Source organism: Rhodoferax aquaticus (assembly GCF_006974105.1).
GTDB lineage: Bacteria > Pseudomonadota > Gammaproteobacteria > Burkholderiales > Burkholderiaceae_C > Allorhodoferax > Allorhodoferax aquaticus_A.
This window is the reverse complement of the sequence record NZ_CP036282.1, coordinates 2,402,060-2,517,402: the sequence shown is the minus strand read 5'-3', so window position 1 is coordinate 2,517,402 and position 115,343 is coordinate 2,402,060. Positions and strand designations below refer to the sequence as shown.

Here is a 115,343-nt window from a genome sequence, read left to right as displayed (position 1 = left end):
CAGAAGTTGCTGCCGCCTGGGGCTTTGGCTTTGCAGGCAGCAGGTACAGCGGGGTTGGCGCCGAACCATTCAGCCAACGGTGCTTGCAACTTGTCGCTCAAGGAGTGTTCCATCCAGAGGTAGGCGCAGTTGGTGTTCTTGGCCGACGCATGCAGCATGGTGGTGTCTGCCCAACCGGTGACGCCTTCCTTAGGGATCGTGGAAGCGATTGGTTTTTTCTCGCCTTTCAGCGCATTGACTTGGTAGCCCCATGAGCCAGATGCAACGACGCCTTCGTTCTTGAAGTCGTTCATTTGTACGGTGGCGTCGTGCCAGTAGCGGTGGGCCAGCGTTTTTTGGCCGCGCAAGAGTTCCATCACCGCAGCGTACTGGGCTTCGTTGAGCTCGTAGGGGTCTTTGATGCCAAGCTCAGGCTTTTTGCTCATCAAGTAGAGTGCCGCGTCAGCAATGTAAATGGCGCCGTCGTAGGCTTGGATGCGGCCTTTGTTGGGCTTGCCGTCAGGCAGGTTTTGCGCGTCAAACACCACCGACCAGGATGTTGGGGGTTTCTTGAATACCGTGGTGTTGTACATCAACACGTTGGGGCCCCATTGGTAGGGCACGCCGTAGTGCTTGCCGTCTACCGTGTGCCAATTTGCGTTTTGCAAGCGGGCATCTACGTTTTTCCAAGAGGGCACCAAGGCCGGGTTGATCTCTTGTACTAGCTTGGATGCAATCAGGCGCAGGCTGGCATCTCCGGAAGCGGTAACCAAGTCATAGCCACCGGCTTTCATGAGCGACACCATTTCATCAGACGTGGCCGCACTCTTGGCGTTGACCTTGCACCCGGTTTGTTTTTCAAAGCCTGTGACCCAGTCATAGGCTTTGTCGGTTTCTCCGCGTTCGATGTATCCGGCCCATGCAATGATGTTGAGTTGTCCCTCGCCCTTGCCGATACTGGCAGGAGGGGCAGCCAACGCTGAACATGTTGCGCCAAGGGCCAAGAGGCCCCCACTCAGAATTCGCATTTTTTTCATCAAAGATCTCCTTGGGCCAGGGTTTTGGTCTGCGGCTGCAGACCTGTTTTGGGTTGGTGCAACGTGGGGTGTGCATCAATGGTTTCATCTTAGGTTGATTTGTTGGGGCGAACCATAGGGTCTGGCCAATACAATCCATCGGAAAAACAGAAACCTTATCGAGTAATTCAATTTTTAGTGGTTTACCCTAGGTTTTGAACTCTTAGAGTCTTTGATTTTTTGCACCTTTATGCACGAAATTGGGCTTAAATCCGCCCCAAAATGGACAATGAGCACTTCTTTTAAGAGCATTCGGTATTTCATAGCGGTGGCGGAATCTGGCTCCATATCGGCTGCAATTCACGAGCTGGGGGTGTCTCAGTCGGTGGTTTCGCAGGCTATCGCACAGATTGAGGCGGACCTTGGCACCCTCTTGTTTGAGCGGCGTGCACGCGGTATGTCGCTGACGCATGCGGGGCACCAGTTTCTGCGCCACGCGCACCAAATTGAGGTCGCCATGCGCAACGCACGGGATGCGCTGTCCTCGCGCCCCCACACGGTAACGGGCAGCTTGAATATAGGTGTGACCAGCCTGATGGTGGGTTACTACTTGCCGTTTCTCTTGGAGCGTTTCAAGCGGGTGTTCCCCCGCATAGACGTGCACATCACCGAAGACCGTCGCGATTACCTTGAGCATTTGCTAGTCAGCGGCGAGCTGGATGTCGCCTTGATTGTGGTGTCGCAGTTGCAAAACTACCGGGCCTTGGCAACGGAAACTATTTTGCGCTCGGGCTGGCGCGTGTGGTGCCCGGTGAACCATCGCTTGGCTGGTGAAGAGAAGGTTTTTGCGTCAGACCTCGCGCAACATGCATTGGTGTTACTCCAGGTCGATGAGCTGGGAGACGCGAGCACAGCACTTTGGAACGACGCGGGATCAGACCCCAAGGTGCTGATTCGAACCTCCTCCGTGGAGGCGGTGCGCAGCTTGGTTGCGACCGGGGCAGGTTGTTCGGTGTTGCCTGACATGCTGTACCGCCCATGGTCACTGGAAGGTGACCGTATCGAGGCAAGGCCCTTGGCGGTGGCATTGCCCGCTCTGGACGTGGGCCTGGCGTGGCGAAAAGGGGCTGCGTTGCCCGAGTCACTGACTAATTTTCTAACCGCAGTGCGTCCAACACTGGCGAGCCAGAACGCAGCATCGACGGGACATATTCGCTAGGGGCGTGGCATTGGAAAAAGGTTTGCATCCTCGTGCTTCTACAGTCGCTAAAACATGACGTCTGCCAGTAAGATCGGCCCTTTGCCTCTCAGGGTGGGTGAGGTGCTTTCATGGGGTCTAGCGAGATGGATACAGTGAACAGCATGAATCGTCGCAACGCCGTGGTTGGCCTATCGCAAGCGCTCACGGCGGGCGTGATGGGTTTGCACCCTGGTGTTGGGTTTACTGCAACACAGGGGCCCAGCCTGCTGCGCTTGTGTTTTGAGCAGGCTGATGTAAGGCCTTGGCGCACCCGGGAGGGAACTGGGCTCAACTTCTCGTTGATAAATGCAGTTGCAATCAACGTAGGGGTGCGCGTGGAGTACGTGCCCTTGCCTTGGAAGCGTTGCCTAGCAGAACTCAAATCAAATGCAGTGGATGGCGCTATTGGGGCCAGCTTTAAGTCAGATAGATTAGAAATGGGCGCCTATCCGGGTGGGAAAACGCCGGACGCGAGCAAGCGCTTGTATGTGGAGCGCTATGTATTGGTACGTAGAAAATTCTCAGCGATCCAATGGAATGGCCGCGCTTTCTCTCACGTCGATGGCCCTGTTGGAACGCAGCTAGGGTATTCCATTGGTGAACAGTTGCTGAGTATGGATGTGCTGGTCGACGATGGAAGTAGCAGCATCGCGGAGTTACTCCAAAAGTTGATGGCTGGGCGGGTGAGCGCTGCCGCAGTATTGGGCAACGAGCTGAGGTACTGGATGCGGCAAGAGCCCAAACTTGCGGATAAGCTCGAAGTGTTGCCGCAGCCATTGGTCGAGAAACCCTACTTTTTGATGTTCTCCCACCGTTTGGTGGAAACCTCGCCCGCGCTCGCCAACGAGTTTTGGAACAGCGTGGAGCAACAGCGCAAGGCAGCGCCTTACCGATTGATAGAAGCGCAGGCATTGGAAGGCATTGCACCTTGATGGCGTTCAGAAAAGTTGTTGGCTGCAGGCCTAGTCGCCACCGTTGCCTTGCCTTGGGGCCATGTTGCGTGTTCCGTTCATGTTTTTTGTAGACGCACTGGCTGCGCGTTGGCGCAAAGATTTGCGCTTTCGGGTATGGGCGGCGGTGCTCCTGTCCGTGACATTGGCGGGCGTCTTTAGCACGGTCATTGCCATTGAGTCCATGCGCATCAGTGCGGAAGCTGAGTTGCGGGACCGTGTGAGTAACCTAGCCAGTATTGTGTCCAAGGCCCTAGCCCGTCCCTTGTTCGATATCAATACTTTGGCGATCCAAAGCGTGGGCGATGCGATTGGCCGCGACCCTGAAGTTTTGCGCCTACGCGTGTGGGGTTCCGATGGTTCGGAGCTAGTGAATACGGGAGCTACTCGCGTGCAAGACAGCCGCGCGATCACCGTGAATCGCGATGTGGTGTACGCCTCAGCTGAGCGCACGTTTGTGGTTGGCAAGATTGAGCTCACCGTGTCTGGTGCGACGATTAGCCGCAAGCTGCAATGGCAGGTAGTGCAGGCAAGCATTTCAGGTTTGGTTCTGATTCTCGCCATCTCGCTCTCTGTTTTCTTGGTCAGCCGCAGGTTGACACAGCCTTTTTCGGACATCGTGTATGCCTTGGAGCAGCTAAACCAAGGCGATACCGCCGTCAAGTTGTCCGGTATGGCACGTGACGATCAGATTGGGGTGTTGTCCCGTGCCGTGGAACGGTTCAAAAACGGGTTGAATGAACTGCGGGTAGCCGAACAGCGATCGGCTACGCTGTTGGCTGAAAAGTCCAGGTTTGCAGATCGTTTGGACGCGATTTACAACGGCTCCAACGATGCCGTCATGCTGCTCACGGACCGTGGCTTTTTTGACTGCAACAAGCGGGCCTTGGAGATGTTTGGCATGTCTCACCGCGCGGAGCTGATTGGACTGCACTTTTCGGATCTTTCATTGGCTGGCGATAGGGGGGCCAACAGCACCTTTCATGCGGCAGACCGCGCAATCGAGCGTGGTTTTCAGACCGGCGAGTACCGCTTTGAGTGGGCTTTCAAACGCTTGGACGGTAGCCATTTTCCAGCGGAAGTTTTGTTGTCAGCGTTTGATTACGACGGTGAGCGCGTGTTGCAGTCAACCGTGCGCGATATCACAGAGCGCAAACGCATTGAGCAGGAGCTCCACGACCTCAACAACGATTTGGAGGTTCGCATTGCCTTGCGGACCCAAGAGTTGCAGGCCACCGTGTCCATGCTGGCACAAAGCAAGCAAAAGCTGCAGGGCATCGTGGACACCGCATTGGATGCCGTGGTGCGGGTGGATGCTGAGGGCAGCGTGGTGGGGTGGAACCGACAAGCCGAGGTAATTTTTGGCTGGTCCAGCCGTGAGGCGTTGGGGCGACAACTGCAAGATACGATTGTTCCATCGGCTTACAGAAACCGGCACGTCTTGGGCATGAACCGCTATATGTCGACCCATATGACGACCGTTGTGGATCGGCGTATTGAGATTTCAGCCTTGCACCGCAGTGGCCGCGAATTTCCCATCGAACTGGCGATCACCCGGGTGAATCTGGAAGACCCTAATCAGTTTGAGTTTTGTGCCTTCATTCGGGACATCACACTGCGCAAACAGGCGGAAGACGAGATACGCACCTCGCTGGCCCAGCAACGTGAGTTGAATCAGCTCAAGTCACGATTTGTTGCGATGGCTTCGCATGAGTTTAGAACGCCTTTGGCCACCATCATGTCGTCCAAGGACTTGCTTCAGCACTACGCCGATCGCCTGCCTGTGACTGAGCGCGATGTCCTTTTCCAAAGCATTGGCACTTCCGTTAAGCGGATGACGAAAATGCTTGAAGATATTTTGACCATCGGGCAAGGCGAGTCACGCCAGGTGGAGTTCAGCCCGAGCTTGGTGGAGCTGCTGCCGTTTCTGAGCAAACTGGTGCAGCAGGTGAGGCCTGACACCGAAGACGCGGGGGAGGCCTATCAGCGCATCAAGCTTTCCATTTCAGATTCAAATGCCCACGCATGGCTTGATGAACGGTTGATGCAGCATATGTTCGAGAACTTGCTCTCAAACGCCTTGAAGTACTCCCCACAAGGCACGCAGGTCCAGTTTCATGTGGAGTGCGACCCCTCGGAATGGGTATTTACGGTGGCAGATCAAGGGATTGGCATACCGCAAGAGGACATCAGTCGACTGTTTGAGAGTTTTCACCGTGCGACCAATGTTGGAACCATTCCGGGCACGGGTTTGGGTTTGGCCATCGTCAAACATTCGGTGGACCTGCATGCGGGTCGCATAGAGGTCACCAGCACCTTAGGGCAGGGAACGACCTTTACAGTCGCTTTGCCACGGGTGGCACCGAGCACTTGATCCGCGAATTGTGGTGAAAATCATGCCCTGCGCCCATAGATAAAGCGGAAGGTGCTATGCAAGTGATAGCGAATCCTATGCCTGCTTGTGGTGAGCCGCCAGCGCTGCTGCAGCGCGTAGTTTGTCTTTTTTACTGGGGCGCTTGCCCTTAACGCCCCCAACCCCGTGGCCTAGGTCCTCGACGTTGGGCTTGACCTGGGCTGTCTCCATCCGCTCAAATCCCGCCACTTGCTCAAGGGCCACAGCCAAGCCTTGGCGGCGCTGGATGAGTTGAAAATGGGCGTCAGAGTCCGCGGTGACAAAGCTCACCGCGAGGCCAGCTTCACCTGCACGGCCGGTACGCCCAATCCGGTGGGTGTAGTCAACGGTAGAGCGGGGCAAGTCGAAGTTGACCACCACGGGCAGCTGGGCAATGTCGATGCCGCGGGAGGCTACATCGGTTGCGACCACGACCTTGAGTCGTGAGGCTTTGAAATCAGCCAGCACTTGGCTGCGTTTGCCTTGGCTCAGCACGCCATGAAACGGCTCTGCGCTCAATCCAGCCTTGCGCAATTTGTCAGCCACGATTTCCGCAGCATGTTTGGTAGCTACAAAGACGAGTACGCGCTGCCAGTCGTTATTGGTAATGAGGTGGCGCAAAAGTTGGGTGCGCTTGCCGTTGTCCACCGCGAAGGCACTGTGAGTAATTTCTAGCGGTGCTTGTGGATCGGGCAGCACGTCTACGCGCACCGGGTCCTTGAGCATGGTGCGCGCCAGTGTTTGGACGGCAGGGGGAAATGTGGCTGAGAAGAACAGGCTTTGCCGTTGCGCGGGCAGCAAGCCCAGAATGCGCTCGAGTTCTTGTTCAAACCCAAGGTCTAGCAAGCGGTCTGCCTCGTCAAGTACCAGTGTGCTGACATGCGCCAAGCTCAGCGCGTTGTGGTCGATCAGGTCCAAGAGGCGCCCTGGGGTGGCAACCAAGACATCGGTACCGCCGCGCAGACCCATCATTTGCGGGTTGATGGACACACCACCAAACACGGTGCTGACTTTGATGGCTTGGGGCAAATGCTGGGCCAGACTACGTATTTCGTCGCCAATTTGTATTGCCAGTTCACGGGTCGGTGCTAATACCAGTGCCAGGGTTTTGCGGGGGCTAAAAAGCGTGGTTTTTGCCAATTTTTCTAGCAAGGGCAGTGCAAACGCAGCCGTTTTGCCGGAACCGGTTTGCGCGGAGCCCAGTACGTCGTTCCCTAGCAGTGCAGGGGGGATGGCCGCTTGCTGAATGGGCGTAGGTGCCACGTAGGCTTTGGCTTGAACTGCGCGTATCAGGGCAGGCGACAAACCCAGTGAAGAAAATGGCATGAGATGGCTTTGGTAGGGGTGTGGAGCGTGCGCTCGCGGGGGTCGAGTTTATCCCGTGGCGTGCAGTTGCATAATCCTACCCTTGCAAGTTGCGTGGCTCCACGCGCCAAACGTGGCAATTCATGCCCACAAAGGACCTAGTGAAAAAAACATTCAAACTCAATATCGAAGGCAAAAACCGTGACCGCGTGCTGGACGCGACCAAGCACGAAATCCGTAAATACGTCAAGCGCCAACGCCGCGTACCTCTGCCTGAAGGCGTCGATTTTTGGGACTTCGACTGCAAATTTGGGTTGAGTGCTGACCTTGCACAGGTGGTGCACTTTGCGACGATCACGGGCTTGATCGATGAGGTTGCCCAAGCGGGTGCTGATGCGTTTTACCTAGAGCTCATTGCCAAAGCGGGGCACCGAAAGACCAAGTCTGTTCGAAGTCACGACGAAGACCAAGCCTAAAGCCTAGGTGTGTATCGCACCGCAGCACGGTGCGAGTTTCATAGTTTGGATGCCAAGAAGGAACCACGTTTCAGCACCGAAAACCAAACCATACTGATGCAGCCAGCAAGGGCGGCCAGCAACAGATGTTCCATCGGCAACGCTCCGAACTTGAACAAAGATGCCAAGCTTGGCACGTAGAGGGTGAGCCCCAAGACCACTGCGGTGACTCCCGTCACAAGCCAGAGGGTGCGGTTTGGAATCCACAATGTTTTCCACATAGATGCCGTGCGCGAACGATTGGAAAAGATCAGGGTGAGGTTGCTCGACACGAGCGTTGTGAAGGTGAACGCGCGTGCCAAGGGCTCTGCCATGTGCTCGCGACTCCAAAGGTAAGCGGCACCCACCATCAGAGACACGCCCAAGCCTTGTAGCAAGGCCACCGCAAGTGTCCAACCGCCGAACAGCTGTGTGTCGGGAGACCTGGGCGAGTGTTGCATCAGTTCGCCCTCTGGAGGTTCATTTTCAAAGACCATCGAACATGCTGGGTCGATCACCAACTCCAGAAATGCAATGTGCAGCGGAAACAGTACAACAGGCCATCCCATGAGTACTGGCACAAGGGCCATACCAGCAATCGGGATGTGAACCGCCACGACGTAGGACATGGATTTGCGCAAGTTGTCAAAAATACGTCGGCCCAAGCGCACAGCCCGCACGATGGACGCAAAGTTGTCATCCAAAAGCACCAAGTCAGCGGCCTCGCGGGCAACGTCAGTTCCGCGTTCGCCCATAGCAATGCCCACATGGGCAGCTTTGAGCGCAGGAGCGTCATTGACCCCGTCGCCAGTCATGGCGACGACCTGGCCGTCGGCTTGCAAGGCTTGCACAATCCGTAGCTTTTGCTCTGGCGCCACACGCGCGCAGACGCTGACTTCTTTCAGACGGGCTTGCAACTCAAGGGCAGAGAGTTGGGCAATGTCTGCCCCTGTGAGCAACTGCTTGTCTGTGCTGCAGTCCAGCGCGGCTTGACTGGCGATAGCGCGCGCCGTCATGGGGTAGTCCCCGGTGATCATCAGCACCCGTATGCCCGCAGAGTGACACTGGGCCACAGCTTCAGGAATACCAGGTCGCAAAGGGTCGGCCAAGCCTAGCAGGCCCACAAAGGCGAACTGAAAGTCGTGCTCTTGCTTAGGCCAAGTGTCACCTACAAATCGTGCCTGCGCTACACCCAACACCCGTAAGCCTTTGGCTGCCATCGCATTCACGGCTTGGTTGATGCGTGTAGTGTCTGAGTCGTCTAGGTGGCATAGGTCCATGATGGCTTCAGGCGCGCCCTTGGCCGCGACGACAAAGCTGTCGCCTACCTGGGCCTTCCATACGTGGGACATAGCCCGCAGCTCAGGATTGAGCCCGTATTCGCGCACGAGGGTCCAGTCTCGGTGCAAATGCTCGGTACCCTGCAAATAATGTTGGCCTAAACGGTGAAATGCTTTGTCCATGGGGTCGAACGGGTCCACCATGCTGGCCAATATGGAGTATTCCACCAAGGTGTGAAACGGCTCGGGCAAAGCTTCATCTTTTGCGTAGTCAATGGCCAGGGTTTGGGCTGGTTCTACATGACTGTAGAGCTGCGCCACGGTCATTTGGTTCTCGGTGAGGGTGCCCGTCTTGTCTACACATAGCACCGAGGTTGCGCCCAATGTTTCGATAGCGTTGATGTGGCGTACGAGCACACGTTCTTTGGACAATCGCCACGCGCCCAAGGCCGGTAAAACGGTCAAGATGACGGTGAATTCTTGAGGAAGTAGGGCCATGGCCAATGCGATACCCGCCAAGAAGGCACCTAGCCAGTCACCGCGCACAAGCCCAAAGGCCAACACCATGAACAGGCTGGCTGCTAATGCGATGAGCGCTAGGACCTTTACCAATCGGGCAGTTTGTTGTTTAAGTGGCGACGCCGTTTCTGTAACGGTGTCTAAGGCTGCACCTATGCGCCCGATTTCACTGTGTTCGCCGGTGGCGGTGACGCGCGCAAGCCCATGCCCTTTCAGAAGCACCGTACCCGAGTAAAGGCGGCTCTTGAGTCGGTCCATGGACTGGCCATTGACCGCTTTTGATGGGGTTGCATGGGTCTGCACTTCTACCGATTTGTCTACGGGGGTTGACTCGCCGGTGAGCAAGGATTCGTCCATTTGAATGTCTGCGCCTTCCAACAAATCGGCGTCAGCTGCAACGCGGTCTCCTTCTGCTAACACCAGAATGTCGCCCACGACCACATCACTTCCTGCAACGCGCTGTTGGCGATCTTCGCGCAGGACCAGTGCGCGTGGACTGCTTAAGTCTCGTAAGGCTTCAATCGCTCTGGCGGTTTTACCCTCTTGGTAAATGGTGAGCGCAAGCACGAGCAGTACCAGTACAAACAGCACCGTACCCTCTTGTACATCGCCCAGTACCAAGTACAGACTGCCTGCCGCTATAAGAAGGACAAACATTGGCTCTTTGAGCATTTCTCTGCAGATGGCGAGTAAGGTGCTTTTGTCTGCGCTGGGTAGTGAATTTGGGCCATCTCGGAGCAAACGCTCGGCAGCCTCCTTTGCGCTCAGGCCTTTCATGGGCGTGGCCTATGTATACGGGCAGTGGAGCGGAGATCGTGCATGGCTCAGACCTAGTTGAACAACATGCGGGACAGCATATTGCTCTGCAAGGTATCCGCCTTGCGCAACATCAAGCCATTGCCCCTTAGTTGGGGGCTTGTAAATTCAATCTACTGAGCGGGCGGGGGACTGAGGGGGGCCTCAGCCTGCACTCGGCGTGCGCCATCAAAGCGGCGGGCCCAGTAGCTGATGCCCATGTCTTCTACTCTGACTTCGGCACCCGGTTTGGGGGAGTGGATGAATTTCCCATTACCCACGTAAATGCCTACATGGCTAAATGCACGTCGCATGGTGTTGAAGAACACCAAGTCTCCCGGGCGAAGCTCACTCTTGTCTATTTTTTCAGTCGCTGCGGCCTGCTGCTCGGCTTTTCTTGGAAGAAGCAAGCCCGCGGTTTGTTCGTAGATGGTGCGAACAAAGCCGCTGCAGTCAAATCCGGTTTCAACGCTGGTTCCGCCGCGCTTGTAAGGAACCCCAAGAAATCCCATGGCGTTGACGACCAGTTCCGACGCCTTTGCCTCGACCGTATTGCCCACGTCGCCGATTCGTTCTAGCAATCCGCGTTCTGTCATGAATTTCGCGATCTCGTCTGTGGTCTTGCTCGGTTCCGCCCAAGAGGGCAAACACACTGCAAGTGATAGAACGAGGGCAAGTAGTCTCATAGGTACAGCTTAACCTTGGCGAAAAGGGCTGTCAATAAAGGTAAAGCTTGATATGTGGGATCTAACATATTGATTCCTTTGAATTATCTTGTTACCAAGTAGACCGTTTGTGCATCCTTTGGCAGTGCACAGGGGGTGCTGCCCAGCGTGTTCGAAACAACGAAGATAGATTGCGCCTCGGCATTGGTTATGCTCTCACCCATTTATTTGGAAGGCTCATTATGTTGCTTGAAGTAGAAGACTCTCAGTTGGTTCTGGTTGATTATCAGGTGCAGCTGATGCCTGTGATGTTGGATGGACCTTCGGTCATTGCCAATGCCGTCCGTTTGGCTCGGATGGCGAAGGTGTTTCAGCTGCCGAGCTTTGCGACAGAGCAAAACCCATCAAAACTGGGGCATAGCGTACCTGAGCTGGCTGCGGCTTTGGGCAGCGTGAACGCGATGATGCTGAGCAAAATGCAGTTCAGTGCGGTCGAAGAAGGGCTTGGCGAAATGCTCCGCCCCCCGGTTAAGCCGGTGCAGGGTAATGCACGAAGCTTACCTAAGCACTTGCAAAAGCCCGCCGCGTCGGGGCGGGGATCCGTCGTGCTGGCGGGGTGTGAAGCCCATGTGTGCCTGCTACAAACCGCGCTTGATCTTTTGGAGGATGAGTTTGAAGTTTGGGTAGTCACTGATGCGTGCAGTTCACGCACAGAGCGCAACCGTGACGCCGCCTTTGACCGTTTGGCAGGTGCAGGTGTTGAATTGGTAACTACCGAAATGGTTGCGTTTGAGTGGTTGCGTACCGCTGAGCATCCAGATTTCAAAGAAATCCACGCAATCATCAAATAGCAAGCAAAAGAGGCTTTGTTTTGACCCCGCCGACTGATCGGGTTGAACCTGTGATCTGCAACAACAGTGTTGAAGGCGTGGCGTCGTGTCGAGTCAGCCAGTAGAAAGCTGGGTCCCCATAATTATGAATGCAGATTCAATAATTTCTATGGGGACACCATATGAGTGCGTACGCAGATTTCCATCGACGTTCCATCGAACACAGGGACGAGTTTTGGGCAGAGCAGTCGGGTTTGGTGGATTGGCATACGCCGCCGACTCAGGTGTGCGACTACTCCAATCCCCCATTTGCGCGTTGGTTTGTCGGTGGGAAAACCAACCTTTGCCACAACGCGGTGGACCGGCATTTGAATCAAAGGGCTGACCAAGTCGCCTTGATTGCAGTTTCCACAGAAACCGATACTGAACGAACCTACACCTTTGCTCAACTGCATGCTGAGGTGCAGGTCATGGCTTCGGTGTTCGCAGCGCTAGGTGTCAAGCAAGGTGACCGCGTTTTGATTTACATGCCCATGGTCGCTGAGGCAGCGTTTGCGATGCTGGCCTGTGCCCGCCTAGGTGCTATTCACTGTGTGGTGTTTGGCGGATTTGCGTCAGGCGCCTTGGCGTCTCGCATTGAAGACGCGGAGCCTTGCCTGATCGTCAGTGCGGATGCGGGTTCTCGTGCTGGCAAGGTGATTCCTTACAAGCCCTTGTTGGATGAAGCCATCGCCCAGTCCAAACACAAGCCCACCGCTGTTCTATTGGTTGATCGCGCGCTTTCCGCTATGAATTTGGCAGCTGGTCGCGACCATCTGTGGGCGCAAATGCGCCAACAGCATTTAGGCGCTTCGATCCCATGCACCTGGGTGGACGCTACACATCCCAGCTACACCCTTTACACAAGTGGCACCACCGGCAAGCCCAAGGGCGTGCAGCGTGACACCGGTGGCTACGCCGTAGCGCTTGCTGCCAGCATGAAGTACATCTACGGGGGCAAGGCGGGCGAAACCTATTTTTCTACCAGTGACATTGGCTGGGTGGTGGGGCACAGCTACATCATTTACGGGCCTTTGATTGCCGGCATGGCGACCATCGTGTACGAGGGCTTGCCGACCCGCCCAGACGCAGGTGTCTGGTGGAGTTTGGTTGAAAAGTACCAAGTCACGGTGATGTTTAGCGCCCCCACTGCGGTGCGGGTGCTGAAGAAGCAAGATCCTGCCTTGCTAAGTAAATACAACCTGAGTAGTTTGCGCGCCTTATTTCTGGCTGGTGAGCCCTTGGACGAGCCGACCGCGCAGTGGATTAGCGAAAGCTTGGGCAAACCCATCATCGACAACTACTGGCAGACAGAGACAGGGTGGCCCATCTTGTCTTTGTGCAATGGCGTGGAGACTGCCAAAAGCAAGTTCGGCTCTCCCGGCAAGCCTGTGTACGGGTACAACGTCAAGCTCCTGGATGACCAAACGGGCGCTGAGCTGACGGGCCCCAATCAGAAGGGGGTTGTCGCAATTGAAGGGCCATTGCCGCCCGGGTGCTTGCAAACGGTATGGCGCGATGACGCGCGTTTTGTAAACACTTACTGGTCCAGCGTGCCCAACAAGTTGGTTTACAGCACGTTTGATTGGGGAATTCGCGATGAAGATGGGTATTTCTTCATCCTTGGGCGTACCGACGATGTGATCAACGTGGCGGGCCACCGACTTGGCACCCGTGAGATCGAAGAGAGCATCGCCAGCCATCCCAATATTGCAGAGGTCGCGGTAGTGGGTGTCGCTGACGACCTAAAGGGGCAAGTAGCAGTGGCCTTTGCGGTTGTGAAAGATGCCAGTGGCCTCGCGGACGCTGCAGCCTACCTCAAGCTCGAAGCGGAAGTCATGAAGGTGGTCGACCAATCTCTAGGTGCCTTGGGTCGCCCGGCCCGTATACGTTTTGTCAGCATCCTGCCTAAAACGCGCAGCGGTAAGACCTTGCGCCGCGCCATACAGGCCCTATGTGAGGGAAGAGACCCCGGGGACCTTACCACCATGGATGACCCCCTAGCCTTGCAACAGATTAAAGACGCCTTGGTGAAATAGGCATAGAGCTATGCGCAAAAGGCATGCCTTAGTTTGTGTGCTTTTGGTGCTTCTGGGTTTCGGTGGCACAATCCAGCCTGCAATTTAGGCCCTTCCCATGCCACAGTCGCATCCGCAAACCGGTCAAGCCGTGACGCGGAAGGTTAATTAACAAGCTTTAACCAGCTAATGTTTCCTGAAGGGAAACGGAGGTAAGCGGAAAATGAGTGAAACAACACCCCAAGCGGGTTCCAACGCGTCTGTCTATCAGGCGTACCAAAGCAATACCTACCTGTTTGGTGGCAATGCACCGTATGTCGAAGAGATGTACGAAAACTACCTCGCCAACCCTGGCAGCGTGCCAGATTCATGGCGCGACTACTTCGATGCCTTGCAGCACGTGCCCGCCGTAGACGGTAGCACTGCCAAAGACGTGGCGCATTTGCCCGTCATCAACGCATTTGTGGATCTGGCCAAAAAGGGCGTCAAGCAAACCGTCATGGCAACGGGCGCAGACTCCGAAATGGGGCGCAAGCGCACTGCTGTGCAGCAGTTGATTGCTGCCTACCGTAATGTGGGCGCACGCTGGGCAGATCTGGACCCCCTCAAGCGCATGGAGCGCGACAAGATTCCTGAATTGGAGCCATCTTTCTACGGCTTCAATGATGCAGACCAAGAAACGGTCTTCAACATCAGCAACACGTTCTTCGGTAAAGAGTCCATGAGCCTGCGTGAGCTCATGAACGCTTTGCGCGAAACCTACTGCGGCACCATCGGCGTGGAGTACATGTACACCACCGACCAAAACCAAAAACGCTGGTGGCAGCAAAAGCTGGAGGCGACCCGTAGCAAGCCCCAGTTCAACGCAGAAAAGAAAAAACACATCCTAGAGCGCCTGACTGCGGCTGAAGGCTTGGAGCGCTACTTGCACACCAAGTACGTGGGCCAAAAGCGCTTCTCCCTCGAAGGCGGCGAAAGCTTTATCGCCGCCATGGACGAGCTGATCCAGCAAGCCGGTGCCAAAGGTATCCAAGAAATCGTGATCGGTATGGCCCACCGTGGCCGCCTGAACGTACTGGTGAACACCTTGGGCAAGATGCCTGCAGACCTGTTTGCTGAGTTTGACCACACCGCCCCAGAGGAGCTGCCTGCTGGTGACGTGAAGTACCACCAAGGCTTTAGTTCCGATGTGTCCACGGCTGGTGGCCCTGTGCATTTGTCGCTGGCTTTTAACCCGTCTCACTTGGAAATTGTGAATCCCGTGGTGGAAGGTTCAGTGCGCGCGCGTATGGACCGCCGCGGCGACCCCAAAGGCGCCCAAGTGTTGCCCGTGCTGGTGCACGGTGATGCAGCGTTTGGTGGTCAAGGCGTCAACCAAGAAACTCTGGCCCTGGCCCAAACCCGTGGTTACACCACAGGCGGCACGGTGCACATCATCATCAATAACCAGATCGGTTTCACCACGTCGGACCCACGCGATATGCGCTCTAGCGCGTTTTGTACCGACATCGTGAAGATGGTGGAGTCGCCCGTGTTGCACGTGAATGGTGACGACCCAGAAGCAGTGGTGCTGGCCACTCAGTTGGCCTTGGAGTTCCGCATGGAATTCGGCCAAGACGTGGTGGTAGACATTACCTGCTACCGCAAACTGGGTCACAACGAGCAAGACACACCGTCGCTCACCCAGCCATTGATGTACAAAAAAATCAGTGCGCACCCCGGCACCCGCAAGCTGTACGCGGACAAATTGGCGGCCCAAGGCTTGGGCGCCGAGCTAGGTGATGCCATGATCAAGGAATACCGTGCCGCGATGGATGCTGGTAAGCACACCGTGGATCCCGTACTGACAAACTTCAAGAGTAAGTACGCAGTGGACTGGTCTCCCTTCTTGGGCAAGAAGTGGACTGACGCTGGCGACACCGCTATCCCCATGACCGAATGGAAACGTTTGTCTGAAAAGCTTACGACTATTCCAGAAAGCGTCACCCCCCACCAATTGGTGAAAAAGGTCTACGACGACCGCGCAGCCATGGGCCGTGGTGAGGTCAATGTGGATTGGGGCATGGGCGAGCACATGGCCTTCGCCTCTTTGGTGGCCAGCGGCTACCCCGTGCGTTTGTCGGGTGAAGATTGTGGACGCGGTACCTTTACCCACCGCCACGCCGTCATTCACGACCAAAAGCGTGAAAAGTGGGATGCAGGCACCTACGTGCCTTTGCAAAACGTGGCCGATAACCAGGCCCCGTTTGTCGTGATCGACTCCATCCTGTCCGAAGAGGCAGTGTTGGGCTTTGAGTACGGTTATGCATCCAACGACCCGAACACTCTGGTGATCTGGGAAGCCCAGTTCGGCGATTTCGCCAATGGCGCCCAAGTGGTGATCGACCAGTTTATTGCGTCCGGCGAAGTGAAGTGGGGCCGTGTGAACGGCATCACCTTGATGTTGCCCCACGGCTATGAAGGCCAAGGCCCCGAGCACAGCTCGGCGCGCCTGGAGCGATTCATGCAATTGGCCGCTGACACCAACATGCAGATCGTGCAGCCCACCACGGCCAGCCAGATTTTCCACGTGCTGCGTCGTCAGATGGTGCGTAACTTGCGCAAGCCTTTGATCATCATGACGCCTAAGAGCTTGTTGCGTAACAAAGACGCGACTTCGCCTTTGTCTGAGTTCACCAAAGGAGGCTTCCAAACCGTCATTCCTGAGAGCAAAGAACTCAAGGGTGACAAGGTCAAGCGCGTCATTGCCTGCTCCGGCAAGGTGTACTACGACTTGGTCAAGAAGCGCGAGGAAAAAGGGGATGCGGATGTGGCCATCATCCGTGTGGAACAGCTGTACCCCTTCCCGCACAAAGCCTTTGCCACTGAGCTCAAAAAGTACCCGAATGCCACCGACGTGGTGTGGTGCCAAGATGAGCCACAAAACCAAGGCGCGTGGTTCTTCGTGCAGCACTACATCCACGAAAACATGCTCGATGGCCAAAAGCTGGGCTACGCCGGACGCGCTGCGTCTGCCTCCCCCGCGGTGGGTTATGCCCACTTGCACCAAGAGCAGCAAAAAGCTTTGGTCGAAGCCGCATTTGGCAAGTTGAAGGGCTTTGTTCTGACCAAATAAGTCAGCAGCACTTCACCCCACAACACATAACGGAAAGAATTTGATATGGCAATCGTAGAAGTCAAAGTCCCACAGCTGTCTGAATCTGTGGCGGAAGCAACCCTGTTGCAATGGAAAAAGAAGGTCGGCGACGCAGTCGCTATCGACGAAACCTTGATCGAAGTCGAAACCGACAAGGTCGTGATGGAAGTGCCTGCGCCAGCAGCTGGCGTGTTGGTGGAATTGGTTGCAGCCGACGGCGCGACCGTTGCCGCAGAGCAGCTGATTGCCCGCATCGATACCGCTGCGGTGGCTGGAGCTGTGGCACCTGCCGCAGCACCAGTTGCTGCGGCTGTGGCAGCCGCCCCTGTAGCTGCTGCAGCAGTGTCCAACAATTCCAAGGCTGGCGTTGCCATGCCTGCGGCTGCCAAACTCTTGGCCGACAACGGCATTGCTGCTGCTGACGTGTCTGGCACAGGCAAAGACGGTCGCATCACCAAGGGGGACGTATTGGCTGCTGCGGCTGCTCCTAAAGTGGTAGCTACTTCCGCAATCCCCACGGGCGCTCCGACCAAGTCTTTGCCCCAAGTGGCGGCGCCCACAGTGAGCTTGGCTAATTCAATGGCGGGTCGCCCTGAGCAGCGCGTGCCTATGAGCCGCCTGCGTGCTCGCGTGGCTGAGCGTTTGCTGCAATCGCAATCCACTAACGCCATCCTGACCACCTTCAACGAAATCAACATGGCGCCTGTCATGGAAATGCGCAAGCGCATGCAAGAGCGTTTCGAGAAGGAGCACGGTTGCAAGCTCGGCTTCATGAGCTTCTTCGTCAAGGCAGCTGTGCACGCATTGAAGAAGTTCCCAGTGTTGAACGCGTCGGTGGACGGCAACGATATCGTGTACCACGGCTACTTCGACATCGGTATCGCTGTGGGCTCACCCCGTGGTTTGGTGGTGCCCATCCTGCGCAATGCAGACCAGATGAGCTTTGCCGATATCGAGAAGAAGATTGCCGAGTTCGGCCAGAAGGCCAAGGACGGCAAGCTGGGCATTGAAGAAATGACCGGTGGTACCTTCTCCATCTCCAACGGCGGTACCTTCGGTTCCATGATGTCTACCCCCATCATCAACCCGCCACAAAGCGCCATTCTGGGTGTGCACGCCACGAAAGACCGCGCCATGGTCGAGAACGGCCAAGTGGTGGTTCGCCCCATGAACTACTTCGCCATGTCTTATGACCACCGCATCATCGACGGCCGCGAAGCCGTTCTGGGTCTGGTGGCCATGAAGGAAGCGCTGGAAGATCCAGCACGTCTGCTGTTTGATATCTGATCGGGCTCACCCCCGGGCGGCTTTGCCGCTTCCCCCTTGCAGGGGGCAACACCAGCGGCCCGGCAAAGCCGGTTCCGCGGTGTTTCTGGAAGCAGGCACTGCGGTCCTGCTGAATCTCTGGAACTAGAAGCGAGAAATTCATGAGCAAACAATTTGACGTGATCGTCATTGGCGGTGGCCCCGGTGGCTACATTGCCGCTATCCGTGCCGCCCAGCTGGGCTTCAATGTGGCTTGTATCGACGAGTGGAAGAACGCCGCTGGCGGCCCCGCTCCTGGCGGTACTTGTACCAACGTAGGCTGCATTCCTTCCAAGGCTTTGCTGCAATCGTCCGAGCACTTCAACCACGCCAATCACCATTTTGCCGAGCACGGCATTGAGGTGAAGGGCGTCAGCATGGATGTGGCCAAGATGATTGCCCGCAAGAACACCGTGGTGAAGCAAAACAACGACGGCATCTTGTACTTGTTCAAGAAGAACAAGATTGCGTTCTTCCATGGCCGTGGCTCTTTCGTGAAAGCCGCTGAAGGTGGCTACGAAATTAAGGTGGCCGGCGCTGCGGAAGAAACCATCACCGGCAAGCACATCATCATCGCCACTGGTTCCAATGCTCGCGCATTGCCCGGTACGCCTTTTGATGAAGTGAACGTCTTGTCCAACGACGGCGCTTTGAACATCGGTGCGGTGCCCAAGAAGCTGGGCCTGATCGGCTCCGGCGTGATTGGTCTGGAAATGGGTTCCGTGTGGAAGCGCTTGGGCTCCGAGGTCACCATTCTCGAAGGCCTGCCCGTATTCTTGGGCGCAGTCGATGAAGGTGTTGCCAAGGAAGCGCACAAGGCGTTTACCAAGCAAGGCCTGAAGATTGAGCTGGGCGTAAAGGTCGGCGAGATCAAGAACGGCAAGAAGGGCGTGTCCGTCGCCTACACCAACGCCAAGGGTGAAGCGCAAACACTGGATGTTGACAAGCTCATCATTTCCATTGGCCGCGTGCCCAACACCATCGGTCTGAACACCGAGGCGGTGGGCTTGGCGCTGGACGAGCGCGGCGCCATCGTGGTGGACGCTGACTGCAAAACCAACCTGCCCGGTGTCTGGGCGGTGGGCGACGTGGTGCGCGGCCCGATGTTGGCGCACAAGGCGGAAGAGGAGGGCGTTGCCGTGGCGGAGCGCATTGCCGGTCAACACGGTCACGTGAACTTCAACACCATCCCTTGGGTCATTTACACCAGCCCCGAAATCGCATGGGTTGGCCGTACTGAACAGCAGCTCAAGGCGGATGGCGTCGCCTACAAGGCGGGTCAATTCCCCTTCCTGGCGAATGGCCGCGCACGGGCTTTGGGCGACACCACCGGTTTCGTGAAGTTTCTGGCTGACGCCAAGACCGATGAGATTCTGGGCGTTCACATCGTCGGACCACAAGCCTCCGAGTTGATCTCAGAAGCCGTGGTGGCCATGGAGTTCAAGGCCAGTGCGGAAGACATCGCCCGCATCTGCCATGCACACCCCTCCTTGAGTGAAGCCACCAAGGAAGCTGCATTGGCGGTTGATAAGCGTACGCTGAACTTCTGATTTTGGGATAAATAGGCGTATACCGCCCGTCGGATATGCGCAGACAGCTATCTATTTCGTAGCATTGACGAAGGTGAGTTTTGAGCGTTAAACAAATCTATGAAGCTGAGCTGCGCGCGCGCGGGTACACCGCAGACCCGGCCCAGCTGCTAGCGGTCGAGGCCTTGGAACGCTGTGCTACAGAGTGGGCGGCTTATAAAGAAAAGCGCTCTAACGCGCTTAAGAAGCTTCTCAATCGCCCCCCCATTCCACGCGGGGTTTACATGTATGGAGGGGTAGGGCGCGGTAAGAGCTTTCTCATGGATTGTTTTTACAACGCAGTTCCCCTCAAGCGGAAAACTCGTCTTCATTTTCATGAGTTCATGCGCGAGGTGCACCGAGAGTTGTCTGACCTTCAGGGCACGGTGAACCCTCTGGACGAACTTGCCAAACGTATGGCAGTCCGTTACCGTTTGATTTGCTTTGACGAGTTCCATGTGGCGGATATCACTGACGCCATGATCCTGCACCGCCTGTTGTCTGCGCTTTTCGATAACGGCGTGGGGCTAGTCACTACGTCCAACTTCAAACCTGATAACTTGTATCCCGGTGGTATGCACCGGGATCGCATACTACCTGCCATAGCGCTTTTAAACGACCGTATGGATGTTTTAAGTGTTGACAACGGTACGGATTACCGCCGAAGGACCTTAGAAGCCGTAAACCTGTACCACACGCCCTGTGGTGTTGAAGCTGATACAGCCATGGAAGCCGCGTTTAGTGCTTTGGCTGAGGCACACGAAGAAGCACCCGTGTTGCATATCGAAGCCCGCACCATCTATGCGAGGCGTTTAGCCGGTGGCGTGGTGTGGTTCGATTTCAAAGGTCTGTGCGGTGGTCCTCGGTCACAAAACGACTATTTGGAAATAGCATCGCGGTTTCACACCGTCCTCTTGAGCGATGTACCGCACATGCCCGTACGCATGGCTTCAGAAGCTAGACGTTTCACTTGGTTAGTTGATGTTTTGTACGACCGCAAGGTAAAACTTATCATGTCGGCGGCAGTAGCGCCTGAGCTGTTGTACACCGAGGGCCCAATGTCGCACGAGTTCCCGCGTACCGTGTCTCGGCTCAATGAAATGCGTTCGAAAGAGTTTTTGGCGCAAGAGCGTCGCACAGTGGATACCCGACTTACATGAAGCGTCAAGCGCTTTTATTGATGCTGGGCCTTGTGCAAATGGGCGCGCATGCGCAAACCCCATCAGAGTGGACTGAGGCCGACATAAGCACAGAACGCACGCGCATCGAAGCTGTACGTAACGAAACCAATGCTAAATACGATGCAGCCGACCTGGCGTGCAAAGCCAAGTTCGTCGTCATGGCCTGTGAGAATGAAGTACGACTCAAGCGCATAGCCGATCTAGCGGTGCTCCGGCGTGAAGAAGTATCTCTCAATGACATCGTGCGACAACAGAATGCTAAGGCACAGAAACAACGCCTTGAAAGACGTTTGGTAGAACGTGCAGCCGCCGATGCCAAAGTTGCATCAGAACCTACTCGCCCTGCCGTAGACGCGCCGGCTAAGTCACCCCTGGCACCGGGTCCAACTTCAGGTGGAGTTTCGCCCGAAAAGGCTAGTACTCATATGGAGATAAGTCCGGACACACAAGCGATGAACCGAGCCGCTTATCAAAAAAAGCTGCTCGAAGCCCAAGAGAAGAAACGGGCACGAGACGAGCGGTTAGAGGCAGCACCTAGCTCAGTAGCCCCACTCCCTGTACCACCTTAAACGGGTGGGGGCGGCTTGCTACCATTTGGTAGGCGAAAGGTGCCGCTTAGGTGCCTAGAGGTTCTAATTTAACCACCACCAGTGACAGATTGTCACCCGTGCCTTGACCGCGAGCCCTTGCTTTCTCGATCAGGAACTCTGTCGCTTCTCGGGCTGAGAGACTGGACAACACCGATCCAATTTCTCCATTGTTGAAATAGTGCCACACCCCATCGCTGCAGGTCATCAGGACATCGCCAGGCCTAAGCTGCGGAATGAAGTGAAAATCCACCGGTGGATCATTCTCCGTACCTAAGCAGCCCATCAAAATATTGGCTTGGGGATGTACAGCCGCCTGCGCCTCTGTGATCTCGCCACGATTGACCAAGGCTTGCACGTAGGAGTGGTCCATGGTGCGCTTGATGAACTTATTACCGTTGTAATGGTAGATGCGCGAGTCCCCAGTGTGCGCCCAATGACAGTCGCCACCTGGATTGATTAAAAAAGCCGCCAGGGTGCTGTGAGGTTCTTCTTCAGAAGAGATTGCTGTCAGCTTAATGACGAGGTGCGCTTCTTGCACAATCTGCTTGAGAGTCGACGTTGCGTCATCTGTGTTGGGGTCATAGCGCTCAAACAGTTGCCGTGCTGTTAGCATGACTTGGTCGGAAGCTTTGCGCCCCCCGCTTCGGCCTCCCATACCATCGGCAATAATGGCCAAAATACAGCCGTTGTCGCGCGGATGCTTGATCAGCGCAACTTGGTCTTGTTGGTACTCGCGGTCGCCCTTGTGGATGCCGGTGGATGCAGTGAGTCGGTAACCAGTGGACATGGGGTGTTTATTTCATCGAATCTATTGGCAAAGGCTGCTTGGTCGTATTATCGAGTGAAGTGGGCTTGTCTTTGACCTATTTACCAACGTACATTCTGATACACACTCTTGGAAGCTAATCTGCATTTTCCGCAACGGCGGCTGATTGAGCTCACCATTGAGCATGCTGACCTCAATGCAATGGTTGATCGTCTGGCTTTGGAGACCTCCGTTGATGAACTCACGCTGCGTCGACTGAAGAAGCGTCGCCTAGCGCTGCGTGACCATATTGCCCAATTGCAACAAGCTTTGACCCCCAAAGAGCCAGCATAGCGATGGATCTATTGGCCTTAGTGGGTGGCACCTTTGCTACGGGTGGCGCCTTGCAGCGTCGTATCGCGAGCTACAGACCACGTGCTGGACAGACACAAATGGCGCAAGCTATTGCTGAGGCGCTCGTTTCTGGGGAGCGTTTGGTTGTACAAGCTGGAACGGGCACCGGCAAGACGTTTGCTTATCTTGTCCCGCTGCTGATGAGTGGCGAGCGGGTTTTGGTGTCGACTGCCACAAAAACGCTTCAGGAACAATTGTTCTCCCGGGACATTCCAGGTCTCTTGGATGTGTTGGCCTTGCCCACCAAGACGGCCATCCTCAAGGGGCGCTCTTCATACCTCTGTTTGCATCGACTGAGACTGGCCCGAGAGGCAAGTTCACCTTTGGAGCCCCGAATACTTGCTCTTCTTGCGAAGATAGAGCTCTGGAGTCAGACCACGCGTGCCGGAGACCTGTCAGAAATACAAGCGCTGTCAGAGGACTCTGAAGTGCTTCCATTGGTTAGTTCGACGCGCGACAACTGTGTTGGGTCCCGGTGCCAAGCTTGGCAAGCCTGCTATGTCAACCTCGCTAGGAAGCGTGCTCTAGAGTCTGATTTGGTGGTGATCAATCACCATTTATTCTTCGCCGATAGCAAGGTCCGCGATTCAGGTGTTGCTGAGCTTTTGCCAACGGTTCAGGCAGTTGTGTTTGACGAAGCGCATCATCTCAACGACGTAGGGGTGCAGTTCATCGGAACCCGTTTGAGTAGCCATCAACTGCTTACATTTTCTCGTGAGCTTGCTCAGGAGGGCAACAAATCGGCGCCAAGTGCCGAGAGCTGGTCACTCTGCGCGTTGGATATAAGGCGCGAAGTTGAAAAGCTCATTGCTAGCGCCGGAAGAGGGGCGGGCGGTCTTCGACGTACTTGGTCAGGCAATGCGCCTGAGGGAGTTTCTTTGGAGCAATGGACGGCGGGTCTTCAAGGTTTATGCGACAGTCTGAAGTCTGCCTTCGACGCTCTATCAAAGCATGCAGAAAGGTCGGTTGAGCTTAGGGCTTTGGCGGAACGGGCGAAGCGGCTGTTGGCGTTGACTGCCCTGTTTTCCAATTGCGCCGAAGAGGATACAACGCGTTGGCTTGAGTGTGGTGGCGGCATCAGCCTAAACCAAGCACCGTTGACTATTCGTCAGTTCTTGCTGCAGCGCATGGATCAAGCGGCTGATATTGGTGGGCGACGCCAATCATGGATATTTACGTCGGCGACCTTAGGTGTGGATCAACAGTTATCCATGTTTACCAAAACCTGCGGCCTTGAAGGAGCACGGACACTGAGGGTAGAGAGTCCGTTTGACTTCTCCAAACAAGCTGCGTTGTTTGTTCCACCATACTTTCCAAAACCCAACGAAGCGCAGCATGGCGCATCAGTCGCGCGTTTTGTAGCGCAGTCGGCAGAGGTGCTCGGTGGAAGAACGTTGGTATTGACCACTACTCTGCATTCCATGCGGACGGTTGCGCGAGGGCTGGAAGCCTATTTCCTCAGTGATTCGTCGATGAAGATTTTGGTTCAAGGTCAAGCACCTAAGCACGAATTGCTACATCAATTTTCCCAGCTAGGCAGCGGCGGTAGTGCGTACATACTAGTTGCATCTGTCTCGTTTTGGGAGGGCGTAGACGTCGTTGGTGACGCCTTGCAGTTGCTGGTGATTGACAAGCTTCCCTTTGCTCCTCCTGACGATCCCCTGGTTCAAGCAAGAGGGTTGCAGATCGAAAATTCAGGAAAAAATGCGTTCAAAGAACTGCATTTGCCCAATGCGATCATGGGCTTAATGCAAGGTGCGGGGCGTCTCATCCGGTCGGAACAAGATCAAGGTGTTCTGGCGATTTGTGATACTCGCCTTTTGTCGATGGGATACGGGAAGAAAATTCTTGCGGCGCTCCCCGCGATGCGGGTGCTGACAAGTCAAGAAGAGTTTGACACCGAACTCCTCAGGCTTACCAAATCTTCCACCAAGGATCAGTGTTAGGCCTGTAGCCACGCACTAAGAACTCGGAGTTCGGGTAGTTTTTTTCAAGGACACGCTTAGAGTCATCGCGGAGTTGTGCAAGCCCCAGAGCTTCGTATGATTTATAAATGATGAACAAAGCCTCTTCGGTGGCTGGCACATCTCGATAGTCTGCAACCGTGAGTTGGGCTCGGTTTATTGCTGCTAAGTAAGCACCCCGCTTAAAGTAATAGCGAGCGACGTAAACCTCATATTGCGCAAGAGAATTGACGATGTAGCCCATGCGCTGCTGTGCGTCGGGCGCATAGCGAGAGTCAGGAAAACGGGCTACGAGTTCTTTGAATGACTCAAATGACTCTTTGGCAGCTTTCTGATCGCGCTCAGCTAGATCTTGGCGCGTGAATGAAGAGAAAACACCCAAATTGTCATTGAAAGTTGTGATGCCCTTTAGGTAGAGCGCATAGTCCATTGCAGGGCTCGCTGGGTGCAACCTCATGAATCGGTCTAAAGTGGCGAGTGCGAGGGCGGGTTCCGCTGCTTTGTAGTGCGCATACGCCTTATCCAATTGGGCCTGCTGTGCCAGTGGCGTACCTGCCGCTTTGGCCTCGAGTTTCTCAAGCAAGGGCACCGCTTTTTCCCACTGCCCTGACGACATTTCGTCTTTTGCATCTGCATACAAAGCGTTGGGACTCATATTGGCCGTTTTGTCGACCGGAGTAGTGTTGCAACCGACGAGCAATAGGGTGGTCGCCACCAACGATGTACAAACGACCGATAATTTAACTCGACGCATTATTGGAAACCTTCTTGAATCAGACCGAAATCATTATATCGACGCTCCTCGATGAACCCGATGCCGAAGACGGAGGCGATGCCCTCGCTGAAGTGGAGTGGCGCACTGCCATTGCCGCCGAAATGCAGCACGGTGTGCGCCTTGATCGCGCGTTGGTAGACGTAGTGCCTGAATTTTCTCGAAGCTATCTTCAACAGCTCGTTGAACAGGGGCATGTGTCTTTAAACGGTCGTGTGGCAAGCAAGGCGGCATCAAAAGTAAAAATCGGTGATCGTATTGCGGTTGAGCTACGGCCCACACCCCAGAGCCAAGCATTCCAACCTGAAGCCATTGGTCTCGATGTTGTGTTCGAGGACGAGCATATATTGGTGATTAACAAACCCGCCGGGCTCGTTGTCCACCCTGCGCCGGGAAACTGGAGCGGGACCTTGCTCAATGGCTTGTTGGCCCACAACAAAGTATTCATGGCGGTCCCAAGAGCGGGGATTGTTCATCGTCTTGATAAAGACACGAGCGGTTTGATGGTGGTTGCCCGGTCGCGGCTCGTTATGGACTCCCTTGTCGCAGCCATAGCGGCCCGAGAGGTAAGTCGGCAATACTTGGCAGTGGGTCACAATCCGTGGACAGGCGTTGGCTCCGTATCAGTCAATGCGCCCATTGGCCGAGATCCAAGAAATAGACTTCGCATGGCCGTCGTCGATCTGGAAAAAAATGCCGGCAAGGCGGCAAAAACGGATTTTGTTTTCTTGGGAAATCATGCTGACGGTTGTTTTGTTCGGTGTTTTCTTCACACCGGACGCACGCACCAGATTCGGTTGCACATGGCGCAGATTAAGCATCCTCTCATCGGTGACACGGTCTATGGGGGGCATTGCAACGGCATTCAACGGCAAGCGTTACATGCCTGTCGGTTAGCATTTATCCATCCAGTTACGGGGGGCCCTTTGGTGTTTGAGTCACTTCCGCCAAAGGATTTTTTGGATTTGCTGTCTTCTTGGGGGCTAGGATACAATCACGGCGATGGGCTTGACGCCCAACCGTCGCGCGTGAATCGGTAGATTTTCGCCCAGCTAGCGCCTCCCTGAGCGCATTCACGAATCGTCTTGTTGACCAATCACTGGTATCGTGGTTTTTCCTTTAGAGTGACACTATGAACTTGGTCGAGGCCAAGCAGGTCTTAGAAACTGCTTTGATTTGCTCCCAGCAACCTTTGCAACTGAGAGAGTTGCGGACTCTATTCAAAGACGCACTTGGTGCAGATACTGTGAGGCAGCTTCTTGAGGACTTGCGCTTGGATTGGGTGCACAAAGGGGTAGAGCTTGTGACTGTTGCTACGGGGTGGCGTTTCCAGAGCAAGCCTGAAATGCGCGAGTATTTAGACCGATTGCACCCTGAGAAGCCACCAAAGTACACCCGCGCGACTTTGGAAACTTTGGCCATCATTGCTTATCGGCAACCGGTTACTCGCGGCGATATGGAAGACATTAGAGGCGTGACGATCAGTTCATTGTTGATCAAGCAGTTGGAAGATCGTGGATGGGTAGAGGTTATTGGGCATCGAGATACCGTCGGCCGTCCCGCTTTATATGCTACGACTAAGCAGTTTTTGGACGATCTTGGCCTAGTTTCCTTAGATCAACTTCCCATGCTGGAAGGTCCTCAGGGTGGGCTGGGTGTAATTGACACCTTGGATCAAGGTGCTGAGTTGGAAATGGCTCACGGCGGCAGTGCACTTGTCGACGCTTTGATGGCGAAGGATGTTGCAGAACCTGAGGTGCCCACTTTGAATGGGCAATCATTGATTGAATTGGATGAAAAGAATGAATAGCTCGAAAAACGACCCGGTTGATCAAGAAGCTTCGACAAAGCTAGAGTCTTCGGACGAAGTTGGCACCCCTGTTCACACTGCGGCTTTAGGCGTTGCGTCTGCCGATATGCTGGGCTTGGTGAAATCAACACAGGCCGATGCCTTAGGTCCGGTTGGGAATCGCAGCAACATCGTGGCGAGTAACCTTTTTGAAGACGTTGTGTCTGGTCAGTTCGATGCAAGTGAGTCTGACGAGGATGTCGCAGTTCCTAAGCGTGTGTTAGCCCCGATGGTGGAAACGCCAAAGCTTCACAAAGTGCTAGCTCAGTCGGGTATGGGGTCACGTTTGGAGATGGAGCAGCTTATTTTGGAAGGCAGAATTTCTGTCAATAATGAGCCAGCGCACATAGGTCAGCGGATTCAATTTGGCGACAGCATTAAAGTAAATGGAAAGCCAGTTCGCTTTCGCATAGATCCCCCCCCCGCTCGAGTTATCGCGTACCACAAGCCCGTCGGTGAAGTTGTGACGCACGATGATCCGCAAAACAGACCGACTGTATTTCGCAGACTTCCCAAGCTGCATCAGGGCAAGTGGCAGTCAGTTGGTCGTCTGGACTTGAATACAGAAGGTTTGCTGCTGTTCACTACATCCGGTGAGCTGGCTAACAATTTGATGCATCCTCGCTTTGGTCTTGAGCGAGAGTACGCTGTGCGTGTTTTAGGTTCTTTGAATAAAGAAGAGCGAAACCAGCTGCTGCAAGGCGTGCGCCTCGATGATGGGATTGCTCAGTTTGGATCCATAGAAGAGGGTGGGGGCGAAGGTTCCAATTGCTGGTACAGAGTCACCATTTCTGAGGGGCGCAATCGCGAAGTGCGCCGTATGCTCGAAGCAGTAGGGCATGCCGTGAGTCGCCTGATCCGCATTCGCTATGGAGCCATGGTTTTGCCGCGTGGACTTAAGCGCGGGGCCTGGATGGAGTTGGATGATGCGGATATCCAGTCGCTTATGAAAGTGTCGGGGGGGCGATCATCATCGGTTGATGAAGGCGCTTCGGTGTCCAACGGTTTAGGTTCAGAGCCCGGTGGTTCGAATGGCCGCCGCAGAGGTGGACGCATGGGTGGGCCTCGCAGTAGCAACCGTGGGCCTCGTCCTTCGGGTAGTGCAGACACCAAGCCGAGGGATCCTGGCAACCAGCCTAGAAATGGTCGAGCGTCGGCCGGCAAGTCAGAAAAGAGCGCCAGCAAAGGTGCTGCGAGTCAGCCTGACCCGATGAAAACGTCCTTTGGCTACATTGGTGCAGATAGCTTTACACGGCAACGACAAGACGTTGCGCAACGTGGGCGGGGCACTAAAAGCGGCAGCCGACGCGGCGGCCGTGATCGTTAACCCTAGGTGCTAAAATCGAAGACTTTGTCCTTGTATGGATAAAAATTACTAAACTACTTCAGGAATATTATGGCCATCGAACGCACACTATCTATTATCAAACCCGACGCAGTAGCAAAGAATGTAATTGGGCAAATCTATGCACGTTTCGAAGCTGCTGGGTTGAAAGTTGTTGCTGCGCGACTTGCACATCTTTCGCGCGCAGAAGCCGAAGCTTTCTACGCAGTGCACAAAGCGCGTCCTTTCTTCAAAGACCTCGTTGATTTCATGATTTCTGGTCCAGTCATGATTCAGGCGCTCGAAGGCGAAGGCGCTATCTTGAAAAACCGCGATTTGATGGGTGCTACTGATCCTAAGAAAGCTGAGCCGGGAACTATCCGTGCTGATTTCGCCGATAGCATTGATGCGAATGCCGTCCATGGTTCCGATGCTCCTGAGACGGCTGCAGTGGAAATTGCATTCTTCTTTGCCGGAATGAACGTTTTTTCACGCTAATTCGCAATGACGGCCAATCTGCTCAATTTTGATCTTGATGGGTTGGCCGATTTTTGCGATCGCTTAGGCGAAAAACGCTTCCGAGCAACGCAGTTGTTTAGGTGGATTCACCAGCGTGGGGCCTCTCGTTTTGACGAAATGACCGACTTGGCAAAGTCGCTCCGTGAAAAACTCAAGGGCGTGGCCCATGTAACACCGCTGGAGCTTGTGTCTCAACACGTCTCCTCCGATGGAACCATTAAATGGTTGTTCTCGGTTGGTGATGGTGACGTGATTGAGACTGTGTTTATTCCAGAATCTGACAGGGGAACATTGTGTATTTCCTCCCAGGCAGGATGCGCTGTCGGATGTCGGTTTTGCTCTACGGGGCACCAAGGGTTTAGTAGAAATCTAACATCAGGCGAGATAGTGTCACAGCTATGGTTTGCCGAGCATTTTCTGCGAAAGCATCTGAATCGATTGGAGCGTGTGGTGTCCAACGTTGTCATGATGGGAATGGGTGAACCGCTCCAGAATTACAGCGCGCTGCTACCATCCCTGCGCGTCATGCTTGATGACCATGCGTACGGCCTCTCTCGTAGGCGGGTCACCGTGTCAACATCCGGCGTGGTTCCGATGATTGACAAGCTGGGGGGCGATTGTCCTGTCGCACTTGCGGTGTCTCTCCATGCTTCTAATGATCTCTTGCGCAATGATCTGGTGCCGCTGAACAGAAAGTACCCGATTGCTGAGCTGATGGAGGCGTGCCAAAGATACTTGGAAAAGGCCCCGAGAGACTTCATCACCTTCGAATACTGCATGCTGGACGGTGTCAATGACACCCCTGCTCACGCCCAAGAGCTGTTGGAATTGGTTTTTCGTTTCTCCAATGGGGGGAATTGGTGCAAATTCAACCTTATTCCTTTTAATCCATTCCCAGCTTCAGGTCTGCTTAGGTCATCGCAAGCAACGGTTGTCAACTTCTCTAAAATATTAAGCGATGCGGGCGTCGTAACAACCATTCGTAAAACGCGTGGGGATGATATCGATGCTGCTTGTGGGCAGCTTGCCGGCGACGTCAAGGATAGGACGAATGTGCAGTCAAGAATTGCCAAGCAGCGTAGCGCGGGCGATCAATTCGTTATTCCAATTAAAGCAGTTAATGGCTGAACACAATTTAATGCGTATCACCGGATCCCGTGTGAGTGTTTCGCAGCGAGCTTCATGCTTGCTTCTTGTGGTGTGTGCACTTTTCAGTGCAGCCGCATGCACGTCAAGCCCTGCGGTAGTGCCGAGTGCCAAGGCAGATCTGGTGACTGAATCGGATGAGCCAGAGTCAAGGACGCGTGCCCGGCGTCACTTAACCTTGGCCGTTTTGTACTTTAACGATGGAAAAACGACAATTGCTCTTGATGCGTTGAAGCAGTCGATTACTGCTGATCCAAATTGGTTTGAAGCATATAACTTGCGCGGTCTGATTTATATGCGGCTAAACGACTCTGTATTAGCAGAGGATAGCTTTAAGCGAGCCTTGGCGCTGGAGCCAAAGTCTGCAGCTGTTCAGCACAACTATGGTCGCTTGCTATGCAAGCAGTCCAAGTTAACTGAAGCCTCGATGATGTTTCGTAGCGCGCTCGCGAATCCCACTTATGGGGACAGAGCAAAAACATGGATGACTTTGGCTGAGTGTCAGTTGGAAGCAGGGCAACGTAAGGATGCGGAAGTAAGTTTTCAAAAAGCGTTTGAGCTCGATACAGCAAACCCATTTACGGTCTACAACTTGGCTTTGCTGATGTTTCAACGTGGTGATTATGTTAGGGCTCAGTTTTTTGCGAGACGACTCAATAACGGGGATTTCGCCAATGCTGAGTCTTTGTGGCTTGGCGTTAGAGTTGAGAGAAAGCTTGGAAATAGTGACGCTGCCTCGCAATTGGCTGGGCAGTTGAAGAAGAGGTTTTCACAATCCCGCGAGTATGCCGCGTTTGAACAGGGTAACTTTGATGAATGATTCGGATCATTTAGACACTAACGACTCCGTGTCGGCAATTCAATTCAACGAGAGTCTTTCGGCAGGGGCGATGATTAAGGCAGCGCGTGAAGCTGCTGGACTGCATGTTGCCGCATTGGCTGTGTCTATGAAAGTTCCAGTCAAGAAGTTGGAAGCGCTTGAGTCCGACCGTCTAGACCAGCTTCCTGACGCCGTCTTTGTCCGTGCGCTGGCGTCTAGCGTATGCCGGACCCTCAAGATAGACCCCACCCCCGTCTTGCTGAAGTTGCCACAGACAAACGCCCCTCGTTTGACCTCTGATCGGAGTGGAATCAATGCCCCATTTAACCCGCCTAGCGACCAGAAGCACTATTCTGCGGCGAGCCCCGCCAATAAACCCGTAGTTTGGTTGGTTGTGGCCCTGCTGTTGGCGGCCTTTGCGATACTGTTCTTGCCGGACCTCACCGTCAATGAGAAGGTGGATGTAGTGGGTCCGCCACAAGCCACTGTTCAAATGCCGGTTGAAGTGTCTGCGAAGCCGGATCTTGTTAAGCCAATGGATGTTCCTGTTGTCCCGTTAACTTCCCAAGTAGAGCCGCAGCTGGCGGCACCGCAACAGCAGACTTTGGAGTCTTTGCCCAAGGTGACGGCGAGTGCACAGGCTCCATCAGCCTTGACAGCGCCTAGCTCACCAGTGACAGCCCCCCTTCCCGGCGCGCAATTGGCCCAGAGTGCAATTGTCTTTAAGGCTAAAGGTGACTCTTGGATAGAAGTGCTTGATGCGAGCAAGGCCGTCCAGTTGCGCAGAATTGTGTCTGCTGGTGAGACGGTCGCCGTAAGCGGTACTTTACCCCTGTCGGTCGTGATTGGGCGCGTTGATGCCGTGGAAGTAGAAGTTCGCGGTAGCAAATTTGGATTGTCCGAAATAGCGCGAGATAACGTTGCTCGCTTTGAGGTGAAATAGTGAACCAAAGTACCCCAATTGCAGTTGCCAACCCATATCAGCGGAAGTCCTTGCAAGCTAAAGTGGTGTGGGGCTCTCGGACGGTCACCATCGGTGGTGGTGCTCCAGTGCGAATTCAGTCAATGACAAATACGGATACTGTCGACGCTATTGGTACGGCGATTCAAGTGAAGGAACTGGCTTTGGCTGGTTCTGAAATTGTAAGGGTGACCGTCAACACCCCGGAAGCAGCCCAGGCCGTGCCTTATGTGCGGGAACAGTTGGACAGAATGGGCATTGATGTGCCGCTCGTGGGCGATTTTCACTTCAATGGCCACCGACTACTCACTGACTATCCAGAGTGCGCCAAGGCGCTGTCTAAGTATCGTATCAATCCTGGCAATGTGGGCAAAGGGGATAAGCGAGATAAGCAGTTTGCCACAATGATTGAAATTGCAGCAAAGCTGGACAAGGTCGTGCGCATTGGCGTAAATTGGGGGAGCCTAGATCAAGAGCTACTGGCGAAACTCATGGATCAAAATGCCCAACGTGTTGAGCCATGGGATACGAAATCGATCATGTATGAAGCCTTGATCACGTCTGCGTTGGATTCAGCGCTACAGGCAGAGCACATTGGGTTGCCGGCCAACCAAATAGTTTTGTCTTGCAAGATGAGTGGTGTCCAAGATCTCATTTCTGTGTATCGGGAGTTAGGCAAGAGGTGTGAATACCCCTTGCATTTAGGTCTGACCGAAGCAGGGATGGGTACTAAGGGGACCGTTGCATCCACGGCCGCATTGTCGGTCTTATTGCAAGAAGGCTTGGGGGACACGATCAGGGTTTCCCTCACGCCTGCACCAGGAGAAAGTCGCACCCAAGAAGTTCTAGTGGCTGCAGAAATTCTTCAAGCAATGGGGTTGCGCTCATATGTACCGAGCGTCACAGCGTGTCCTGGTTGTGGACGTACAACAAGCACAACGTTTCAGGAGCTCACCCAACAGATTGACGATTTCCTCAGAGAGCGCATGCCGGTATGGAGGGATGCGTATCCAGGCGTCGAGTCCATGAAAGTCGCAGTTATGGGCTGTATCGTCAATGGTCCGGGGGAAAGCAAACATGCCGATATTGGTATTAGCCTTCCTGGGACAGGCGAAGCGCCTGCTGCGCCTGTCTATATTGATGGTGAAAAGAGCATAACCTTAAGAGGCGATGGCATTGCGACGGAGTTCCAATCAATTGTTGAGCGCTACATTAAGCAACGATACGGAGCACGTCAGAGCGTTTAAGCGCTATGGGTAGCGATCCCTCTCGCGTTGAGCCATTTTGGCTTTGGGCTTGATCGTGTTAGCGAAACGTTGCAATCGTGCGCATTCTTTACCCAGCCTAACCACGCCCGTTTGCACGCGTGTGTTTGGCTTGTTCAGTAAGCGTTAGGTGCTTCGATCGAAGTTTGCCCCCCATGTGTCCACCTACAATCCAACCCAATTACAACTAAGCATTTATGGCAAATCATTTAGATCTCGAAGAACAAGAGCAGTTAGATCAGCTTAAGCATTTTTGGGCCCAGTATGGCAATTGGATTACTTGGGTGCTGATCGTTGTATTAGGCGGCTTTGCTTCGTGGAATGGCTTTCAGTATTGGCAACGCACCCAAGCTGTGCAGGCCGCAGCACTGTATGACGAAGTTGAACGTATGGCTTTGTCTGCGGATTCAGATAAAACCATTCGCGCCTTCGAAGAAATGAAGGCTCGCTTTGGCTCTACAGTGTATGCGCAACAGGCAGGTCTTTTGGCTTCGAAAACTGCAGAAGTTGCCGGCAATTCTCAGGCTTCCTTGACAGCGCTTACGTGGGTAGCGGAGAAAGGTGCCGACAAGGGTTACGCAGGGGTTGCGAAGTTGCGGCTAGCCAGTGCACTGATTGCGCAAAAATCTTATGACTTAGCCGAAAAGGCGCTACAGGGTCTCGACGCTGATTTTGAACCTTTAGCCCAAGACAGGCGCGGTGACATCTATGCAATTCAGGGTAAGAAAACAGAAGCCATTGCAGCCTACAAGGCTGCGTACGGGATGTTTGATGGTCGATCAGACTATCGTCGCCTTGTGGAAGTTAAGTTGAATGCGCTTGGTGTCCATGTAGACGCTACCTTGTCTAAAACAATTGTCGAGGCGGCAAAGTGACTATTCGCAACGTCGCTTTTCGGTTGTTTGCACGCCTTTCAAGCGTGGCTTTTTGTGTGGTGGGAGTTGTTGCCTGCTCTACAGTGGATCGACCTAAACCAAGCGAGCTGGGGCCAATTAATGCACTGATTAGCATCACGCAAGTTTGGTCCACTAGCCTGCCTGCTGTTACTTTTCCGGTTGATGTAAAGGTTAATGGTGGCAAGGTCTATTTGGCGGCCAGCGATGGTACGGTTGTGGCGTTAGATGGAGCTACGGGGCGTGATGTATGGCGTTTGCCTTTAGGGGTAAGGGTTGCAGCTGGCGTTGGAACTGACGGTGTAAACACAGCGGTCGTTACTCAGGCCAATGAACTGATCATGGTTAACGGGGCAAAAGAGCTCTGGAGGCAAAAGATCAACGGAATGACATTAACCTCTCCAGTGGTTGCTGGGGAGCGTGTATTTGTGTTGGCAGCCGACAGAACTATGTATGCGTTTGATGGGAAAACTGGCCGTAGGCTCTGGCAGCAGCAGAGATCTGGGGATGCTTTGGTGCTAGCCCAAGCTGGGATATTGCAACCCTTCGAAGACACGCTGTTGTTCGGCTCTTCTGGCCGGCTTATTGGAGTTAGCCCACAAAACGGGCAATCGCTATGGGATACCAGCATTGCCAGTAGTCGTGGAAGCAATGAAGTTGAACGTCTAGTTGACCTAGTGGCAGGTGCGTCTCGGGTTGAAAGTTCAATGTGCGTGCGGGCTTATCAGATTGCTGTTGGTTGTGTCGATCTCCGCAAGGGGACCACAACGTGGACCAAGCCACTGAGAGGATTCTCTGGAATTGATGGCAATCCGACCATGGTTGTCGCAACCGAAGCGAATGGGCAACTAATTGCGCTTCGTCGTGACAATGGAGACAAGCTTTGGACATCTGACAAATTGCTACACCGCAAATTGTCTGCCCCATTGCTGGTTGGTAAGACCATCGTTGTAGGTGATGAGACGGGTGCCGTTTACTTCTTTTCGAGGGACACCGGAGAGTTGACCAACCGCATGGTGACCAACGCAGGACCGATAAGCGCGACTCCGGTGGTGGTTGGTCAAACCGTTGTGGTCGTAACACAACGCGGAAACGTATTTGGCTTTAGGCCCGAGTAACTGAGAGCCATAAAGCTATGAAACCTGTAATTGCACTAGTCGGTCGTCCCAATGTGGGAAAGTCCACCCTCTTTAATCGTTTGACCAAGACTAGGGACGCCATCGTCGCAGACTTTGCAGGGTTGACGAGAGACCGTCACTATGGCAATGGTAAGCACGGCCGTATCGAATTCATCGTAATCGATACGGGAGGGTTCGAGCCGGATGCATCCTCTGGAATTTACATGGAGATGGCGAAGCAGACTCGCCAGGCCGTGGCTGAAGCTGATGTGGTGTTGTTTGTGGTCGATGCTCGCGCGGGAATATCTGCTCAAGACCATGAGATCGCGAAGTACCTTCGAAAGCTTGGTAAATCGTGTGTGTTGTTGGCCAATAAAGCTGAGGGCTTGAAAGAAGGTGCTCAGCTGGTCGAGTTCTTTGAGCTAGGATTGGGTGAGGTCGTTCCTATCTCCGCGTCGCATGGCCAAGGAATAAAGCCACTGCTTGATTTGGCTTTGACTGCTCTCGTGCCAGAGCAACCTGATGGCGAGTTCGCAGAGGTTGACCCTGCCGTGATCAAACTTGCGGTAGCGGGGCGGCCCAACGTAGGCAAATCTACCCTGATTAACACCTGGTTGGGGGAGGAGCGCTTAGTTGCATTCGATATGCCTGGCACCACTCGCGACGCCATTACTGTACCGTTCGAGAGAAATGGTCAAAAGTTTGAGTTAATCGATACCGCAGGCCTACGTCGAAAAGGCCGTGTGTTTGAGGCAATTGAAAAATTCTCAGTCGTGAAGACGCTGCAGGCGATTGAATCGGCGGGTGTTGCCCTCCTGTTGATAGATGCCACGCAGGGCGTAACTGATCAAGACGCCCACATAGCGGGGTATATATTGGAATCAGGCCGGGCTGTGGTATTGGCGGTCAACAAATGGGACGCCATTGATGAATATCAGCGAGAGCTAGTCAAGCGCTCTTTAGAAACTCGGATGGGGTTCTTGAAGTTTGCAACGGTGCACTTCATTTCTGCGCAGAAGCGTCAAGGCTTAGGTCCTCTGTGGGACTCTATTGCCCAAGCGCACCGTGCCGCTAACCGCAAAATGTCAACGCCGGTGCTGACTCGCCTGTTGCTTGAAGCGGTGCAATTTCAAACGCCGAAAAAATCGGGAATGTACCGTCCGAAGTTGCGCTACGCGCATCAAGGAGGCATGAATCCGCCGATCATTGTGATCCACGGAAATTCCTTGGAACACGTGACGGATGCTTACAAACGCTTCCTTGAAGGACGATTTCGAAAAGAATTCGATTTGGTAGGCACACCGTTGAAAATCCAGTTCAAGTCCTCTGAAAACCCTTTCACGGAGAAAGAGTCACGATGACTAGGACCGTTTAGGCACCTGTGTGCCTGTAGTCGCGCCATACCGCTAAGTGGCAATCGGCGCTTACCCTTATCATGGTGTGGTATTGTCCACTCCTATTCATTTTTCAACACGGAGAATATCGTGAATAACAAAGGCCAACTGTTGCAAGATCCCTTTTTGAATGCACTGCGTCGCGAGCATGTGCCAGTCTCGATTTACTTGGTAAACGGCATCAAGCTGCAAGGACAAATCGAATCATTTGATCAGTATGTCGTGCTTCTTCGTAATACTGTGACTCAGATGGTGTACAAGCATGCGATCTCAACCATTGTTCCGGGGCGCTCAGTGAACTTTGCAACGACTGGAAATGGAGATGAGCCTGCTGCCGCGTAAAGCCGCTGCCTGTTGCGGTTCAATCCTGCGGTTTAGCTGGGCTTCCCGAATTTGAGTTCCGATCTCAAAGCTGTAAAAGTACCTGCTATTTTGGTAGGTGTGGATTTAGGTGGCTCCAATTTTGATACGGAACTGGAAGAGTTAAGCCTGCTTGCACAGACAGGCGGATTAACTCCTGTCGGTCGCATAGTTTGCAAACGCAGGGCGCCAGATGCGGCATTGTTTGTTGGTTCGGGCAAGGCTGACGAAATCAAGTTGTTGGCGCAACAACTTGGGGCACAGGAAGTTCTTTTTGACCAAGCATTAAGCCCAAGCCAACAACGTAACCTTGAACGTCAATTGGAAATGCCGGTCAATGACCGCACTTTCCTGATACTTGAAATATTTGCCCAGCGTGCGCGTAGTCATGAGGGAAAGCTTCAAGTGGAGCTTGCTAGATTGCAGTACCTTTCTACGCGCTTAGTTCGTCGTTGGTCGCATTTGGAACGGCAGCGTGGCGGGATTGGCACGAGAGGTGGGCCCGGAGAAACCCAGATCGAGCTAGATCGCCGCATGATTGGCGAGAACATCAAGCGGACCAAAGAGCGACTGATCAAAGTAAAGCGACAACGCGGTACGCAAAGGCGTCAGCGTGAAAGGCGTGACGCATTCAACATATCGTTGATTGGCTATACGAACGCTGGTAAGTCAACGCTTTTCAATGCGCTGGTCAAGGCAAGAGCTTACGCTGCAGATCAGTTGTTCGCTACGCTTGATACAACCACCCGTCAGCTTTACTTGGGAGAGTCTTCGCGGACGGTTTCTTTGTCCGATACCGTGGGCTTCATTCGTGACTTACCGCACGGTTTGGTTGACGCGTTTCAAGCTACCTTGCAGGAAGCGATTGATGCTGACCTGTTGCTACATGTAGTTGATGCATCGAACCCCAACCACGTTTTGCAAATGCAGCAAGTCCAGTTGGTCTTGAAGGAGATTGGCGCTGAGGGAATTCCTCAGGTGTTGGTCTTCAACAAGGTCGATGCGCTGGACGACGACCGTCAGCCCATTCAATGGCTTGACGAGTATGACGTCGATGGATTGCGCTTCCCTAGGGTGTTTGTGAGTGCCAAGTCGTCCTTAGGTATTTCACGGTTACGCCAAGAGTTAGCGCGTATCACAGCCAAAGTGCATGAACCAGCGACTGATGAAATGGATCGCCCCGAATGAGCCGGGGCTAAATCATTTTTGTGCACAATCGTCCTTAGATATCCAAGAGACTAAGAAATGAAACTAAACCTTCCGTATGTAAATTGGACAGCGATGCCTTTGTGGATTCGCAATATGTTCAACTTAAACGATCCTCGATGGGGGCGTGGTGACGACAAGCCCTCCGATACTTCGAAGCCAGATGACGCGCCTCCAAGCACATCTAATGGCGGTAACTCCAATGGGGATCGTAAACGTGGCAATGCGTCGGGTCCACCAGACCTTGATGAATTGTGGAAAGACTTCAATAGGAAGCTAGGCGGTCTTTTTAATGGCAACGGCCCGTCCGGAGGCAATGGAGGTTCTGGAGGGAGCGGCGGATTTCAGCCAGACATGAAAAATGCCGGGGTAGGCCTTGGTTTGATCATGGGCGTAGTGTTGCTGATATGGCTTGGCACAGGCTTTTTCATAGTGCAGGAAGGACAGCAAGCTGTCATAACTCAATTTGGCCGCTACAAGGCAACCGTGAATGCGGGTTTCAATTGGCGTCTGCCGTACCCAATTCAACGTCACGAGTTGATCTTTGTGACCCAAATCCGCTCGGTGGATGTGGGGCGAGATACTGTTTTAAAGGCAACCGGTTTACGTGAGTCAGCCATGTTGACTCAAGACGAAAACATACTGGATATCAAGTTTGCGGTTCAGTACCGCCTTAGCGACGCCCGCGCCTATTTGTTTGAGAGCAAGAACCCGGCGGAGGCTGTCGTGCAAGCGGCAGAAACCGCGGTAAGAGAAGTAGTGGGAAAAATGAAAATGGACGCCGCACTGTCAGAAGAGCGCGACCAGATCGCACCACAAGTTCGCGCACTCATGCAATCGATTTTGGATCGCTACAACGTAGGAGTTGAGGTGGTGGGTATCAATCTGCAGCAAGGGGGGGTTCGGCCGCCTGAACAGGTTCAGGCAGCTTTTGATGATGTATTGAAGGCGGGGCAAGAAAGAGAACGTACCAAAAATGAGGCGCAAGCCTATGCCAATGATGTGATTCCCCGGGCCGTGGGCTCCGCCTCTCGGTTAAAAGAGGAAGCGGATGCCTACAAAGCGCGCGTGGTCGCCCAAGCACAGGGAGATTCTCAGCGCTTCAGATCGGTTTACGCCGAGTACCAGAAGGCCCCTCAGGTCACCCGAGATCGAATGTATTTGGACACCATGCAGCAGATCTACACGAATGTCACCAAGGTGATGGTGGACACACGACAAGGTGCTAGTTTATTGAACTTGCCTCTAGACAAAATACTGCAGATGAATGGCGGCTCAGCACCGTTATCGCTAGAGCAAGCAGCGGCAGTGTCTGGAGCTGCGCCAGCGCCAGCACCTTCGCCCGCAACACCGATAGATGCGCGCAGCCGCGATGCTGCCCGCACCCGTGAACGTGATTCACGCTAGGAGTATTAAATGAACCGTATCGGATTGATTCTTTCTTTGGTGTTAGGTTTTGTTGTTCTTGCCAGTTCCACTCTATTTGTTGTCGATCAGCGTCAGTTTGGGGTTGTTTATTCTTTGGGGCAGATCAAAGAGGTCATCACTGAGCCAGGACTCAACATTAAGTTGCCTCCGCCCTTTCAAAACGTCACCTACATTGACAAGCGACTCTTGACTCTGGATAGCACAGATGCTGACCCCATGCTTACTGCAGAAAAGCAGCGGGTCGTTATTGATTGGTACGTACGTTGGCGCATATCTGAACCTTCAGAGTACATCCGCAACGTTGGCCAAAACGAAAGTGCAGGTGCTAGTCAGCTCAACCGAGTGGTTCGTAACGCGTTTCAGGAAGAAGTGAATAAGCGTACGGTTAATGAGTTGCTTTCGTTGAAGCGAGAAGCATTGATGGCGGATGTGAAGGCGGAAGTCCTTGAGAAGGTCAAAGGGACAAAGCCCTGGGGAGTCGACGTGGTGGATGTTCGCATTACACGGGTGGACTACGTTGAAGCGATCACCGAGTCTGTCTACCGGCGTATGGAGGCAGAACGCAAGAGAGTGGCCAATGAATTGCGGTCCACGGGAGCCGCTGAGGGGGAGAAAATTCGTGCAGATGCCGATCGCCAACGCGAAGTCACGATTGCGAATGCGTATCGTGATGCGCAAAAAATTAAGGGTGAGGGCGATGCTGAAGCGTCCCGTATTTACGGTGATGCGTTCGGGCGCGACCCTCAGTTTGCGCAGTTCTACCGTAGCCTCGAAGCCTATAAGGCAAGCTTCGCCAATAAGACGGATGTGATGGTGCTCGACCCTTCATCTACTGAGTTTTTTAAAGTGATGCGCAATGGTGGCGGTGCCACAACGCCCGCCAAGAAGTAAGCCTTGGATAGCAACACACTTTGGCTGGCACTAGCCCTGGTGCTAGTCATAGAGGGCCTGTTTCCATTCGCGTCGCCGTCAGGGTGGCGCCGGATGTTTGCCCAACTCATGCAAATGACGGATTCTCAAATTCGATTGTTTGCACTTGCAAGCATCTTGTGTGGTTTGGTGCTGATTTGGGGCTTGGCACCCTAAATCATGTGCCAAGCCCGGTAAAATCTCCGTTTTAACAGCACCCTTCTAATAAATGTCTGCTTGGGTCCTGCCGGATTACATTGCCGATGTGCTGCCGTCTGAGGCACGACACATTGAAGAAATACGTCGCAATTTGCTAGACATGGCACGAAGCTATGGCTATGAATTGGTAATGCCTCCTTTGCTAGAGCATTTGGAGTCACTGCTTTCAGGCACAGGTGAGGCTTTGGATCTCCAGACATTTAAGTTGGTAGATCAGCTCTCGGGGCGCATGATGGGCTTGCGCGCGGACACTACGCCACAAGTGGCTCGGATAGATGCACATTTGCTCAATCGACAAGGTGTTGCCCGTCTTTGCTATTGTGGTCCGGTGCTGCATACCCGTCCAAGTGGCCCGCACGCAACGCGGGAGCCACTTCAGTTCGGTGCAGAACTTTTCGGTCATCGTGGGTTGGAAGCAGACTTAGAGGTGCTCACCTTAGCGCTGGATGCTTTGAAGGTGACTCAGGTCCAAGGTATACAGGTGGATTTGGCCGATGCTCGCATCATTGAGGCCTTGTTGAAACTGGGAGACTTCGACACTGAGCACCAAGCACTCATCCTGGCTGCATTGGCAGGTAAGGATGTGAGTGAGTTGTCATCATTGACCGCGAAATCCCCCGCATTGGTTTCTACTTCCCTGAAGCATTTAGTTCAACTGTACGGGGATTCGAACGTCCTGGCCCAGGCACGCAAGGCATTGCCTAACGTTGCCCAAATTACCGAAGCCTTGGACCATTTGGATTGGTTGGCTAGACATGTGGATGGGGCTCGCACGAGCTTCGACTTGGCGGATTTGCGCGGCTATGCCTATTACAGTGGCGCCCGTTTTTCGATGTTCGCACCAGGCGCAAGCGACGCATTGGTACGCGGAGGTCGATATGACGAGGTTGGTTCCGTGTTTGGCCGCAAACGCCCCGCAGTTGGATTTAGCTTAGACGTCAAAGCCTTGGTAGCGGTTGCCCCGCCCAGACCTCTGCGCGCAGCGATCAGAGCACCGTGGAGTGAAGCGCTTGATGTGCGCGCAGCAATCGCTCAGCTGCGCAGACAAGGTGAAACTGTGGTCTGCGTGTTGCCAGGCCATGAGAGTGAAATAGACGAATTCAATTGCGACCGCGAGCTTGTGCTCAAAGGCGCGCAATGGACTGTTACTACCATCTGAATTGAGAAACGAAAACCAACCATGAACACAACCAAAGGCCGAAATGTTGTCGTAGTAGGCACCCAGTGGGGCGACGAGGGCAAAGGCAAGTTAGTCGATTGGCTAACTGAAAGCGCCCAAGGGGTCGTCCGTTTCCAAGGTGGTCATAACGCGGGACACACGCTAGTTATCAATGGTGTAAAGACAGCCTTGCATTTAATTCCTAGTGGCATCATGCGCCCGGGCGTAAAGTGCTACATCGGCAACGGTGTTGTTTTGTCTGCCGCCAAACTCTTCGAAGAAATTGAAGGCTTGGAAAAAGTGGGCGTGGAACTGCGTTCGCGCCTGCGTGTTAGCGAAGCCTGTCCTCTGATTTTGCCATTTCATGCCGCTCTTGATGTAGCCCGTGAAGCTTTTCGCGAGAAGGGTGGCACCGCTAAGATTGGGACGACCGGTCGCGGTATTGGCCCCGCCTATGAGGACAAAATTGCCCGACGCGCCTTGCGTGTGCAAGATCTGAAATACCCTGAGCGGTTTGCAGCCAAGTTGCGCGAACTGCTGGACCTGCACAACCATGTGCTGACAAGTTATCTCGGATCAGCTGCATTCGACTTCGGTCCCACCTTGGCGCCCTACATAAAAGAAGGTCAAGTGCAATTTGAGCCCGTGTTTGCCGAAGCTATGCGCCATGCTGAGCTGCTCAAGCCGATGATGGCTGACGTATCTCGTGAATTGAACGAAGCACACCTTAAAGGTGCCAATTTGCTGTTCGAAGGTGCCCAAGGAACCTTGCTCGATGTAGACCACGGGACGTATCCTTATGTTACTTCCAGCAACTGTGTAGCAGGCAATGCTGCAGCGGGTTCTGGCGTTGGGCCAGGCATGTTGCATTACGTGTTAGGCATCACCAAAGCGTATTGCACACGTGTTGGCGGTGGGCCGTTCCCGACCGAGTTGGATTGGGAAGTCGCTGGGACCCCTGGCTACCATATGAGCACAGTGGGGGCGGAGAAGGGGGTAACGACAGGACGTAGCCGACGTTGCGGATGGTTTGACGCGGCGTTGCTCAAACGGTCCGCGCAGGTCAATGGTCTGACGGGATTGTGTATTACCAAACTTGACGTTTTGGACGGACTGAAAGAGCTGCTGCTCTGCACTGGGTATGAGCTGGACGGCGAGCTGGTAGATATTTTGCCGATGGGCGCAGATGACATAGAGCGTTGCAAGCCTGTGTACGAAACCATGGATGGCTGGTCAGAAAGCACCGTGGGCGTTACTCAGTACGATAAATTGCCCACTGCTGCTCGCCTCTATCTCCAACGGATTGAGCAAATTACAGGAGTTCCTATCCATATGGTCTCTACCAGCCCCGATCGCGATCACACCATCATGATGCGCCACCCTTACTTGGCCGATTAAGCTCTGTTTAATCGCTATTTACGCCCGTATCTATTGCTCAACCAGCTATCAAAGTAGGAGTAAACCTATGCTAACTGAAGACGGAAAACATCTCTACGTCAGCTACGACGAATACCACAACCTTATTGAGAAACTTGCTATCAAGGTGTACCAGTCTGGGTGGGAGTTCGACACTATTTTGTGCCTAGCCCGTGGTGGCTTGCGTCCAGGTGACATCATGTCCCGTGTGTTTGATAAGCCACTGGCCATTATGTCGACCAGTTCGTACCGCTCTGACGCTGGTACCGTGCAGGGCAATTTGGACATTGCACGCTACATCACGACACCCAAGGGCGAGATAGCGGGGCGAGTGTTGCTGGTGGACGACTTGGCCGACTCGGGGCACACCTTGAACGCAGTAATCAAACAGCTGAAGACCAATTACGCCCCCATCACGGAGTTGCGCAGTGCTGTGATTTGGACCAAAGCATTGTCTACGTTTACCCCTGACTACTCGGTCGAGTTTTTGCCCACCAATCCATGGATTCATCAGCCATTTGAGGGCTATGACGCTATGCGGCCCGAGCAACTCATCCAAAAGTGGAGCGTTTAGGCGCAGGTTGTTCAATGATGAAGAAAAGTCCCAGCACAGAGTTGATTCACCACCCTTACCAGCCACCGGCAGGTTTTAAGGGGCTTCAAGAAGGGGTTTTCAAAGCCTCGACTGTGCTGTTTCCAAACGTGGCGGCCATGCGTAGCTATGAGTGGAAGGACAAAAGTGCTTTCACCTATGGTCTGCATGGAACCCCAACCACCTATACGTTGGAAGAGCGTCTTTGCACATTAGAAGGTGGAAGCCAGTGTTTGCTGGTGCCCAGCGGCTTAGCCGCGATTGCCTTGGTCTCACTGTCATTACTGCGCGCTGGCGATGAAGTCTTGATTCCGGACAATGTGTATGGCAACAGCAAAAGTCTCGCTGATGGGGAGTTAAAGCAGTGGGGAATATCGCACCGTTGCTACGACCCGATGGACCCGCAGGATTTGGCCGCCAAGCTGTCTGAGAATACGCGTTTGGTTTGGTTGGAGGCGCCAGGGTCCGTAAGCTTGGAGTTTCCGAACCTGTGTGAGTTGGTGCGCGTTTGCCAAGCGCGCAATGTGTGGACTGCCTTGGACAATACGTGGGGTTCAGGCATAGCGTTTTCTGCATTCGACTTACTGCCCGGGAGTTCGCCTGCATTAGGGGCTGATATCTCGGTGCATGCCCTGACCAAGTATCCCTGCGGTAGTGGTGATGTACTCATGGGAAGTGTGACTACCCGAGATGCCGGTTTGCACATGCGTTTGAAGCTCACGCATATGCGCCTAGGTTTCAATGTGGGGGCCAACGATGCTGAGGCAATTTTGCGGGCGCTGCCTAGCATCTACCTGCGCTATCAAGCCCACGATGTCGCTGCGCGCGCTTTGGCAGCTTGGTGCGAAACCCGACCGGAGTTTGTCCAAGTGCTGCATCCTGCATTGCCTAGTTCGCCCGGACACGCGCATTGGGCCGAGATCTGCACATCAGGTAGCGGCGGCGCTGCAGGCTTGTTTACCGTGGTGATAGCTCCCCATGTAACGCAAGCCCAAGTCGACCAATTTTGTGATGCTTTGCAGCACTTCAAAATTGGTTGGAGTTGGGGAGGACATCTGAGCCTAGTTGTCCCCTACGATTTAGCCAGCATGCGTACAGCTTGGCCATTGCATATCAAGCGAGGGATCTTGGTCCGCTTTTGGGTGGGCCTTGAGTCGGTAGCAGATCTTCAAGCGGACCTTAGCCAAGCATTGATTCATTTGCATTAACTGGTGTTTACCTGAGTAGGCAAGGGGGCTTGCTAACAGTAGTCTTTGTGCATGGAAATGCCAACAAAAGAGCTTCAGCCAGCTCCCTATACCCCTCCACCATCCGATGCGCCCCCTAAGCGCATCTTGCATGCGCGTTTTTCGGACCCTTTGCATTGGTTGCTTCAGGCAGTTCGTGACTTTCGTGCCCATCTCGGTATTTCGTCGTTTTACGGTATCGCGTTTTGGCTCATGGCTGTGTTGCTTAGCGCTGTATTCAAAAGCAAACCCGAATACACCATGTCGATAGCCTCAGGGTGCCTGCTCTTGGGGCCATTTTTGGCCATGGGCTTGTACGAAGTGAGTCGCTTGCGTGAGCTAGGACTTGAGCCAGAGCTGTCCAAATCCATCACCTGTTGGGACACGCACCTCAAGAGCATGGGCTTGCTGGTGCTGGTTTTGATTGTGCTGGAGCTGCTGTGGGGACGGGCTTCACTGGTAGTGTTCGCAGTATTTTTCAACACTGGTATGCCTTCCACTACGGGGGTCATTCGTGCAATTTTCAATCCCGACAACTGGGAGTTTATTGTGGCCTATACGTTAGTGGGCGGAGGTTTTGCTGTCTTAGTTTTCGCTACTGCAGTCGTATCCATTCCTACTATTTTGGACCGAGACACTGATGCCATTACTGCCGCTATCACCAGCCTGGAAGTTGTCTTCAACAACACCGCGGTGATGATGCTTTGGGGTGTATTGATCACTGCATTGGTGGTGCTGGCTTTTTTGACACCTTGGGCCATGGGTTTGTTGCTTGTGGGGCCTATCTTGGGTTATGCCAGTTGGTACGCCTACCGTGGCACGGTTCAGTGGATTGACAAAGAGAGCGATGAACCTGTTTAGATCGCAATAAATCACGCTCAGTTTCTAGCCAAGCACACACAAAATGGTAAAGTGGCTTCAACTACTTGAAAGCATATTTTGGCAACACCCAATTACGGATACGAAAAACGTCAGAAAGAACTGGCAAAAAAGAAGAAAAAAGAAGAAAAGCTAAAGAACAAGGCTGAGCGCAAAGTGGGCGACGGTCCCGAGGATGACTCCGCGCCAAGTCCAGATGCACCTGCAGATGGCGAAACATCTAGCCCTTCCCAATCCTGAGAGTTTCAGTTCTAAAAAGCCATCAGACCGATGGCTTTTTTACTTGGTGACGTAACAGCATAGCGCGCAGCAAGGGCCGCTAGGAGGCCTGTAAAAGCGCCTTGGCACTCTCTGCCAAGTCGTGCGGTTCACGGCTCTTAAGGGTGCAAATGCTGGCCCTATCAAACTGTGAAAAATTACGGCGCATAGATTGGTGGTAGACCGGGTCGTAGTGCAGCGCAAGCAACTCTGTGACCACGTTCACTATGTCACCCGCTCTCACTTGTGCAATCCATTGCTGTACCGTCGCTTTACCTCGAATCTCTGCTAGCACCTGTAGCCGACTACAAAAGTGCTCGGTGTTGTTGACAAAGTAATCGTAGTCCTCCAACAGCAAGGCCACGCGTTGTGCCTGCGGTAGTTCAAGGTTAATGCAAGGGCTGGCCCGCATAGCCTCAATCAAGCACATCGGAACGGCTACATTGCCGACTTTCTTGCTCTCGCTCTCCACATACACAGGTTTGCTTGGATCAAAGGTACGCAGAGCGCTCCACACCAAGGTGTCGAAGCGCTTTTGGCTTGGTTGGCTTACGCCAGGAATGGCACCCAACACAGAGCTACGGTGTTTGGCTAAAGCTTCTAGGTCCAAAACCTGCGCGCCTTGGGCCGCCAGTGCATGGAGCAAGCGGGTTTTGCCTGAGCCCGTGGTGCCACAGATCACGCGCCATTGCAACGGACGTACCAAGCTGGGCGTAGCCGCAACGACGGCGGCCCTAAATGCTTTGTAGCCCCCGTCAACCATCGTGACTCTGAAGCCAATCTGTCCCAGAATGAGCGCCAATGAACCACTGCGTTTGCCACCTCGCCAGCAGTAGGCCAAAGGCTTCCAGTCGCGCGGCTTGTCCATCACTTCGCGTTCAATATGTGCGGCAATGTTTCTAGCGGCCATCGCTGCGCCGCGCTTTTTTGCCTCAAACTGACTGACCTGCACATACATGGTTCCAATCGTGATGCGCTCTTGGTTGCTCAGCGTGGGCCAGTTCACGGCGCCGGGTAGGTGGTCTAAGGCGTACTCATCTTCTGTGCGTGCGTCGATCACAGTATCAAACTCGTGAAGGCGCACTAGCAGTTCGCTGGCCGTGATTGTGCTTACGCTCATTGCATCATCTTACGCACAGCAGGCCACATAGTGTCCAGTATCACCGGGTGGGCTGCTTCTAGAGGATGGATGCGATCTGCCTGAAACCAGCGCAGTGCATCAGGCACATCGGCGATACCTTTAAGCAAAAAAGGCACTAAGCCAGCTTTGTGGGTTTTTGCTACGGTGGCGAATGTTGCGGCAAACTTTTCGCTGTAGTCTTGGCCATAGTTAGGAGGCACCTGCATGCCCGCTATCAGTACCTTGGCTCCCATCGCCTGCGCTGATTGGGTCATAGCGGAAAGGTTGTCTTGCGTCATGCCCAGGGGCAAGCCGCGTAGTGCGTCATTGCCGCCCAACTCAATAACGACCCACTTTGGGCGATGCTGGGTGAGTAGCGACGGTAAACGCGAGCGTCCTCCGGATGTGGTGTCCCCACTGATACTGGCGTTTACTACTTTGGCCGCAATCTTCTCTTTCGCAAAGCGCTGCTCCATCAAAGCGACCCAGCCAGAGCCCCGTTTAAGGCCATACTCAGCACTGAGCGAGTCGCCCAATACCAGCACAGTGGGGGCAAGGGGCGCAGCCGTAGGAGCGGTTTGCGCTAAACAAGACCCTGTCAAAGCAGCCCAAAGGCCAAGCGCGCTAAAGTGTCGACGATTCAAAGAGAGCCCCATGTCTAATTCAATTATTTCTGTTGAGCATGTATACAAAGCCGTCAGCGACTCCACCGGCACGCTGGAAATCCTGCGCGACATTGATTTTGCGCTAAAAGCCAAAGAGACTGCAGCAATTGTGGGTGCCTCTGGTTCTGGCAAGAGCACCTTGCTCTCGATCATCGCTGGCCTGGACACGCCCACCAGAGGCACGGTACGTATAGACGGCCAAGACCTGTTTGCCATTGACGAAGACGCGCGGGCTGCATTGAGGGCGCGCAAAGTGGGTTTTGTATTCCAGAGTTTTCAGCTGTTGGGCAACCTGACCGCACTTGAAAACGTGATGCTGCCGCTGGAGCTGGACGGTCGCAAAGACGCGCGCAAAGCGGCGGGTGACATGCTGGCGAGGGTAGGGCTGGCTCAGCGCCTTAACGCGTATCCGCGCGTTCTTAGTGGGGGCGAACAGCAACGTGTGGCCCTGGCTCGGGCTTTTGTGGTTCACCCAGCGGTGCTCTTGGCGGATGAGCCAACCGGTAGTTTGGACTTTGCTACTGGCGAGAAAATCATGGAATTGATGTTTGACCTCAATCGCGAACAAGGCACCACACTGGTATTGGTGACCCATGACCGGTCGATCGCCGCGCGCTGTGACCGACGCATCACGATAGAAGCAGGGCGGGTCGCTTCTGAAGTGCAGTAGGTCTGTTGGAGCGCATGGGAGTTTGTGACCATCGCTCAGGCAAGTCCAGCTCTCACTTTGATAGCGGCAGATAAGCCGCGATAATGGGGCATGTCCTCATCCAAAGTTCTATTTGGCTTTCATGCCCTCGGGGTGCGTCTGAAAACAGCGCCCAAGTCCATCATCGAAATCTATTTCGAGCCCACCCGCCGTGATGCGCGCATGCGCCAGTTCATTGAGAAAGTGAACGAGGCTGGCGTTCGGCTCATCGAGTCGGATGGCCTGCGCATTGCCAAGCTGTGCGGCAGCCACGGGCACCAAGGCGTGGCCGCACGTGTGCATGAGCTCGCCCAAGTACATTCGCTTGACGAATTGCTAGAAGGCCTGGAGGCCGCCAATGCCGAACTGCCGCTGGAACAACGTACCCAAGCTCTTATCTTGGTATTGGACGGTGTGACAGACCCTCACAACCTAGGGGCATGTCTGCGTGTGGCAGACGGTGCCGGCGTCCACGCAGTGATTGCCCCCAAAGACCACGCTGCGGGCATTAACGCTACGGTAGCTAAGGTGGCCAGTGGCGCTGCGGAAACCGTGCCTTACTTCATGGTGACTAACTTGGCGCGCACCTTGAATGAACTCAAAGAGCGCAATATTTGGGTTATTGGTACCAGTGACGCGGCCACCCACACCCTGTACCAAGCCGACCTCAAAGGCCCCGTTGCTTTAGTGCTGGGCGCGGAGGGGGATGGCATGCGCCAGCTCACCGCCAAGACTTGCGACCAACTGGTGAGCATTCCGATGAAGGGTGCTGTCGAGAGCTTAAATGTGTCGGTTGCCAGTGGCGTTTGCCTGTATGAGGCTGTGCGCCAACGCAGCTTGGCTTAATCTACTTTTGTAACTAAGGACTCTATGCGTGCTATTGGTTTGAGAGCTGCTTGTGCAGTATTGGTGGGCGCTGTGGCCATTTTGGGCTTGACCTCTTGCACGCAAGAGCAGCAAAACAAAATCAGCCGAGATATTCAGAACTGGACCGGCACCAATGGAGTCTTAGAGGTTTATGCCGGCGAAAAGCTGGTGCGTCGATTCGTGAAGATTGACAAACTCAGCACAGCGATGGGCACGGACGACAACAAACCACGCCCTTACCGTTTCGGCTACGGCGTGCTCGATGAAAACCTGAACATGCAGGTCGACGCTGGCGAGAAGAAGGTTTACTTCGAGATCAGTGACTACGGCAGCAACTACGTCTTCTTTGAAAACCCCCACTGAACCCCCAAGGGAGCTCGCAGTGCAAGGTAAGCCAGTCCTGGTGTATTTTCACGGTGCACCGGGTGGCGTTCAAGAGTTAGTGTGGTTAGAGCGCGAGGCGGCAGCCTTGGGCTTGACCTGCATGGCGGTAGACCGCTTTATGCTGCCTTCTGCACTCCAGGGGGATGCCTACTTTCAGGCGCTGGCCGCGCACATTCAAACCAAGCTAGGCGGACGCACATGTTGGTTTGTCGGTTTTTCTATCGGAAGCTATGTGGCTTTGCAAACGGCGCGATGGATGCAAGGCCAGGTCAAATGCCTGCATCTGGTTTCAAGCGCTGCACCGCTGGAGAGTGGCGACTTTTTGCCCGGTATGGCAGGTAAGGTAGTGTTTCAACTCGCCCAGAACTGGCCCCTAGTGTTTGCAGTAGTCTCGCGGTGGCAGGGACTCCTTGCCAAGCTGGCACCCGCAGCCCTGTACGGCATGTTGTTTGGCAGTGCGGCGGGGGGTGACAAAACTTTGGCGAAAGACAGCAGTTTTCAGTCAACGCTGCAGGGGCTGCTTGCCAGCAGCTTAGGTCCCGGCGTGCATGGGTACATGCGAGATGTGGGCTCCTATGTTCAACCTTGGGCCACTGCGCTGAGTGCGATGGACGTTCCCGCCCAGCTATGGCACGGCGATCAAGACAACTGGTCGCCCTTAGGCATGGCGCATAGCCTAGCCCATTTGCTACCCAAGGCCCAACCTGTACACGTACTGCCGGGGCTGTCGCATTACAGCTGTTTGTTCCAAGCGTTGCCGCGGATATGCCAGCAGTTTGCCAACGAGCCGCAAGCTTCGTGGTGAGTGCGTCCCAGGCCGGTCGCAGGGCGCTGTGGGTCTCGGGCTTGCTGTGTGTTGCGCTGTTCGTCGCGCTCTGGGTGCAGGCATGAGCGGGCGGCGCGTTGCAGTGCATGCGCACCCGCAGCTGCCGGGCTTGGCCTTGGTCGACGCCCATTTTGTAGAGCAACACTTCCCCAAGCACAGCCACGACGGGTACTCCATCGGCGTGGTGCGCTCCGGCGTTAATGCGTTTTGGCACCGGGGTGGCCAGCAGCATGCCATTGCGGGTAGCTTGTGCATCGTCAATCCCGGTGAGGTGCACACGGGCGACACGGTAACGCCCCAAGGCTGGTCGTATTTCAATCTCTTGGTGCCTGAGCTGCTGCTGCAAACTAGCCGCGCCACGCTAGATCTGCCTGCGCAAACCTTGCACTTCGGGCAGTCGGTCGTGGCAGATGCGCAAGCGGCTACGGCGCTGCTGGTTCTTGGACAAGCCATGCTGGCAAAAGACAGTCCCTTGGCGGTAGAGCAGCATTGGCTGGAACTGTGTGGTGTGTTGCTATCGCGCCATGTCAGTGAACGTGCGGCCCTAGCGCCTGTTTCGCGGATGCCCCGTCAAGTAGCGCGTGCGCGCGAAGTCTTGGACGCCGACCTGCTGGGCCAGCGCAGCTTGAGTGAATTGGCCGCGCTATGCCATGTGTCGCCCTTTCACCTAGTGCGCAGCTTCAGCGCCCATGTAGGCCTGCCGCCCCATGCCTACCAACTCCAAAAGCGGCTAGAGCAGGCCAAAGCCCGCGTGCAGCAGGGCGAAGCGCTGGCAAGCATTGCTGCTGCCACCGGCTTTGCTGACCAAGCCCATATGAGCCGGCACTTCCAACGCCAGTGGGGCGTGCCACCGGGCCAATTTGCGCCCCTGCGCAGCCAGCCGCAAAACCGCAAGAACGTTCAATACCGCTAAGCCGCTGGGCGAGACACTGCCTTCTTTATGCATCAAGCGAGAAGGAGCGGTAAGCGATGGCTTTGTTGAAGAGTGGGGCGGGGTCACCTGTTGTGGCCTATGTGCAGTTGGGCTTGGCCATGGCCATTGTGGGCAGTTCGGTGGTTGCCGGAAAGCTGGTCGCTGCCAGCATGCCTGTGATGTTGGCCTCCGCCATGCGCTTTGCCATTGCAGCCCCCATTTTGATTGCGATGTTGCTCTGGCGCGAGGGACGCATTACCTGGCCCAACCGAGCTGACTGTCTGACGCTGTTTTTGCAAGCCTTGACTGGCGTTTTCTTGTTCTCCGTGTTTTTGCTCTTTGGCCTCAAAACCAGCGGCGCTTTAGAGGCTGGCTTGATCACGGGCACGCTGCCCGCCGTAACGGCCGTGATGGCAGTTGTTCTGCTGCGAGAGCGGCCTCATCGCTGGCAGTGGCTGGGAATTGGCTTTGCGGTGCTGGGCGCGGCCTTGCTCCATGTGCATGAGGCAACACACGTCACAGGCGGGCAGAGGGGTGGGGGCGGAGCCGCCGCCAACGCCCAAGGCATGGTGCTAGTGCTTGGGGCGGTGGTGTGCGAAGGCTTGTTCGTGGTTTTGGGCAAGCGTACCCACGGGCGGGTGTCTGCGCTGACCATCGCCACCGCCATGAGCGTTCTGGGCTTTCTTATGTTTTTGCCTTTTGCCGCAGTGGAGGCTATGCACTTTCCCTTGGCCAGCCTGCGTTGGCAAGATGTGGCGGCGGTGCTGTACTTTGGCGTGGTGGTCTCCGTGGGGGCATTCTGGCTGTTTTACGCTGGGCTATCGCAGACCAGCGCCGCCACGGCAGGTGCATTCATGGCCTTTTTGCCACTGAGCGCTGTCGTTTTATCCGCCGTGGTGTTGGGTGAAACGCTTACGCCCAAGCACCTTGCCGCTGGAGCCTTTGTTCTGTTAGGCATTGGCTGTGCTGCTTGGCCGAAAAATCAGTCCACTGCGGCAAGAACTGAAGGGCGGCGCTTGGCCTAAACCCAGCCCAGCGCACCTAGCACAGCGCCTCCTGCCAGAACCCACAGGAGGTGTATTTGGGTGCGCCAAACCAGTACCGCGCTGGCGATCGCCAGAAGCCATAAAGGCCATTGTGCCCATGGGCCTCCATGACCACCTGCAAGAATCCAACCGGTTGCGATCAGCATGGCTACGACAATAGGTGCCAAGCCTTGCTTAAATGCGCGCACGACTCTGAGCTCACGGTTTCTATGGCCCCAGCGTGCTGCAGCGAACGTGAGGGTTGTGCTGGGCAGCATGATGCCTAGCATGGCTAGCGCCATACCCAAGGCACCCAAGCCCCAGGCATGCAGACCAGCTGCCATGCCGCCGGCCGCGTTCACGCCGACATTCCATCCCAACACCGCTACGAACAATACATTGGGGCCAGGAGCCGCTTGTGCCAGCGCTATGCTGGAGCTAAATTGCGCGTCACTCAGCCAGTGCCGCTCATCGACGAGATAACGGTGCATGTCAGGCGCAGTAGCAATGGCGCCGCCTACCGCCAAGAGCGATAGCGAGAGAAAGTGAACAAACAGGCCCAGCCACTCTGTGGCGCTCAGGGCGAGGGGTAGCGTCATGGCGTTTCACCTGCTGGGGTAGGTAGGGCGCGCAACTGTCGGTAAGCCCACCACCAGGCCAAGCCGCCCAGCGTGAACAAAACCCAGGCCAAGGGCAGTCGCAAGATGGCGATAGCTACAAAAGTCATAGCGGCTAACGCATAGCAGACAGGCGCACCCATGGCATTTGCCCTTAAGCCAGCAACCAACTTCATACCCGTGGCTGTGATGAGTCCGGCCGCAACAGCGCCCATCCCGCGCAGTGCCCCTTGGACCTGCGGAACATCTGAAACTGCCGCAAACAGTACCGCTGAGCCTAGGACAATGAGCAGCGGGAACAAGAGCATGCCAGTCAAGGCCACCAGCGCACCGCGCATTCCAAAGTAGCGGTCCCCAATCATGAGCGAGAGGTTCATCACATTGGGGCCCGGCAGTATCTGGGCTACCGCCCAGTCTTCCAAAAATTCAGAGGGCGTGAGCCACTTTTTCTTCTCCACGAGTTCCCGTTGCACCACCGCCAAAACACCCCCGAAACCTTGCAGTGCGAGCCAGCTGAAGGACCAAAAAAGGTCGGAGAGCGATTGGGGTTGTGGGCGCTGCCTTGGCTCAGTGCCTTGGGGATGCTGTGGTTCGGGGGCTTGCTGAGGTGAAGTGGGTGCCAAAGGAGTCATGGCTCCATTATCCTGGCGCGCTTACGCGGTGCTTTGATGGGTTTGGCCATCACTGCGGGCTTGCCTTGTAAGCCCAAGGCCAGTTCCAATTCCTCAATCGCTTGGTCGGTGTAGTCCAGCATGCGTTGCAGGCCAGGAACCGAGCGGCGGCAAGCGATGTAGCCAAAGCCTAGTTTGTCACCATAGCCCGTGATCGTGATGTTCAGCGCAAGGTAGTGCGTGGCGATAGAGACCGGATACACCTCATCCAACTGCGCGCCATTCATGTACAGCGTGTCGGTCGGGCCAGGCACGTTGGAGATCACCACATTGAACACCGGGTGTTTCTTGGCCGCGCCAGTGACCATGGCCACACCCATAGGCGATATGCTGGTGAGCCCATGCGAGAGTTTTTGTAGCCGGGGCATGTGGGTCAGGCGCTCTTTGGCTTTGCCCGTGGACTGCACAATGCGCTGTAGGCGCTTGAGCGGGTCTGCGATGTGGGTGGCCAAATTGGCCAGTAGCACAGACACTTGGTTGCCCGCTACGTCGGCACCTGCATGCAAAGACACAGGCACCATGGCGATCAACGGCTTGGAGGGCAAGGCTTGGTGGGCCAAGAGGTACTGGCGCAATGCGCCGGCACAAATGGCCAAGGTGACGTCGTTCACGGTAGCCCCTGACGCTTCACCCAAACGCTTGAGCCTAGGTAGAGAGTAAGACTGTGCGGCAAAGCGACGGGAACCCGATATTTCGACGTTGAACAAACTCGCAGGCGCTTGAAAGGCGCGGGCGGGCGCATTGGTGTCTTGGTCACTTCCCACCATGTCTTTGAGCGCGCTGGCCACTCCGGGTAAGAGGTCGCGTCCCATACTGGCCAGTTGCGCTAACTGTTGGGCCAAGCTTAGAGGTGCCCGTGCAGGGCGGCTGGTGGGGTGCTTTGGGTAGTGCAAGGACCACAGTGGGCCTTTGTGTACCGTGGCTTGGTGGCTTAGGGCTTGTGCCATCATTTTGGCAGCCGTCACACCATCGACCAGCGCGTGGTGAATCTTGATGTAGGTGGCGAAGCGCCCCCCAGGCAGACCCTCAATGACATAGGCCTCCCACAGCGGGCGGTTGCGGTCCAGCAGGTTACCGTGTAGGCGCGACACAATGGCCAGTAGCTCGCGAATACGGCCGGGTTGGGGGAGTGCTAGGTGGCGCAGGTGGTAGTCCACCTCAAAGTGCTTGTCTTCTTCCCAGTACCACAAGCCCATGCGCAGCACAGGGCGCATATTGAATGGGGGCAGTGCTTTGAGATGGGTTGCCCAATGGGCCAACAACTCCGCCACAAAACCGGGTTCGTTGGCGGGTGGTGTATAGAGGTTAAGGCCCGCAACGTGCATCGGCTGGTTACGGGTCTCCATCCACATGAAAGCGGAGTCGGTAGGGCTTAGTGCATGCATGTGGGTATCGGCCTTTTGCGTTATTGGCCACCATTGTGTCAGGGGTATGACCTTAGTGCGCACAGGTGGTACGTAGGAGTAAAATTTTTCGATACACGCTGCCGCCGTCTTTACATAGGACTGGACACTGCCCCCATGACAAGCAACGAACTTGATGCCCTTGCCGCTGAAACACAGCGGCTTTCTCAGTGGCATATGCTTTTGGGCGAGCTGTCAGCCTGCCTGTGGTTTACCGAAGACTTGCCCACCATGTTGCATGGTTTTTGTAAGGCACTGGTGACCCGTGCGGGCTATTTGTCGGCCGAGTTGGAGTTGGACCTAGAAGAACAAAGCCAGGTATTTAAAGCCCGAGTGCGGCACAGCAACTCGCCTGAGGCCGTGCAACACGCCACCTTGCCAGTGAGCCGTTTTGGTACTGCTTTGGCTGAGCTGCGCGTAAGTGCTGAATTTGCGCTGGGTGTTGGGCACGAGGCGCACGGCGTGTTGCTGAGGTTGACCCATGAGCTGGCCGAGGCCATCCATGCGCTGCAGGGGCAGCACCCCTATAACGATTTGCAAGACAGCGTGGAGATGTTGGCTTTGTCAGTGCAGCAAAGCCCCTATATGGTGCTGTTTGCCAAACCCTCAGGGGAAGTGGTGTTTTGCAACGACAGCTATTGCAAAGGCAGTGGCTACAGTACGGCGGAGGTCATAGGCCAGCGCATGCTGGTGGACCTTAGTACCCCCTCTAGTGAGGCTGAACTGCGCATGTTCAATGCGCTCAAGATGGGTGAGCACTGGCAGGGCGATATGCAGTGCCGCCGCAAAGACGGCAGCGAGTACTGGGTGCGTCAAATTGTGAGCCCTTTGTGTGACAAGGCGGGCAACATCACGCATTTGGTGTCGGTTAAGCAAGACATCAGCCATTGCCGCTTTCGCCTGAAGGATGCAGAAGAGGCCTTGCTCCTGCGTGAGCAAGCCTTGTCCTCCAGTAGCAATGGAATCATGATCACCCGCAGTGATGTAGATGACCATTCCATCGTGTACGTAAACCCTGCGTTTGAGCGCATTACAGGCTACAGCGCTTCGGAAGTCATTGGTCGGGAGGGGCGGTTCTTGCTGCGTGACGACCTCGCGCAGGCGGACCTTGAAGAGATACGCAGTGCACTGCGTGAGCGCCGCGAAGGCCAGGCGGTGTTGCGCAATTACCGTAAAGACGGCACCCAGTTCTGGAACGAGTTGCACATTGCCCCTGTCAAAGATGCGGATGGCCAGCACACCACGCACTTTGTGAGTGTCATCAATGATGCGACCGAACGCGTGAACTACCAAAAAGAGTTGGAGTACCAGGCCAACCACGACGCTCTGACCGGCTTGGCCAACCGCAACCTGCTCAATGACCGCATCATTCAAGCCATCGCGTGGGCTAAGCGGCAAAGCCTGTTTGTAGGCATCATGCTGTTGGACTTGGACCATTTCAAGCTGGTCAATGACGCGTCAGGCCATGGTGCTGGCGACACCATGCTCAAAGAAGTGGCGCAGCGGCTTAACAGTTGCGTGCGAGAGACCGACACGGTAGCCCGACTGGGGGGAGATGAATTTGTCCTTGTACTGACCGACTTGCCCGAAACGGGTGATGTCGATGTGATCGCTGAAAAAGTACTCAAAGCCCTGGCACGCCCCATTGAGATCAATGGGGTAGATGTGTTTGTGACCGCCAGTATTGGTGTATCCGTTTACCCCCGAGATGGGGACCATGGCGAGCTTTTGTTGCGCTATGCGGATATCGCCATGTACCGGGTCAAAGAGCATGGGCGTAACAGCGTGCGCCAGTTCATCCCGGAGATGGGGGCAACCGCCATCAGCCGTATGAATATGGAAGGCGCCATGCGCCGCGGGTTGGAGCGGGGTGAGTTCGCTTTGCACTACCAGCCCAAAATCGATTTGCTGACCCAGCGCATCGTGGGCGCTGAAGCCTTGGTGCGTTGGAACCACCCCCAAATTGGCCTGATTCACCCGATTGAGTTCATCCCATTGGCCGAAGAGTCGGGCCTCATATTGCCTTTAGGTGAATGGGTGCTGACCGAGGCTTGCCGCCAGCAGGTTGCTTGGCTGGAAGCTGGATTAGGTGCACTGGAGATGTCGGTCAACGTGTCGGCCCGGCAGTTCCGCCAAGAAGATTTGGCTGAGCGTGTGGCGCAGGTGGTGGCCGCCACAGGTATCGCACCCGCATGTCTGGCGCTTGAACTGACAGAAAGCATGGTCATGCAAGACGTCAACAGCACGCTGCTTGCGCTGCGTACCTTGAAGCAACTGGGCCTCAGTATTTCCTTGGACGACTTTGGCACGGGCTACTCCAGCTTGTCGTATCTACGCCGCTTTCCTATTGATGAATTGAAAATTGACAAGTCGTTTATCAACGATGTTCATGTCAATGAAGACGATGCCGCTATCGCTGGGGCCATCATCGCCATGGCTTTGAGCCTGGGGCTAAGGGTAGTGGCAGAAGGCGTCGAGAGCCAGGCGCAAGTAGACCGTTTGTTGGCCATGGGCTGCACCCAGGTACAAGGCTATTTGTTTGGCCGCCCCATGGATGCCGCAAGTTTTGTAGCAAAGTTTCAAGCGGGGGTGAGGGTGTTTCCATGACCAAGCTCCATTGGCAAGCCTTGAGCACTGCGCAATTGTCGGCGTTGCTCAACCAAAACGCATTGGTGTCGTCTAGCGAAGTGGATGGTGCAACCATCTACCATTTGCAAGGCGAGCGCGCGCAGGGCGACGAGCAGATTGCAGTGGCGTTACCCAATGGCCGTGTCATCGTCGTGGGGCCCGCGCCCAATGACGCGCCACGGCGCAGGCGCATCGAAGTAAGCAATTAGGCCTTGTGCCAGACCTCAGCGTTGACTGGTTGGGGCACCGCAAGCTGCATCAAATGGGCTAACACCCACTCTGTCACGGCTTGGTGCCTGCACATTTGCAAATGGCCAATGCCCGTAAACACGGTGGGCACGATGCCATGCACGGTTTGCGCCAGTTGCGGAAACACAATATTGTCTTGGGCTGTGACGGCGATGCGTAGCAAGGACCGAACACTGGCAGGCTCTTGCTTCTCCAAGGTTTTGACGTAGTCACTTTGCCAGACCATTTGGGCGCTGTTGGGTGTGATCGCGAGCTTGGGCGTGCCCAAACGGGTGCCTGCATGGGGTGTGCCTAAGGTGATGACCTGTGCCACGCGGGCCAAGGTGTCCGCCTCACCCTGCGCCCGCATCCACGCCCGAATGGCCAAGCCGCCCATGCTGTGCCCAATCAGCACCACCTTGCCCGAGCCCGGGTTCGGGTTCGCAGCGTCTGCGATTAGTGCAGTTTGTACCGCCGCCTCTATCGTGGGGGCGTAGTCCTCAATAGACGTGAACACAGGTTCTAAATCAACCGCGATTACGCTGTGGCCTTGGGCGCGAAGTTCAGCGCCCATGGTGTCCCACATGCGGTGGTTGCAGACATAGCCATGCACCAACACGATAGGGGGCTTGCGCAAACGCGTTGTTTGCACCGCGCTCGCAGCTAGCAAGCCGGGCGCTGGCCCGGCCCAAGGTTGGCGCAGCAAGAAAAAGTGCACCGAGGCCCGGTACTCTCCCCACACGCTGGCCCACCAAGTGCCCCAAGGCACGCCGGACGCGCGAGACTGCAGGGTGCTGGCCAAGATAGAGATTGCCGTAGTGCCAAAGGGCCACACCACGGGGAGCGCTAAGCACAGCCACCAAGGCCAGTGCGCGTAGGCCACGCCCCATCCAGCAAGGAGCAGAGCAAATGCGCTGTTGAGGAACAGCATGCGGCGAAGGTAAGAAGCAAGCATGGTGGCAGTGTAGTGCGTGCTTCTTGGCCTTTGGTTTAGCGTCTTAGTACTGGGGTTGGAACTTGGCGATGGCGGCTTTCACCTCATCCGTCAACACAAAGCCTGGGCCGAATTGCTGCGCCAACTCTGCAGCACGCTTCTCGAATGCATCCACACCCATGCCGTAAATGAACTGCATGGCGCCACCGGTCCAGGCGGGGAAACCAATGCCGAAGATGGAGCCGATATTGGCATCGTGCACGCTAGTGAGCACGCCTTCAGCCAGGCAGCGCGCGGTCTCGACCGCCTGGCGGTACAGCAGGCGGTCTTTGAGGTCCGTGATGTTCCAGGCTGAGTCGGCCCTTTCAAACAAACCTTGGAGTTCGGGCCACAGGAATTTCTTGGCACCTTTTTCAGTGGGGTACTCGTAAAAGCCTGCACCGCCTGCGCGGCCGGGGCGCTTGTGCTCTTTGACCATTTTTTCCACGACCAGTTCACCAGGAGTTGCGGTGTAGGTCTTGCCCTCGGCTTCAAAGTCTTTTTTGGTCTGGTCCATCACATGCAGACTCAAGGTGAGGGCGGTTTCGTCCAGCACCGCCAAGGGGCCCACCGGCATGCCGGCCTGGATGCCCGCGTTCTCAATGGCTGCGGCGGGAATCCCTTCGCCCAACATAGCCGCACCTTCCATGACGAAAGTGCCGAACACGCGGCTGGTGAAGAAGCCGCGCGAGTCGTTCACCACAATGGGGAACTTGCCCAGTGCCTGTACATAGTCGTAGGCGCGGGCCACAGTCTCGTCGTCGGTCTGCTTGCCCTTGATGATTTCCACCAGCTTCATCTTGTCCACGGGGCTGAAGAAGTGGATGCCGATGAACTTCTCGGGCTTGGCGCTGGCTTTGGCAAGGCCCGTGATGGGCAGCGTGGAGGTGTTGGATGCAAAAAAACCACCTGCTGCGAGTAGTGGCTCGGACTCTTGGGTCACCTTGGCTTTGAGTTCGCGGTTTTCGAATACCGCCTCAATGATCAGGTCGCAGCCTTGCAGGTCTGCGGCATTGCCTGTGGGGTGGATCAGGTCGAGGATCTGTTGCTGTGCCTCGGGCTTCATGCGACCCTTGTCCACGCGGCCTTGGGTGATTTTGGCGCTGTAGCTCTTGCCCAGGTCGGCTTTCTCCTGGCTCACATCTTTGAGTACCGTGGCAATGCCTTTGCTGGCCTGGCAGTAGGCAATGCCTGCGCCCATCATGCCCGCGCCCAGCAGACCCACTTTGCTGGGCTTGAACCGGGGAACGCCCGCAGGTCGGCTTTGGCCACTCTTGATGGCGTTGAGGTTGAAGAAAAAGGTATTGATCATGGCCTTGGCCTGGGTCCCGGTCATTAGCTTGGACAGGTAGCGGCTTTCAATACGCAGCGCGGTCTCCAGGTCCACCTGCAAACCTTCGACCATACAAGCGATGATGGCTTCGGGCGCGGGGTAGAGGCCGCGGGTGTTTTTCTTGATGACAGCCGGTGCCACCACCAGCATTTGCGCCACGGCGGGCGATGAGGGCAGTCCACCGGGCACCTTGTAGCCTTTGGTTTCCCATGGGTGTTGGGCAGACGGGTTGGCGGCAATCCATGCCAGCGCCTGGGCTTTCATTTCAGCGGCGGCATCGGGTCCGGGCGCTACCAGCGCGTGCACCAGGCCCAGGCCTTTGGCTTCGCTCGGGTTGAAGGTTTTGCCTTCCACCAAGTAGGGCTGAGCGCCCATCAGACCCAGGTGGCGTGTCATCTTGGTGACGCCGCTTGCGCCCGGCAGCAGGCCTAACGTGACTTCGGGCAAGCCAAACTGGGTTTTGCGGTCGTCAATGGCGATGCGGTGGTGGCCAACGAGCGCCACCTCCCAGCCGCCACCCAAAGCGGTGCCATTGAGCAGGCTGACCACCGGCTTGCCCAGCGTCTCAATGGTGCGGAAGTTCTTTTTGACGCGCTCAATCTCTTGGAAGATTTTGGTGGCGTCCGTAGGCTGCAGGCGCATCGCGCCTTTGAGGTCGGCCCCCGCAAAGAAGGTGGTCTTGTTGGAGGCCAGCAAGATGCCTTTGATGGCGTCTTTGTCCTGGAGAACTTGCGCCGCGACGGCATCCATGTCGTCTTGCCATTGCAGGCACATGGTGTTGACCGGGGAGTCCGGCTCATCAAAGGTGATGGTGGCGATGCCGTCGGCCAAGGTGTACTGGATGGTTTTCATGGTGATGGTGAAAATGCTATTGATTGAGGAGCTGCTAGCCCAATATCTATGGGCGATAGTGGCACTTTTGACTTAAAGGCGCTCGACGATGGTGGCAATGCCCATGCCGCCGCCCACACACAGAGTGGCCAGGCCGTAGCGCAACTTGCGGCGGTGCAGCTCGTCAATCAGCGTGCCCAAAATCATGGCACCGGTGGCGCCTAGCGGGTGGCCCATGGCAATGGCCCCACCGTTCACGTTGACCTTGTCGTGCGGCACTTTCATCTCCTTCATGAAGCGCATCACCACAGCGGCAAAAGCTTCATTCACTTCAAACAGGTCGATGTCATTGACCGTGAGCCCAGCTTTGGCCAGTGCCTTGCGCGTGGCGGGCATGGGGCCGGTGAGCATGATGGTGGGGTCTGCACCGCTCAAGGCGGTGGCGACGATGCGCGCGCGTGGTTGCAGGTTGTGGGCTTTGGCGGCGGCATCATTGCCGACCAGTACGGCGGCAGCACCGTCCACAATGCCCGACGAGTTACCTGCGTGGTGCACATGGTGGATGCGCTCTACCTGCGGGTAGCGGGTGAGCGCCACCGCGTCAAAGCCCATGCCGCCCATGTCGGCAAACGCGGGCTTGAGACCGGCCAGGCCTTCCAGCGTGGTGTTGGGCTTGATGAATTCGTCTTTGCCCAAAATGGTTTGGCCCAAGAAGTCTTTGACTGGCACTACCGAGCGGTCAAAGTAGCCTGCGGCTTGGGCGGCTGTTGCGCGTCGCTGCGATTCAAGCGCAAATGCATCTACGTCGGCGCGGCTAAATCCTTCCAGCGTGGCAATCAGGTCGGCGCCAATGCCTTGGGGCACGAACAAGGTCTGCGAATTCGTCTCGGGGTCCATGGCCCAGGCGCCGCCGTCTGAGCCGATGGGCACACGGCTCATGCTTTCCACACCACCGGCCACGACCAGGTCTTCCCAGCCGGAGCGCACCTTTTGGGCGGCCATATTCACAGCTTCCAAACCCGACGCGCAAAAACGGTTGATCTGCACACCGGCCGCTTGGAAGTCCCAGCCTGCTTTGAGCGCGGCCACCTTGGGGATCACTGCACCCTGATCGCCGACGGGGGACACCACGCCCATGACCACGTCATCGACGTGTGAGGTGTCGAACTGGTTGCGCTGCTGCAAATCGGTCAACAGTCCCGCGAGCAGGTTGACGGGCTTGACTTCATACAGGCTGCCGTCTTTCTTGCCCTTGCCACGGGGCGTGCGGATTGCGTCAAACACATAGGCTTCGGTCATCTTGTCTCCAGTTCTAGGTTTACTTGGGTGCTGAATCAGGTGTTTTCTAAGGTGTGGGGTCTAGGGCCCCACCGTGATTTGCAGTATATTCTTTTTGCCAAGCAAATGCTTTGTAAAAATAGATAGACAGCTCTTTTCCCCACCACGCCATCCAACATTGCAAGGTTCTCCATGATTGAACGTACCCTTTTCTCCAGCGACCACCAAGCGTTTCGCGACAGCTTTCGCAAGTTCATTGACAAGGAAATCGCACCCTTCCATGCCGACTGGGAGGACCAAGGCTATGTCGCCCGCGAAGTCTGGAACAAGGCCGGGGAGAACGGCTTTTTGGGCATGAGCATGCCCGAGCAATATGGCGGCTCCGAGGCAGACAAGCTCTACTCGGTGATCCAATTTGAAGAGGTGGCGCGCGCGGGCTGTACCGGCATTGGCTTCAGCCTGCACAGCGAAATCGTGGCGCCGTACATCCTGCACTACGGCACGCCTGAGCAAAAAGCCAAGTACCTTCCCAAGCTGGCCACGGGCGAAATGATTGGTGCCATCGCGATGAGCGAGCCAGCTGCTGGGTCAGACCTGCAAGGCATCAAGACCACCGCCATAGAGCAGCCTGACGGCAGTTACCTGCTTAACGGGAGCAAGACCTTCATCACCAACGGTTGGCATGCTGACCTGGTCATCGTGGTCGCCAAAACCAACCCCGCAGCTGGCGGCAAAGGCACCAGCCTGATGCTGGTAGAGCGCGGCATGCCGGGCTTCAGCGTCGGCAAGCGCCTCAAGAAAGTGGGCATGAAAGCGCAGGACACCTCCGAGCTGTTTTTTGACAATGTGCGTCTGGGGCCGGAACACTTGCTGGGTGGCAAAGCCCATGAAAACCGTGGCTTCATTTGCCTGATGGAACAGCTGCCTTGGGAGCGCTTGCAGATTGCTATCAGCGCAGTGGCTTCCGCGCAAGCGGCCATCGACTGGACGGTAGATTACGTGAAAGAGCGCAAAGTATTTGGCGCACCAGTGGCCAGCTTCCAAAACACCCGCTTCACCTTGGCTGAGCTACAAACCGAGGTGCAGGTTGCGCAGGTGTTTGTCGACAAATGTTGCGAGCTCATTTGCCAAGACAAGCTTGATACGGCGACGGCCAGCATGGCCAAGTACTGGACGACCGATCTGCAATGCAAGGTGATGGACGAATGCGTTCAGTTGTTTGGCGGATACGGCTATATGTGGGAATACCCCATCGCCCGCGCCTATGCCGATGCGCGTGTGCAGCGCATTTACGGCGGCACCAACGAAATCATGAAAGAAGTGATTACCCGGGCGATGGGGTTGGCGGCCAAGTAGGGCCGCTCCTCAGCCTGAACGCCTTCTTGGTCCGAGCACTAAGCCGCTAAGGCTTTGAGCAGTTCGGTCTCAATATCAATTTGCGCGCGGTTATGTTGCAACTGCGGGCCATGGATCAAGAAGGTGTCTTCCACCCGCTCGCCCAAGGTCACCACCTTGGCGAGTTGCACCGCTATGCCGTGGCTGGCCAGCACGCGGGCGATGGAGTAGAGCAGACCTAGTCGGTCGCTAGCGGAGATGTTGAGCAGCCAGAGTTGCGCTTTCTCGTCAGGGCGCAGGGTCACTCGCGGGGCATACGGGAAGCTCTTCACGCGGCGAGATACGCGGCCTTTGCTGGGCACGGGTAGGGGGCCCGCGTTGGCAATGGCGACACTGAGTCCGTTTTCCAACAAGCTTGTAATCTCGCGGAAGTGCTCATCCATGTCGGTGCTGCTCACGACTTGGAATGTGTCTAATGCATAGCCTTGCAGCGTAGTGTGCACCTTGGCATCAAAAATACTAAAGCCACCTTGGTCAAAGTAGCCACAAATGCGGGCAAACAAATCCGGTTGGTCCTGGGTGTAGACCAGCACTTGCAGGCCTTCGCCCAAAGGAGAACGCCGGCAGCGCACGATGGGTGTTGTGGTCCCTACATGCCTAGACAACTGTTTGGCGTGCCAAGCAATGTCGGTTGCGTCGTGCCGCATGAAGTAGCTCACATCCAAAGTGTCCCAAAGTGGCTTGTGGGCTTCAAAGGGCATGGCATGCAATGCAATCATCACCAAGGCCTCACGCTTGCGCTGCTCAACCTCTGCATGGGGATCTGGAGCAATGCCGCCCAAGGCACGGGTGGTGTAACGGTACAAGTCCTCTAGCAACTTGCCTTTCCATGCGTTCCAGACTTTGGGGGAGGTACCTCGAATATCTGCCACAGTAAGCAAATACAACGCGGTCAAACGACGCTCCGTGCCCACGCGCTTGGCAAAGTCGGCGATGACGCTGGGGTCACTCAAGTCAGACTTTTGCGCGATGCGGCTCATGGCCAAGTGCTCTTGGACCAAGAACTCTATGAGCTGCGCATCTTCCGTCGCAATGCCGTGTTGCTTGCAAAAGCGGCGTACTTCTAGGCAACCGAGTTCTGAATGGTCGCCACCGCGCCCCTTGGCAATGTCATGGAACAAGGCTGCGATAGTCAACAACCAGGGCTTATCCCAGCCCGAGGCGAGTTGAGAGCAAAACGGGTACTCATGCGCATGTTCCACAATGAAGAAGCGGCGCACATTGCGCAGCACCATCAATATGTGCTGGTCCACGGTGTACACATGGAACAGGTCATGCTGCATCTGACCTACGATCTTGCGAAACACCCACAAGTAGCGACCCAAAACCGAGGTTTGGTTCATCAGCCGCATGGCGTGGGTGATGCCTTCTGGCTGCTGCAAGATTTGCAAAAACGTGGCGCGGTTGACGGGGTCGCGCCGGTAGGCTGCGTCCATCAAACCTCGGGCGTTGTACAGCGCACGCAAAGTTCGGGCGGACAGCCCTTTGATGCCGACCGTGGTTTGGTACAGCAAAAATGTTTCCAAAATCGCGTGGGGCTCGCGCTGGTAAAGGTCGTCACGGGCCACATCCAACATGCCCGCTTTTTCGTTGAAGCGTTCGTTCAACTGGCGCGGTGCGTGGGTCGATGGATTGAGGCGCTCCTCAATATTCATCAGCAAAATTTGATTGAGCTGCGTGACCGCTTTGGCCGCCCAGTAGTAGCGCTTCATTAGCAATTCACTGGCGCGAATGAAGTTGCGTTTAGACGTGGTATCGCTGTGTCCTGCGGGTCCGCTAGTCGCTTGGTAGCCAAATGATTCAGCCACTGCGTTTTGCATATCAAACACCAGCCTGTCTTCCCGCCTATTGGAGAGCAAGTGCAAGCGCGCACGGATCATGAATAGCAATGATTCATTGCGCTGGATCTGCTGCACTTCAAACCGTGTTGCCAAGCCATTGGCCGCCAGTGCGGCCCAATCATTGCCAAAGCCCGCCGCCTTGGCGACCCACAAGATCACCTGCAGATCACGCAGCCCGCCCGGGGACTCTTTGCAGTTGGGCTCTAGGGAGTAGGGCGTGTCTTCAAACTTGGTGTGCCGCTGGCGCATCTCCAACGTTTTGGCCACAAAGAAGGCACGCGGGTCCATGGCGGCAAAAAAGGCCGTTTGAAACACCTGCAGCAAGCCTGCATCACCTGCAACCAGCCTGCTTTCCAATAGGGCCGTTTGCACGGTCACGTCTTTTTGCGCTTCAGCCAGGCAATCGTCCAAGGTGCGGACGCTGGAGCCGATTTCTAAACCGGCATCCCAGCAACTGCCGATAAACGCTTCCACCTGCGCTTTGAGGGCCGCATCTTGGTCGGTGGAGTAGCCGTTGGGCAGCAAGACCAACACGTCGACATCGGAGTGCGGGAACAACTCGCCGCGGCCAAAGCCGCCAACGGCCAGGAGTGCAAACGGAGCTTTGAGCCCCGCTAGGTCCCAGAGTTTGACCAACACACTGTCTGCCAGGGCAGACAGCTTGTGCAAGGCACTGCGTACGCTGCGCGCCGTGGCATTTGGTGCGCCTATGCTGCTAAGCAGCGGGGTCTTTTGTGCGCGGTATTCGGCACGCAGGGCCTGCAAAGCGTGGGTGGGCATGTAGGCGGACGTGGGTCTTAGCTTTGCGCTGGCACAAAGGCCGGTGTGGCAGGGCTACCTGCGGACAAGGTCATCACTTCATAGCCGGTCGCGGTAACCAAGACCGTGTGCTCCCACTGGGCTGACAAAGAATGGTCTTTGGTGACAATGGTCCAGCCGTCTTTCTCGGGGCCTTCTTTGATCTCTTTTTTGCCCGCGTTGATCATGGGCTCAATCGTGAAGGTCATGCCTTCGACCAGCTTTTCTAGCGTACCTGGGCGTCCGTAGTGCAACACTTGGGGCTCTTCGTGGAACACTTGGCCAATGCCATGCCCACAAAACTCGCGCACCACGCTAAAACCATGGCCTTCGGCAAACTTTTGAATGGCGTGGCCGATATCACCCAAGTGCACACCGGGTTTGACCATCTTGATGCCATGCCACATGGCTTCATACGTGATGTGGCTCAAGCGCTTGGCAGCGATGGACACATCGCCCACCATGAACATGCGGCTGGTATCGCCATGCCAACCGTCTTTGATGACGGTGACGTCGATGTTGACGACATCGCCTTTTTTGAGCCGCTTGTCGTTAGGAATGCCGTGACACACCTGATGGTTGACCGAAGTGCAAATGGACTTGGGGTAGGGGGTGTTACCACCCCCGGTGTAGTTCAGTGGCGCGGGGATAGCGCCTTGCACTTGGGTGATGTAGTCGTGCGCTAGTTTGTCCAGCGCGTTGGTGGTCACGCCGGGCTTCACAAAGGGCGTGAGGTAGTCGAGAACTTCGGAGGCAAGGCGGCCTGCGATGCGCATGCCCGCAATGCCTTGGGCGTCTTTGTAGGTGATAGTCATCCCGCAATTATCCCATTGGTGGGAATTGCTTGCCATGTGTATACGTTTGCGCTCAGCGGGGTGGGTAAAATCTAAGGCTTCCCTCAGCCCTCTCTTCACAAGGCCACCACAGTGACCCTGCATATCACCTCTTTCGAGGGCAGCAACGCCCTGAGCAGCTTCCGTACCCAACAACTTTTGCCTGCTCTGCAGGGTGTGAATGAAAAAATAGCGGGCATCAGCGCCCGTTTTGTCCATCTGGTAGCCAGTGAAACGGCCTTGGACGAGGCCCTGGCCGCCAAGTTGGCTGGTCTCTTGACCTACGGTGACCCTTATACCGCCGCTGCGGATGGCGTCACCATTGTGGTGAGCCCACGTTTTGGCACGGTGTCGCCATGGGCTTCTAAAGCCACCGACATCGCTCACAACTGCGGCTTTGCCGTCAAACGCATTGAGCGCTTGGTGGAATACCGCATCACCGTCAAACATGGTCTGTTGTCTAAAACGGTGTTGAGTACGACAGAGTTAGAGCGCATTGCGTCCTTGCTGCATGACCGCATGACAGAAAGCGCCATGCTGGACCGCGCCCAAGCCCAAGAGCTGTTCCATGCTCTGCAGCCCGCGCCCATGGACCATGTGGATGTGTTGGGCGGCGGTAAAGACGCTTTGGTTGGTGCCAATACCCAATTTGGCCTGGCCCTGGCGGCCGATGAGATTGATTACTTGGTCAATGCCTTCACTGCGCTGGGTCGCAACCCTACGGATGTGGAGCTGATGATGTTTGCGCAGGCCAATAGCGAGCATTGCCGCCACAAAATTTTCAACGCCCAGTTCACCATTGACGGCGTGGCGCAAGAGAAGAGCATGTTCGGCATGATTCGCAACACGCACCAACTCAACCCCCAGTACATGCTGGTGGCGTACTCTGACAACGCCTCGGTCATGGAAGGCGTGCAGGTCGAACGTTTTGTGGCCAAGGCCGCCAATTCTGCCGCTGGCGGCCATGGAATAAGCGCACCCAGCTATGAAAAGCGTAGCGAGACTAACCACATTTTGATGAAGGTGGAAACCCATAACCACCCCACAGCGATTTCGCCGTTCCCCGGTGCCTCCACAGGTGCTGGCGGTGAAATTCGCGACGAAGGTGCCACAGGCCGTGGCTCCAAGCCCAAGGCGGGTTTGACGGGCTTTACCGTTTCCAAGCTGTGGGGCGGCTGGTCTGACGCCAAAGAGGGCAAGCCTGAGCACATCGCCAGCCCACTGCAAATCATGGTGGAAGGCCCCTTGGGCGGCGCTGCCTTTAACAATGAATTTGGTCGCCCCAACTTGCTGGGTTACTTCCGCGAGTACGAGCAAACCGCGCAAAGCGCCCAAGACAGCGTGCTGCGTGGCTACCACAAGCCCATCATGATCGCCGGTGGTTTGGGTGTGATCGACGCCGGGCAAACCCACAAAATCGAGTTTCCAGCCGGTAGCTTGCTGATCCAACTCGGTGGCCCGGGCATGCGCATCGGCATGGGCGGCAGCGCCGCCAGTTCCATGGCCACTGGCGCCAATGCCGCAGAGCTGGACTTTGACTCGGTGCAACGCGGCAACCCTGAAATCGAGCGCCGCGCCCAAGAGGTGATCAACCAATGCTGGGTGCAAGGCGAGCACAACCCCATCTTGGCCATCCACGACGTGGGCGCAGGCGGCTTGTCCAATGCCTTTCCTGAGCTCACCAACGATGCCGGCCGTGGCGCACGCTTTGATTTGCGCGCCGTCAAGCTCGAAGAGTCCGGCATGGCACCCAAAGAAATCTGGTGCAACGAGAGCCAAGAACGCTATGTGTTGGCCATTGCGCCCGAATCTTTGGCGCAGTTCCAAGCTTTGTGCGAGCGCGAGCGTTGCCCGTTTGCAGTGATTGGTGTGGCAACTGAAGAGCGTGAGCTGGTGGTGTACGACAACGGCGTGAGCGGCGCCGGGCCGTCCCAAGCCGCGGGGGCCCCCGCGGGGGCCCCCGTGGGGGGCAGCGAACCATACGCAGTGGGGAGCGTGGGGGCACCAGTCCACATGCCTATGAATGTCTTGCTGGGCAAGCCGCCCAAAATGCACCGTGATGTCAAGACGGTGGAGCGCAGCTTTAAGCCGCTAGACCTCACGGGTGTCGACCTGCAAAAAGCGGTCATTGATGTGCTGGCTAGCCCAACGGTGGCGTCCAAGCGCTTTTTGATCACCATTGGTGATCGCACGGTGGGCGGCCTAACCCACCGCGATCAAATGGTAGGCCCTTGGCAAGTGCCCGTGGCCGACTGTGCAGTGACATTGGCCGACTTCAAAGGCTTTGCGGGCGAAGCCATGTCCATGGGCGAGCGCACACCCTTGGCTACCGTTAACGCACCCGCCTCGGGGCGTATGGCGGTGGCGGAGGCCATCACCAACTTGCTGGCCGCACCGATTGAGCTGGGCCGCGTGAAGCTGTCCGCCAACTGGATGGCCGCCTGTGGCGAGGCCGGCGAAGACGCGGCGCTGTACGCCACGGTCAAAGCCGTGGGCATGGAGTTGTGCCCAGCATTGGGCATTTCTATCCCCGTGGGTAAAGACTCCTTGTCCATGCGCACACAGTGGAAGGTGCAGGGCGCTGATAAAAAAGTGACGTCTCCGGTGTCGCTCATCGTGAGTGCCTTTGCGACTTTGGCTGATGTGCGCGGCACCTTCACGCCGCAGCTCAACGCCACTGAAGACACCACCTTGGTCTTGATCGACTTGGGCCGTGGGCAGTCGCGCATGGCGGGCAGCATCTTGGCGCAGACCTTGGATCAGGTGGGCGACGCCGTGCCCGATTTGGACCACGCGCAAGACTTGGTGAGTTTGGTGGCCGCTGTAAACGCCTTGCGGGCGCAAGGCCAGGTGCTGGCTTACCACGACCGCAGTGATGGCGGTTTGTTGGCTACGGTGGTGGAAATGGCGTTTGCGGGCCATGTGGGTGTTGCCATCAACGTTGACATGCTCGTTACCGAAGGCGATGGCATCAGCGACAGCCGCGCAGACGTTGGCGACAGCAAAAACTGGGCAGGGCAAGTCAGCGCCCGCCGAGACGAGCGCACCTTGCAAGCCTTGTTCAACGAAGAGTTGGGCGTGGTGCTGCAAATTCGCACGGCACAGCGTTCAGAAGTGATGCAAACCCTGCGCGAACACGGACTGTCCAAACACAGCCATGTGATTGGCAAAACCCGTCCCGCAGGCGGCGCTGTCGCAGCAGGTGTGGGCGAGGTGCAAATTTGGCGCGATGCCAAAGCCATTTTCAGTGCCAAACTGGCAGACCTGCACCAAGTGTGGGACGCCACGAGCTGGAAGATTTGCCAGCAGCGCGACAACCCAATGTGTGCGGATGCCGAACACGCCGCCGCCGGGGCTGAGAACGATCCCGGCATGCATGTTTATGTGCCAAATAGTGCTGCAGCGCTCATCCAGTCTGCGCAAACAGCGACTGAAAATGTAGCGGCACCCGCCGTGCACCTGAGCCGTCCCAAGGTGGCCGTGTTGCGCGAACAGGGCGTGAACTCCCATGTGGAAATGGCCTACGCCTTTACCGAAGCGGGGTTTGAAGCCTTTGATGTGCACATGACCGATTTGCAAAGCGGCCGTGCCAAGTTGGCCGACTTCCAAGGCGTGGTGGCCTGTGGCGGTTTCAGCTATGGCGACACTTTGGGCGCAGGCATAGGCTGGGCGCGCTCTATCACTTTCAACGAAGTGTTGGCCGACCAATTCAAAGCCTTCTTTGGACGCAGCGATACCTTTGGCCTGGGCGTGTGCAACGGCTGCCAGATGTTTGCCGAGTTGGCCGACATCATCCCTGGTGCGCAAGATTGGCCACGCTTTACCACCAACCAAAGCGAGCGTTTCGAAGCCCGACTGAGCATGGTGGAAGTGCTGGAATCACCATCGCTGTTCTTCCGTGACTTGGCTGGCATGCGTCTGCCCATCGCGGTTGCGCACGGTGAAGGCTATGCCAACTTCAAGTACCGGGGCAACGCGGACAAGGCGATTGGTGCCATGCGCTTCGTGGACAACACGGGTGCACCCACCGAGGCCTATCCTTTCAACCCCAACGGCAGCGCAGGTGGCTTGACAGCCGTGACCACCGCTGACGGTCGCTTTACCGCGATGATGCCGCACCCCGAGCGTGTGTTCCGGAACATCCAAATGAGCTGGACCAAGCTCGATGCAAGCCAACACAGCCCGTGGATGCAGTTGTGGCGCAATGCGCGCAAGTGGGTGGGGTAAGCTGGGGCCTTTCAACCGATAGGCGGGCTACGCATGCAATTCTTGCCACCTTGGATCACGCAGTACAAACGCCAGCTTTTGTGGACTGACGTGTTGGCGGGGCTCATAGTGGCAGTCTTGGTCATTCCGCAGAGTTTGGCCTACGCACTGCTGGCAGGCTTGCCACCCCAGGCGGGCCTGTATGTGAGCATCTTGCCTGTGCTGGTGTACGCCTGGGTTGGCAGCAGCATGACGCAGGCGGTGGGGCCCGTGGCTATCACCGCCATCATGACCTATGCCGTGCTCAGCCCCTTGGCGGTGCCCGGCAGCAATGCCTACATCGCGTTGGCCGCAGCCTTGTCGCTGTGCTCGGGCGTGTTGATCTTTGTCTTTGGCCTGCTTCGGCTGGGCTTTTTGTCGCAACTGCTGAGCCGCCCAGTGGTCAGCGGCTTTATCTCGGGCTCGGCCATTTTGATTGTCGTGAGCCAGCTCAAGTTTTTGCTGGGTGTGCAGATTCCTGCGGGCAACACATGGCATACCTTGCAGGCCTTATTGGGCTCCCTCAGTTTCGTAAGTCCTGTAACAGTGCTGCTGGGCGGCTCTGCCTTGGTGTGGCTGCTGGTGTGCCGCTGGCGCCTCGTATCTTGGGCCCAGCGTGTGGGGACCTCGCTTGCGCAAGCTGAGTTTTTGCTGCGCGTAATGCCTTTGGTTGTGCTTGCCCTCGCTGTGGCCTTGGTCGTGGGGTTTGATCTTGACCATACCCACCAAGTGGCGGTGGTGGGCCCAGTGCGCGAAGGCGGTGCAGGCTTCCAGTTCTTTGTGCCTAACTGGGGCACCTTGCAAACCTTGGCCGCCCCTGCACTGGTTTTGGCGTTTATCGGGACGGTACAAAACATCACCATGGCGCAGGCTTTGGCAGCAAAGCGCCGTGAGCGCGTGGATGCCAACCGCGAGTTGGTGGGTTTTGGGCTTTCCAACGTCATGGCAGGGTTCTATGGCGGCATGCCTGTGGGAGGAGGTTTGTCACGTTCAGCCATCAATGTGTCGGCAGGGGCCCAAAGCCCATTGGCCAGCCTTGTTGCCGCAGTCGCCATGCTGTGCATGGTGCTGCTCGGCACCCACTGGTTGGAGCGCTTGCCTCTGGCGGTACTGGCCGCCAGCATAGTGGTCGCCGCCGTAGGCATGATCGAAGTCAAGGCGTTCTGGCAAGCCTGGTCTTATGACCGGGCCGACGCGATGGCGCTCTTGGGTACGGCTCTTGGCGTGTTGGTGTTTGGTTTGGGCTTAGGTGTTGCCATCGGCATAGGGCTGTCTTTGGCCACGCTATTGGTGCGCGCCAGCACGCCGCACATTGCCGTCATTGGTCGCATACCTGGGACCGAGCACTTTCGAAACATTGAACGCCATGGTGTTGAAACGATAGATTCGGCCTTGTTTTTGCGGATTGACGAGAGCCTGTTTTTTGGCAACCTCAGCGCTGTCGAGGCAAGGCTCAGTGCGGAGCTTGTCAAAGCACCCCTCACCCAAGATGTGGTGCTCATCATGAGTGCGGTGAATCGGGTGGACACCACGGCGCTGGAGGTGCTTACCGACATCAACCGTGACTTGGGGGCTAAGCACATGCGTTTGCACTTTGCCGAAGTCAAAGGCCCAGTGCAAGATCGCTTGGTTCACTCCGCTTTGTGGAAGGGACTCAGTGGCCGGGTCTATTTGTCGGTCCATGCCGCATTTGAGGATTTGCAAGCTGCAGCAAAAGTCAAGGCAGAGCTGGCCTAGGGGCATACGAGCGTCGGCTGGTATTCCAAGGGACTGAGTGAGCCCAGAGAGCGCTTGAACTGCCGCATTCTTTACCTCCGGTGGGTGTTGAACATTCGGTGCACGCCCGACAATGCGCCGACGAACCTCGGGGTGGAGCTCTTCAATCCAAGCGGTAAGCAACTACCGGCATGGGGATCCCAGTGCATCGGGTGTACACAACCTGCAAGTCCCGATTCCGTTCGTACTCTCGATACCAACCCTTGAGTGAATTCTTCGTCGGATAGGCCAACTGCCGAATGGTCGGTCTGGTACGTTTGCCGTGTTTGACGTAGAGCTTGACCACCCGAATTCGCTCTTCGTATGAAGACATGAACTACCTCCAAGTAGTCCCAGTTATTGTCCGCACCCCCATACGAGATCTCTTGAATTTATCCCCCGTTTTGAGAAGCTCAAATCCCTGTTCAGACAGAAAAGATTGGTACTCAAACGCCGTGGCTGCAGTCGAGAGATCCGCGCCCAATTGCAAATAACCTTTTGCAATTCGAAGTCCAAAACCCGCGCAGAATTCCCTGACAAAAAGCGTGTTTGCTTGTTTCCGTCCGTCGATGGAGACCGCAGCAGAACGGGGAAGGACATGCGTGTACATCGCTAGAAAAAACTTATTTGGAAAACTTAATTTAGTTTTGTTTCGTGCCATTGAATCGGCCACAGCATTTGCAAAAATTCGTGGGAATCCCTACGTGGAGCTAGTGCACTGGATTCATCAGCTGTGGCAGATTCCGGGAAATGATTTGCACCTTGTGCTTACCCGTTACGGCATCGAGTCTGCTCAGATCGAAAGGGACCTATCCCTCTCCTTGGGCACTTTGCCTGTTGGTGCCAGCAGTCTCAACGACTTCAGCCATCACATTGAGATGGCAATTGAAAGAGCCTGGATGGTTGCAAGTCTTTCAGCAGGTGATTCGCGTGTCAGAGGTGCATGGTTGTTCGCGGCCTTGTTGCAGACACCTGAGCTGCGAAAGGTCATTCTGGGTATCTGTCCCGCTTTGCAAAAGATCCCGGTCGCGCAGTTAGATTCCGACCTCGCCGCCATCATTGCAGCCTCCAATGAAGAGGGGATTCAGTCTCATCAAGAGGCCCAGCTTCCCGCCGCAATCCCGGGGGAGGCGAGTAGTGCCCTAGCTTCACAAGAGGATCAAAAAGGAGCGCTAGGAAAATACTGCGCAGATCTCACGCAGCAGGCCCAAGAAGGGAAGATAGATCCCGTCATTGGGCGCGAGCATGAGATTCGCACCATGATCGACATTTTGCTTAGGCGACGACAGAACAATCCCCTTTTAACAGGCGAAGCTGGCGTAGGAAAAACCGCAGTCGTCGAGGGGTTCGCGCTGGCAATTGCTGCAGGATCTGTTCCTCCAAGTTTGCAGCACGTCAGATTGCTGAGTCTGGACGTAGGCGCACTTCTTGCTGGCGCTAGTATGCGTGGCGAGTTTGAAGCACGACTCAAGGCCGTACTCAAAGAAGTAGCTGAATCTCCACAAGCGATCATCATGTTCATTGATGAGGTGCACACGCTATTGGGGGCGGGTGGGCAATCCGGTTCAGGCGATGCTGCCAACTTGCTCAAGCCAGCACTTGCGCGTGGAGGTTTGCGAACCATTGGGGCAACTACTTGGGCTGAATACAAGCGGCATATTGAGAAAGACCCGGCATTAACACGTCGCTTTCAGGTCCTCCAAATCGCGGAGCCCGACGAAGCAAGCGCCATTCAAATGGTGCGCGGTATGGCACATGTGTTTGCAAAACATCATGGCGTGGACATTCTGGACGAGGCGATCAAAGCAGCTGTCAAGTTATCACACCGTTACATTCCCGCTCGTCAATTACCTGACAAGGCAATCAGTCTTCTGGACACAGCCTGCGCCAGGGTTGCAATGTCAATCCATGCTGCGCCCTCAGACGTTAAGGCACTACGAACGCATCTGGAGGCCGCGCAAACAGAAAAAAATTTGCTCCAGCAAGAAGCGGATTACGGGCGGCACAACGCAAATGGTCTTGTTGGTATTCAGTCTTCAATTGCAAGCGCTCAGGAGCAGTTGACGATACGAACCGCGCAATGGCAGGCCGAGCGCAATGTCTGCCAAGAAATTTTGAACACCCGTAAGTTGCTCAACGCGACAAAAGATCAGGCGGAGAAAGAGATCCAACTTGAGTTGCTGAAGCAACTGGAACAGACACTAGCCCAGCTGCAAGGGGAGTCCCCTTGCGTCTACTTCCAAGTCGATGAACAAATCGTTGCTTCTATCGTTGCAGACTGGACCGGGATACCTGTCGGTCGCATGGTGCGTGATGAGCTTGCGACGGTCATGGGATTAGAGGGGCAGCTTAGAGAAAGGGTCGTTGGGCAAGACTGTGCACTGTCCCTTATTTCTGAACGGGTTAAGACCGCAAAGGCCAAGTTAAGCGACGAAGGTAAACCGCTCGGAACATTTCTCTTGGTCGGCCCGTCAGGAGTGGGCAAAACGGAAACCGCTCTGGCGTTAGCGAAAGCTGTTTACGGCGGTGAACAAAACCTAATCACCATCAACATGAGTGAGTACCAAGAGGCTCACACCATATCCACTCTCAAAGGTTCTCCACCTGGATACATAGGATTTGGAGAAGGCGGTGTCTTGACAGAAGCAGTGAGGCGCCGGCCTCACAGCGTCATCCTGCTCGATGAAGTGGAGAAGGCGCACCCGGACGTCCATGAGCTCTTCTATCAAGTTTTTGACAAAGGCTGGATGGAAGACGGGGAAGGACTGGTCATTGATTTCAAAAACACGCTCATTCTTTTGACAAGCAATACGGGGGCAGACCTCATCGATTCACTTTGTGATGACCCATTGCTTTCTCCCAGTTCCGAAGAGTTAGCCGATGCCCTGCAGCCAGAACTCCGAAAAGTCTTCCCTGCTGCGTTCCTTGGCCGGCTTCAGATCGTGCCGTATTTGCCATTGCATGAAGAGGTACTGCAAAGAATTGTTCGCTTGCAAATGCGCAAGGTAGCGGATCGCTTGCAAGCGCAACACGCCATTGAACTGGTCTACACCGATCAGACGGTAGAGCACATCGTCGCGACCTGCGGCACTCACGAAACAGGTGCGCGCCGCATTAGCCAATTCATTGAGCAACACATTGCAACTCAATTGGCGCAACTTTGGCTCCAGGCCATGGATGAACGAATCACGCTGAGCCAGATACAGGTCCGGGCCGCATCTGAAAACAGTGCCTCTGACAAGGGGCGTGATTCCTTGCAGCTTGCGCCCAGAGCAGGACTGCTCGTGCAAGCAAAAGTCGGCTAAGCCGTCGAAGCAATCGTGAATCAACAAATCCATTCGATCACCTTGACTACCCACCAGGGTAGTGAATTTTCCAGACCAAAAGTGGTGAACCGGTCTTCTATTTCCAACAACCATGAGGAATCTCTATGAGTGCCAGCAACAGCAGTCAAAAGTTCATTGCGCGCAACCGTGCCCCGCGCGTGCAAATTGAGTACGACGTCGAAATTTACGGCAGCGAAAAGAAAATTGAATTGCCCTTTGTGATGGGTGTCTTGGCAGATCTGTCAGGCAAGCCAGTCGAACCTTTGCCTGAAATTGCTGAACGCAAGTTCCTTGAAATCGATATCGACAATTTTGATGAGCGAATGAAAGCCATCGCTCCCAGAGTGGCGTTCAGCGTGCCAAACACCCTCACCGGCGCAGGGCACGTCATGGTCGACATCACGTTTGAGAGCATGGATGACTTTTCGCCTGCCGCGGTCGCTCGCAAAGTGGATGCCCTCAAGCAACTGCTGGATGCACGCACACAGCTCTCAAATTTGCAGACCTATATGGACGGTAAGTCGGGCGCGGAAGACCTGGTTCGCACCCTTCTGGGTGACCCATCACTCATGAAAGCCTTGGCAGCGAGCCCCAAGCCAGTGGCCGAAGCTGCAAACGCCTGAAGCCAAGCCATCTAGACGTCATCCCATCACAAGGAAAAGGACCAAAACATGACGACACAATCAGCAGTCGCAAGGAAGCAAACCGAGTTTGCAGATCCAGATGTATTCACCGGCCTACTGGACCGTGAATTCAAACCCAAAGGTGTTGAGCAACGCGACGCAGTAGAGGCGGCAGTGCGCACGCTGGCAGGGCAGGCGCTAAGCAACACCGTCACTATGAGTGACGACGCCTATGCCAGCATTGAAGCCATCATTGCCGAAATTGATCGCAAGCTCACAGCGCAAATCAACCTGATCCTTCATCACGAAGACTTCCTGAAGCTCGAGTCCGCCTGGCGCGGTCTGTCTCACCTGGTCTCGAACACGGAGACCGATGAGATGCTGAAGATCCGATTCATGGACATCAGCAAGACCGATTTGCGTCGCACCATGCGCCGCTTCAAAGGTGTGGCCTGGGATCAAAGCCCACTCTTCAAGCGGCTCTATGAGGAAGAGTACGGACAATTGGGCGGAGAGCCCTACGGCTGCCTCGTTGCCGACTACTTTTTTGATCACACCCCGCCTGATGTTGAGCTGCTCGGTGCCATGGCAAAAATTGCCTCATCCGCACACGCGCCCTTCATTGCTGGTGCTGCTCCGTCCACCCTGCAAATGGACTCTTGGCAGGAGCTCGCCAACCCGCGCGATCTGGCCAAGATAACCGGCAACCTCGAACATGCGGCGTGGAATTCCCTGCGCGAAACGGAAGACGCCCGCTACGTTGGTTTAGCAATGCCGCGTTTCCTGGCGCGCCTCCCCTATGGCGCCAAGACGAATCCGGTCGACGAATTCAATTTCGAAGAAGACACCGAAGGCGCAGACCACAAGAACTACGTGTGGAACAACGCTGCATACGCTATGGCGGTCAACATCAACCGCAGTTTCAAGATGTATGGTTGGTGCACCATGATTCGCGGCGTCGAATCGGGCGGCACGGTTGAAAACCTGCCTTGCCACACCTTCCCGACAGACGATGGTGGCGTGGACATGAAATGCCCTACAGAAATCGCCATTTCTGACCGTCGCGAAGCGGAACTTGCCAAGGCCGGTTTCATCCCCTTGATACACCGCAAAGGCACGGACCACGCCACCTTTATTGGTGCGCAATCCCTGCAAAAGCCGCAAGAGTACATGGACGCCGACGCCACGGCCAATGCCAATTTGTCGGCACGTCTGCCTTACCTCTTTGCCAGCACCCGTTTTGCGCACTACCTCAAGTCCATCGTGCGCGACAAAGTGGGTGCCTTCAAAGAGCGTGAAGACATGCAGCGTTGGCTTAACGAATGGATCATGCATTACGTCGATGCAGACCCTGCCAACTCCAGCCAAGAGACAAAGGCGCGCCGGCCCCTTGCAGCGGCCGAAGTGGTTGTGGAAGAAGTTGAAGGCAACCCCGGCTACTACAGCGCGAAGTTCTTCCTTCGTCCCCACTTCCAACTGGAAGGACTGACGGTCAGTTTGCGCTTGGTCGCCAAGCTGCCGTCTGTCAAAGCATCTGCTTAACCCTAACTAGTCATTAACCAAAGGAAAAAAATCATGGCACAAGACATTTTTTTGAAGATCGCAGGCATTGACGGTGAGAGCCTGGACTCCGCCCACAAGAACGAAATCGATGTTCACAGCTGGGCATGGCAGATTCTGCAAGAGTCCAACATGCACCAAGGCTCCGGTGGTGGTTCCGGCAAGGCAACTGTCAAAGACTTGACATTCGTGCACGCCGTCGACCGCGCCAGTCCCAACCTGATGAAGTTCTGCCTCACAGGCAAACACATCACCGAGGCAGTTCTGGTGGTTCGTAAAGCGGGCGGTACTCCGCTGGAATACCTCAAGGTCACCATGAGCGATGTGGTCATTACCAACGTCCAACCCTCTGGCTCCAACCGAGACGAGGCGCTCTTGGAGCAAGTCAGCTTGTCGTTTGCCAAAGTGAAGCAGGAATACACCGTGCAAAACCAACAAGGTGGTTCTGGCGGCGCTGTTACCGCAGGCTTCGATATCAAGCTCAACAAAGAAGCCTAAGTGACTCGCTGCAGCGGCGCTAGCGTCTCGCGAATGCCGCTTTCCCCGGATGGGAGTTCCATCCGGGGTCTCCGATACCTGTGCAGGAAAACCATGACACGTACCTTGTTGCCACTGTGGCTCTTGTTGTCCTTAATCGTCGCGCCCTGTATCGCCCAAAACGCCAAGGAGCCCACCAAGCTCATGCTGATGGTGGAGGCCACAGCAGGTGCCAACCCTGATGACAGCCAACGGCCTTCACCCATCAAGGTACGAATTTACGAGCTCAAAGACAGTAGCGGGTTCATGGAGGCTGACTATTTCAGCCTGGACAAAAGCGACAAAACAGTACTCGCCGCCGACATGCTAAGCAAAGACGAATTCATTTTGCGTCCTGGCGAAATCAAAAAAATAGAACGCAAAAGCAACCCACAGGCGACAGCCATCGGTGTATTGGCAGGTTACAGAGACCTCCCCAACGCCGTCTGGCGCACCGTGTTCAAGCTACCCGAAGCACCAGAGGCAGCGTGGTACCGCGCCATGTTGCCCGCCAACAAAACAGTGCTGCAAATACAGCTACAGCCCCAGGGCATCGTGCTGACCGAGAAACCCTAGGCCCACTTCCGCTACGCACTGGACACCCCCATCATGACCTGGCAAAACAAAGTCACTTGGAGCGAAGGCCTCTTCCTGCGCCCGCAACTATTTCAACAACAAGAGCGCTACCTAGAGAGCTTTGCCCATAGGCGCGCTGAGCCACTGTCTCCCTTCTTCTGGGGCTTTGGCCAGTTCCGTATCGACCGCGAATCATTGACGCTGGGCAAACTCGTTCTGGCCACGGCCACCGGCCTGTTCCCTGACGGCACACCCTTTGATCTGCCCGGACAGACTCCGCCGCCTCCGCCCTTGACCCTGCTGCCAGAGCACCTGGAGCAAATCATCTATCTGGCGCTGCCCATTCGTACACCGAACGGGGAAGAAACCACCTTCGAATCCTCGCCCGGCTCGCTGGCGCGATTCAACGTCATCGATGCCGAGCTGCGCGATTCCAACTCTATAGGGCAAGGCGCGAAGATTGTTCAAATATCCCAGCTGCGCCTACAGCTCATTCCGCAGAAAGAACTCACCAGCGCCTGGATGGGGCTTCCGCTGGCCAAACTGACCGCACTGCGCTCAGACGGCAGCGCCGAACTGGACAGCACGCTCATCCCCCCAGTCAACCGCTATGGCGCCAGTGAACAGCTCACCCAATGGCTGGGGCAGTTGCACGGCACGACAAGACAGCGTGCAGACAACCTCGCACAGCGCTTGAGCGGAAGCGCCGGCAGTGGCGCAACCCAAGCTGCAGAAGTCAGCGACTTCCTCCTCTTGCAAATCCTCAACCGCTACGAACCCTTGCTCGACCACCTCATTCGGGTTAAAGAAACATCCCCCGAGCAAGCCTACATCCTGTTGCGAGGCATGGCTGGCGAGATATCCACCTTCATCCGAGTTCAGACGCGACGCCCCAACCCCCTGCCTGCTTACGAGCACCGCGACCCCTACACCAGCTTCAAAGCACTGGTCGAAGACACCCGCGAACTGCTCAACAACCTCCTGGTGCGCAGCGCCCAAAACATCCCGCTGCAAGAAAAGCAACATGGCATGCAACTCGCCAGCATGGACCCTCAGCAACTGCGCGGCTTCCACTTCCTGGTGCTGGCCGTTGCCGCCAACATGCCCGCCGAGCAACTGGCGCAAAACTTTACGGCCCACACCAAAGTCGCGCCAGCAGACCGCCTTCCAGAACTGGTGCGACTGCACCTGCCCAGCCTTGTCTTGCGCGTGCTGCCAGTGCCGCCACGCCAAATACCGTTCAACGCAGGCTACGTTTACTTCCAGATCGAACCACAAGGCCCCCTGTGGGAGCACATGCTCACCCACGGTGGCATTGGTTTGCACGTCGCAACCCAACTGCCGGGCTTGCAAATTGAACTATGGGGCGTGCGCTAATGGCACGCACCATCATCGTAGTGGGTGACCCTACCAGCCACGGCGGCACAGTAGTTAGCGGCTCGCCGACCCGTTTCATCATGGGCAAAGCCATCGCCCGCATGGGCGACAACGTGGACTGTCCGAAGACCTACCCCGGCGGAGCACCCCATGGAGTCAACCCCATCGTGGAGGGTGAATCCAGCTGCCTTATCGATGGCATTCCCGTCGCGCTCGAAGGGCATGCCACAGCCTGCGGCTGCACCCTCATAGGTACCGTCCCGGTCCGCCACGGATAAGCCACGGAGCTAAGCCATGCCCACCCCCAGTCTCACCAGCCTCACCACCCTCATCCCCGCAGAGCGCATCCTCACCATTAGCAGCGCCAGCCTAGAGGCCCAAGCCGGTCACGCCCAACTTCAAGCCGTGCGCTTGGAAGGCCACGAAGGCATCAACCAACTCTTTCGCTACCAACTCACCCTGCAAACCCCGGACACCCCGGTCCCGGGTGGCCTGGTAGAGCTGGACCTCCAAGCCCTCATGGGCCAGGCCATTAGCTGCCACATCCAGCTCGAAGGCATGGGCACGTTTGAGGCGGGCAGCATCGGTGGGGTCGTCAAGGGCCAACTCGCCACCCCCCACCAAGGCAGCGGAGTGCGCCAAATCAGCGCCCTCATCACCGCAGCCACCCTCATTCAAGAAACCCCACGCCAGCGCGTCTACCAACTCACCCTAGAGCCCTGGCTGGCCCAGGCCCGGCTCAAGAGCGACTGCAAAGTCTTCCAAGACATGAGCCCGGTCGCCGTGATCGAACACGTGCTGGCCAACTACCCCCAGCCCAGTACCAAAAGGCTCATAGAGAGCTACCCCGTGCGCGACTACTGCGTGCAGTACAACGAAACCGACCTGCAATTCATCACCCGGCTCATGCAAGAGTGGGGCATCAACTACCACTTCGAGCACAGCGGCGAGGCCCACCGTCTCATCTGGAGCGACCACAACGGCGCCTTCCAAATCCGGCAAGAAGACCTGCAACAAAACAGCGCTGATCCCGGCCTCAACCCCTACCACACCATCCCTTACTACCCGCTGGGGCACAAGACCGACCGCGAGTACATCCACCGCTTCAGCCCAGTGCAGCGCTTGACTGCCAGTGCCTACGCCAGTGCCGACTACGACTACACCCGCCCCCAGGCCAGCCTGGCGGTGCAAGCCAGCAGCGACCACGCAGGCAATCACCCGGCCCACCAGATCTACCTCTGGCGGGGAGCTAATAGCGGGGTGGGTGGTGGAGCAGGTGGTGGAGCAAACACCTCCCTCACTTCCTCCGACTACAGCCAGCCCAACGCCGGGGCCGGAGCAGGAGTCGACGCAGCCAACCACACCGAACCCCAAGGCCAACACCTGGCCCGGCTGCGCCTGCAAGCCCTGCGCCAAGGGGCCTTGCGTGCACGGGGAGCCGGCCACATCCGCGGCATCGTGCCCGGCAGCAGCTTCACCCTGGCCGAGCACCCCCAGACCAGCGCCAACACCGAATACATCGTCCTGCACACCACACTCGACATAGAAAACCCGAGTGAGCACAAGACAGGTAGCACCAACACCCAAGACACCACCCAAGGCCAGTGGCGCGTCCACACCGAATTCGAGGTCCAGCCCAGCACCATCGCGTTGCGCCCTGACGGCACACAGAGCAAACCCCTGATCCCCGGCCCCTTGAGCGCCTTGGTAGTCGGCCCCGCAGGGGCCAACCACCACACCGACTACCTCAGCCGCATCAAGGTGCACTTCCCTTGGGACCGACATGACGCGCGCGACCAACGCAGCAGCTGCTGGGTGCGGGTGGCAAGCCCTTGGGCGGGCAACCAGCTAGGGGCCATCCACATTCCCCGCATCGGGCAAGAAGTGCTGGTGAGCTTTGAAGGCGGAGACCCGGACAAACCCATCGTGATCGCCTCTGTCTACAACCAGAACAACCAGCCGCCCTGGGAACTGCCCGGCCAACAGGCCTTAAGTGGCATCCGCAGCCGGGAACTCACAGCCGGCCAAGGCAACGCCGCCGCAGGAAGAAGCAACCATGTGCTCTTGGACGACACCGCAGAGCAAATCCAGGTGCAAGCCAAGAGTGACCACCAGCACAGCCAACTCTCACTGGGCCACATCACCCGCATAGAGAGCGGGGCAGGCCGCCAAGAACACCGGGGTGAAGGCTTTGAGCTGCGCACGGACGGACACGGCGCTATCCGCGCCCAAGACGGCCTGCTCATCACTACCGAAGGCAGGCCCAACGCCCAAGGCCATGTCAAAGCCCTGAGTGAAACCGCTGCGCGTCTAAGCCAAGCGCAAGAGCAACACCGCAGCTTGGGGAACTTGGCCGCTCAGCACCAGGCCCAAGAAGCGGGGGAGGGGGCTGATCAAGGTGAAGTGGCAAGCGCACTGCAGATGCAGAACGACTCAATTACCGGCAAGACTGCCAAAGATACCGCCCACCCCGAACTCACTGAGCCTCACCTTGTCTTAGCCAGCCCAGCAGGCATAGAAAGCACCACCGCAGGCTCCACCCACCAGCACAGCCAGGCGCACCATGCCATCAGCGCAGGGGGCCATGTGAGCACGTCTACCGCCAAGAGTTGGCTCTTGAGTGCGAAGGAGACCATCAAGCTGTTCGCTTACATGAGCGGCATCAAGCTGGTGAGCGCCAGAGATGACATGGACATCCAAGCCCTCCAAACCAACATCCACTTGTTGGCCAAGATGGACATCACCATGACTGCGAACGAGGTTCACCTCCTCGCGCAAAAGAACGTGCTGCTCAACGGTTCGGGCAGCCACATCGAATGGCAAAGCGGCGGCATGACCGAAGGCACCAACGGCAGCCGGGCCGTGCATGCGGGGCAGCACGGCGTGGTGGGTGCGGCGAGTGTGCCGCTGCCCCCGCCGCAGTTCCCCTCTGGGGTCTGCAAAGAGTGCGTGTTGGCCGCAGCCAAGTCGGCCAGCGGCTTAGCCCTTGCGAATCGCTAAGCAAGCCCCAGCACCACCACCTTACGCATCAAAAGACCGTCATGTACCGCATTACCGACCCGCACACTCCCGACCTTGGAGATCGCATTCGCCAGGCAGTCGAGGCGTGCCTTGCGCAATACCCTGACTCTTCGGCATACGCCCTGATAGACCCCACCTTGGTTGCCGACTGGGGTGCGCTGCTGTGGCAGGCAGCCCAAGACCAGCCAGACCAAGTGCAGTCTGTCTACCAAGACACCCCGCTGGCTGAGCTGGAGGCGTGCTCGCTCTTTCTGGCCCGTGTGGCACGCAAAGACCTGGAGCAATTGCTTGAGCGCGGCCAAGCCGGCCCCGTACTGAGCTTTGTGCAAACCACGCTGAGCTTGGAGCAACTGCGCCAGCACCTGGCCTGCTTTGCCCGTGCCCGCACTCCCGACGGGAAATGGTTGCTAGCCCGCTGGGGCTGCACCGTGGTGGCACCGGTTTTGGTGAAGGCGCTCACGCCGGCGCAAAAAAGCCGTTTCCTAGGGGGCTTTGCCGCGTGGTACCTCATCAACCGCAAGGGGCAATTGGACATTGTGAATGGCAGCATGGACGCCCCATCCGCTGCCGCCGATCTCGAAACTGAGGGCATGCTGGAGTACGGCTACGCCGTGGACGATGACGCGCTTGCCCTTGTGGCAGACGCCAGCGAGGCCGACGTATTGCTGCATGCGCTAGGCACCCAACAGCCCCACGCGCTCGGAGATAGGCCGGCGTCCATGCTGCACAGCATGGCCCGCCAAGTGCTGGCGCGCATGCGCGAGGCCGGCATTCCTGAAGGTGTGGCCCGCTTGGAGCTACTGGCCCGCGCGCTACAGCAGCCCAGCGCGCAGGCTAGCCGTGCGCTGATTCAAGGCCATCCCTAAGCACCCACCGCCTAAGACCATGACACGCACAGTTTTTAACGCACCCTTGCGCATCAGCGCCAACCCGGCACAGGAAATGACACCCACGGTGGACGAAGTCGTTGCGAGCCTGATGGCACCCAGCGACCCGCTGAAGTGCGAGATACCGCTGTACATCGGCCTGTTCTTTGATGGCACCAACAACAACCGCGACCGCGACATGCCCGAGCGCGGCCACAGCAATGTGGCGCGCCTCTTTAATGCGCACAAAAGTGTTGCAGAAAACCCCGAACACACAGGCCACTACAAAACCTATGTCTCTGGCTTAGGCACCCGCTTTGAGCCCAACCAAGAGCCCGGCGAAAGCGACGAGGGCAAAGCCTATGCCAAGGGCGGGCAGGCCCGCATCTTGTACGGGGTGCTGGAAGTCTTTAACTCGGTGCACAAGGCGTTCAACAACGAGTTCGCCCTTTATAAAGAAGATGACATCAAAGCCCTGCTCAAAGACTTTGAACGCCAGGTAGACGGCGGCTCCACCGACCCGGAGCGCCCCGCCCCCACCCGCGAAAGCTGGCTGGCCAATATCTACGCCCACGCCACGCAAAGCATTCAAGATGCGCGCAAGCGCAAGCCCTTGCCCAACATCCCCTACATCCACGTGAGCGTGTTTGGCTTCTCGCGCGGGGCCGCAGAGGCCAGCGCGTTTTGCCACTGGCTGAATGCCGCCATCCCCAGCGGCGAAATCGCGGGCATGCCGCTGCGCATCAAATTCTTGGGCTTGTTTGACTGCGTGGCCAGCACCGGTCTGGCCGACTCTGCCCGCCGCGCCCTGGGGCCGGTGGCAGGCTTTGCCACCGGGCACTTTGCATGGGCCAAAGAAACACGTCAAGCTCTGCCCGCGCTGGTGGAGCGCTGCGTGCACATGCTGGGCGCGCATGAGCAGCGGCTGAACTTCCCGCTCACCCGCATCCGGGGCGGCCAGCTCAGCGAATATGTGTACCCCGGCGTGCACTCCGACGTGGGCGGGGGCTATGGCCTGCTGGCGCAGGGCCGCAGCAAGACGGATGCCGAGCTGCTCTCCCAAGTGCCGCTGCTGCACATGTACAAGCTCGCCCGCATCGCCGGTGTGCCGTTGCTTGATGCCACGTTGATGAGCAAGCAGTTATTGGAAGACTATGCCCTCAGCCCCGCAGTGGCCCAGGCCTGGAACGACTACATGGCCCAGGCCCAAGACTACGCCCCGCGCACCCAGCCCGCCCCCATGGCCACGCCCTTGGAAGAGTGCCAAGACCTGCACGCCCTCATTGCGCTGCACATGCGCCTGTACTACGACTATCGGCGCATCTACCTGCCCCCGCCACCCGGTAAAACCGCCCATGTTTTGGCACCCGACCTCTTCAGGCTGCTGCACAACCCCATCAGCGCGCAAGACGAAGACAACATCCGCAGCTACAACCAAAACCTGCAAGGCGACCTGAGCCTCTTTACGCAGTGGCAGGCCGCCAAGCAGCGGGACGACTGGGACCCCTCGACGCGCGAGGGCGGCCAGCGCCGGATCTGGATCGACGACACCCTGCGGCGTCACAGCAACTGGTTGCCCCAGTTCATCTGTCAACAACAAAACCCTGCCGACCAGGCCTGGATAGAGGTCGCCCTTGGCGTGCTGCAAGGGCGCAGCCAAGTGGCTGGGCAAGCGCACTGCGTGCTGCTGGGGCGCTATGTGCACGACAGCCTGGCGGGCTTTGTGCTGGCCGGCCCCATCACCCACGATGACAAGGCGCGCCTGTTGGTAGACATCGTGCACCGCCAAGGCAAGGGCAAGACGCTCAATGCGTTTGAGAAAACCGTGTTTGCCAACTACAGAAAGCGAGTGGATGCAGAAGATGCAGGCACCGTGCAAGTGCCCCAAGGCCAAACACCGCTGCGGAAGTTGGTCAAAGACCGTATGGACGCCCTCAACGCAATGAACGCCACCAACCGCAAAGACGAACTCGACCAAGAGGCGGCCTACAACACGAAATACCGTTTCGGGTACGCCGACGCCCTGTACGTGAGCAGCTGCGAACTGTATCCGGTGATGCGCGATGAAGACGCGGGCCTGCTGCAAAGCTGGGTCAAGGCCAAAGCCATCGGAATCATTACCAGCGGGCGGCGCGAGGGCGGTGGCTACTTCTTACCGCGTGCGGTGTTTGAATGATGGGGCTGACGATGCAACGAATGACTCAGCGTGCATTCACTTGCGCAACCTTGGCCCTGACCGCACTGGTGATGGGCTGTGCGCAGCCCGCAAAACTAACGCCCGAGGAACAAGCCTGGAACGAGCGCGAGGCTGTGCGTGAGGCGCGTGATGCCCCCCTGCGGGCACGCGAAGCAGCCATACGCAAATCCCAAGAAACCCCCACCATCGGAGTAGGGCTGGAATGTGTGCGCCACGGCGGCCCGCAGCAAGACCTCATGCCCTATGTGCAAGGGTTTTGGGTGCAAGAGGTGCCGTATGGCCAAGTGAGCCCAGAGATGAGCGGGGGCGACTTCAACTGCGGCGGCACCATCGCCGGGGGCTACACCATCCCCCGCACCTGGCGCCCGGGTATGAAAGTCAAGGTCAAGTGGTACACCTGGGACCGACCCAAACCAACCACCATCACCATCCCGGTGGAGGACGACCCCACCATCGCACCCGGCGTGCCTATTGTGGAGCGGGGCGTCAAAGGTGCCCTGCACGAGTACACCACCACCATCCCTTATTACCCCGAACCGGGCCGCGCTTACGTGCACCTGTTTCGCAACGGGCAGGCGCGGGTCATCATCAGCAACATTGGCCCCACGGGCCGCGATCACCCCCTCCCATTCTCGGCCCTTGAACCCCCGCCGGAGGTGGAGTGAGCATGCGGGCCACCCAGCACAAAGCCTTGCAAGCAGGGCGCAAGTTACAGGCAAAATCGGCCTATAGCGCTCATGGAATTTGCGCTAGGAGCTATCAAAACCATAGTAAACCCACCCTGCACAGTTTGCACACGCGATGCACCCGCAGCCTCAAGCGCATGGCCCACGGCGTGCGCAAGGCTTTGGCGCCCATGGCCGCAGTCTTGGCCCTGGCCGCCCTGAGCGGTTGCGCGGAGCCAACCTCTAGCGCGGGGGTCACAGGCTACAACCACACCAGCAACCGCTCCATCTACACCTTCAGTGTCAATGGCAGCATGGGTATGAACCTGCCCCCCGAAAGCGGCGGCGGTGGAACCACCTGCTGCACCACCATCCCCAGCCAGTGGCACCCCGGCATCAAGGTCAAGGTGCGCTGGGTGTACCAAGGGGGCACCGAGTTGCCGCCCGCACCGCCGCCCCAAGAAGCCGAAGTCGAACTCCCCCGGTACACACAGGACGACATTGGCCGCGTCGCGGTGCACTTCTTCCCGGATCACAAGATCAAGGTGGTGGTGACAGACATGGCAATTTGGCACCCCCAATACCCCGCCGACTTGCGCTGGCGCGCCCCCACGCCGCCCGATGCCGTACAGGCCACTCCCTCGCCTGCTATTCAACCCGCCTCTCAGCCCTCCGCCCAACCATGAGCACCAACTCCAACACCATGACCCCCGCGCAAAGCTGCGCGGCAGGCAGCAAAGCGCTCGAATCCGACGGCCACTACGCCTGGGCGGATGACACGCTGCAAATCCACCCCGCAGTGACCCACTGCGAACACTGTGTGGCCGCCCACGAGCTTGACCTACAAGCCAAATCAGCCTCTGGCGCACATGGAATATGCGCTAGCAGCTATCAAAACCGTAGTAAATCCACCCTACACAGTTTGCACACGCGATGCACCCTCAGCCTCAAGCGCATGGCCCACAGCGTGCGCAAGGCTTTGGCCCCCATGGCCGCAGTCTTGGCCCTGGCCGCCCTGAGCGGTTGCGCGGAGCCAACCTCTAGCGCGGGGGTCACAGGCTACAACCACACCAGCAACCGCTCCATCTACACCTTCAGTGTCAATGGCAGCATGGGTATGAACCTGCCCCCCGAAAGCGGCGGCGGTGGAACCTCCTGCTGCACCACCATCCCCAGCCAGTGGCACCCCGGCATCAAGGTCAAGGTGCGCTGGGTGTACCAAGGGGGCACCGAGTTGCCGCCCGCACCGCCGCCCCAAGAAGCCGAAGTCGAGCTCCCCCGGTACACACAGGACGACATTGGCCGCGTCGCGGTGCACTTCTTCCCGGATCACAAGATCAAGGTGGTGGTGACGAGCAAAGACCTGGGCCACCCCCAATACCCCGCCGACTTGCGCTGGCGCGCCCCCACGCCGCCAGATGCCGTACAGGCCACTCCCTCGCCTGCTGTTCAACCCGCCACTCAGCCCTCCGCCCAACCATGAGCACCACCTCCAACACACCACCCGCATCCGCCCAAAGCTGCGCGGCAGGCAGCGTGCCCACGCCCACCCTCACACCTGCTGAGCGCATGCGCGCCGTGCAGCAGCATGCCAAGCTGGCCTCCCCGGTGCTGAGTTGCAGCGGCAATGTGTTTATCGGCATGTTCTTTGATGGCACCGGCAACAACGAGAAGCTGGACTACGACAACGGCAATGTGCCCCTGGAGCAGCAAAAGCCCAGCAACGTGGTACGCCTGTACTACGCCTACAAAGAAGGCCAGGAAGAAGGAACGGACAAGTACTTCAAGTACTACGTCCCCGGCGTAGGCACCCCGTTTGACAAGATTGGCGACACGGCGGACCTCGTGGGCCGCATGAGCGGCGGCGGCTTTGGTGCGGGCGGGGAGATGCGCATCCTCTGGGGCCTGATTCAGGTGCTCAACGGCGTCAACCGATACGCAAGCCGTGATGACCTCATTAAGGAAGAACAAGCCAAAGCCATCGTCCAGAACCTGGGCGGCACGGGCAGCACGGGCTGGCAGCGCCAACTGGCCCTCAAAGACACCTGGCAAACCAAGCTCAAAGCCAACCTCAAAGTCTTCTCCAAGCCCGCGCTAGACCGCATCGTGGTGGACGTCTTCGGCTTCTCGCGCGGGGCCGCCCAAGCCCGCGCCTGGGTGAACTGGCTCTACGGCCTGTGCGAGCAGCAGGGCAGTGATGCGCGCACCGCCACCTATCTGTTGGCCGGCGTGCCCCTGCAAGTGCGCTTTATGGGCTTGTTTGACACCGTGGCCTCGGTGGGCGTGGGTGGCACGGTGGCGGGCAACAAAGCGCTCGAATCCGACGGCCACTACGCCTGGGCGGACGACAACCTGCAAATCCACCCCGCCGTCAAACACTGCGAACACTATGTGGCGGCCCATGAGGTGCGCGCCAGCTTCCCTTGCGACAGCGTGCGGGTGGACGCAGCCTACCCCCCCAACGTGCGCGAAAGTGTGTACCCCGGCTCGCACTCGGATGTGGGTGGGGGTGGCTACACCCGCAGCGCCCAGGGCAAGCGCGATGGGCTGGCCCGCATACCCGGCATGGCCATGTACAACGCGGCGCTGAGTTGGGGGGTGCCGCTGTTTCGCCTTGAAGCACTGAAAAAGAATCAAACGGCTGTTTACGACAACCTCATCCCCAGCGCAGAGGCTGTGGCCGCGCACCAGGCCTATCTGCAGGCGGTAGGGGTGGCGCCGGGCTCGGTGGAGCAGCAGCACCGTGGCCACTGGGCCTGGTACTTGTGCTACCGCATCGCCTGCCGCGAGGCCTACGGCCATCGCAGCTTTGTGCGCGCCGCCACCGAGGCCGAGCGCAAGCTGATGATGCAGACGCAGAACGATCTGGCAGAGGCGCTGTCCCGCGCGGGTGCTGCGGCGCGTGCGGTGGTGGCCCGCGATGCGCCGCGCATGGGTGCCATCCGCGTGCCCAACGCAGCCGAAGCCGTGCTGCTGCACATGGAAAAGGCCGAACGCATCATCAACCCGCCGGCCGCTGTGCAAGTGACCCTGGAATGGGCACGGCTGCGCCAGCGCTTGCAAAAAGACGGCGGCGTGCTGCTGCGCAATGCAGACCACCCCGAGCTGGATGTGGCCGAGCTGCTGCACGCGCTGGTCGATGGCGATGCCAGCGCCAGCGCGGGCCATATCCCCACGGTGCCCCCGGCGGTGGTTGGGTTTTTTGATACCTATGTGCACGACGCGGTGGCGGGCTTTATAGGAGATGCGTTCAACGAGTACAGCGCAAACGGCTACGGCCTGTTCAAGTTCCGGCGCATGTTTTTTGGCAACCGGGCGGATGCCTATGCCAAAGCCCTCGCCCAGGCCGACAACGCACAGCGCCTGGCAGGGCGCAAGGCCGCCACCGGCGCCACCCCGACCTACACAACTTCTATGAGTACATCCCCATGAGTGATCCCGCATTGCTAGACACCAACAAAGACAAGGGCTGGATCAGTGCGCCGCCCACAGGCGAGTCTGGCACCATGACCGTGCCCGACGCCATGCCCCAAGGCATGGTGTTCTCGCCGGGCTACCACCACGATGCACGTCTGGCCGCCCTCGAGCGGGTCATTAAGGAGGGTGGAAACCCGTTTCTGGAGGCGGCCAGTGTGCTGCTGCGCACCTTGGCAGAGCTGCCAGTCCAAATCGATGTGCCAGGCCTACACGGCTTGCACACGCTGCTGGTGCAAGAGGTGCAAACCTACACCCGCCTGTGCGAGCAAACCAATCTGCGGCGTGATCACATGCTGGCCGTGCGCTACGCGCTGTGCACGGCGCTGGACGAGGCTATCAACCTCAAACCTGGCTCCGACGCAAGCGGTGGCAAGACGAGCCCGGGCCTGTGGTCTACCCAGGCCTTGTTGAACCAATTTCATGGTGAAAACGGGGGCGGGCGCACTGTGTTTTTGCTGATCGGCCGCTTGGCCAATATGCCCAATGAGCACATGCCGGTGCTGGAGGTGTTGCACCATGTGCTGTGCCTGGGCTTTATGGGCAGCTACCGCACCCAGCAGGACGGCCACCGCGTGCTGGAAACGGTGCGCCACCGCCTGTACACCCTGGTGTCTGCCACCCAGGAGTCGGTGCCGCGCGAGCTATCGCAGCACTGGCAAGGGGTGGGGCAGGGCCGCTTCAAGCTGCTGCGCTCGGTGCCGGTGTGGGTGTCTGCCAGTGTGTTGGGTCTTGCTCTGTTTGCCCAGTTCAGTTGGTACAAGTACCACTTGCTGACGCAGGGCAGGGCGGTGCAAAAGTCCATTGAGGCGCTCTCCACACTCCAACCCCCGGTGGTGCAGCGGTCCAAGCTCAATTTGCCCGAGCTGCTCCAAGCCGAAGTGGCGCAAGGCCGCGTGCAGATAGATGAGGATGCGCAGCGTGCGCGGGTGGTTTTCAAGGGCGACGGCATGTTTTCTGGCGGCCTGGCCACCTTGAGCCCCGACACGCTCGCCTTGCTGACCAAGGTGGCGAATGCGCTGGCGCAGATAGACGGCGCGGTGCGGGTGCTGGGCCACACAGACAACCAGCCGGTCAATCTCCCCGAGTTCCCCAACAACCAGGTGCTCTCGCAAAAGCGGGCACAAGCCGTGTTGGCGGTGCTGCAGGCCCACGGTGTGGACGCAGCTAGGCTGCAAGCCGAGGGCAAGGGTGACACCCAGCCCGTGCAGCCCAACACCAGTGCCGAAGGCCGTAGCAAGAACCGGCGGGTGGAGATTGAGTTGTTGGCCCCAGTCAACAAGTAACCAAGGAAGATTTCATGCGTGGTTTTTTTGCTTCTCCTGTCGTGGCGGCAATCCTGGCGTTTTTGGCGCTGATAGTGGTGTCGCTGGTGATTTGGTTTGTGGGGCCCCTGGTCGCTATTGGTGACTTGCACCCTTTGCAGGATGTGGGTTTGCGGGTCTCGGTGATTTGCCTTTTGCTGGTTCTGGTGATTTTGTGGCTGCTGAAGTGGTCGCTCTCCATCGTGGGTGTGGCCTGCGTGTGCCTGCTGCTGTGGCATGCCGGCCCCCTGCTGGCTTTGGGCGCATGGCACCCGTTGGAGCTGGTGTGGGTGCGCGTGATGTGCATTGGCGTGGTGCTGGTGCTGTACGCCGCCTGGGGGGTCTACAAGGTGCTGGCCCTGATGCGCAGTGACGAGGCCTTTGCCCGCAAGCTGCTGCGTAAGGACGATAAGTCCCCCAAGGCGCTGGCCCGCGAAGAGGTGCGCGTCATCAAAGACAAGGCCGGCAAGGCCGTGGGCCAGTTACGCCAGATGCACCTCACCGTAGCCGGTGGGGCGGGGTCGATGTGGTCGTTCCTGCGCCGCGTGGTGGAGGGCAAGCGCTATTTGTATGAGCTGCCCTGGTACATGATCATTGGCACACCAGGGGCGGGCAAGTCGTCGGTGTTGCTGAACTCGGGGCTGCAGTTTCCGGTGGCCGAGCAAATGGGCGTGGCCAGTGCGCAGCTCACTCTGTCGCAAAGTGCGGGCACCCAAAACTGCGCCTGGTGGTTTACCAACGAGGCGGTGCTGATTGATACCGCCGGGCGCTTCACCAACCCGCAAGATGGCCGCTCCCAACAAGCCTCCGGCGACGATGCGCCAGAGGCCAGCGACGAACAGCGCAACGTGGCCGAGTGGCAGGGCTTTTTGCGGGTGCTGCGCCAGGTGCGGCCGCGCGCGCCTATCAATGGCGCCCTGCTGGCGGTGGATGTCTCCAAGCTGCTGGTGGAAGATGCTGCGAAGTCCATGCTGCATGCGGCCCAGTTGCGGGCACGCTTGAACGAATTGCGCGAGCAGTTGGGCATTCGCTTCCCGGTCTATGTGGTGCTGACCAAGACGGACTTGTTGCGCGGCTTTGCAGAGTACTTTGGCAGCCTGACCAGTGAGGCCCGCACCCAGGTGTGGGGCTTTACGCTGCCTTGGCAAGATGGGGGGCCTCTGGCTGAGGCCCCGGTGCTTGCAAGCCAGCTGGAGCAAGAGCTGCGGGCCTTGCAAAGCCGCATTGCGCAGGGGGTGGCCATCCGTTTGCAAGAGGAGTTTGACCTGGACCGCAGGCAGGCCTTGTATGTGTTTGCCCAGGAGCTTGCGGCTGTCATCCCATCCCTGGTGACGCTACTGGATGCCGTGTTTGCGGATTCGCGCTATGACACTACGCAACTCACCCATTCGTTGCGCGGGGTGTACCTGACCAGCGCCATGCAGTACGACGAGCGCGCAGTCACCGCTGACCAGCAGGCCCTTGTGCCACGCCTGATGCATGCGCTGGCGCGTGTGACCGGCGGGGCGACCAAGGCGGTGCAGCCCGATGGAACGCGCAGCTTTTTCATGACCGATGTGTTCAAACGCGTGGTGTTCCCCGAGGCGCATTTGGTCAAGCCCAATTTGCGCTGGGAGGCGCGCTTTCGCTTGGCTCGCCTGACGGGGCATGCTTTGGTGATTTTTTTGTTCTTTTGGATCTCCAGTGGGCTGATGCTGAGCCAAAGCAACAACCAGCAGTACCTGAGCGATGTGGGTGCCAAGACAGAGGCGCTGACTGACAAAATGCGCGGCTTACTCACCCAGCGGGACAGCGCGCGCATGCTGGAGGTGTTGGGCATGGCCCAGGAGCTACCCACGCATTCTGGTCTGGACCTGGTCAACCCGCCCCTGTCGTATGCCTATGGGCTGTATAGCGCGGAACCCGTGGTGGCCGCCTCGCACCATGCGTATGGCGATTTGCAGGATCGCCTGATTCTGCCCGTCGTCGTGGGACGCATGGAAACCGTGTTGCGCAACGCTGTGCAGGACCAGGACGCCAAGGTGGCCTACGACACCTTGCATGTCTACATGCTGCTGCATGACAAAGAGCAATTCACCGCATCCACCACGGCGGCCCAAGAGGTGCGCAAATGGGTATTGCAAGACTGGCAAGAAGGCGTGCAGACTGATGAGCAGTCGGCCACTGCCAAGCCTTTGGAGAAGAGTCTGGCAGCTACCTTCAACAACAGCGCGGCCATGGTGTCGTACCTGCAAGACATGTTTTCGGGCAAGCGGGTGGTGCAGTCGGGCACCTCGCGCAACGATGCGCTGGTGCGCCAGGTGCGCACTTTTTTGGACACCACGCCGGCCAACGAGCGCTTGTACGAGCGCACCAAGGCATCGCTGATTGAGGTGGTGCCGCAAGACTTTACCTTGGTGCGCGCCCTCGGCCCCCAGGCCGGCACACTGTTCAGCCTGGCCTCTGGCAACCCGCTTGAGGCGGGCGTACCCGGCCTATTCACTTATGACGGCTACCACGAGATCTTTGCCAAAAAGCTCAAGGAGCTGGTGGTGCAAGCGCAGGCGGAAGATGCCTGGGTAATGGGGCGCACCGGAAACGTGGCCGCCCTGAAAGACGATGAAAAGCTCGCGTTGGTGGAAGATATCCGCCGCCAGTATTTGGAGGAATACGCGCAGCTGTGGACGGAGTTTTTGGCCGACATCCGTGTCGTGCGGGCGGACTCGGGGCGCACCTTGTCTTTTGAGCTCAATATGCTGCGCCAGCTCGCCGCACCGGACTCGGCGCTGGTGCGGCTGGCGCGCATGGCCGCGCGAGAGACTACCTTGTCGCGCTCCCTCCAAACCCGTAGCACCGAAGAAAAATCCCTCTTCGACAAAGCAGGCGAGCAACTCGACAGCAAGACCAACAAGCTCAATCAAAACCTGGGCTTGCGCCCCGAACAGCGGTTTGAACGCCAGTATGTGGACTCTCAGTTTGGAGCCCTGCGTGAGGTAGTCACCGGGCAGGGCGAGGGCGGCGATGGGCAAGGTGCACCCAAAGTAGCGCTGGAGAAGATCACCAGTCTGCTGGGCGAGTACTACACCTCTTTGGTGATTGCCGATAGCGCCATCAGCGGCGGCAACCTGCCGCCTTCGGGCGAAGAGGCGGCCACCAAAATCAAGATTGAGGCCAGCAAATTACCCGCGCCGTTCCGCGAAGTCCTCATGGGTGCCAGTGCCAACGGCGCAGACAAAATATCGCAGGCTTCGGTCAGCATCTTGCGGGTGCAAGCCCAGGCGCAAATGGACCGGCTGGTGGGCATGATGAACCAGATGGTGGTGGAGCCATGCCGGCGAAGCATTGCAGGGCGCTACCCCTTTGCGGCCACTACCCAGGAAGTCGCCATTGAAGACTTCAACGCCTTCTTTGGTGCCGGCGGTACGGCAGACGAGTACTTCAACAAGTACCTTGCATCCTTGGTGGACACCAGCGATCGCCCCTGGCGTTACAAAAGCCCGACCCTGGCCGCCTCCGCGGAGCCTGCGGCAGCCGCTGCAGGTGCAGCGCGTGCACCTACCACAGGCCCCACGATGATGGGTGAGTTGCTCAAGCTCATGGCGCAGTACGGCCCTGCGCCAGACGTGTTTGCCCAGGTGGGGCAGATCCGGGATGCGTTTTTCAAAGACCCAGGCGCCAAGCGCATGGCCTGGAAGCTCGATGTAAGCGTGCAGTCATTGGACCCCAGCGTGACCGAGCTGGTCATGGACTTTGACGGACAAACCCAGCGCTATGCCCACGGGCCGCGACAGGCCTTGGCCGTGCAATGGCCCGGTCCCCGTAGCGGCACCATGGCAGAGATTAGCGCGCAGCCGCGCATCAAGTGGGATACATCCACTGTCAGTGCGCGCGGCCCTTGGGCATTGATGCGCCTCATGGAGCAAGGGCGCACCATTCCCAGTGCAAGCGCAGGCAAGGTGGCCGTCGAGTTTTTGTTTGATAACCGCCGCAGTGTGCTGGAGGTCTCCAGCAGCGGCGTCAATCCGCTGAGCAGCAGTTTGCTCAGGTCATTCAATTGCAGCGGAAAAACCAGTTGATTGCCGACACCATGCTCAATGCCCTGACCCGTTATGCCGTCAAAAAGCGGCTGGTAACACCCCTTGCTATCTGGGGAAAATTGCCCAGCCATGGGGACTTTTTGCGCCACATCGCATCCCCCCGAGAAGCGGCAGACTGGCAAGAATGGGCCCTCCACGTCTGGAACAGGCACCACCAAACCAGCGTCCGACCGCGCAGCCCAGAGACCGGACGATCCGCCCAACAGGGCTGGATGCACCTAGAGCCCGTGGCATCCCCCGTCTCGATGCGGGCCATGCCGGTGAGCTTTGTGATGCAGCCAGGCACCTTACCCTTTGCGCCGCAGCGCTTTGTGGTGGGCGCCATCCTGGACTCCGAAGACAGCGTGGGGCGGGCCTGCCCGCTGGTGATCTACCAGCAGGTGTCCCGCCATTGGATGGCGCAGCTGCTGAACTCCAACACCCTGGGCCAGGGGCAGGATCTGATGTTCTGGCTATGCCGCCTGTTGGCCCGCACTTACGCAACACACGCCGACTGGCAAAAATTGGTGCGCGCGGTGGACGCACTGTGGACGCTTTACACCCCGGGGGTCTCCAACTTGCTGTCCTCGCCACCGCACCTCGTGGAAGCCGCTTTGGCGCGTGGCGTCGTGAAGCGTTATTGCGCCAACGAAGAATTGGACATGGCCAATACCCTGCGCGGGATGCGATCACTGCCTTGGCGCAGCTTGCCGGAGCGTACGTTGCGCTTGGAGGCTCCCGTCAGTGCGTACTGGCAGCAAGACATGGAAGGTGGCTATGTCAACGCCAGTGAAGACTTATCCAGCCTCTGGAGGGGCCATTCGTGAGCGTAGATACCCTTGAGCTGCGAGGCCTGTTCTACCTAGGACAAGCGTTCGATTTCACTTGGCAATGGCCAACTCAGGCCACGCACGTGCACTTTGCCGAGCTCCTGCGCGCATGCCCTGCGCCGGGCGTAGCCCACATGCCCTATCTGGACGCCTGCACCCTCCATGCGCGTGCCGCGCCTTCCGGCACGCAATGGAGTGTCAGCCCTGAAAGCGGCGACATAGCGTGCAGCGTTAACGGCCAGGCCTTGGAAGAGGGGTCCATGGCGCAGTTGCACGATGGCGACACGCTGGAAGTAGGCCTTCTGAGCTTCCAGGTGCATCTGCTCGCCCCTAGTGCCCAAGCCCATGCCGCAGACCTGGCCATGCAACGCTTTGTGCTCACTGACCTGGACGAAGTGGCTCCCGACGAGGGGTATGACACCCGCTTGCGCGGAATCAGCGATCTGATCAACACCGAGCTCGTTACGGACCCAGCGGCAAATGGGCCAGCCGCAGCACCACCCAGCGCGACAACAGAGCAGGGGGACGTGCTGTCGGTACTGCACACCCAGTACCTGCGCAAACTCCGCGACCCCGCCTACAACAGCGATGAGGGCCATTGGCAAGGGCTGGTGCAGGCACGTGAGTCCGCGGCGACGTTAGACCCCTTTGATGACCTCAAGCTCCGAGCCGGCAACGAGAACAGCCTGAGCGATTTGGTGGGACAAGCCCAAACGATTGGTGAAGTATTCGCAGACCTGGATGAGGCCATGGCCCACGAATTCATGAAGCCAGACCGCGCCGACAGCGTGCTCCATCTTTTTGCCCCGAAAGAACTGCAAGCCCAGGCCCCTGCGGAGTCTGCCGCCACAGCCCTGCCGGGCAGCCTGGCCCATTTGCTCCAAGCGTCTCTGCCCGGACTCACCCTGCGCGAACACCACAGCCTGTCGCTGGACAGTGCCATGCCCCTGTTTTCCGACACACCCGACACCGCCACCAAGGCGCCCACCCTCAACACAGCGGCCCCACATCAGGCCCTGCCATCACCATGACCGCACAAACCGCTCCTACACCCAGCTTGACCCTGAGCCAGCTCCACCCGGACCACCACCTGGGCCAAGCCCTTGCCCTGCTGGAAAAAGGGGTGCGCTTCAAGCCCACCCAGGTGCAAGCACGCTGGGCGCTGGTCGAATTTCTGTGCCTGCTGGGCCACTGGGAGCGGGCGCTCAAGCAATTGCAAACCGCAATGCAGCTAGCGACCGTAGACGAAGAAAATGGCCCAGGATGGCTTCACACAGCCTATCTGCTGCGGGGCCTCATCCGCGCGCAGGACCAGCGCAGCGCGGTTTTTGCCGGTGAGCAGCAGCCGGTACCCGTCATCGACACCACGCCCTGGATGCAAGACCTGGCGCAGGCCATCGCCCACAACGCCCGAGGCGACCATGCGCGCGCCGACGTGCTGCGCTGCCGCGCCCTCGAACAGGCCCCCACCCAAGCAGGCATCTGCACGCAGGACAATGAATCCGGCGAACAAACCCACACATGGCTCAGCGACTCAGATACCCGCTTGGGCCCCGTGTGTGAACTCATCATCGCCGGTGGCTACCGCTGGCTGGCCTATGCGGACATAGCCTGCCTGCACATCCAGCGCCCCAGCAGCGTCCTCGATCTGGTGTGGCTACCCGTCACCCTGCAACTGCGCGGCACCTTGGCGGCAGACAAAACGCTGCACGCCTACATCCCCACCCGCTACCACGGCACCGAAGACAAGGCCGCTGACTACACCGACCCCCAAGCCCGAACGCTTTTGCTCTCGCGCCTCACCCTATGGCATGAAGTGGGCGACACCGGCGTCTTCGCCCACGGGCAGAAAACCCTCATGACCGAGCACGGCGACATGCCCCTGTTGGACCTGCGCGAGCTGCGCCAACCGCTCAGCGAGGCGAGCGCATGAGCAACGTCACACCCTCGCTGCTCCACCCAGGGGCGCGGCCGCTGCCGTCTACCGTGGAGCGCAACAGCAAAAAAGTTGAGCGCCGCTACCTGCCCACCCTGTTCGACCGCCTGTGCGACGACGCCCCCAGCCAAAGCACCGAGTCCCCCGAGGCCTATGCCAGCAGCCGCAGCCAGTTGCGCCAAATCATCCTGCGCGACCTGGCTCTGCTGCTCAACACCACCGACCAAAGCGACCTCATCGACCGCAAAGCCTACCCCGCAGCAGCGCAGTCCACCATCAACTACGGCGTCCCCGCGCTGGCGGGCGGCTACTTGTCGGAAAAAAAGTGGGTGGACATCGAAACCATGATCCGCAGCGCCATCGTCAGCTTCGAGCCCCGTCTCATGCCCGAAACACTGATGGTCAAGCCCGTGCTCAAAGAGCAAGCCAGCGGCAACTACAACGTGCTCACGTTTGAGATATCTGGCCACATCCAGATGCAACCCTATCCGCTTGAGCTCACCGTCCAAAGCTCCGTGGACCTGGAAACCAACCGCATCGAACTGCACCTCACCCGGAGCTAAGCCATGCCCAGCCTCACCACCCTCATCCCCGCAGAGCGCATCCTCACCATTAGCAGCGCCAGCCTAGAGGCCCAAGCCGGTCACGCCCAACTTCAAGCCGTGCGCTTGGAAGGCCACGAAGGCATCAACCAACTCTTTCGCTACCAACTCACCCTGCAAACCCCGGACACCCCGGTCCCGGGTGGCCTGGTAGAGCTGGACCTCCAAGCCCTCATGGGCCAGGCCATTAGCTGCCACATCCAGCTCGAAGGCATGGGCACGTTTGAGGCGGGCAGCATCGGTGGGGTCGTCAAGGGCCAACTCGCCACCCCCCACCAAGGCAGCGGAGTGCGCCAAATCAGCGCCCTCATCACCGCAGCCACCCTCATTCAAGAAACCCCACGCCAGCGCGTCTACCAACTCACCCTAGAGCCCTGGCTGGCCCAGGCCCGGCTCAAGAGCGACTGCAAAGTCTTCCAAGACATGAGCCCGGTCGCCGTGATCGAACACGTGCTGGCCAACTACCCCCAGCCCAGTACCAAGAGGCTCATAGAGAGCTACCCCGTGCGCGACTACTGCGTGCAGTACAACGAAACCGACCTGCAATTCATCACCCGGCTCATGCAAGAGTGGGGCATCAACTACCACTTCGAGCACAGCGGCGAGGCCCACCGCCTCATCTGGAGCGACCACAACGGTGCCTTCCAAATCCGGCAAGAAGACCTGCAACAAAACAGCGCTGATCCCGGCCTCAACCCCTACCACAGCATCCCCTACTACCCGCTGGGGCACAAGACAGACCGCGAGTACATCCACCGCTTCAGCCCGGTGCAGCGCTTGACTGCCAGCGCCTACGCCAGTGCCGACTACGACTACACCCGCCCCCAGGCCAGCCTGGCGGTGCAAGCCAGCAGCGACCACGCAGGCAATCACCCGGCCCACCAGATCTACCTCTGGCGGGGAGCTAATAGCGGGGTGGGTGGTGGAGCAGGTGGTGGAGCAAACACCTCCCTATCTTCCTCCGACTACAGCCAACCCAATGCTGGCGCAAACACCGCCGCCAACCGAACCGAACCCCAAGGCCAACACCTGGCTCGCTTGCGCCTGCAAGCCCTGCGCCAAGGTGCCTTACGCGCCCGGGGAGCAGGCCACATCCGCGGCATCGTGCCCGGCAGCAGCTTCACCCTGGCCGAGCACCCCCAGACTAGCGCCAACACCGAATACATCGTCTTGCACACCACACTCGATATAGAAAACCCGAGTGAGCACAAAACAGGCAGCAACGCGGGTAAGCACGCAGGCAGCACCAACACCCAAGACACCACCCAAGGCCAGTGGCGCGTCCACACCGAGTTCGAGGTCCAGCCCAGCACCATCGCCCTGCGCCCTGAGGGCACACAGAGCAAACCCCTGATCCCCGGCCCCTTGAGCGCCGTGGTAGTCGGCCCCGCAGGGGCCAACCACCACACCGACTACCTCAGCCGCATCAAGGTGCACTTCCCCTGGGATAGGCATGACGCGCGCGACCAACGCAGCAGCTGCTGGTTGCGGGTGGCAAGCCCTTGGGCGGGCAACCAGCTAGGGGCCATCCATATTCCCCGCATAGGGCAAGAAGTGCTGGTGAGCTTTGAAGGCGGCGACCCGGACAAACCCATCGTGATCGCGGCTGTCTACAACCAGAACAACCAGCCGCCTTGGGAGCTGCCCGGACAACAGGCCCTCTCTGGCATCCGAAGCCGCGAACTCACAGCAGGCCAAGGCAACGCAGCTGCTGGGCGCAGCAACCATGTGCTCTTGGACGACACCGCAGAGCAAATCCAAGTGCAAGCTAAAAGCGACCACCAGCACAGCCAACTCTCACTAGGCCACATCACCCGCATAGAGAGCAGGGCAGGCCGCCAAGAACATCGGGGCGAAGGCTTTGAGCTGCGCACGGATGGACACGGCGTCCTCCGCGCCCAAGACGACCTGCTCATCACTACCGAAGGCAGGCCCAACGCCCAAGGCCATGTCAAAGCATTGAGCGAAACCGCTGCGCGCCTGTCCCAAGCGCAAGAGCAACACCGCAGCCTAGGCCACCTGGCCGCTCAGCACCAGGCCCAAGAAGCGGGGGAGGGGGCTGATCAAGGTGAAGTGGCAAGCGCACTGCAGATGCAGAACGACTCAATTACCGGCAAGACTGCCAAAGATACCGCCCACCCCGAACTCACTGAGCCTCACCTTGTCTTAGCCAGCCCAGCAGGCATAGAAAGCACCACCGCAGGCTCCACCCACCAGCACAGCCAGGCGCACCATGCCATCAGCGCGGGTGGGCATGTGAGCACGTCTACTGCCAAGAGTTGGCTCTTGAGTGCCAAGAGCGCCGCACGCATGTTTGCCTACAACGCCGGCATCAAGCTGATCAGCGCCAGCGCCAACATCGACGCCCAAGCCTTAAGCACAAGCCTGCACGTGCTGGCCAAACTGCGCATCACGCACAACGCCCGCAGCATCACCATCACCGCGCAAGAAGAACTGCGCCTGGGCGCAGCCAGCAGCTTCACCACCCTCAACGCTGCAGGCATCACCCACGGCACGCCGGGGCAGTGGGATGTGAAGTCGGCAACGCAAAGCATGGAGCTGGGCAAGAGCTTGGGGATCGACGTTGCTGGTTTGCCGCATCACGAGCTGCATAGCGTGGAGTTCGAGTGGCTAAGCCCCACGGGTGCTGGCCTTGCGCGCAGGCCCTATGAACTTAGCTCTGAACGCGGTGGACACAGCAGCATGACGCGTGAGGACGGCCAGCTACCCGTCGTGTATTCCAAAGAAGCTTCTCAGGTGCAAGTCAAACGCGTTTGGGCCGAATTTGAGGTGCAGCCTGTCAAAGACAGTGCAGTAGCCGAAACACCACGCCAAAGCTAGTCAGAAAAGAGCACACCATGGCAGATTCAGCAACAGGCACCACCAGCAGCCAAGCGAACAACAAAGTCAGTATTCGCTATACCGACAAAGAAATGTGGTCAGAAGCACAGGAGTTCGCCTATCTGCGACTGGCTACCACCCAAGCTTACAAACTGAACCTGTGGGGAGTGCCCGAAGTCGTGACGGGCAAGAAACACCTGCTAACAGAATACAACGTGCGCGCGCGCCGCATCAGCGCCACCTATGCCCGCTTCTATCTAGAAAAAGAAGAAGGCGGCAAGGCCAGCAAGAAAGGGCGCTTTTACTGGATGGCACTCGCCGCCTTTGCTGCCAAAACGGTGGCGTGTTCCTTGGAAGATGTGCGCGTTGGCAGCATGCCGTCGGGTGTAGACCAAGTGGCCAAGGGCTTGGGCAAAGGCAACCTGTGGTTGTTCTATGACATCGCGCCGTGGCACTGGATGCATGCCAACGCCCCGGACTGCATGGCCCAGTACGAGAACACCCGCAGCGACACCAACCTGGTGCCCGCACTGATTGCCGCTACCCAAGTCATGCCATGGGCTGCACAAGCCTTGCCCAAGATAGGGCGCTTGAAGACCAACCAACATATCCATGCGGCTTTTGAGAAGGTGCGGGCGATTGAAGCGATACCTATGGGCGATGAAATTCAAAAAAAACGCCGAAGAGAAGCCCAGCTCGAGCACCTTTTCGCCATAGCCGAGCACGAGCAAAAAGTAGTGCTCCAGCCGCTGATTTATGACGACGAAGACTTTGCATGGTGGCTGCGCCAGCAGCGCAAGGCGTGGGTCAACTGGGCATCCCCCACGCTGGAGCTGGTGTTTGCAGCCGCTTGCACCACAGACGACCCCGAACTCAAATCGGTAGCGCCGCAAGACACGGTTTTGGAGGACTTCAAGAGTCGGTTTCACTGGATTGGTAAAGCTGCTAAAAAATTTCATGGACTCATGCAAACACAAGCTGCCTACATGGAAGGTGAACTGCAAGCCATGGCCAGTTGGGTCAGCATGAGTGATCCTGCCCCCAAGCCCATCCCGCCCTATATGCCTTGATGCCCATGCGCCACCCTCGCATCACTCGTTTTTTAGCGACTCTGGCCCTCGTGCTGGCCTGCAGTGCCTGCACGCGCGCGCAGCCAGAGGCCGCACCCACCACCGGACAACACACCATGAAGCAAGAAGTAAGTATCCAACTCGGAATGAGCGGCCAAGACTTTGTTATCGCGCTGGGGCGTGAAGACACCCGCACCACCAAGCAGCCTATGGGGGTGAATTTTTATGATTTGGATTGGCCTTCAAAACTCCCTGGAGTGGTCAATGTGGTTCATGGCCCACATGGCTTTTCGTTGACAGCCGTTTTGGGCTTGATGGGCACCGAAGACTTGAAGCTACCGGGCGGGGTACAAGATATTGATATCAACTTTGGCATCACACCAGCTGACCTCATTCCCCACGACGAAGCCCGCCTGCAAGTCATGGCCTTGCTCAAGCGCTTGCAGACTGCGGGGTGGAAGCAGCACTACTACTTTGGAGAGGCGCGCATTAAAGGGCGCAGCACACTTGCAAAAGGCAGTTTGGCGCTGGATGCGCGCTACACCCCCACGTTTGAAGAGTGGATGGCTTTGGGCAACTCCGCTTCTTGGCTATTGCAAACCAACGGCGTGTATATGGCGCTATCCATGCGCCGCGACAGTGACCGCATGGCCCCCTATCGGCCCGGTGCTTATCTGATGTCGATGACGCTCAAGACAGAGGAGCAAGAAATGCGTGGTTATTTTGATGAGCCAGATAGGGGTAATTGGAGAACGCTATGGAGTGACAGTGCGCGACTAAAGCGCTTCCAAGATGCACGGATGAAAAGTGAAACCCAAGCCCGAGCCAAAGGCCTAGAGATAGACACGCAGTACCAAGACCCCGCCATTCTGGCGCTGAAGAAGGATTGAGGTCACTGTGATGCGTCGTGTTGCTTTGCGTGGAATGAGGCTGCCAGCCGTGGCTGCTGTGTTAGCCCTGGCCGTCGTGCTGGCCTGCAGTGCCTGCACGCGCGCGCAGCCAGAGGCTGCACCCACCACCGGACAACACACCATGAAGCAAGAAGTAAGTATCCAACTCGGAATGAGCGGCCAAGACTTTGCCATCGCACTGGGGCGAGAAGACGCACGTATTACCAAGCAGCCAGCAGGGTTGAACTTTTATGCGATTCACTGGCCTGCCCGACTACCCGGAAAAGTCAACGTCAATCATGGCGTTCACAGTTTCTCTTTGAATGCGGCATTAAGCGTACAGGGCGTGGAAGACGTAGACCGGTTGGTCTTTGGGGTGGATGAGTTTTCTATCAACTTTGGCATCACACCAGCTGACCTCATTCCCCACGACGAAGCCCGCCTGCAAGTCATGGCCTTGCTCAAGCGCTTGCAGGATGCTGGGTGGAAACAAAACTATGGTCTCAGCTCAGCTCGTCTCAAAGGCCGCAGTAGCTTGCAAGACACCCTGTCCTTGGACGCCCGCTACACCCCCTTGTTTGAAGAGTGGATGGCTTTGGGTAACTCCGCCTCATGGGAGTTGCAAGCCAGTGGCGTGTATATGGAGCTATCCATGCGCCGCGACAGCGACCGCATGGACCCCTATCGGCCCGGTGCTTACTTGATGTCGATGACGCTCAAGACAGAAGAGGCGAAATGTCGTTTGTTGTTCGATGAAGCCGACCGCGGCAATTGGAAGGAAATTTGGTCGGATAAAGCAAAGCAATTCAAGGAGTGGCGTTTTCAGAGGGAAACCCAAGCCCGGGCCAAAGGCCTAGAAATAGACACGCAGTACCAAGACCCAGCCATTCTGGCGCTGAAGAAGGATTGAGGTGGCTGTGATGCGTATTTGCTACCTTGAGAAACATCGACATGCAAACAATGAAACTGCGTAAGGTGTTGGTGTGGGTGGGCTTGGGCCTGTGCATGGCGGTGAGTGCTCTGCAAGCGGCGCGAGCACAAAACCAAGCATCGCAAGCCCCGCCCAAATACTCGATGTTGCGGTATGAATGGCTCAAGAAGCCATGGACAGTGCGCTATGTGATTGAGGTGTCTGAGCGCCCGGAATCACTTACCAGAATTGCTAAAGAACTCAATGCCGAGCAAGAGGCGAAGCATTCTCCTCAGTTTAGGCTCTACCACGAGTACATGCGGCCTGTTTCACCTTTTCAAGGACAGGCCTATGCCAAAGAGCGCGACCCTATTTTCCTCAATATGTATGGAAAGCTTGGTCTCTTTGTGCTGGAGTTCGACCACACAGGAAAGCTGATTAGTCCACACACTGCGCCCAAGCCTTTGATGGCTAAACAAGTATTGGATACAGAAAATCATCGCAATGTGCAGCTCTATGAAGGCGATGGAAAGCCAGGTGCAAACTGGTACAGCGTAGGTGACTACTGGCTAGACTACCTGCCAGGCTCAATGGGCGATTCCGTAACACCGGCATTGTGTTCTGCACAAGACGATGGTCGTTACGGTCTGAGTCGTAGCGATCGAGAACTTCGTACAGGCAGAAAATTCAGTGTTCAAGAAGTCCTCGACTCACAAGGCATCTTCGGCTGCCGTGAATGGACTTACCAACTCAAACGCCCGGTCAGTGTGGCAGGCCTTGGTGGCCAAGTCCCCGACGCCCAAGGCCTCTGCGCAGGCGGCTTTGAACCCGGCATGTACAAAGGCCGCCTAGTCTGCCCCGGTCTGGACGAGAGCAGCCATTACAAGCCCAACGCCAAGGGCTTTGTACAGCCCTACATCGACGTTACCAGCTACCACGACAAAGTGGGCAAGAAGGGCACCATAGGCCACTTCATCGGCTGGGCCGGGTTTGATGACCCGGTGCGCCCCGTCATTGGCAAGTTTGGCGACCGCTGGGTCTGCCTGCACGAATGCCCCGATGGCGCAGCCCCCGGCCCGATTGAGGACATCGCCCAGTGGACCACCCGGCGCGGCTGGCCCCTGCCCAAGCCCGGGCCGTATTTTGTGGACAGCAAGTTCAAGGCGAGCAAAGAGGATTTGGAAGAGTGATGCAGCACCTTGCCCGCCCGACATGCCGCCCACACACCGGTGGCCACCGCACCCGCGTAGGGTGGGGTGGGGTGCGTGTACGGGTACTCCTAAGAGCCAGATTGCATGCAAACACGCCGTCAGCGCATATGGAATGGGCGTTAGAAGCTCCCAAAAAAATAGCAAATCCAATAACACATTGAACCTAGACCCCAGGAACCCACACACCATGAGCACCCGAGCACAAGCCGCCGAACACACACCACCCCACGAACAGCACGAACAGCGCCTGCGGCAGCTCTTTGAGCTGGCGCAGGACAACCAGCACGCGGTGGAGGACGCCATTGCCTGCCTCACTGCCGAGCGCGAGGCCTTCACCAAAGAGCGCTTGGCCCTGCTTAAAACTGCCACCAGCTCAGCAGAGGTTGCCAACAGCGTGCAGCGCGCCATGGCGCAAGCGGTGCCGGCAGTCAGCCAAGCCGCTGAGCAAGCGCTGGAGCGCGCCATGCAGCGCGTGCTGGGGGTAACCCACGATGCAGCCAACCAGGCCGTAGGGGAGGCCAGCACCCCGGTGATGGAGCGGCTGGGCACGCTCTTGCAAACGGCGGTAGAGGTGGAGACCCGTATGCACCAAGCGCGCAGCCGCCAAGCCTGGCAATGGACTGCGCTGGCGACGCTGGGGGTGGCAGCGACGCTGGCAGTCGCGGTGGTGGGGGTGCAGCAACTGCGCGCGCAGCGCGCCGACATCTTGGCCCAACAAGCCGAACTGCAAGCACAAAAGCAGGCGTTTAGCGAAGACATGGCCCGCATGCAAGCCACGGTTGCCTTTTTAGAAAAAAAAGGAGGCCGTATCCAACTAAGCAAATGCGGGCCTGAGCAACGCACTTGCCTCGAGGTGGCCAGCGACCAGGGCAGCCCCCGCACTGCCTACCGCGGCCCCTGGGTGGTGGCCGACAGCCAAAGCGGCAAAGAGCGCAGCTATGTGATCCCCAAAGGGTATTGAGCCCACTCCTCTTACCCGACCGTACCTACTTCCAATTCTTTACCTGAGCCCGCCCTATGGACCCCCAACTGCTGGACTATTACAACCAAGAGCTCACCTACCTGCGCGAGGCCGCTGGCGAGTTCGCAGCCGAACACCCCAAGATTGCCCGCCGACTGGGCATGCACGGCGTGGAGGTGCATGACCCCTATGTGGAGCGGCTGATCGAGTCGTTTTGCTTCATGTCGGCGCGCATGCGCACCAAGCTTGACGCGGAGTTTCCGCGCTTTAGCCAGCGGCTGCTGGAGGTGGTCTACCCCAACTACGTGGCCCCCACGCCCTCCATGGCAGTGGCGCAACTGCACCCCAGCGCCACCGAGGGCGACTTGAGCCGGGGCTTTGTGGTGCCTAGAGGCAGTGCGTTTTACGCGCAAGTGCCTGCGGGCGAGAGCACGGCTTGCGAGTTCCGCTCCAGTCAGGACGTCACTTTGTGGCCGCTGGAGATCAGCAGCGCGCAGCTCACCGGAATCCCGCCGGACATTCCGGCGCTGGAGCGCTTTGTGCCGCCCACGGTGCAAGTGGCGGGGGCTTTGCGGCTGCGGCTGCGGCTGCGCGGCTCGCTCAAGTTCAGCGAGCTCAATGGGCTGGACCGGCTCCCCATCTACCTCAGCGGGGACGAGCAAACCTCCTCCCACCTCTTTGAGCTGCTGCACACCGGGGCGGTCGCCACCCTGACGGCCGCGCCCGGCCAAATGGGCGAACGCCCCCACGCCGTTACGCAGGAGGCGCTGGTGCACGAAGGCCTGGCCCCCGGCAACAGCCTGCTGCCACTGCCATGGAACACCTGGCACGGGCACAACCTGCTGCACGAGTACTTTGCCTGCCCCAGCCGCTTTTACTTTTTGGCCCTGCAACACCTGGCGCCCGGCCTCGCGCGCATTCAGGGGCAAGAGGCAGAAATCATCGTGCTGCTGCAGCGCGACACCCAAGGCCTGAGCGGGCTGATTGATAAAACCCACTTTGCGTTGTTTTGCACACCGGTCATCAATCTCTTTGAGCAGCGTACCGACCGCATCGAGCTCAACACCGGCCAAAGCGAGTTCCACCTCGTGCCCGACCGTTCGCGCCCGCTGGACCTGGAGGTCTTCAGCGTCACCAGCATGACCGCGCAAAAGACCGACAGCACCCAGGAGCTGGAGTTCCGCCCGCTGTACCAAAGCATCAACCAGGACGAGGGCAACCACGGCCGCTACTTCAGCCTGCGCCGCGAGCCCCGGCTGGCCTCGGACAGCACCCGCAAATACGGCACCCGCACCTCTTATGTGGGCACCGAGGTGTTTGTCAGCCTGGTAGACCAGCACGACGCGCCCTACAACGAGGCGCTGCGCTACCTCAGCGTCAAAGCCTGGCTCACCAACCGGGATCTGCCCCGGCTCATCCCGCGCAATGGCTACCAAGACCTGAGCGCGGCCGATTCACTGCCCCTGAAGGCTATAGGCCTTATTCGCCCACCTTCGGCGCCGCGCCCGCCCATGGCCCAGGGCGAGATGGCGTGGCGTCTCATCCGCCAGCTCAACTTCAACTACCTGCCGCTGCACGACATGGACACCCGCCAGGGTGCTCAGGCCCTGCGCGACATGCTGCGCCTGTACATCGCCACCGACGACCCGGTGGCGGGCAAACAAATCGAGGGACTGATCGGCAGCCACATCACCCCCGTGACCCGACGCCTGCCGGGCAGCGGCCCGCTGGTGTACGGGCGCGGCGTGCAGTGCGATCTCACGGTGGACGAAGACTGCTTCAGCGGCACCAGCCCGTACCTGCTGGGCCTGGTACTAGAGCACTATCTGGCGCGCCACGTGAGCATCAACGTGTTTACCCAAACCCAGCTGCACAGCATGCAACGCGGGCGGGTCGAGCAGTGGCCCGTGCGCATGGGCGCTCGGGGAGTCGTGTGATGAAGCCCGTGCAACACAACACCCTGCAAGACGCACAAGCCCGGCCCTGGGCACACGGCTTCATGCCGCTCTTGCGCCGCTTGAGCGCTTGGTACGCCCAGCGGCCCCGCGTAGGCCAAGCCGAGCGGCCCCAGCAAGAACCCTACCGGCTGGGGCAACAGGCAAGCCTGACCTTTGCCGTGCGAGAAATCGCCAGCGTGCACACCGGCCCCAGCCGCACCCACATCAAGCTCTTCGGGTTGGGCTCGCTGGGCCCCAACGGCTCGCTGCCCATCCACGTTACCGAACTCGTGCGCGAGCGGGTGGAGGCCAAGCGCGACACCACGCTGGCCGACTTTTTGGACTTGTTTCACCACCGTGCCTTTACCCACTTCTACCGCGCCTGGGCGCAAAGCCAGAGTGCAGCGGGATTGGACCGTCCGGCAGAAGAAACCTTTACGCCTTACATCGCCCGCCTGGGTGCGGACGAGCCCAGCCAGGTGCAACACAGCGCCCTGGCCCCGCACGCCCGCTGGGCCAGCGTAGCCCATCGGGTGCGCGCACCGCGCAACCCCGAAGGGCTCATACGCACCCTTTCGCACTACTTCGGGGTGCCTGTGCGAATGCAAGAGTTCTGCCTGCAGTGGATGCCCCTGGAGCCCCAGGACCTGTGCCAACTCGGACGCCCCCTGCAGTCCAGCCTGCTAGGTCAGGGAGCAGTCATTGGCGAAGTGGTGCCTGACCGGCAAAGCCGCTTCAGGCTCATCATCGGCCCGCTGGATTTGCCGGGTTACCTGCGTCTCACCCCCCAAGGTGCACCCCGGCCGGGCAGCGTGGAGCAAGCCACAACGTCCCGCACTGCAGCAGACACCGTGTGCGACCTGGGCGCCCTGATCGAACTGGTGCGCAGCTTCATCGGCTTTGAATACGTGTGGGAAGTCGAACTTTTGGTAGATCGGCAGGCCGCCCCCGCCTCCACGCTGGGCGGCACCACACCGCTGGGCTGGTCGAGCTGGCTGGGCGGGTCGGACGACCACGTACAGGGCCACAAAGACAAGAGCAGCCAACTGCAGAGCGCTCTGCGCGACCCGCAATCCGCCATCAGCGGCATGGTGCTCGAACCCGAGCACTACGCCAGCCAACTTTTACACCACGCCTACTAAACATGCACAACCCACCCCCCACAACGCTTGGCCCCGACGCGGCCTATCCTGCCCTGAGCGCGGCGCAACCCTGCGGTACCAGCCTAGAGTACGACCCAGAATACGCCGTGCTGCAAGCCCGGCTGCAGCCCCGTTCTGACGTGCAATATGGCAGCTTTGCAAGCCAGCCTGAAGGGCCGGACTGGAGCGAAGTCGAACGCGACTGCCGCCGCTTGCTCCTGCTAAGCACCGACATCAGCCTGCTCATCTGGCTCACCCGCGCGCGTACCCGGCGCAGCGGTGCCGCGGGCCTCGCGCTAGGGCTAGACAGCCTGCACGCCGCCCTGCGCAGCTGGCCCCAGGACGTCCACCCCCAGCTCATGCTTGACGGGCTGTTTGACCCGGCCGTGCGCGCCAACGCCCTGGCCGCGCTGTGTGACCCCGAAGGGCTGCTGGGCGACATCCGCGACATCGTGGTCTGCGCCAGTACGGCCGCGCGCCTGAGCATGCGCGACATCGAACGCGCCCACGCCATTCCCCGCCCGCCCTACAGCCCCGAGCCCCAGGCCATACACCGCCAACTCGCCGCCTTGCACGCAAAAAAGGACGCCACCCTGCACAGCCTGCTACAAGCCGCCCAGAGCGCCCGCGCGCTGGCCCACTGGATCGCCCACGACCCCCAGAGCCAACTCGGTGACGACGCCCCCCACCTCGCACCCCTGCTCAAAGTGTTTGCAGACCTGTGCGCCTTCCAAGCCCAGACCATGGACGCCAGCTTGGAGACCCGCCAAGAGCCCTATCTGGAGGACATAGAGCAGGATGTAGAAGAGGACGTAGAGGAGGACACAGCCTACCTTCCCGCGATCAGTGCCGCCATGTCCCATGACCTACAACACCAGCGCGAACACATCCGCAGTCTGCTGCTGCAGGTGCAGCAGTGGATAGAGCACAACGAACCCAGCAGCCCGGTGTCTGTGCTGCTCAAGCAAGCCCAGCGCATGTGGGGCAAACGCTTTAGCGAAGTCGCCAGCCAAATCCCCCCCGACCTGCTGCAGGCCTGGGACCGCGACGTGCCCTGAGCACCCCCCAATACGACCCTGAACGCGACCTTGAACGCAAGCCCACCCTACGCACGGAGCCTCCACCATGTCAACGCCCATGCCCACCCCCAGCCTCACCACCCTCATCCCCGCAGAGCGCATCCTCACCATTAGCAGCGCCAGCCTGGAGGCCCAAGCCGGCCATGCACCCTTGCAAATCCACCTGCAAGCTGTCTAGTAAATCCGGGGCGATTCAGTGGCATCATGGCGCATGACTTCAACCATCACCCCCATCCCCGCTGAGACACCGCGCATTCGGGGCTATCACGCCCATGTGTACTTTGATGCCTCAACCATTGAGCAAGCCCGCGCCCTGTGCGAAGCAGCGGCTGCAACTTTCCCCATCAAGATGGGCCGCGTGCACGAGAAGCCCGTGGGGCCGCACCCTGACTGGAGCTGCCAGTTAGCGTTCAAGGCAGAGCTGTTTGGTGACATCATTCCTTGGCTCATGATGCGCCGTGCGGGTTTGGTGCTGTTTATTCACCCCATCAGCGACAACGACTTGGTCGACCACCGCGACCGCGCGATGTGGATGGGGGCAATTCGACCCTTGGATTTGTCCATTTTGGGCGAAGAGGCGTCGGTGGAAAGTGTCTAAATGGTCTGATGTGTTGGCATAGACGTAAAAAAAGCGACCTAGGTCGCTTTTTTTAGGGCAGGCGTGAGAGCCTGCTGATGGGGATTACTCCACCTTAGCTTTAGCGCGCAGCTCTTCTTGGAACTTCGCCATCTTTTGTTGCGTCAATTGTTGCGAAATTTGTGGCTTCACTTCTTCGTACTTGGGCAACTGGGCGTCACGCACGTCATCCAGGCGGATGATGTGGTAACCGAACTGGGTCTTCACCGGGACTTCGGTAGTTTTGCCTTTTTCAAGCGCGGTCAATGCGGCTGAAAAGTCTTTGTCGTAACTATTGGGGTTGGCCCAATCCAAGTCACCACCGTTGGCGCCAGAGCCTGGGTCTTTGGAGGACTTCTTCGCGATGGCTTCAAACTTGCCGCCTTTTTTCAGCTGGGCGATGATGGCCTTGGCTTGGTCTTCTTTTTCGACCAAGATGTGGCGAGCACGGTACTCTTTACCTGCGTTGGCAGCGGCAAATTTGTCGTATTCAGCTTTTGTTTCTTCGTCGGTGACGGGGTTCTTTTCTTGGAAGTTTTTGAACAACTCGCGTACCAAGATGGATTGGCGTGCCAATTCAATTTGGCTCTTGTAGTCGTCGGTGGCGTCCAAGCCACGGGCTTGCGCTTCTTGCATGAAGATTTCGCGTGCGATCACTTCTTCACGCAGCTGACCTTGCATTTCAGGAGTCACTGGGCGGCCGGAGCGCGCAATTTGCTGTGCAAGTGCGTCGACGCGAGCGGTAGGAACGGCTTTGCCATTCACAATCGCCACGTTTTGGGCATTGGCCGCGGGCACACCCACCGCCAACAAGGCAGCGGTGGCAATAGCGGTCAAAATTTGCTTCTTCATTCGTATTCCTTAGGATGCTTCAATGGTTCGTGACAGGAGATGATTCTTCGGCTTCAATGGCCAGAGCGTGCAGCCCTTGGTCGATGAAATCTTGCAACGCATCATACACAAGGCGATGGCGTGCTACTCGGCTCACGCCGGTAAATAAATGTGAAGCAATGCGTACCCGAAAGTGCGTGCCGACGCCGCTGTCATTGGCGCCAGCGTGCCCAGCATGTTGGTAGCTTTCATCCAGCACTTCTAAGCGGCTGGGCTGCAAGTGTTCGATCAGGCGCGCTTCTAGTGCAGCGGCCGTGGGCAAGTGATCCGTGTTCATGGTGCGGGCGTTTCTTGTTGGCTGTCGTCGCTCTTGAGGTGGGGCGCGATGTACAGGCCCTGCCCAATGATGAACACCAGTGGGAAGGCGTAGCCCCACACTTTAAAGTTCACCCACGCTTCGGTGCTGTAGTACAGCACTACGTAGCCATTCAAAATGGCCATGAAAGCGGCATACAGAATCCACACCACGTTAAGCCGTTGCCACACCGCATCCGGCAAGGCCAACTGGCTGCCCAGCATGAGCTTGAGAAAGTTCTTGTGAAAAATCCACAGCGCCATGCTCAGACCCATGGCCATTGCGCTGTACATCACGGTGGGTTTCCATTTGATGAAGCGGTCGTCGTGCAGCCACAGGGTGAGGGCACCAAACACCAAAATGAGTACCAAGGTAATCTTGTGCATGGCCTGCAATTTGCCGTCTATGCGGTAGATCAGGCCCATTTGGAGCACAGTGGCGGCCATCAGGACGGCGGTGCCTACATAGATGTCATACAGCTTGAAGGCACCGAAGAAAAGTGCAATAGGGAAAAAGTCGATCAGTGTTTTCATGAGTCCGTGAAGTGTAACGATGCCGAGTTCATGCAGTAGCGCAAACCAGTTGGTTGGGGGCCGTCTTCAAACACATGGCCCAAGTGTGCGCCACAGTCCGCGCAGTGCACTTCGGTGCGCTTCATCCACAGCAAGCCGTCCACCTTGGTGCCCACCGCATCTTCTTGGATGGGCTGAAAAAAGCTGGGCCAGCCCGAGCCAGATTCGTACTTGGTGCTTGACTCAAACAGGGGCTTGTCGCAGCAAATGCAGCGGTAAACGCCGTGTGCCTTGTTGCCTTCTAGTTTGCCGGTGTACGAGCGCTCGGTGGCTTCATGCCGAGTGACTTGGTAGGCCAAGGCTTCAGCACCTTTGGCACTGAGCAGGGCTTTCCACTCTTCGTCTGTTTTCTGGATTTTGAAAGTCATAGTGTCTCCCATGGGTGATGCGCAAGTTTAAGAACTGCAACTGATGGCAATGGCGGATGCCCAATCGGGCGGAAAATCCGCCCAGTCTTGGTGGTGCGCATGCGCTTCAAATGGCGCTTGCAACACGTTCAGTAGGTCTTCGAGCACTGAAAAATCTTTCACACGAGCAGCTTGGAT

General features: G+C 57.4%; 98 protein-coding genes and 1 pseudogene (2 of these 99 running past the window's edge). 77 read left to right on the top strand and 22 right to left on the bottom strand.

The features are described 5' to 3' along the window. Positions 1–1,016: the 5' portion of an ABC transporter substrate-binding protein gene (locus EXZ61_RS11550; protein WP_142811915.1), read on the bottom strand. The gene continues 136 nt to the left of window position 1, outside the view; the window shows 1,016 of its 1,152 coding nt (coding positions 1–1,016); the start codon lies at positions 1,014–1,016; its stop codon lies off the left edge, out of view. A 268-nt stretch (positions 1,017–1,284) separates the two neighbouring features. Here EXZ61_RS11550 and EXZ61_RS11545 point away from each other — a divergent pair, with 268 nt between their 5' ends. The 3 genes from EXZ61_RS11545 (at position 1,285) to EXZ61_RS11535 (ending at position 5,559) form a co-directional block, all read left to right on the top strand. After that, positions 1,285–2,214, top strand: coding sequence for a LysR family transcriptional regulator (locus EXZ61_RS11545; RefSeq protein ID WP_142811914.1), 930 nt, complete (start codon positions 1,285–1,287; stop codon positions 2,212–2,214). 143 nt (positions 2,215–2,357) lie between these two features. After that, the gene (locus tag EXZ61_RS11540; protein ID WP_168224753.1) at positions 2,358–3,167 is read left to right on the top strand and encodes a substrate-binding periplasmic protein; all 810 of its coding nucleotides are present in this window, start codon (positions 2,358–2,360) and stop codon (positions 3,165–3,167) included. 61 nt (positions 3,168–3,228) lie between these two features. After that, complete coding sequence (locus EXZ61_RS11535; RefSeq protein WP_142811912.1) at positions 3,229–5,559, top strand: sensor histidine kinase; 2,331 nt, start codon at positions 3,229–3,231, stop codon at positions 5,557–5,559. A gap of 75 nt (positions 5,560–5,634) precedes the next feature. On the opposite strand, the gene EXZ61_RS11530 is transcribed toward EXZ61_RS11535, so the two are convergent. Next, positions 5,635–6,903, bottom strand: a complete 1,269-nt coding sequence (locus EXZ61_RS11530; protein WP_142811911.1) for a DEAD/DEAH box helicase — start codon at positions 6,901–6,903, stop codon at positions 5,635–5,637. Between the two features lie 140 nt (positions 6,904–7,043). Between EXZ61_RS11530 and EXZ61_RS11525 the strand changes: the two genes are divergently transcribed. Further along, positions 7,044–7,358 carry a DUF6172 family protein gene (locus EXZ61_RS11525; RefSeq protein WP_142814211.1) on the top strand — a complete coding sequence of 105 codons (315 nt, stop codon included), beginning with the start codon at positions 7,044–7,046 and terminating at the stop codon, positions 7,356–7,358. 38 nt (positions 7,359–7,396) lie between these two features. On the opposite strand, the gene EXZ61_RS11520 is transcribed toward EXZ61_RS11525, so the two are convergent. After that, a complete protein-coding gene (locus EXZ61_RS11520; protein ID WP_142811910.1) occupies positions 7,397–9,952 on the bottom strand; it encodes a cation-translocating P-type ATPase in 2,556 nt (851 codons plus the stop codon). A gap of 152 nt (positions 9,953–10,104) precedes the next feature. Next, positions 10,105–10,656 carry a C40 family peptidase gene (locus EXZ61_RS11515; RefSeq protein ID WP_142811909.1) on the bottom strand — a complete coding sequence of 184 codons (552 nt, stop codon included), beginning with the start codon at positions 10,654–10,656 and terminating at the stop codon, positions 10,105–10,107. Positions 10,657–10,877: 221 nt separating this feature from the next. Between EXZ61_RS11515 and EXZ61_RS11510 the strand changes: the two genes are divergently transcribed. The 7 genes from EXZ61_RS11510 to EXZ61_RS11480 all read left to right on the top strand — a co-directional run bounded on the left by EXZ61_RS11510 (position 10,878) and on the right by EXZ61_RS11480 (position 21,281). Continuing rightward, the gene (locus EXZ61_RS11510) at positions 10,878–11,486 is read left to right on the top strand and encodes an isochorismatase family protein (protein WP_142811908.1); all 609 of its coding nucleotides are present in this window, start codon (positions 10,878–10,880) and stop codon (positions 11,484–11,486) included. Positions 11,487–11,647: 161 nt separating this feature from the next. Then, complete coding sequence (locus EXZ61_RS11505) at positions 11,648–13,543, top strand: propionate--CoA ligase (protein ID WP_142811907.1); 1,896 nt, start codon at positions 11,648–11,650, stop codon at positions 13,541–13,543. Positions 13,544–13,745: 202 nt separating this feature from the next. Next, positions 13,746–16,637, top strand: coding sequence for a 2-oxoglutarate dehydrogenase E1 component (locus EXZ61_RS11500; protein ID WP_142811906.1), 2,892 nt, complete (start codon positions 13,746–13,748; stop codon positions 16,635–16,637). Between the two features lie 45 nt (positions 16,638–16,682). Beyond that, entirely contained in the window at positions 16,683–17,945 is a 1,263-nt protein-coding gene (gene odhB, locus EXZ61_RS11495; RefSeq protein WP_142811905.1) for a 2-oxoglutarate dehydrogenase complex dihydrolipoyllysine-residue succinyltransferase, read from the top strand. A 140-nt stretch (positions 17,946–18,085) separates the two neighbouring features. Further along, the gene (gene lpdA / locus EXZ61_RS11490; protein ID WP_142811904.1) at positions 18,086–19,513 is read left to right on the top strand and encodes a dihydrolipoyl dehydrogenase; all 1,428 of its coding nucleotides are present in this window, start codon (positions 18,086–18,088) and stop codon (positions 19,511–19,513) included. An 80-nt stretch (positions 19,514–19,593) separates the two neighbouring features. Then, positions 19,594–20,691 carry a cell division protein ZapE gene (zapE, locus tag EXZ61_RS11485; protein ID WP_142811903.1) on the top strand — a complete coding sequence of 366 codons (1,098 nt, stop codon included), beginning with the start codon at positions 19,594–19,596 and terminating at the stop codon, positions 20,689–20,691. Then, positions 20,688–21,281: a hypothetical protein gene (locus tag EXZ61_RS11480; protein ID WP_142811902.1), complete on the top strand. Its 594-nt coding sequence runs from the start codon at positions 20,688–20,690 to the stop codon at positions 21,279–21,281. Before zapE ends, EXZ61_RS11480 begins: the two co-directional genes overlap by 4 nt. A gap of 46 nt (positions 21,282–21,327) precedes the next feature. On the opposite strand, the gene EXZ61_RS11475 is transcribed toward EXZ61_RS11480, so the two are convergent. Next, positions 21,328–22,089 carry a PP2C family protein-serine/threonine phosphatase gene (locus EXZ61_RS11475; RefSeq protein WP_142811901.1) on the bottom strand — a complete coding sequence of 254 codons (762 nt, stop codon included), beginning with the start codon at positions 22,087–22,089 and terminating at the stop codon, positions 21,328–21,330. 108 nt (positions 22,090–22,197) lie between these two features. On the opposite strand from EXZ61_RS11475, the gene EXZ61_RS11470 reads away from it, so the two are divergent. Next, entirely contained in the window at positions 22,198–22,401 is a 204-nt protein-coding gene (locus tag EXZ61_RS11470) for an HP1242/YdcH family protein (protein ID WP_142811900.1), read from the top strand. Between the two features lie 2 nt (positions 22,402–22,403). After that, positions 22,404–24,407: a DNA repair helicase YoaA gene (gene yoaA, locus EXZ61_RS11465; protein WP_142811899.1), complete on the top strand. Its 2,004-nt coding sequence runs from the start codon at positions 22,404–22,406 to the stop codon at positions 24,405–24,407. Here yoaA and EXZ61_RS11460 read toward each other — a convergent pair. Further along, positions 24,376–25,179 carry an outer membrane protein assembly factor BamD gene (locus EXZ61_RS11460; RefSeq protein WP_142811898.1) on the bottom strand — a complete coding sequence of 268 codons (804 nt, stop codon included), beginning with the start codon at positions 25,177–25,179 and terminating at the stop codon, positions 24,376–24,378. The genes yoaA and EXZ61_RS11460 overlap by 32 nt on opposite strands. A 14-nt stretch (positions 25,180–25,193) precedes the next feature. Between EXZ61_RS11460 and EXZ61_RS11455 the strand changes: the two genes are divergently transcribed. From EXZ61_RS11455 to EXZ61_RS11350, 22 genes are all read left to right on the top strand, one after another. Continuing rightward, complete coding sequence (locus EXZ61_RS11455; RefSeq protein ID WP_425353579.1) at positions 25,194–26,237, top strand: RluA family pseudouridine synthase; 1,044 nt, start codon at positions 25,194–25,196, stop codon at positions 26,235–26,237. A gap of 92 nt (positions 26,238–26,329) precedes the next feature. Next, a complete protein-coding gene (gene scpB, locus EXZ61_RS11450; RefSeq protein ID WP_142811897.1) occupies positions 26,330–27,007 on the top strand; it encodes an SMC-Scp complex subunit ScpB in 678 nt (225 codons plus the stop codon). Next, positions 26,991–28,373: a pseudouridine synthase gene (locus tag EXZ61_RS11445; protein ID WP_142811896.1), complete on the top strand. Its 1,383-nt coding sequence runs from the start codon at positions 26,991–26,993 to the stop codon at positions 28,371–28,373. The genes scpB and EXZ61_RS11445 overlap by 17 nt, the downstream gene beginning before the upstream one ends. Positions 28,374–28,442: 69 nt before the next feature. Further along, the gene (gene ndk, locus EXZ61_RS11440) at positions 28,443–28,868 is read left to right on the top strand and encodes a nucleoside-diphosphate kinase (protein WP_142811895.1); all 426 of its coding nucleotides are present in this window, start codon (positions 28,443–28,445) and stop codon (positions 28,866–28,868) included. A gap of 6 nt (positions 28,869–28,874) precedes the next feature. Beyond that, the gene (gene rlmN / locus EXZ61_RS11435; protein WP_142811894.1) at positions 28,875–30,017 is read left to right on the top strand and encodes a dual-specificity RNA methyltransferase RlmN; all 1,143 of its coding nucleotides are present in this window, start codon (positions 28,875–28,877) and stop codon (positions 30,015–30,017) included. Beyond that, positions 29,941–30,855, top strand: a complete 915-nt coding sequence (pilW, locus tag EXZ61_RS11430; protein ID WP_237218937.1) for a type IV pilus biogenesis/stability protein PilW — start codon at positions 29,941–29,943, stop codon at positions 30,853–30,855. Before rlmN ends, pilW begins: the two co-directional genes overlap by 77 nt. After that, on the top strand, positions 30,848–31,798 hold the full coding sequence (locus EXZ61_RS11425) for a helix-turn-helix domain-containing protein (protein ID WP_168224752.1): 951 nt from the start codon (positions 30,848–30,850) through the stop codon (positions 31,796–31,798). The genes pilW and EXZ61_RS11425 overlap by 8 nt, the downstream gene beginning before the upstream one ends. Then, the gene (gene ispG / locus EXZ61_RS11420; RefSeq protein ID WP_178084854.1) at positions 31,798–33,063 is read left to right on the top strand and encodes a flavodoxin-dependent (E)-4-hydroxy-3-methylbut-2-enyl-diphosphate synthase; all 1,266 of its coding nucleotides are present in this window, start codon (positions 31,798–31,800) and stop codon (positions 33,061–33,063) included. The genes EXZ61_RS11425 and ispG overlap by 1 nt, the downstream gene beginning before the upstream one ends. Before the next feature lie 215 nt (positions 33,064–33,278). Further along, a complete protein-coding gene (locus EXZ61_RS11415) occupies positions 33,279–33,956 on the top strand; it encodes a YfgM family protein (RefSeq protein ID WP_142811891.1) in 678 nt (225 codons plus the stop codon). Further along, positions 33,953–35,092, top strand: coding sequence for an outer membrane protein assembly factor BamB (gene bamB, locus EXZ61_RS11410; protein ID WP_142811890.1), 1,140 nt, complete (start codon positions 33,953–33,955; stop codon positions 35,090–35,092). The genes EXZ61_RS11415 and bamB overlap by 4 nt, the downstream gene beginning before the upstream one ends. Before the next feature lie 17 nt (positions 35,093–35,109). Continuing rightward, positions 35,110–36,453: a ribosome biogenesis GTPase Der gene (gene der / locus EXZ61_RS11405; RefSeq protein ID WP_142811889.1), complete on the top strand. Its 1,344-nt coding sequence runs from the start codon at positions 35,110–35,112 to the stop codon at positions 36,451–36,453. A gap of 123 nt (positions 36,454–36,576) precedes the next feature. After that, positions 36,577–36,828, top strand: coding sequence for an RNA chaperone Hfq (gene hfq / locus EXZ61_RS11400; protein WP_142811888.1), 252 nt, complete (start codon positions 36,577–36,579; stop codon positions 36,826–36,828). Positions 36,829–36,879: 51 nt separating this feature from the next. Further along, complete coding sequence (gene hflX, locus EXZ61_RS11395; RefSeq protein ID WP_142811887.1) at positions 36,880–38,034, top strand: GTPase HflX; 1,155 nt, start codon at positions 36,880–36,882, stop codon at positions 38,032–38,034. A gap of 57 nt (positions 38,035–38,091) precedes the next feature. Continuing rightward, complete coding sequence (gene hflK, locus EXZ61_RS11390) at positions 38,092–39,459, top strand: FtsH protease activity modulator HflK (RefSeq protein ID WP_142811886.1); 1,368 nt, start codon at positions 38,092–38,094, stop codon at positions 39,457–39,459. Positions 39,460–39,468: 9 nt separating this feature from the next. Further along, entirely contained in the window at positions 39,469–40,371 is a 903-nt protein-coding gene (gene hflC / locus EXZ61_RS11385; RefSeq protein WP_142811885.1) for a protease modulator HflC, read from the top strand. Between the two features lie 3 nt (positions 40,372–40,374). Continuing rightward, complete coding sequence (locus tag EXZ61_RS11380; protein ID WP_142811884.1) at positions 40,375–40,566, top strand: DUF2065 domain-containing protein; 192 nt, start codon at positions 40,375–40,377, stop codon at positions 40,564–40,566. A gap of 52 nt (positions 40,567–40,618) precedes the next feature. After that, positions 40,619–41,767, top strand: coding sequence for an ATP phosphoribosyltransferase regulatory subunit (locus EXZ61_RS11375; RefSeq protein WP_142811883.1), 1,149 nt, complete (start codon positions 40,619–40,621; stop codon positions 41,765–41,767). A 21-nt stretch (positions 41,768–41,788) separates the two neighbouring features. Continuing rightward, positions 41,789–43,165 (top strand): adenylosuccinate synthase, encoded by a 1,377-nt coding sequence (locus tag EXZ61_RS11370; RefSeq protein WP_142811882.1) that lies wholly within the window; start codon positions 41,789–41,791, stop codon positions 43,163–43,165. A 67-nt stretch (positions 43,166–43,232) separates the two neighbouring features. Next, entirely contained in the window at positions 43,233–43,757 is a 525-nt protein-coding gene (locus EXZ61_RS11365; RefSeq protein WP_142811881.1) for a phosphoribosyltransferase, read from the top strand. Positions 43,758–43,771: 14 nt separating this feature from the next. Then, positions 43,772–44,983 carry an aminotransferase class I/II-fold pyridoxal phosphate-dependent enzyme gene (locus EXZ61_RS11360; RefSeq protein ID WP_142811880.1) on the top strand — a complete coding sequence of 404 codons (1,212 nt, stop codon included), beginning with the start codon at positions 43,772–43,774 and terminating at the stop codon, positions 44,981–44,983. A 51-nt stretch (positions 44,984–45,034) separates the two neighbouring features. Continuing rightward, positions 45,035–45,862, top strand: a complete 828-nt coding sequence (locus tag EXZ61_RS11355) for a DUF2189 domain-containing protein (protein ID WP_178084853.1) — start codon at positions 45,035–45,037, stop codon at positions 45,860–45,862. Between the two features lie 78 nt (positions 45,863–45,940). Next, positions 45,941–46,120, top strand: coding sequence for a hypothetical protein (locus EXZ61_RS11350; RefSeq protein ID WP_142811878.1), 180 nt, complete (start codon positions 45,941–45,943; stop codon positions 46,118–46,120). A 79-nt stretch (positions 46,121–46,199) separates the two neighbouring features. On the opposite strand, the gene mnmH is transcribed toward EXZ61_RS11350, so the two are convergent. After that, complete coding sequence (gene mnmH / locus EXZ61_RS11345) at positions 46,200–47,258, bottom strand: tRNA 2-selenouridine(34) synthase MnmH (RefSeq protein WP_142811877.1); 1,059 nt, start codon at positions 47,256–47,258, stop codon at positions 46,200–46,202. Continuing rightward, positions 47,255–47,914, bottom strand: coding sequence for an arylesterase (locus EXZ61_RS11340; protein WP_142811876.1), 660 nt, complete (start codon positions 47,912–47,914; stop codon positions 47,255–47,257). Before EXZ61_RS11340 ends, mnmH begins: the two co-directional genes overlap by 4 nt. Between EXZ61_RS11340 and EXZ61_RS11335 the strand changes: the two genes are divergently transcribed. The 6 genes from EXZ61_RS11335 (at position 47,913) to EXZ61_RS11310 (ending at position 52,626) form a co-directional block, all read left to right on the top strand. After that, a complete protein-coding gene (locus EXZ61_RS11335; RefSeq protein ID WP_142811875.1) occupies positions 47,913–48,593 on the top strand; it encodes an ABC transporter ATP-binding protein in 681 nt (226 codons plus the stop codon). The two genes, EXZ61_RS11340 and EXZ61_RS11335, sit on opposite strands and share 2 nt — an antisense overlap. A 90-nt stretch (positions 48,594–48,683) precedes the next feature. Continuing rightward, the gene (gene rlmB / locus EXZ61_RS11330) at positions 48,684–49,457 is read left to right on the top strand and encodes a 23S rRNA (guanosine(2251)-2'-O)-methyltransferase RlmB (protein WP_142811874.1); all 774 of its coding nucleotides are present in this window, start codon (positions 48,684–48,686) and stop codon (positions 49,455–49,457) included. A 24-nt stretch (positions 49,458–49,481) separates the two neighbouring features. After that, positions 49,482–49,841 carry a hypothetical protein gene (locus EXZ61_RS11325; RefSeq protein ID WP_142811873.1) on the top strand — a complete coding sequence of 120 codons (360 nt, stop codon included), beginning with the start codon at positions 49,482–49,484 and terminating at the stop codon, positions 49,839–49,841. Beyond that, a complete protein-coding gene (locus tag EXZ61_RS11320; RefSeq protein ID WP_142811872.1) occupies positions 49,825–50,667 on the top strand; it encodes an alpha/beta fold hydrolase in 843 nt (280 codons plus the stop codon). Before EXZ61_RS11325 ends, EXZ61_RS11320 begins: the two co-directional genes overlap by 17 nt. Positions 50,668–50,749: 82 nt before the next feature. Then, complete coding sequence (locus EXZ61_RS11315; protein ID WP_142811871.1) at positions 50,750–51,601, top strand: helix-turn-helix domain-containing protein; 852 nt, start codon at positions 50,750–50,752, stop codon at positions 51,599–51,601. A gap of 56 nt (positions 51,602–51,657) precedes the next feature. Further along, positions 51,658–52,626, top strand: a complete 969-nt coding sequence (locus EXZ61_RS11310) for a DMT family transporter (RefSeq protein ID WP_142811870.1) — start codon at positions 51,658–51,660, stop codon at positions 52,624–52,626. Here EXZ61_RS11310 and EXZ61_RS11305 read toward each other — a convergent pair. The 3 genes from EXZ61_RS11305 to EXZ61_RS11295 are packed head-to-tail and all read right to left on the bottom strand — an operon-like array spanning position 52,623 to position 55,299. Next, complete coding sequence (locus EXZ61_RS11305; protein WP_142811869.1) at positions 52,623–53,225, bottom strand: chromate transporter; 603 nt, start codon at positions 53,223–53,225, stop codon at positions 52,623–52,625. The genes EXZ61_RS11310 and EXZ61_RS11305 overlap by 4 nt on opposite strands. Then, entirely contained in the window at positions 53,222–53,875 is a 654-nt protein-coding gene (locus EXZ61_RS11300; protein ID WP_142811868.1) for a chromate transporter, read from the bottom strand. The genes EXZ61_RS11305 and EXZ61_RS11300 overlap by 4 nt, the downstream gene beginning before the upstream one ends. Further along, positions 53,872–55,299, bottom strand: coding sequence for a WS/DGAT/MGAT family O-acyltransferase (locus EXZ61_RS11295; RefSeq protein ID WP_168224751.1), 1,428 nt, complete (start codon positions 55,297–55,299; stop codon positions 53,872–53,874). Before EXZ61_RS11295 ends, EXZ61_RS11300 begins: the two co-directional genes overlap by 4 nt. A 135-nt stretch (positions 55,300–55,434) precedes the next feature. On the opposite strand from EXZ61_RS11295, the gene EXZ61_RS11290 reads away from it, so the two are divergent. Both EXZ61_RS11290 and EXZ61_RS11285 read left to right on the top strand, forming a co-directional pair. Further along, entirely contained in the window at positions 55,435–57,924 is a 2,490-nt protein-coding gene (locus tag EXZ61_RS11290) for an EAL domain-containing protein (protein WP_168224750.1), read from the top strand. Beyond that, positions 57,921–58,154, top strand: a complete 234-nt coding sequence (locus EXZ61_RS11285; RefSeq protein ID WP_142811865.1) for a hypothetical protein — start codon at positions 57,921–57,923, stop codon at positions 58,152–58,154. The genes EXZ61_RS11290 and EXZ61_RS11285 overlap by 4 nt, the downstream gene beginning before the upstream one ends. Here EXZ61_RS11285 and EXZ61_RS11280 read toward each other — a convergent pair. The 3 genes from EXZ61_RS11280 to EXZ61_RS11270 all read right to left on the bottom strand — a co-directional run bounded on the left by EXZ61_RS11280 (position 58,151) and on the right by EXZ61_RS11270 (position 62,609). Continuing rightward, positions 58,151–59,128, bottom strand: coding sequence for an esterase/lipase family protein (locus EXZ61_RS11280; protein WP_142811864.1), 978 nt, complete (start codon positions 59,126–59,128; stop codon positions 58,151–58,153). The two genes, EXZ61_RS11285 and EXZ61_RS11280, sit on opposite strands and share 4 nt — an antisense overlap. A gap of 43 nt (positions 59,129–59,171) precedes the next feature. After that, the gene (locus EXZ61_RS11275; protein WP_142811863.1) at positions 59,172–61,331 is read right to left on the bottom strand and encodes a 3-hydroxyacyl-CoA dehydrogenase NAD-binding domain-containing protein; all 2,160 of its coding nucleotides are present in this window, start codon (positions 61,329–61,331) and stop codon (positions 59,172–59,174) included. A 72-nt stretch (positions 61,332–61,403) separates the two neighbouring features. Then, on the bottom strand, positions 61,404–62,609 hold the full coding sequence (locus tag EXZ61_RS11270) for an acetyl-CoA C-acetyltransferase (RefSeq protein ID WP_142811862.1): 1,206 nt from the start codon (positions 62,607–62,609) through the stop codon (positions 61,404–61,406). Between the two features lie 171 nt (positions 62,610–62,780). On the opposite strand from EXZ61_RS11270, the gene EXZ61_RS11265 reads away from it, so the two are divergent. Beyond that, on the top strand, positions 62,781–63,944 hold the full coding sequence (locus tag EXZ61_RS11265; RefSeq protein WP_142811861.1) for an acyl-CoA dehydrogenase family protein: 1,164 nt from the start codon (positions 62,781–62,783) through the stop codon (positions 63,942–63,944). Between the two features lie 38 nt (positions 63,945–63,982). On the opposite strand, the gene EXZ61_RS11260 is transcribed toward EXZ61_RS11265, so the two are convergent. Together EXZ61_RS11260 and map are read right to left on the bottom strand one after the other, a co-directional pair. Next, positions 63,983–66,604 carry a [protein-PII] uridylyltransferase gene (locus tag EXZ61_RS11260; RefSeq protein WP_142811860.1) on the bottom strand — a complete coding sequence of 874 codons (2,622 nt, stop codon included), beginning with the start codon at positions 66,602–66,604 and terminating at the stop codon, positions 63,983–63,985. Positions 66,605–66,621: 17 nt separating this feature from the next. Continuing rightward, entirely contained in the window at positions 66,622–67,473 is an 852-nt protein-coding gene (gene map / locus EXZ61_RS11255) for a type I methionyl aminopeptidase (protein WP_142811859.1), read from the bottom strand. Between the two features lie 75 nt (positions 67,474–67,548). On the opposite strand from map, the gene purL reads away from it, so the two are divergent. Both purL and EXZ61_RS11245 read left to right on the top strand, forming a co-directional pair. Further along, positions 67,549–71,682 (top strand): phosphoribosylformylglycinamidine synthase, encoded by a 4,134-nt coding sequence (gene purL, locus EXZ61_RS11250; protein ID WP_142811858.1) that lies wholly within the window; start codon positions 67,549–67,551, stop codon positions 71,680–71,682. Between the two features lie 33 nt (positions 71,683–71,715). After that, positions 71,716–73,437, top strand: coding sequence for a SulP family inorganic anion transporter (locus EXZ61_RS11245; RefSeq protein WP_237218934.1), 1,722 nt, complete (start codon positions 71,716–71,718; stop codon positions 73,435–73,437). Between the two features lie 99 nt (positions 73,438–73,536). Here the strand turns inward: EXZ61_RS11245 and EXZ61_RS11240 are convergent. Then, positions 73,537–73,789, bottom strand: a pseudogene (locus tag EXZ61_RS11240) (IS3 family transposase); the annotation flags it as partial. 268 nt (positions 73,790–74,057) lie between these two features. Here EXZ61_RS11240 and tssH point away from each other — a divergent pair. From tssH to EXZ61_RS11090, 31 genes are all read left to right on the top strand, one after another. Then, positions 74,058–76,760 carry a type VI secretion system ATPase TssH gene (gene tssH, locus EXZ61_RS11235; RefSeq protein WP_142811857.1) on the top strand — a complete coding sequence of 901 codons (2,703 nt, stop codon included), beginning with the start codon at positions 74,058–74,060 and terminating at the stop codon, positions 76,758–76,760. Between the two features lie 125 nt (positions 76,761–76,885). Then, positions 76,886–77,404 (top strand): type VI secretion system contractile sheath small subunit, encoded by a 519-nt coding sequence (gene tssB, locus EXZ61_RS11230; protein WP_142811856.1) that lies wholly within the window; start codon positions 76,886–76,888, stop codon positions 77,402–77,404. 48 nt (positions 77,405–77,452) lie between these two features. Then, positions 77,453–78,946 carry a type VI secretion system contractile sheath large subunit gene (tssC, locus tag EXZ61_RS11225; RefSeq protein WP_142811855.1) on the top strand — a complete coding sequence of 498 codons (1,494 nt, stop codon included), beginning with the start codon at positions 77,453–77,455 and terminating at the stop codon, positions 78,944–78,946. A gap of 33 nt (positions 78,947–78,979) precedes the next feature. Then, positions 78,980–79,462: an Hcp family type VI secretion system effector gene (locus EXZ61_RS11220; RefSeq protein ID WP_142811854.1), complete on the top strand. Its 483-nt coding sequence runs from the start codon at positions 78,980–78,982 to the stop codon at positions 79,460–79,462. 93 nt (positions 79,463–79,555) lie between these two features. Further along, positions 79,556–80,056 carry a type VI secretion system lipoprotein TssJ gene (tssJ, locus tag EXZ61_RS11215; protein WP_142811852.1) on the top strand — a complete coding sequence of 167 codons (501 nt, stop codon included), beginning with the start codon at positions 79,556–79,558 and terminating at the stop codon, positions 80,054–80,056. A gap of 33 nt (positions 80,057–80,089) precedes the next feature. Then, a complete protein-coding gene (gene tssK / locus EXZ61_RS11210; protein WP_142811850.1) occupies positions 80,090–81,433 on the top strand; it encodes a type VI secretion system baseplate subunit TssK in 1,344 nt (447 codons plus the stop codon). Then, positions 81,433–81,711, top strand: a complete 279-nt coding sequence (locus tag EXZ61_RS11205; protein WP_142811847.1) for a PAAR domain-containing protein — start codon at positions 81,433–81,435, stop codon at positions 81,709–81,711. The genes tssK and EXZ61_RS11205 overlap by 1 nt, the downstream gene beginning before the upstream one ends. Positions 81,712–81,727: 16 nt before the next feature. Beyond that, a complete protein-coding gene (locus tag EXZ61_RS11200) occupies positions 81,728–84,433 on the top strand; it encodes a type VI secretion system Vgr family protein (protein WP_142811845.1) in 2,706 nt (901 codons plus the stop codon). Between the two features lie 41 nt (positions 84,434–84,474). After that, positions 84,475–85,320, top strand: coding sequence for a DUF4123 domain-containing protein (locus EXZ61_RS11195; protein ID WP_168224749.1), 846 nt, complete (start codon positions 84,475–84,477; stop codon positions 85,318–85,320). A 19-nt stretch (positions 85,321–85,339) separates the two neighbouring features. Then, positions 85,340–87,496 carry a T6SS phospholipase effector Tle1-like catalytic domain-containing protein gene (locus tag EXZ61_RS11190; protein ID WP_142811841.1) on the top strand — a complete coding sequence of 719 codons (2,157 nt, stop codon included), beginning with the start codon at positions 85,340–85,342 and terminating at the stop codon, positions 87,494–87,496. A gap of 11 nt (positions 87,497–87,507) precedes the next feature. Further along, positions 87,508–88,182 carry a DUF3304 domain-containing protein gene (locus EXZ61_RS11185; RefSeq protein WP_168224748.1) on the top strand — a complete coding sequence of 225 codons (675 nt, stop codon included), beginning with the start codon at positions 87,508–87,510 and terminating at the stop codon, positions 88,180–88,182. Positions 88,183–88,340: 158 nt separating this feature from the next. After that, complete coding sequence (locus EXZ61_RS11180; protein ID WP_168224747.1) at positions 88,341–88,868, top strand: DUF3304 domain-containing protein; 528 nt, start codon at positions 88,341–88,343, stop codon at positions 88,866–88,868. Further along, entirely contained in the window at positions 88,865–89,665 is an 801-nt protein-coding gene (locus tag EXZ61_RS11175) for a DUF3304 domain-containing protein (protein ID WP_142811835.1), read from the top strand. The genes EXZ61_RS11180 and EXZ61_RS11175 overlap by 4 nt, the downstream gene beginning before the upstream one ends. Next, a complete protein-coding gene (locus tag EXZ61_RS11170; RefSeq protein ID WP_142811833.1) occupies positions 89,662–91,614 on the top strand; it encodes a T6SS phospholipase effector Tle1-like catalytic domain-containing protein in 1,953 nt (650 codons plus the stop codon). Before EXZ61_RS11175 ends, EXZ61_RS11170 begins: the two co-directional genes overlap by 4 nt. Then, positions 91,611–92,942, top strand: a complete 1,332-nt coding sequence (tssL, locus tag EXZ61_RS11165; protein ID WP_142811831.1) for a type VI secretion system protein TssL, long form — start codon at positions 91,611–91,613, stop codon at positions 92,940–92,942. The genes EXZ61_RS11170 and tssL overlap by 4 nt, the downstream gene beginning before the upstream one ends. Before the next feature lie 14 nt (positions 92,943–92,956). Next, complete coding sequence (gene tssM / locus EXZ61_RS11160) at positions 92,957–97,015, top strand: type VI secretion system membrane subunit TssM (RefSeq protein WP_142811829.1); 4,059 nt, start codon at positions 92,957–92,959, stop codon at positions 97,013–97,015. Further along, complete coding sequence (locus EXZ61_RS11155) at positions 96,994–97,842, top strand: TagF domain-containing protein (protein WP_142811827.1); 849 nt, start codon at positions 96,994–96,996, stop codon at positions 97,840–97,842. The genes tssM and EXZ61_RS11155 overlap by 22 nt, the downstream gene beginning before the upstream one ends. Further along, complete coding sequence (locus tag EXZ61_RS11150) at positions 97,839–98,876, top strand: TagK domain-containing protein (protein ID WP_142811825.1); 1,038 nt, start codon at positions 97,839–97,841, stop codon at positions 98,874–98,876. The genes EXZ61_RS11155 and EXZ61_RS11150 overlap by 4 nt, the downstream gene beginning before the upstream one ends. Beyond that, positions 98,873–99,778, top strand: a complete 906-nt coding sequence (locus EXZ61_RS11145; protein WP_142811823.1) for a type VI secretion system accessory protein TagJ — start codon at positions 98,873–98,875, stop codon at positions 99,776–99,778. Before EXZ61_RS11150 ends, EXZ61_RS11145 begins: the two co-directional genes overlap by 4 nt. Then, entirely contained in the window at positions 99,775–100,344 is a 570-nt protein-coding gene (gene tssE, locus EXZ61_RS11140; RefSeq protein WP_142811820.1) for a type VI secretion system baseplate subunit TssE, read from the top strand. Before EXZ61_RS11145 ends, tssE begins: the two co-directional genes overlap by 4 nt. 3 nt (positions 100,345–100,347) lie before the next feature. After that, positions 100,348–103,224, top strand: a complete 2,877-nt coding sequence (locus tag EXZ61_RS11135; RefSeq protein ID WP_142811818.1) for a type VI secretion system Vgr family protein — start codon at positions 100,348–100,350, stop codon at positions 103,222–103,224. Between the two features lie 17 nt (positions 103,225–103,241). After that, positions 103,242–104,294: a DUF2515 family protein gene (locus tag EXZ61_RS11130; RefSeq protein ID WP_237218933.1), complete on the top strand. Its 1,053-nt coding sequence runs from the start codon at positions 103,242–103,244 to the stop codon at positions 104,292–104,294. 116 nt (positions 104,295–104,410) lie between these two features. After that, positions 104,411–105,184 carry a hypothetical protein gene (locus EXZ61_RS11125; RefSeq protein ID WP_142811816.1) on the top strand — a complete coding sequence of 258 codons (774 nt, stop codon included), beginning with the start codon at positions 104,411–104,413 and terminating at the stop codon, positions 105,182–105,184. A 10-nt stretch (positions 105,185–105,194) separates the two neighbouring features. Then, on the top strand, positions 105,195–106,094 hold the full coding sequence (locus EXZ61_RS11120) for a hypothetical protein (protein ID WP_142811814.1): 900 nt from the start codon (positions 105,195–105,197) through the stop codon (positions 106,092–106,094). 41 nt (positions 106,095–106,135) lie between these two features. Then, positions 106,136–107,284, top strand: coding sequence for a hypothetical protein (locus tag EXZ61_RS11115; RefSeq protein ID WP_142811812.1), 1,149 nt, complete (start codon positions 106,136–106,138; stop codon positions 107,282–107,284). Positions 107,285–107,492: 208 nt separating this feature from the next. Continuing rightward, positions 107,493–108,266: a hypothetical protein gene (locus EXZ61_RS11110; protein ID WP_142811810.1), complete on the top strand. Its 774-nt coding sequence runs from the start codon at positions 107,493–107,495 to the stop codon at positions 108,264–108,266. Between the two features lie 56 nt (positions 108,267–108,322). Further along, complete coding sequence (tssF, locus tag EXZ61_RS11105) at positions 108,323–110,203, top strand: type VI secretion system baseplate subunit TssF (RefSeq protein ID WP_142811808.1); 1,881 nt, start codon at positions 108,323–108,325, stop codon at positions 110,201–110,203. Continuing rightward, positions 110,203–111,345 carry a type VI secretion system baseplate subunit TssG gene (tssG, locus tag EXZ61_RS11100; protein ID WP_142811807.1) on the top strand — a complete coding sequence of 381 codons (1,143 nt, stop codon included), beginning with the start codon at positions 110,203–110,205 and terminating at the stop codon, positions 111,343–111,345. Before tssF ends, tssG begins: the two co-directional genes overlap by 1 nt. Before the next feature lie 2 nt (positions 111,346–111,347). Continuing rightward, the gene (locus EXZ61_RS11095; RefSeq protein ID WP_142811805.1) at positions 111,348–112,403 is read left to right on the top strand and encodes a type VI secretion system protein TssA; all 1,056 of its coding nucleotides are present in this window, start codon (positions 111,348–111,350) and stop codon (positions 112,401–112,403) included. 67 nt (positions 112,404–112,470) lie between these two features. Continuing rightward, positions 112,471–112,602 (top strand): hypothetical protein, encoded by a 132-nt coding sequence (locus EXZ61_RS22390; RefSeq protein ID WP_281063804.1) that lies wholly within the window; start codon positions 112,471–112,473, stop codon positions 112,600–112,602. A 33-nt stretch (positions 112,603–112,635) separates the two neighbouring features. Next, complete coding sequence (locus EXZ61_RS11090) at positions 112,636–113,022, top strand: DOPA 4,5-dioxygenase family protein (protein WP_142811803.1); 387 nt, start codon at positions 112,636–112,638, stop codon at positions 113,020–113,022. Between the two features lie 84 nt (positions 113,023–113,106). Here the strand turns inward: EXZ61_RS11090 and EXZ61_RS11085 are convergent, their stop codons facing one another. The 5 genes in view from EXZ61_RS11085 to EXZ61_RS11065 are tightly spaced (at most 27 nt apart) and all read right to left on the bottom strand, a layout consistent with a single transcriptional unit that may run on beyond the window. Beyond that, positions 113,107–113,892: a peptidylprolyl isomerase gene (locus EXZ61_RS11085; protein ID WP_142811801.1), complete on the bottom strand. Its 786-nt coding sequence runs from the start codon at positions 113,890–113,892 to the stop codon at positions 113,107–113,109. Between the two features lie 19 nt (positions 113,893–113,911). Further along, positions 113,912–114,208 carry a BolA family protein gene (locus EXZ61_RS11080; protein ID WP_142811799.1) on the bottom strand — a complete coding sequence of 99 codons (297 nt, stop codon included), beginning with the start codon at positions 114,206–114,208 and terminating at the stop codon, positions 113,912–113,914. Then, on the bottom strand, positions 114,205–114,759 hold the full coding sequence (locus EXZ61_RS11075) for a septation protein A (RefSeq protein WP_142811797.1): 555 nt from the start codon (positions 114,757–114,759) through the stop codon (positions 114,205–114,207). The genes EXZ61_RS11080 and EXZ61_RS11075 overlap by 4 nt, the downstream gene beginning before the upstream one ends. Then, complete coding sequence (gene msrB, locus EXZ61_RS11070; protein WP_142811795.1) at positions 114,756–115,166, bottom strand: peptide-methionine (R)-S-oxide reductase MsrB; 411 nt, start codon at positions 115,164–115,166, stop codon at positions 114,756–114,758. The genes EXZ61_RS11075 and msrB overlap by 4 nt, the downstream gene beginning before the upstream one ends. Positions 115,167–115,193: 27 nt before the next feature. Further along, on the bottom strand, positions 115,194–115,343 hold the final stretch of the coding sequence (locus EXZ61_RS11065; protein ID WP_142811793.1) for a protein adenylyltransferase SelO. It continues 1,347 nt past the right edge of the window; 150 of the gene's 1,497 nt are visible here — the last part of the coding sequence; its start codon lies off the right edge, out of view; it ends in the stop codon at positions 115,194–115,196.

Excerpts from the sequence above, each read along its gene's own strand:
- EXZ61_RS11545 (WP_142811914.1), top strand. The coding sequence starts at position 1,285 with ATGAGCACTTCTTTTAAGAGCATTCGGTATTTCATAGCGGTGGCGGAA.
- EXZ61_RS11540 (WP_168224753.1), top strand. The coding sequence starts at position 2,358 with ATGAATCGTCGCAACGCCGTGGTTGGCCTATCGCAAGCGCTCACGGCG.
- EXZ61_RS11535 (WP_142811912.1), top strand. The coding sequence starts at position 3,229 with ATGTTGCGTGTTCCGTTCATGTTTTTTGTAGACGCACTGGCTGCGCGT.
- EXZ61_RS11530 (WP_142811911.1), bottom strand. The coding sequence starts at position 6,903 with ATGCCATTTTCTTCACTGGGTTTGTCGCCTGCCCTGATACGCGCAGTT.
- EXZ61_RS11520 (WP_142811910.1), bottom strand. The coding sequence starts at position 9,952 with ATGAAAGGCCTGAGCGCAAAGGAGGCTGCCGAGCGTTTGCTCCGAGAT.
- EXZ61_RS11515 (WP_142811909.1), bottom strand. The coding sequence starts at position 10,656 with ATGAGACTACTTGCCCTCGTTCTATCACTTGCAGTGTGTTTGCCCTCT.
- EXZ61_RS11510 (WP_142811908.1), top strand. The coding sequence starts at position 10,878 with ATGTTGCTTGAAGTAGAAGACTCTCAGTTGGTTCTGGTTGATTATCAG.
- EXZ61_RS11505 (WP_142811907.1), top strand. The coding sequence starts at position 11,648 with ATGAGTGCGTACGCAGATTTCCATCGACGTTCCATCGAACACAGGGAC.
- EXZ61_RS11500 (WP_142811906.1), top strand. The coding sequence starts at position 13,746 with ATGAGTGAAACAACACCCCAAGCGGGTTCCAACGCGTCTGTCTATCAG.
- odhB (WP_142811905.1), top strand. The coding sequence starts at position 16,683 with ATGGCAATCGTAGAAGTCAAAGTCCCACAGCTGTCTGAATCTGTGGCG.
- lpdA (WP_142811904.1), top strand. The coding sequence starts at position 18,086 with ATGAGCAAACAATTTGACGTGATCGTCATTGGCGGTGGCCCCGGTGGC.
- EXZ61_RS11480 (WP_142811902.1), top strand. The coding sequence starts at position 20,688 with ATGAAGCGTCAAGCGCTTTTATTGATGCTGGGCCTTGTGCAAATGGGC.
- EXZ61_RS11475 (WP_142811901.1), bottom strand. The coding sequence starts at position 22,089 with ATGTCCACTGGTTACCGACTCACTGCATCCACCGGCATCCACAAGGGC.
- yoaA (WP_142811899.1), top strand. The coding sequence starts at position 22,404 with ATGGATCTATTGGCCTTAGTGGGTGGCACCTTTGCTACGGGTGGCGCC.
- EXZ61_RS11460 (WP_142811898.1), bottom strand. The coding sequence starts at position 25,179 with ATGCGTCGAGTTAAATTATCGGTCGTTTGTACATCGTTGGTGGCGACC.
- scpB (WP_142811897.1), top strand. The coding sequence starts at position 26,330 with ATGAACTTGGTCGAGGCCAAGCAGGTCTTAGAAACTGCTTTGATTTGC.
- EXZ61_RS11445 (WP_142811896.1), top strand. The coding sequence starts at position 26,991 with ATGAAAAGAATGAATAGCTCGAAAAACGACCCGGTTGATCAAGAAGCT.
- ndk (WP_142811895.1), top strand. The coding sequence starts at position 28,443 with ATGGCCATCGAACGCACACTATCTATTATCAAACCCGACGCAGTAGCA.
- rlmN (WP_142811894.1), top strand. The coding sequence starts at position 28,875 with ATGACGGCCAATCTGCTCAATTTTGATCTTGATGGGTTGGCCGATTTT.
- pilW (WP_237218937.1), top strand. The coding sequence starts at position 29,941 with ATGTGCAGTCAAGAATTGCCAAGCAGCGTAGCGCGGGCGATCAATTCG.
- EXZ61_RS11425 (WP_168224752.1), top strand. The coding sequence starts at position 30,848 with ATGAATGATTCGGATCATTTAGACACTAACGACTCCGTGTCGGCAATT.
- EXZ61_RS11415 (WP_142811891.1), top strand. The coding sequence starts at position 33,279 with ATGGCAAATCATTTAGATCTCGAAGAACAAGAGCAGTTAGATCAGCTT.
- der (WP_142811889.1), top strand. The coding sequence starts at position 35,110 with ATGAAACCTGTAATTGCACTAGTCGGTCGTCCCAATGTGGGAAAGTCC.
- hflK (WP_142811886.1), top strand. The coding sequence starts at position 38,092 with ATGAAACTAAACCTTCCGTATGTAAATTGGACAGCGATGCCTTTGTGG.
- hflC (WP_142811885.1), top strand. The coding sequence starts at position 39,469 with ATGAACCGTATCGGATTGATTCTTTCTTTGGTGTTAGGTTTTGTTGTT.
- EXZ61_RS11375 (WP_142811883.1), top strand. The coding sequence starts at position 40,619 with ATGTCTGCTTGGGTCCTGCCGGATTACATTGCCGATGTGCTGCCGTCT.
- EXZ61_RS11370 (WP_142811882.1), top strand. The coding sequence starts at position 41,789 with ATGAACACAACCAAAGGCCGAAATGTTGTCGTAGTAGGCACCCAGTGG.
- EXZ61_RS11365 (WP_142811881.1), top strand. The coding sequence starts at position 43,233 with ATGCTAACTGAAGACGGAAAACATCTCTACGTCAGCTACGACGAATAC.
- EXZ61_RS11360 (WP_142811880.1), top strand. The coding sequence starts at position 43,772 with ATGATGAAGAAAAGTCCCAGCACAGAGTTGATTCACCACCCTTACCAG.
- EXZ61_RS11355 (WP_178084853.1), top strand. The coding sequence starts at position 45,035 with ATGGAAATGCCAACAAAAGAGCTTCAGCCAGCTCCCTATACCCCTCCA.
- mnmH (WP_142811877.1), bottom strand. The coding sequence starts at position 47,258 with ATGAGCGTAAGCACAATCACGGCCAGCGAACTGCTAGTGCGCCTTCAC.
- EXZ61_RS11335 (WP_142811875.1), top strand. The coding sequence starts at position 47,913 with ATGTCTAATTCAATTATTTCTGTTGAGCATGTATACAAAGCCGTCAGC.
- EXZ61_RS11340 (WP_142811876.1), bottom strand. The coding sequence starts at position 47,914 with ATGGGGCTCTCTTTGAATCGTCGACACTTTAGCGCGCTTGGCCTTTGG.
- rlmB (WP_142811874.1), top strand. The coding sequence starts at position 48,684 with ATGTCCTCATCCAAAGTTCTATTTGGCTTTCATGCCCTCGGGGTGCGT.
- EXZ61_RS11325 (WP_142811873.1), top strand. The coding sequence starts at position 49,482 with ATGCGTGCTATTGGTTTGAGAGCTGCTTGTGCAGTATTGGTGGGCGCT.
- EXZ61_RS11315 (WP_142811871.1), top strand. The coding sequence starts at position 50,750 with ATGAGCGGGCGGCGCGTTGCAGTGCATGCGCACCCGCAGCTGCCGGGC.
- EXZ61_RS11310 (WP_142811870.1), top strand. The coding sequence starts at position 51,658 with ATGGCTTTGTTGAAGAGTGGGGCGGGGTCACCTGTTGTGGCCTATGTG.
- EXZ61_RS11305 (WP_142811869.1), bottom strand. The coding sequence starts at position 53,225 with ATGACGCTACCCCTCGCCCTGAGCGCCACAGAGTGGCTGGGCCTGTTT.
- EXZ61_RS11300 (WP_142811868.1), bottom strand. The coding sequence starts at position 53,875 with ATGACTCCTTTGGCACCCACTTCACCTCAGCAAGCCCCCGAACCACAG.
- EXZ61_RS11295 (WP_168224751.1), bottom strand. The coding sequence starts at position 55,299 with ATGCATGCACTAAGCCCTACCGACTCCGCTTTCATGTGGATGGAGACC.
- EXZ61_RS11290 (WP_168224750.1), top strand. The coding sequence starts at position 55,435 with ATGACAAGCAACGAACTTGATGCCCTTGCCGCTGAAACACAGCGGCTT.
- EXZ61_RS11285 (WP_142811865.1), top strand. The coding sequence starts at position 57,921 with ATGACCAAGCTCCATTGGCAAGCCTTGAGCACTGCGCAATTGTCGGCG.
- EXZ61_RS11280 (WP_142811864.1), bottom strand. The coding sequence starts at position 59,128 with ATGCTTGCTTCTTACCTTCGCCGCATGCTGTTCCTCAACAGCGCATTT.
- EXZ61_RS11275 (WP_142811863.1), bottom strand. The coding sequence starts at position 61,331 with ATGAAAACCATCCAGTACACCTTGGCCGACGGCATCGCCACCATCACC.
- EXZ61_RS11270 (WP_142811862.1), bottom strand. The coding sequence starts at position 62,609 with ATGACCGAAGCCTATGTGTTTGACGCAATCCGCACGCCCCGTGGCAAG.
- EXZ61_RS11265 (WP_142811861.1), top strand. The coding sequence starts at position 62,781 with ATGATTGAACGTACCCTTTTCTCCAGCGACCACCAAGCGTTTCGCGAC.
- EXZ61_RS11260 (WP_142811860.1), bottom strand. The coding sequence starts at position 66,604 with ATGCCCACCCACGCTTTGCAGGCCCTGCGTGCCGAATACCGCGCACAA.
- map (WP_142811859.1), bottom strand. The coding sequence starts at position 67,473 with ATGGCAAGCAATTCCCACCAATGGGATAATTGCGGGATGACTATCACC.
- EXZ61_RS11245 (WP_237218934.1), top strand. The coding sequence starts at position 71,716 with ATGCAATTCTTGCCACCTTGGATCACGCAGTACAAACGCCAGCTTTTG.
- tssB (WP_142811856.1), top strand. The coding sequence starts at position 76,886 with ATGAGTGCCAGCAACAGCAGTCAAAAGTTCATTGCGCGCAACCGTGCC.
- tssC (WP_142811855.1), top strand. The coding sequence starts at position 77,453 with ATGACGACACAATCAGCAGTCGCAAGGAAGCAAACCGAGTTTGCAGAT.
- EXZ61_RS11220 (WP_142811854.1), top strand. The coding sequence starts at position 78,980 with ATGGCACAAGACATTTTTTTGAAGATCGCAGGCATTGACGGTGAGAGC.
- tssJ (WP_142811852.1), top strand. The coding sequence starts at position 79,556 with ATGACACGTACCTTGTTGCCACTGTGGCTCTTGTTGTCCTTAATCGTC.
- tssK (WP_142811850.1), top strand. The coding sequence starts at position 80,090 with ATGACCTGGCAAAACAAAGTCACTTGGAGCGAAGGCCTCTTCCTGCGC.
- EXZ61_RS11205 (WP_142811847.1), top strand. The coding sequence starts at position 81,433 with ATGGCACGCACCATCATCGTAGTGGGTGACCCTACCAGCCACGGCGGC.
- EXZ61_RS11200 (WP_142811845.1), top strand. The coding sequence starts at position 81,728 with ATGCCCACCCCCAGTCTCACCAGCCTCACCACCCTCATCCCCGCAGAG.
- EXZ61_RS11195 (WP_168224749.1), top strand. The coding sequence starts at position 84,475 with ATGTACCGCATTACCGACCCGCACACTCCCGACCTTGGAGATCGCATT.
- EXZ61_RS11190 (WP_142811841.1), top strand. The coding sequence starts at position 85,340 with ATGACACGCACAGTTTTTAACGCACCCTTGCGCATCAGCGCCAACCCG.
- EXZ61_RS11185 (WP_168224748.1), top strand. The coding sequence starts at position 87,508 with ATGCAACGAATGACTCAGCGTGCATTCACTTGCGCAACCTTGGCCCTG.
- EXZ61_RS11180 (WP_168224747.1), top strand. The coding sequence starts at position 88,341 with ATGGCCCACGGCGTGCGCAAGGCTTTGGCGCCCATGGCCGCAGTCTTG.
- EXZ61_RS11175 (WP_142811835.1), top strand. The coding sequence starts at position 88,865 with ATGAGCACCAACTCCAACACCATGACCCCCGCGCAAAGCTGCGCGGCA.
- EXZ61_RS11170 (WP_142811833.1), top strand. The coding sequence starts at position 89,662 with ATGAGCACCACCTCCAACACACCACCCGCATCCGCCCAAAGCTGCGCG.
- tssL (WP_142811831.1), top strand. The coding sequence starts at position 91,611 with ATGAGTGATCCCGCATTGCTAGACACCAACAAAGACAAGGGCTGGATC.
- tssM (WP_142811829.1), top strand. The coding sequence starts at position 92,957 with ATGCGTGGTTTTTTTGCTTCTCCTGTCGTGGCGGCAATCCTGGCGTTT.
- EXZ61_RS11145 (WP_142811823.1), top strand. The coding sequence starts at position 98,873 with ATGACCGCACAAACCGCTCCTACACCCAGCTTGACCCTGAGCCAGCTC.
- tssE (WP_142811820.1), top strand. The coding sequence starts at position 99,775 with ATGAGCAACGTCACACCCTCGCTGCTCCACCCAGGGGCGCGGCCGCTG.
- EXZ61_RS11135 (WP_142811818.1), top strand. The coding sequence starts at position 100,348 with ATGCCCAGCCTCACCACCCTCATCCCCGCAGAGCGCATCCTCACCATT.
- EXZ61_RS11130 (WP_237218933.1), top strand. The coding sequence starts at position 103,242 with ATGGCAGATTCAGCAACAGGCACCACCAGCAGCCAAGCGAACAACAAA.
- EXZ61_RS11125 (WP_142811816.1), top strand. The coding sequence starts at position 104,411 with ATGAAGCAAGAAGTAAGTATCCAACTCGGAATGAGCGGCCAAGACTTT.
- EXZ61_RS11120 (WP_142811814.1), top strand. The coding sequence starts at position 105,195 with ATGCGTCGTGTTGCTTTGCGTGGAATGAGGCTGCCAGCCGTGGCTGCT.
- EXZ61_RS11115 (WP_142811812.1), top strand. The coding sequence starts at position 106,136 with ATGCAAACAATGAAACTGCGTAAGGTGTTGGTGTGGGTGGGCTTGGGC.
- EXZ61_RS11110 (WP_142811810.1), top strand. The coding sequence starts at position 107,493 with ATGAGCACCCGAGCACAAGCCGCCGAACACACACCACCCCACGAACAG.
- tssF (WP_142811808.1), top strand. The coding sequence starts at position 108,323 with ATGGACCCCCAACTGCTGGACTATTACAACCAAGAGCTCACCTACCTG.
- tssG (WP_142811807.1), top strand. The coding sequence starts at position 110,203 with ATGAAGCCCGTGCAACACAACACCCTGCAAGACGCACAAGCCCGGCCC.
- EXZ61_RS11095 (WP_142811805.1), top strand. The coding sequence starts at position 111,348 with ATGCACAACCCACCCCCCACAACGCTTGGCCCCGACGCGGCCTATCCT.
- EXZ61_RS22390 (WP_281063804.1), top strand. The coding sequence starts at position 112,471 with ATGTCAACGCCCATGCCCACCCCCAGCCTCACCACCCTCATCCCCGCA.
- EXZ61_RS11090 (WP_142811803.1), top strand. The coding sequence starts at position 112,636 with ATGACTTCAACCATCACCCCCATCCCCGCTGAGACACCGCGCATTCGG.
- EXZ61_RS11085 (WP_142811801.1), bottom strand. The coding sequence starts at position 113,892 with ATGAAGAAGCAAATTTTGACCGCTATTGCCACCGCTGCCTTGTTGGCG.
- EXZ61_RS11080 (WP_142811799.1), bottom strand. The coding sequence starts at position 114,208 with ATGAACACGGATCACTTGCCCACGGCCGCTGCACTAGAAGCGCGCCTG.
- EXZ61_RS11075 (WP_142811797.1), bottom strand. The coding sequence starts at position 114,759 with ATGAAAACACTGATCGACTTTTTCCCTATTGCACTTTTCTTCGGTGCC.
- msrB (WP_142811795.1), bottom strand. The coding sequence starts at position 115,166 with ATGACTTTCAAAATCCAGAAAACAGACGAAGAGTGGAAAGCCCTGCTC.